The sequence below is a fragment of the Paraburkholderia sp. BGA-UO-ETr-F21 genome, assembly GCF_059567925.1.
On sequence record NZ_JCAQOY010000001.1, the window covers coordinates 1 to 92,526 of the forward strand.

General features: G+C 63.9%; 78 protein-coding genes and 2 riboswitches. Of the genes, 36 read left to right on the plus strand and 42 right to left on the minus strand.

The features are described 5' to 3' along the window. Positions 1-210: 210 nt before the first annotated feature. From AC57B1_RS00005 to AC57B1_RS00020, 4 genes are all read right to left on the minus strand, one after another. The gene (locus tag AC57B1_RS00005) at positions 211-1,167 is read right to left on the minus strand and encodes an OmpA family protein (RefSeq protein ID WP_408187379.1); all 957 of its coding nucleotides are present in this window, start codon (positions 1,165-1,167) and stop codon (positions 211-213) included. Between the two features lie 4 nt (positions 1,168-1,171). Beyond that, positions 1,172-2,164, minus strand: a complete 993-nt coding sequence (gene tagF / locus AC57B1_RS00010) for a type VI secretion system-associated protein TagF (protein ID WP_091801911.1) — start codon at positions 2,162-2,164, stop codon at positions 1,172-1,174. Further along, positions 2,161-6,042 carry a type VI secretion system membrane subunit TssM gene (gene tssM / locus AC57B1_RS00015; RefSeq protein WP_496416226.1) on the minus strand — a complete coding sequence of 1,294 codons (3,882 nt, stop codon included), beginning with the start codon at positions 6,040-6,042 and terminating at the stop codon, positions 2,161-2,163. Before tssM ends, tagF begins: the two co-directional genes overlap by 4 nt. A 249-nt stretch (positions 6,043-6,291) precedes the next feature. After that, on the minus strand, positions 6,292-7,137 hold the full coding sequence (locus tag AC57B1_RS00020; RefSeq protein ID WP_496416227.1) for a M15 family metallopeptidase: 846 nt from the start codon (positions 7,135-7,137) through the stop codon (positions 6,292-6,294). Positions 7,138-7,261: 124 nt separating this feature from the next. Here AC57B1_RS00020 and AC57B1_RS00025 point away from each other — a divergent pair, with 124 nt between their 5' ends. Next, positions 7,262-8,203 carry a hypothetical protein gene (locus AC57B1_RS00025; RefSeq protein ID WP_496416228.1) on the plus strand — a complete coding sequence of 314 codons (942 nt, stop codon included), beginning with the start codon at positions 7,262-7,264 and terminating at the stop codon, positions 8,201-8,203. Positions 8,204-8,448: 245 nt separating this feature from the next. Here AC57B1_RS00025 and AC57B1_RS00030 read toward each other — a convergent pair whose 3' ends face one another. Continuing rightward, complete coding sequence (locus tag AC57B1_RS00030) at positions 8,449-9,405, minus strand: LysR family transcriptional regulator (RefSeq protein ID WP_496416229.1); 957 nt, start codon at positions 9,403-9,405, stop codon at positions 8,449-8,451. A 716-nt stretch (positions 9,406-10,121) separates the two neighbouring features. Next, positions 10,122-11,174 carry an NAD(P)-dependent alcohol dehydrogenase gene (locus AC57B1_RS00035; protein ID WP_091801893.1) on the minus strand — a complete coding sequence of 351 codons (1,053 nt, stop codon included), beginning with the start codon at positions 11,172-11,174 and terminating at the stop codon, positions 10,122-10,124. A 318-nt stretch (positions 11,175-11,492) separates the two neighbouring features. Here AC57B1_RS00035 and AC57B1_RS00040 point away from each other — a divergent pair, with 318 nt between their 5' ends. Continuing rightward, positions 11,493-12,461: an AraC family transcriptional regulator gene (locus AC57B1_RS00040; protein ID WP_408349589.1), complete on the plus strand. Its 969-nt coding sequence runs from the start codon at positions 11,493-11,495 to the stop codon at positions 12,459-12,461. A gap of 18 nt (positions 12,462-12,479) precedes the next feature. Here the strand turns inward: AC57B1_RS00040 and AC57B1_RS00045 are convergent, their stop codons facing one another. The 3 genes from AC57B1_RS00045 to AC57B1_RS00055 all read right to left on the minus strand — a co-directional run bounded on the left by AC57B1_RS00045 (position 12,480) and on the right by AC57B1_RS00055 (position 14,609). Next, on the minus strand, positions 12,480-13,256 hold the full coding sequence (locus tag AC57B1_RS00045) for a molybdopterin-dependent oxidoreductase (protein WP_091801887.1): 777 nt from the start codon (positions 13,254-13,256) through the stop codon (positions 12,480-12,482). Continuing rightward, positions 13,253-13,885, minus strand: coding sequence for a cytochrome b/b6 domain-containing protein (locus tag AC57B1_RS00050; protein ID WP_496416230.1), 633 nt, complete (start codon positions 13,883-13,885; stop codon positions 13,253-13,255). Before AC57B1_RS00050 ends, AC57B1_RS00045 begins: the two co-directional genes overlap by 4 nt. 91 nt (positions 13,886-13,976) lie before the next feature. Next, on the minus strand, positions 13,977-14,609 hold the full coding sequence (locus tag AC57B1_RS00055) for a hypothetical protein (RefSeq protein WP_408349595.1): 633 nt from the start codon (positions 14,607-14,609) through the stop codon (positions 13,977-13,979). A gap of 195 nt (positions 14,610-14,804) precedes the next feature. On the opposite strand from AC57B1_RS00055, the gene AC57B1_RS00060 reads away from it, so the two are divergent. Both AC57B1_RS00060 and AC57B1_RS00065 read left to right on the plus strand, forming a co-directional pair. Continuing rightward, positions 14,805-15,476, plus strand: coding sequence for a heavy metal response regulator transcription factor (locus AC57B1_RS00060; RefSeq protein WP_091801881.1), 672 nt, complete (start codon positions 14,805-14,807; stop codon positions 15,474-15,476). Next, entirely contained in the window at positions 15,473-16,873 is a 1,401-nt protein-coding gene (locus AC57B1_RS00065) for a heavy metal sensor histidine kinase (RefSeq protein WP_496416231.1), read from the plus strand. Before AC57B1_RS00060 ends, AC57B1_RS00065 begins: the two co-directional genes overlap by 4 nt. 30 nt (positions 16,874-16,903) lie before the next feature. Here AC57B1_RS00065 and AC57B1_RS00070 read toward each other — a convergent pair whose 3' ends face one another. Continuing rightward, complete coding sequence (locus AC57B1_RS00070) at positions 16,904-17,245, minus strand: zinc ribbon domain-containing protein YjdM (RefSeq protein ID WP_408349601.1); 342 nt, start codon at positions 17,243-17,245, stop codon at positions 16,904-16,906. A gap of 270 nt (positions 17,246-17,515) precedes the next feature. Here AC57B1_RS00070 and AC57B1_RS00075 point away from each other — a divergent pair, with 270 nt between their 5' ends. Further along, on the plus strand, positions 17,516-17,818 hold the full coding sequence (locus tag AC57B1_RS00075; protein ID WP_408349604.1) for a putative quinol monooxygenase: 303 nt from the start codon (positions 17,516-17,518) through the stop codon (positions 17,816-17,818). Between the two features lie 27 nt (positions 17,819-17,845). On the opposite strand, the gene AC57B1_RS00080 is transcribed toward AC57B1_RS00075, so the two are convergent. Next, positions 17,846-19,333 (minus strand): sensor domain-containing diguanylate cyclase, encoded by a 1,488-nt coding sequence (locus AC57B1_RS00080; RefSeq protein WP_408186942.1) that lies wholly within the window; start codon positions 19,331-19,333, stop codon positions 17,846-17,848. Between the two features lie 276 nt (positions 19,334-19,609). Between AC57B1_RS00080 and AC57B1_RS00085 the strand changes: the two genes are divergently transcribed. From AC57B1_RS00085 to AC57B1_RS00100, 4 genes are all read left to right on the plus strand, one after another. Then, positions 19,610-20,542, plus strand: coding sequence for a 2-hydroxyacid dehydrogenase (locus AC57B1_RS00085; protein WP_496416232.1), 933 nt, complete (start codon positions 19,610-19,612; stop codon positions 20,540-20,542). A gap of 272 nt (positions 20,543-20,814) precedes the next feature. Next, on the plus strand, positions 20,815-23,739 hold the full coding sequence (locus AC57B1_RS00090) for a molybdopterin-dependent oxidoreductase (protein ID WP_496416233.1): 2,925 nt from the start codon (positions 20,815-20,817) through the stop codon (positions 23,737-23,739). A 25-nt stretch (positions 23,740-23,764) separates the two neighbouring features. Continuing rightward, a complete protein-coding gene (locus AC57B1_RS00095; RefSeq protein ID WP_408186945.1) occupies positions 23,765-24,520 on the plus strand; it encodes a 4Fe-4S dicluster domain-containing protein in 756 nt (251 codons plus the stop codon). Positions 24,521-24,539: 19 nt separating this feature from the next. Beyond that, the gene (locus tag AC57B1_RS00100; protein ID WP_408349613.1) at positions 24,540-25,490 is read left to right on the plus strand and encodes a dimethyl sulfoxide reductase anchor subunit family protein; all 951 of its coding nucleotides are present in this window, start codon (positions 24,540-24,542) and stop codon (positions 25,488-25,490) included. 150 nt (positions 25,491-25,640) lie between these two features. Here the strand turns inward: AC57B1_RS00100 and AC57B1_RS00105 are convergent, their stop codons facing one another. Both AC57B1_RS00105 and AC57B1_RS00110 read right to left on the minus strand, forming a co-directional pair. After that, positions 25,641-28,208: an adenosylcobalamin-dependent ribonucleoside-diphosphate reductase gene (locus tag AC57B1_RS00105; RefSeq protein ID WP_496416234.1), complete on the minus strand. Its 2,568-nt coding sequence runs from the start codon at positions 28,206-28,208 to the stop codon at positions 25,641-25,643. A 261-nt stretch (positions 28,209-28,469) separates the two neighbouring features. After that, entirely contained in the window at positions 28,470-28,751 is a 282-nt protein-coding gene (locus AC57B1_RS00110) for a DUF3331 domain-containing protein (RefSeq protein ID WP_091801793.1), read from the minus strand. Between the two features lie 369 nt (positions 28,752-29,120). Here AC57B1_RS00110 and AC57B1_RS00115 point away from each other — a divergent pair, with 369 nt between their 5' ends. Beyond that, positions 29,121-30,203 carry an AI-2E family transporter gene (locus AC57B1_RS00115; RefSeq protein ID WP_408349674.1) on the plus strand — a complete coding sequence of 361 codons (1,083 nt, stop codon included), beginning with the start codon at positions 29,121-29,123 and terminating at the stop codon, positions 30,201-30,203. Positions 30,204-30,248: 45 nt separating this feature from the next. On the opposite strand, the gene AC57B1_RS00120 is transcribed toward AC57B1_RS00115, so the two are convergent. Continuing rightward, positions 30,249-31,124: an alpha/beta hydrolase gene (locus AC57B1_RS00120; RefSeq protein ID WP_496416235.1), complete on the minus strand. Its 876-nt coding sequence runs from the start codon at positions 31,122-31,124 to the stop codon at positions 30,249-30,251. Positions 31,125-31,223: 99 nt separating this feature from the next. Next, complete coding sequence (locus tag AC57B1_RS00125; protein ID WP_496416236.1) at positions 31,224-32,333, minus strand: OpgC domain-containing protein; 1,110 nt, start codon at positions 32,331-32,333, stop codon at positions 31,224-31,226. 545 nt (positions 32,334-32,878) lie between these two features. Between AC57B1_RS00125 and AC57B1_RS00130 the strand changes: the two genes are divergently transcribed. Next, on the plus strand, positions 32,879-34,039 hold the full coding sequence (locus tag AC57B1_RS00130; protein WP_496416237.1) for a porin: 1,161 nt from the start codon (positions 32,879-32,881) through the stop codon (positions 34,037-34,039). A gap of 116 nt (positions 34,040-34,155) precedes the next feature. Here the strand turns inward: AC57B1_RS00130 and AC57B1_RS00135 are convergent, their stop codons facing one another. Together AC57B1_RS00135 and AC57B1_RS00140 are read right to left on the minus strand one after the other, a co-directional pair. Continuing rightward, positions 34,156-34,455, minus strand: a complete 300-nt coding sequence (locus tag AC57B1_RS00135; protein ID WP_408349683.1) for a hypothetical protein — start codon at positions 34,453-34,455, stop codon at positions 34,156-34,158. Between the two features lie 255 nt (positions 34,456-34,710). Beyond that, the gene (locus tag AC57B1_RS00140; protein ID WP_408349686.1) at positions 34,711-35,295 is read right to left on the minus strand and encodes an NUDIX domain-containing protein; all 585 of its coding nucleotides are present in this window, start codon (positions 35,293-35,295) and stop codon (positions 34,711-34,713) included. Between the two features lie 123 nt (positions 35,296-35,418). On the opposite strand from AC57B1_RS00140, the gene AC57B1_RS00145 reads away from it, so the two are divergent. The 3 genes from AC57B1_RS00145 to AC57B1_RS00155 all read left to right on the plus strand — a co-directional run bounded on the left by AC57B1_RS00145 (position 35,419) and on the right by AC57B1_RS00155 (position 38,527). Beyond that, entirely contained in the window at positions 35,419-36,174 is a 756-nt protein-coding gene (locus AC57B1_RS00145) for a DeoR/GlpR family DNA-binding transcription regulator (protein WP_408480145.1), read from the plus strand. A gap of 373 nt (positions 36,175-36,547) precedes the next feature. Then, the gene (locus AC57B1_RS00150) at positions 36,548-36,964 is read left to right on the plus strand and encodes a hypothetical protein (RefSeq protein ID WP_091808730.1); all 417 of its coding nucleotides are present in this window, start codon (positions 36,548-36,550) and stop codon (positions 36,962-36,964) included. 609 nt (positions 36,965-37,573) lie between these two features. Then, entirely contained in the window at positions 37,574-38,527 is a 954-nt protein-coding gene (locus tag AC57B1_RS00155; protein WP_408349692.1) for a peptidoglycan DD-metalloendopeptidase family protein, read from the plus strand. Between the two features lie 10 nt (positions 38,528-38,537). Here the strand turns inward: AC57B1_RS00155 and AC57B1_RS00160 are convergent, their stop codons facing one another. Then, positions 38,538-39,356 (minus strand): alpha/beta fold hydrolase, encoded by an 819-nt coding sequence (locus tag AC57B1_RS00160; RefSeq protein WP_408349695.1) that lies wholly within the window; start codon positions 39,354-39,356, stop codon positions 38,538-38,540. Positions 39,357-39,708: 352 nt separating this feature from the next. Beyond that, entirely contained in the window at positions 39,709-40,107 is a 399-nt protein-coding gene (locus tag AC57B1_RS00165) for a hypothetical protein (RefSeq protein ID WP_091801762.1), read from the minus strand. A 407-nt stretch (positions 40,108-40,514) separates the two neighbouring features. Here AC57B1_RS00165 and AC57B1_RS00170 point away from each other — a divergent pair, with 407 nt between their 5' ends. From AC57B1_RS00170 to AC57B1_RS00180, 3 genes are read left to right on the plus strand one after another with little or no spacing between them, the layout of a single operon-like run. Beyond that, a complete protein-coding gene (locus tag AC57B1_RS00170; RefSeq protein WP_091801759.1) occupies positions 40,515-40,970 on the plus strand; it encodes a (2Fe-2S)-binding protein in 456 nt (151 codons plus the stop codon). Position 40,971: 1 nt separating this feature from the next. Then, positions 40,972-43,224 (plus strand): xanthine dehydrogenase family protein molybdopterin-binding subunit, encoded by a 2,253-nt coding sequence (locus AC57B1_RS00175; RefSeq protein ID WP_496416238.1) that lies wholly within the window; start codon positions 40,972-40,974, stop codon positions 43,222-43,224. A 12-nt stretch (positions 43,225-43,236) separates the two neighbouring features. After that, positions 43,237-44,529: a c-type cytochrome gene (locus AC57B1_RS00180; RefSeq protein WP_496416239.1), complete on the plus strand. Its 1,293-nt coding sequence runs from the start codon at positions 43,237-43,239 to the stop codon at positions 44,527-44,529. A gap of 81 nt (positions 44,530-44,610) precedes the next feature. On the opposite strand, the gene AC57B1_RS00185 is transcribed toward AC57B1_RS00180, so the two are convergent. The 7 genes from AC57B1_RS00185 to AC57B1_RS00215 all read right to left on the minus strand — a co-directional run bounded on the left by AC57B1_RS00185 (position 44,611) and on the right by AC57B1_RS00215 (position 51,103). After that, positions 44,611-45,267 (minus strand): amino acid ABC transporter permease, encoded by a 657-nt coding sequence (locus AC57B1_RS00185; protein WP_007177020.1) that lies wholly within the window; start codon positions 45,265-45,267, stop codon positions 44,611-44,613. A 2-nt stretch (positions 45,268-45,269) separates the two neighbouring features. After that, positions 45,270-46,016 (minus strand): amino acid ABC transporter permease, encoded by a 747-nt coding sequence (locus AC57B1_RS00190; RefSeq protein WP_091801747.1) that lies wholly within the window; start codon positions 46,014-46,016, stop codon positions 45,270-45,272. Positions 46,017-46,110: 94 nt separating this feature from the next. Next, on the minus strand, positions 46,111-46,935 hold the full coding sequence (locus AC57B1_RS00195; protein WP_408349705.1) for a transporter substrate-binding domain-containing protein: 825 nt from the start codon (positions 46,933-46,935) through the stop codon (positions 46,111-46,113). Between the two features lie 91 nt (positions 46,936-47,026). Next, positions 47,027-48,100 (minus strand): ABC transporter ATP-binding protein, encoded by a 1,074-nt coding sequence (locus tag AC57B1_RS00200; protein WP_408349708.1) that lies wholly within the window; start codon positions 48,098-48,100, stop codon positions 47,027-47,029. 47 nt (positions 48,101-48,147) lie between these two features. Further along, complete coding sequence (locus AC57B1_RS00205) at positions 48,148-49,050, minus strand: ABC transporter permease (protein ID WP_408349711.1); 903 nt, start codon at positions 49,048-49,050, stop codon at positions 48,148-48,150. Beyond that, positions 49,047-50,012 (minus strand): ABC transporter permease, encoded by a 966-nt coding sequence (locus AC57B1_RS00210; RefSeq protein ID WP_496416240.1) that lies wholly within the window; start codon positions 50,010-50,012, stop codon positions 49,047-49,049. Before AC57B1_RS00210 ends, AC57B1_RS00205 begins: the two co-directional genes overlap by 4 nt. Continuing rightward, positions 50,009-51,103 (minus strand): ABC transporter substrate-binding protein, encoded by a 1,095-nt coding sequence (locus tag AC57B1_RS00215; protein WP_091801731.1) that lies wholly within the window; start codon positions 51,101-51,103, stop codon positions 50,009-50,011. The genes AC57B1_RS00210 and AC57B1_RS00215 overlap by 4 nt, the downstream gene beginning before the upstream one ends. 526 nt (positions 51,104-51,629) lie before the next feature. Between AC57B1_RS00215 and AC57B1_RS00220 the strand changes: the two genes are divergently transcribed. Then, the gene (locus AC57B1_RS00220; protein WP_496416241.1) at positions 51,630-52,523 is read left to right on the plus strand and encodes a LysR substrate-binding domain-containing protein; all 894 of its coding nucleotides are present in this window, start codon (positions 51,630-51,632) and stop codon (positions 52,521-52,523) included. Between the two features lie 20 nt (positions 52,524-52,543). On the opposite strand, the gene AC57B1_RS00225 is transcribed toward AC57B1_RS00220, so the two are convergent. Then, on the minus strand, positions 52,544-53,626 hold the full coding sequence (locus AC57B1_RS00225) for a calcium:cation antiporter (protein ID WP_408349720.1): 1,083 nt from the start codon (positions 53,624-53,626) through the stop codon (positions 52,544-52,546). 464 nt (positions 53,627-54,090) lie between these two features. Beyond that, positions 54,091-54,447 (minus strand): BON domain-containing protein, encoded by a 357-nt coding sequence (locus AC57B1_RS00230; RefSeq protein ID WP_091801721.1) that lies wholly within the window; start codon positions 54,445-54,447, stop codon positions 54,091-54,093. A 453-nt stretch (positions 54,448-54,900) separates the two neighbouring features. Here AC57B1_RS00230 and AC57B1_RS00235 point away from each other — a divergent pair, with 453 nt between their 5' ends. Next, on the plus strand, positions 54,901-55,536 hold the full coding sequence (locus AC57B1_RS00235; protein WP_496416242.1) for a DNA-3-methyladenine glycosylase: 636 nt from the start codon (positions 54,901-54,903) through the stop codon (positions 55,534-55,536). A gap of 289 nt (positions 55,537-55,825) precedes the next feature. Further along, complete coding sequence (locus AC57B1_RS00240) at positions 55,826-56,170, plus strand: DUF4148 domain-containing protein (protein ID WP_408349726.1); 345 nt, start codon at positions 55,826-55,828, stop codon at positions 56,168-56,170. Positions 56,171-56,579: 409 nt separating this feature from the next. On the opposite strand, the gene AC57B1_RS00245 is transcribed toward AC57B1_RS00240, so the two are convergent. After that, on the minus strand, positions 56,580-57,023 hold the full coding sequence (locus AC57B1_RS00245) for a CBS domain-containing protein (protein WP_091801712.1): 444 nt from the start codon (positions 57,021-57,023) through the stop codon (positions 56,580-56,582). A 275-nt stretch (positions 57,024-57,298) separates the two neighbouring features. On the opposite strand from AC57B1_RS00245, the gene ribA reads away from it, so the two are divergent. Then, the gene (gene ribA / locus AC57B1_RS00250) at positions 57,299-57,949 is read left to right on the plus strand and encodes a GTP cyclohydrolase II (protein WP_035516591.1); all 651 of its coding nucleotides are present in this window, start codon (positions 57,299-57,301) and stop codon (positions 57,947-57,949) included. Positions 57,950-58,121: 172 nt separating this feature from the next. Here ribA and AC57B1_RS00255 read toward each other — a convergent pair whose 3' ends face one another. Beyond that, positions 58,122-58,322, minus strand: a complete 201-nt coding sequence (locus tag AC57B1_RS00255) for a hypothetical protein (protein ID WP_496416243.1) — start codon at positions 58,320-58,322, stop codon at positions 58,122-58,124. Between the two features lie 26 nt (positions 58,323-58,348). Further along, positions 58,349-59,254, minus strand: coding sequence for an NmrA family NAD(P)-binding protein (locus AC57B1_RS00260; protein WP_496416244.1), 906 nt, complete (start codon positions 59,252-59,254; stop codon positions 58,349-58,351). 205 nt (positions 59,255-59,459) lie between these two features. Here AC57B1_RS00260 and AC57B1_RS00265 point away from each other — a divergent pair, with 205 nt between their 5' ends. Continuing rightward, the gene (locus AC57B1_RS00265) at positions 59,460-60,386 is read left to right on the plus strand and encodes a helix-turn-helix domain-containing protein (RefSeq protein ID WP_496416245.1); all 927 of its coding nucleotides are present in this window, start codon (positions 59,460-59,462) and stop codon (positions 60,384-60,386) included. Between the two features lie 32 nt (positions 60,387-60,418). On the opposite strand, the gene AC57B1_RS00270 is transcribed toward AC57B1_RS00265, so the two are convergent. The 3 genes from AC57B1_RS00270 to AC57B1_RS00280 form a co-directional block, all read right to left on the minus strand. Beyond that, a complete protein-coding gene (locus AC57B1_RS00270) occupies positions 60,419-61,246 on the minus strand; it encodes an anti-sigma factor family protein (RefSeq protein WP_091801703.1) in 828 nt (275 codons plus the stop codon). After that, positions 61,243-61,761, minus strand: a complete 519-nt coding sequence (locus AC57B1_RS00275) for a sigma-70 family RNA polymerase sigma factor (RefSeq protein WP_091801701.1) — start codon at positions 61,759-61,761, stop codon at positions 61,243-61,245. Before AC57B1_RS00275 ends, AC57B1_RS00270 begins: the two co-directional genes overlap by 4 nt. Before the next feature lie 138 nt (positions 61,762-61,899). Beyond that, positions 61,900-62,622, minus strand: coding sequence for an anti-sigma factor family protein (locus AC57B1_RS00280; protein WP_496416246.1), 723 nt, complete (start codon positions 62,620-62,622; stop codon positions 61,900-61,902). 278 nt (positions 62,623-62,900) lie between these two features. Between AC57B1_RS00280 and AC57B1_RS00285 the strand changes: the two genes are divergently transcribed. The 3 genes from AC57B1_RS00285 (at position 62,901) to AC57B1_RS00295 (ending at position 64,910) form a co-directional block, all read left to right on the plus strand. After that, a complete protein-coding gene (locus AC57B1_RS00285) occupies positions 62,901-63,170 on the plus strand; it encodes a DUF4148 domain-containing protein (RefSeq protein WP_408349741.1) in 270 nt (89 codons plus the stop codon). Positions 63,171-63,282: 112 nt separating this feature from the next. Further along, positions 63,283-64,374, plus strand: coding sequence for a catalase family peroxidase (locus tag AC57B1_RS00290; protein WP_496416247.1), 1,092 nt, complete (start codon positions 63,283-63,285; stop codon positions 64,372-64,374). Next, on the plus strand, positions 64,371-64,910 hold the full coding sequence (locus AC57B1_RS00295) for a cytochrome b (RefSeq protein WP_091801691.1): 540 nt from the start codon (positions 64,371-64,373) through the stop codon (positions 64,908-64,910). Before AC57B1_RS00290 ends, AC57B1_RS00295 begins: the two co-directional genes overlap by 4 nt. A gap of 12 nt (positions 64,911-64,922) precedes the next feature. Here the strand turns inward: AC57B1_RS00295 and AC57B1_RS00300 are convergent, their stop codons facing one another. Continuing rightward, positions 64,923-67,418, minus strand: coding sequence for a GcvT family protein (locus AC57B1_RS00300; protein ID WP_496416248.1), 2,496 nt, complete (start codon positions 67,416-67,418; stop codon positions 64,923-64,925). 282 nt (positions 67,419-67,700) lie between these two features. Here AC57B1_RS00300 and AC57B1_RS00305 point away from each other — a divergent pair, with 282 nt between their 5' ends. The 7 genes from AC57B1_RS00305 to AC57B1_RS00335 all read left to right on the plus strand — a co-directional run bounded on the left by AC57B1_RS00305 (position 67,701) and on the right by AC57B1_RS00335 (position 79,564). Next, positions 67,701-68,483, plus strand: a complete 783-nt coding sequence (locus tag AC57B1_RS00305) for a DeoR/GlpR family DNA-binding transcription regulator (protein WP_091801684.1) — start codon at positions 67,701-67,703, stop codon at positions 68,481-68,483. A 126-nt stretch (positions 68,484-68,609) separates the two neighbouring features. Beyond that, positions 68,610-72,068, plus strand: a complete 3,459-nt coding sequence (locus AC57B1_RS00310; protein ID WP_496416249.1) for a DEAD/DEAH box helicase — start codon at positions 68,610-68,612, stop codon at positions 72,066-72,068. A 460-nt stretch (positions 72,069-72,528) separates the two neighbouring features. Beyond that, a complete protein-coding gene (locus AC57B1_RS00315; RefSeq protein ID WP_496416250.1) occupies positions 72,529-73,326 on the plus strand; it encodes a peptidoglycan DD-metalloendopeptidase family protein in 798 nt (265 codons plus the stop codon). An 852-nt stretch (positions 73,327-74,178) separates the two neighbouring features. Beyond that, a complete protein-coding gene (locus AC57B1_RS00320; RefSeq protein ID WP_091801678.1) occupies positions 74,179-74,916 on the plus strand; it encodes a response regulator transcription factor in 738 nt (245 codons plus the stop codon). Further along, on the plus strand, positions 74,913-76,364 hold the full coding sequence (locus AC57B1_RS00325) for a FecR family protein (protein WP_408349761.1): 1,452 nt from the start codon (positions 74,913-74,915) through the stop codon (positions 76,362-76,364). Before AC57B1_RS00320 ends, AC57B1_RS00325 begins: the two co-directional genes overlap by 4 nt. Positions 76,365-76,430: 66 nt before the next feature. Further along, complete coding sequence (locus tag AC57B1_RS00330; RefSeq protein WP_496416251.1) at positions 76,431-78,923, plus strand: CHASE2 domain-containing protein; 2,493 nt, start codon at positions 76,431-76,433, stop codon at positions 78,921-78,923. Next, entirely contained in the window at positions 78,920-79,564 is a 645-nt protein-coding gene (locus AC57B1_RS00335; protein ID WP_408349767.1) for a DUF4136 domain-containing protein, read from the plus strand. The genes AC57B1_RS00330 and AC57B1_RS00335 overlap by 4 nt, the downstream gene beginning before the upstream one ends. A 10-nt stretch (positions 79,565-79,574) precedes the next feature. On the opposite strand, the gene bluB is transcribed toward AC57B1_RS00335, so the two are convergent. The 5 genes from bluB to cobA are packed head-to-tail and all read right to left on the minus strand — an operon-like array spanning position 79,575 to position 83,401. Next, a complete protein-coding gene (bluB, locus tag AC57B1_RS00340) occupies positions 79,575-80,234 on the minus strand; it encodes a 5,6-dimethylbenzimidazole synthase (RefSeq protein WP_496416252.1) in 660 nt (219 codons plus the stop codon). Further along, entirely contained in the window at positions 80,218-81,570 is a 1,353-nt protein-coding gene (locus AC57B1_RS00345) for a cobyrinic acid a,c-diamide synthase CobB (RefSeq protein WP_408349770.1), read from the minus strand. The genes bluB and AC57B1_RS00345 overlap by 17 nt, the downstream gene beginning before the upstream one ends. A 3-nt stretch (positions 81,571-81,573) precedes the next feature. Further along, the gene (cobO, locus tag AC57B1_RS00350; protein ID WP_091801661.1) at positions 81,574-82,176 is read right to left on the minus strand and encodes a cob(I)yrinic acid a,c-diamide adenosyltransferase; all 603 of its coding nucleotides are present in this window, start codon (positions 82,174-82,176) and stop codon (positions 81,574-81,576) included. A gap of 47 nt (positions 82,177-82,223) precedes the next feature. Next, positions 82,224-82,631: a cobalamin biosynthesis protein gene (locus tag AC57B1_RS00355; RefSeq protein ID WP_496416253.1), complete on the minus strand. Its 408-nt coding sequence runs from the start codon at positions 82,629-82,631 to the stop codon at positions 82,224-82,226. Continuing rightward, positions 82,628-83,401 (minus strand): uroporphyrinogen-III C-methyltransferase, encoded by a 774-nt coding sequence (gene cobA / locus AC57B1_RS00360; RefSeq protein WP_177205179.1) that lies wholly within the window; start codon positions 83,399-83,401, stop codon positions 82,628-82,630. The genes AC57B1_RS00355 and cobA overlap by 4 nt, the downstream gene beginning before the upstream one ends. Positions 83,402-83,641: 240 nt before the next feature. Next, a riboswitch (cobalamin riboswitch) is annotated at positions 83,642-83,892 on the minus strand. 67 nt (positions 83,893-83,959) lie between these two features. Beyond that, positions 83,960-84,240: riboswitch (cobalamin riboswitch) on the plus strand. A 219-nt stretch (positions 84,241-84,459) separates the two neighbouring features. Here cobA and cobW point away from each other — a divergent pair. From cobW to AC57B1_RS00380, 4 genes are all read left to right on the plus strand, one after another. Beyond that, on the plus strand, positions 84,460-85,551 hold the full coding sequence (gene cobW, locus AC57B1_RS00365) for a cobalamin biosynthesis protein CobW (protein WP_496416254.1): 1,092 nt from the start codon (positions 84,460-84,462) through the stop codon (positions 85,549-85,551). A 6-nt stretch (positions 85,552-85,557) separates the two neighbouring features. Further along, positions 85,558-89,361: a cobaltochelatase subunit CobN gene (cobN, locus tag AC57B1_RS00370; RefSeq protein WP_496416255.1), complete on the plus strand. Its 3,804-nt coding sequence runs from the start codon at positions 85,558-85,560 to the stop codon at positions 89,359-89,361. Then, on the plus strand, positions 89,358-90,416 hold the full coding sequence (locus AC57B1_RS00375; protein WP_408349781.1) for a magnesium chelatase ATPase subunit I: 1,059 nt from the start codon (positions 89,358-89,360) through the stop codon (positions 90,414-90,416). Before cobN ends, AC57B1_RS00375 begins: the two co-directional genes overlap by 4 nt. Positions 90,417-90,490: 74 nt before the next feature. Further along, positions 90,491-91,081, plus strand: coding sequence for a vWA domain-containing protein (locus AC57B1_RS00380; protein ID WP_408349784.1), 591 nt, complete (start codon positions 90,491-90,493; stop codon positions 91,079-91,081). Between the two features lie 39 nt (positions 91,082-91,120). Here the strand turns inward: AC57B1_RS00380 and AC57B1_RS00385 are convergent, their stop codons facing one another. Both AC57B1_RS00385 and AC57B1_RS00390 read right to left on the minus strand, forming a co-directional pair. Next, complete coding sequence (locus AC57B1_RS00385; RefSeq protein ID WP_496416256.1) at positions 91,121-92,065, minus strand: flagellar brake protein; 945 nt, start codon at positions 92,063-92,065, stop codon at positions 91,121-91,123. 226 nt (positions 92,066-92,291) lie between these two features. After that, the coding region (locus tag AC57B1_RS00390) for a hypothetical protein (RefSeq protein ID WP_496416257.1) at positions 92,292-92,526 on the minus strand (235 nt) is incomplete at its 5' end.

The window sequence follows — 92,526 nt, forward strand, 5'->3', positions numbered from 1 at the left end:
TTTCGTTGAAAGATCCAGACCAAGACCGAGCTGTGTCATCGGGGAACCCCTGAAACTTGCCTTCTCCCAGGATAGTCGACCCAGACGTCAACGCCAGGACTTTTGCAGACCTTCCCTAGATAAGAATCTCGACGCGGCAAATGAAAAAGCCTGGCTTCGGTTCTCTATCGAAGCCAGGCTTTCTTTCATGCGCGCCGCGCAAACACCCGATCAAGACCCCGCACGAAACTCGATGCGGCGATTCCGGGCCCGTCCGTCAGTCGTGTCATTCGATGCAATCGGCTGATCCGGGCCGACGCCGGTCGTCGTCATCTGTTGCGGCGGGATGCCCTTCGCGACCAGATAGCCTTTGACCGCATCCGCGCGCGCCTGGCTCAGCGCGATATTCGACGTGCGATTACCCGAGTTGTCGGTGTGCCCGATGATCGCAACCGTTTTGGTCGTCATTTTCCCCATGGCGGCGGCCATCTGATCGAGAATCGCGCGGCCTTGCGGGGTGAGCGTGGCGCTGCCGGTTTCGAATTCGATCGTGCGGTTCGCGAGCGTCTGATCGAGCAGGCCTTGCTCGGATGCGCTCACGCGCAGGCCGTTCTTGATCGTATAGGTCGGGTTCAGCGCATTCGCCATGTCGCTCGCGAGTTGCTGGCGCTGCGATTCGTTGTGCACTTCGCCTTTCACGTCGATCTGCGTGCCGTCGATTTTCAATTGGCCTTTGCTGATCTGCTTCAATTGCGGACCGATCAGTTTTTGCACGTTGGCGGACCAGTTCGGCGGCGTCGCCACGTCGGCGACTTCGATCTGGTCGACCACGTTGGCCGCGCCGTATGTGTCGCGCAGTCGGGCGAGCACGGCCGCCTTGGTCGCTTCGTCGGGCACCTTGCCGCCAACCACCACCTGGCCCGGCGTAGCGTTGGCGGGCGGCGGCGCTGCGCTGATCGCGCCGGTGCCCGCGCCGGTCGTGCCGCTGGCGAGCCCGGCCGTGGTCACTGCGGGTCCCGCGTTACCCACCGGCGCCGACGCAGCCGGCGGCAAAATCGTGGTGTGAATCGAAATACCGCTGTTGTCGACCGGCGTGACGCGAGCGGGGCCGTCGTTGTCGGCATGCGCGAGGGCGCTGAGCAGAAGGCCCGCAAGCAGCACGGACGTGCGCGTGGAGAGGGTCAGCATCGTGTCACGCTCCCGTGAATGCTTCGCGGAACGTGTCGATGCTGACGCGCAGCGACAGTTGCGGTTGGTCGAGGTAACTGACGAGCTTGCTGATGCCATGATCGTTCTGTGCGTGTTCGTCGATCCACTCGGGGTCGTCGATATCGATGTTATGCGCCGCATACGATTGCGGATCGACCACGCTGTGCAGCGTTTTGGCCGACGCGCCATTAAAGCCGATGATGAGCCGCTCGCGCTCGGCAATCGTGCCGATGAAAATCGCCAGTTCGAAATCCGCCTGCGCGACGAACGGCGCGATCAGTTCGAGCCAGAACGCGGCCACGAGACTGCGGTAGAACGGATCGTTCGGCAGCGGCAAGGTCAGCCCGCGTTCGAGATGCGACGAACCGCTTTGCATCACCGGACGCAGCAGCGACCCGAGCGCGAGCATCGCGCCGCGCAAACGCACCGGATGGCCGCTCGCGAGCAGCATCTGTTCGAGGCCCGCGAGCGTTTGATGCTCGACGAAATCGTTGAAGGTGCCGTCGTGCGGATTGCCGGGGCCGCCGCCGATCTCGATCGGGACCTGCATGTCGCCGAGTGCCTGCAGCGCACCGGGCGGTTCGCTCGCGCCAAGCAGCGGTTTCATCTGCGCCGCGACGCGCGACCACAGCCGTGCGAAGGCCAGCGGGCTGTGCGCGAGAAACGTCAACGGCTTTTCGACTTCGAGCGCGGTCGCGGCAAGAAACGGAAAACGCCGCGAGGATTGATCGTGGCTGGCCATCATATGCCCGGCAATCGCCAGTTTGCTGCGTGAACCGAGGAACGCGAAGTGCATCGGCTTGGCGTTTTCGTAGACGATCTTCCAGCGTGGATCGTCGCTCAGCAGTTCCATGGCTTCCGCGATCCAGCGGTCGAGCGTGGCGAGCAGCTGCGGATTATGGGCGCTCTTCACAAAGTCGCCGCGCGACGGGATCTTGCCGAAGTAGGCGATTTGCGCCTGCACGGTTTGCGTCATTGCGCACCCCCTGTATTCGAAACCGCGGCGGCGGCCGTAGCCGGACGCGCCGCTTGCGAGGCCGGCGCGATCGCGGGCGCGGCGCCCGGTGCACCCGCGGCTGTCGCGTTGACCGAATTCGCCGCCGCGCTCACATCCGCCACCGAGGAGGGCAGGCGCAAGCCGCGCAGGCTCTGCTGTTGCGGCGCATCGCTCGAGCCGCTCGAAGCCTGCGACGTGCTGATGATGCGCATGCTGACCGCCACCGTCACGCTGCCTTGCGTCCACGACAGATCGAACGTGCCGTCCGGACGACGCTTGCGTTGCGCCGAATTGATCAGCTTTTCCAGACCGTAGCGGCCCGGTTCGTTGACCAGTTGCAGCGTGCGGCCGTCGAAGGTCGTGGCGTTCAGCGTCGCGCCCGGCGAACCCGAAGGATTCGGCCACACGAAGTTGGTCCACTGCGGCGGCGTGTTCCGGTAGCGCATCTGCTGGCCGTCGATTGCAAGCGTGTATTCCGTCGTGCCGCTGCTCGGCTGCGGCAGGATCTGGAACACGGTCTGCGGTTCGGACGAACTCTGGCCCGACGCACCGGCCGCGCCGCCGGCAAGCGGCGCCACCCAGCGCGCGAAGCCGTTGGTGAAATCGGGCGTGAGCGCGAGGCCCATATCGCCCCACGTGCGCGCCGTCAGCGTGTCGCCACGGCGCACCGCGAGCGGCCCGAGCGTGGTGCCGACGAACTTGGCAATCGCGCCGTCCGGACCGAACACCTGGGCTATTTCGCCCGCGCCGGCTTCGACCTTCGCGTCGCTCGCAAACGGATACTTGTTGGCTAGCGAACCCTGGAAGCTCTGATAAACCTGCGCATTCCACACCTTGTTGACTTCGACGCTGGCCGGCTGGATCACCACCGCATACGCCGCCATCAACGGACGCACGAGCAGCGGGCGCAGCGCTTTGCGTTGCGAGTCGGTGAGACCGGTGAGCATCTGCTCGTCGACGAATTTCAGCGAATCGGCGAGCTCGGAGCCGCTGCCGTCGAGTGTCTGCTGCATCAGTTGGCGCGCGCCCGGTCCCGGATCGCCCTGATTCTTGATCACGTTAAAGCGTGTGCGGACCTTCGATAGCGTGTCCATATAGCCCTTGAGCATCGAGCCGTTGTCGCCGCTTACCACGATGCGGCCCAGCGCCGAGAACTCCTGGCCGATCGGACCCATTGGCATCTCGACCGGATTGCCGTTGATATCGATGTTTGCGTTGATCTGGCCGGTCGGCGCACGCGAGAACCAGTTCTTGAACCAGCTCGTCACGCCGGTTTGCGCGCGCTTCAGGTTCGCGTTGAAGAGCGAGGGGTTGTCCCACGAAGTCTGGTCATACGCGGTTTCGAGCACTTTGCGGATCGGCGAATCCTGCGGGTCGCCGAGACGGTTCATCGCATCCACTGCCTGACCGAAACTGCCGAAGCTCTGCACCGCAATGCCTTGCATGAACTTCTGCCAGTGCATGGCGTACTCGGTCTTGTACATCGTGACGAGCGCTTTCTGGATCTGCTCGGGACTGCCTTCCAGCGTCAGGTCGTCGTGGGCTGACGTGTTGAGCACCCAGTCCTTGGCCTGCAATTCCTTGGTGGCCGCGTCGCGAATGGCGGGCTGCACGTACTGGAACCACGCTTCTCGCGTGAAGGTGCCGGGAATCGCGTAACTGCCCGCCACCAGCGCGGTATTGTTTTCGCCGACAATGCGCGCGATCGTCATCGGCGCGAAACGGGTCGATGCGCGTGCCTTGATTTCCTCATAAACCCGTTGACGGGCCGGCATGCCACGCACCACGCGGCGCAGGTTCTCGCGCGTCTGGTCGACGAGACCGAGGTTCTGGTCGATCATCGGCCAATCGTCGTCGGACACGCGCGAAAGGTAGAAGGTGATCATGCGTTCGGCGCTGCGGATCATCTCGTCACGCGGCATGTTGCCGCGATTCGTTTCGAGCCAGCCGCGCCAGAAGCGGGCAACCTGGTCGGTGAGGTGAGCCGTTTCCACATGACGCTTGTCGCTCAGCATCAGGTAGGTCTTGAGCGCGTTGTACGCATCTTCGACGTTGGTCGGCGAGGCATCGCTATAGAGTCCACCCTGGCTGTTCGCGCTCATGGCCGAATGCGTGGAGACCGGAATCGCGGCGGCGTCCGGTGCGCGGTTCAACGGCGCGAGTTGGTCGGGGTGTGCGTTGACGTCCTTCAGGAAGGAAGCGAGATTCTGCGAGACCGGGTCGAGCAGGATCTGGCGCACGCCGTTGTAGTACTCGGTAAGCAGACGCTGTTCGAGCCGGTCGCCCTGATAGAGGCCGAGCGATACCGCAAGCGGCTTGTCGCGGCGGAACTGCTCGAGCTGGTCGATGCGGTCCTCGAGCACGTCCATGGCCTGCAGCCGCGATTGCAGATCGTTGCGGTTCTGCTGCAGGCGCACCACGTTGTCGAGGTCGGCCTGCACGTTCGCCGTGAGTTGCTGGTTGTTGACCGTCGACCAGGTCCAGCCGCCGAGCGCCAGCGCGAGCACCGCGACGAAGCCGAAGAAGGTCGCATAACGCATGCGCGTTTTCGCAGGGCTGGCGAATTGCCTGACCGTTTGCCGGTCGGCGAAGATCACCTTGGAGAACAGATCGCGCAGGAAGAAGCCGTTCTTCGAAAACGCGCTATGCGGCTTGGGCAGACTATCGGCGCTCAGGCCGAAACGGTTCGCGATGCGAGTGGCCGCGGCGCTATTGGTCTCACCTTCCTGCAATGCACTGGTGAAGTAGAAGCCGCGGAAAATGGGTTTGTACTGGAACGGGTTGGTCTCGAACAGCGTGGCGAGAAACGCGCGCAACGCGGGTTTGATGGTGGAAAATTCGAGCGGAAAGCTCAACTGACCCGGCGAGAGCTTATTGCCGCGATTGATCGACATCTGCGCGACGCTGATTTCTTTCAGGCCGTCGTACAGTTCCTCGAAGTGCTCGTCGAAGAGCCCCACCACGTCGCGCTTTTCGTCCGGCTCGTAGGGCAGGGTAGCGCCCCACACGCGGTCGTATTCGTGACGGTCGCTTCCGCTGAAGAATTCGGTGAAGCCAGTAATCAGGTCGGCCTTGGTGAACATGACATACACCGGCGCGAAGACTTCGAGCTTCTCGGTCAATTCCTGCACGCGTTGGCGCAGATTCTTGGCGAGATTGATCGCGAATTCAGGCTTGCTGTTGGTCAGCTCCGCAATGCTGGCCGTGACGATAATGCCGTTGATCGGTGCCTTCGGCCGGAAACGTTTGAGCAGGCCGAGGAAACCGAGCCATTCGGTGCGGTCTTCCTCGTGCACGGAATAGCGCCCTGCGGTGTCGAGCAGAATGCCCTCGGTCGTGAAGAACCAGTCGCAGTTCCGCGTGCCGCCAATGCCGTGAATCACCGCGTTGTTCTTGTCGGCAAACGGAAATTGCAAACCCGAATTCAACACTGCGCTGCTCTTGCCCGCGGCGGGGTTGCCGATCACGATGTACCACGGCAACTCGTACAGCGCCGAGCCGCCCGAGACCTGGCCGATCTTCGAGGTCTTGATGGTCTTCACCGCCTCGACGAGGCGCGTGCGCAGCACGTCGAGTTCGGCCTGGCGTGCGGGGGTGGGCGCGGGGCCGGCTTCAGTCTGCTTTTCCGCCTGCTGCTCGAGCATTTCGCCGAGCTTGCGGTTCGCGCGCCGCGCGCGCAGACGGCGTACCACCCACACCAGCAGCCACAGCGCGACCACGACGCCGAGCGCGATGGCTGGCCACATCAGGTCGATCTGCAAGGTATCCGCGCCGATGAATAGAACAGCGGCGAGCGCGAGCAAGCCGATGATCGAGAGCGTGCGTGTGTGGGTCAACACGTTGAGAATGCGTCGCATAAGCCGTTCAGGTCTGGGTGATGAATGTCGTAGCGCGTGCTGTGGCGCACGGCATGGTGCGCGTATGGCGTTTGAAATAAATCGAGTGCATGTTCAGGCGAAAGCGAATACGGCAAGATTGTTAAATCCGCGAAAAAAAGCCGCAGAGAATGTGATCGGCGCAATGCCGTTATGCATGCGGCATTGCCGCTTTTCGCCAGAAAATCTGATTGAACGCCCCATTGTCAACCTCTTATTCCCCGCTTTGCCCTAATGACCGCGCCCGAGGACGAAGCCGGGTTTGTGATATTCGACGTGCCCGAGATCCATCATTTTCCAGCGCCCACCCCACGTCAGACCGACCTGTTCCGCTGTCTGTCCGTATAGCTGATAACCTCGCATGGCCCAGGGATCTTTTTCTGAAATGACGAGTTTGCCGTCGCGCAAAAATGCATTGTCCGCGGCAAGTCCGTATTGGTGGTAGCTTTGAAACGCTGCGGCATTAGTGACGTTGCCCCCCATTTGCGCCAGCCGGTTTTGCCGCTCCGGACTGCGATAACCTTCCAGTAAGGCCATTTCATACCCGTATTGCTCGTGCATGATTTTGTAGACGAGCAATAAACGTGTTCTGAAATCGGCATCGAGCAAATTCCAGTCGCGGCTCGCGTCTTTAAGCGCGGGCCGGATCTGCTCGACTTCCTGCGTGGCAAATACCTCCGGTGGCAGCGGCGGCGGGGGCACGAGCTGTTCGCCGTTCAATAACGCGGCAATTTTCTCGTCCGGTACCCGCGCAGTGTCATCGAATTGGAATAATTGCCGGCCGCGTAAAGCCAATGCCACCAATGGAGGCGTCGCAAGAATACCTGTGGTGGTAAAAATCAGCAAGCGCCGCTTTACCAGTAACTTTTGCATATCGATTGCGGTCGATTGCGAAATTTTTGCCGAGCGCGCTAATTGGCCGCGTGCGCGAGATGCACTTCGCGATGCTCCGCGCATAAAGCGGCCATGAATAGTGAGAGCCGCGTCCAATAAAGAGGCGCGTACTGCCGGCAATAGCAGCATTGCGGCGATCATGACGGCGAGCGCGAAATAGGCGAAAAGTACTACGGCAATCAAAGGCGACCCCGGAAATTGGAAAGAATTGTATTTTGTAATGCTTGCTCTTAGAATCAGGCCTGCTCTGAGAGGAGCCGGAGCGTATTATCACGGCGAAATAATCCAGGATTCAATGAGACAGTGAATGAGTGCGCCGGAAAGTTCGAATTCCAAAGCCCCGCCTAGCCTGTTATCCGATAAGGCTAAAGGCGCTGATGGCAATGGTTCGCGAATTCTTGCGAACCTCGAAGGCCGCGTTGCGCCGCCTACGGAAAAACCACGCCGGTCGAAAGCGGTGCTCGCGCTGGTCGCCTTGCTCGTGATCGCAGCCGGCGGCTGGGGAGCGTGGCATATGCAGCGGCGCGTGCAGAGCGAGTCGCTGGCGGAGGTCACGCCTGCCAGCGTCGAGAAGGCTACCGCGTCCGCGGTTGCTGCAAGCAACGTGCCGCAGGTTGTCGCGAAAGCAGAGGTGCCGGCCGCGGCGTCGTCGCAAGCGGCGACCATCGTTGCCGACGACAGCGATAGCAAGGCCGCTGCGGCATCCGCCACGGCGCCCGCCAGCGGCGACGCCAGCCGCCTGTCGCGCGCGCTCGCCGACGGTGCGGAACCGAGCAGCGCACCTGCACCGGTTGCATCCGCAACGGCTGCTTCAGCGGTCACGGTGCCAGCGGCGAAGCACGGCAAAAACGCGACGGCTGTAGCCACCAAGGAGAAGCACGAGAGCGCGGCGCACGGCAAGAAGGAAAGCATGGCGACGGTGAACCGTCACGCGAGCGCGCCGACTGCGGTCGCGCAGTCGAAGAAAGCGCGCGCGACCAGCAATGCTTCGAAGGATGATTCGGATGCCGATCTATTGGCGGCTCTCGTCGCCCGGACCAAACCGGCGGACACCAAGCCCGCGGTAGAGGACACGGCGACCAAGGTCAGTGCAAGCGCTACCGGCAACGCCAAGCTGGCTGAACGCGTGAAAGAGTGCGGCAAGCGTGGTTTCTTCGAAGACCAGTTGTGCCGCTGGCGCGTATGCGACGGTCACTGGGGTAAGGATCCGGCCTGTCCGGCTTCGGCGCAGCAGGCACGCCAGCCTTGACGCATTCTTTATTTGCCACGCAAACCGTGGTGGATGGGCGGAAGTGAGCGAGCTTTGGCGGCGAGTCTGGCAGCGCTGCCGGCTATACGCTTTGCGCGCCTGCGCGATTGCAGAAGACGAGCCTTAATCGCTTTTATGGTCGGGATTTTTTGGTTTCATGTCGATCTGCTGGCGCGAACGACGCCAATCACACTACAGAACCAACGGAATTGTCGCGCGGACTGCGCGCCCGCATTGAACCCGCTTCAGGCGGGATGCAGGCCGCGCAGTAACTGACGGACACGCGACAGATCCTGATCGACGTGCTCTGCTTTCTCGAACAACTCCGCCAGCCAGTCGACGAACGCGCGCACGCGTGGCGAGACGCGGCGATTCTTCACATACGCGACCGAGACCGGCATCGGCACCGGCTTCCACTGCGGCAGGACTTCGCGCAAAAGTCCAGAATCCAGATAGGGTTGCGCGGCGATGCGGGCGGGCTGGATCAAGCCGAGGCCTTGCAAGCCGCAGGTGAGATAGGCCTGTTCGTCGCTGACTTTGACGAAGCCTTTCACCTTGACGTTTTGCGCTTCGCCGTCCACTTCAAAATCGAAATCCACTTCGCGTCCGTTGTGCGGCGACATGCAATTGACGGCCGTATGTCCGCGCAAATCGTCGAGGTCCGTGGGTGTGCCATGACGGGTCAGGTAGGCCGGACTCGCACAGGTCACGTGTTCGAGCGTGCCGAGTTGGCGCGCGACCAGATTCGAATCCGGCAATTCGCCTAGCTGGATGCTGCAGTCGATTGCTTCGGAGATCAGATCGACCGTGCGGTTGCTGATGCCGATAGCGAGATCGAGGTTCGGGTAGCGCGTGTGGAAGTCGTCCAGGGCCGGCAGGACGATCGTGCTTGCCACCGCGCCGGGCATTTCGATACGCAGGCGACCGGTCAGGTTATCCGTGGCGTGCCGGATGCTGGCTTCCATTTCGTCGATGTCGGCGAGGATTTGCGCGCAGCGCTCGTAGTAGGCCGCGCCTTCGGGCGTGACGCTCAGGCGCCGCGTGGTGCGGGCGAGGAGAACCGTGCCTAGCAGCGCTTCCAGATTCTGGACGATGGTGGTCGCCGTGGCGCGGGGAATGTTGAGGGATTCCGCTGCGCGGGTGAAGCTGTTGGTGTCCACGATTCGGATGAATGTTCGCATTGCGGTTATTCGGTCGATCACGGGTTGTGCTCCAGTCTGGGGTTGTTTGTTGGCTGCGGGGCGGTTTTTGTTTGTGATCTTTGGGCTTTGGCCTTTCCTTGAATTCTTCGTGGTCTATTGGCGTTGCCCCTGTGCGGGGCGGCACTTACTTTCTTTGCCGCCGCAAAGAAAGTAAGCAAAGAAAGCGGCTTCACACCGCCAGCTCATAAGCGGGTCCCCTGGCTTGGAGGGGGTAGTGGCGCATCTGGAATCCGCGTTCTCGCACATTTCGCCCCGGTGACAAGGCAGTCATGCTTCCGGCGGCGCTGCGCGCGCCGCAGCGGTCTTCATTGAACAGTGGCCTTTTTAGGGTGTCGCCGAGGCGAAGCCGACGGCGCCCACGGCGTCAGTTTTACTGACGGGTTCCCGTGCATACCCTTCCGCGACGCACGCGGTGCGGAGTGGGAGCGGATGATGGCTTTGTCACTGAAGTGGAATGTGCGAGGGCACGGATTCCAGATGAACCACTACCGTGGCTGTGCGGGGGACCCGCTTAAGAATTAGCGGTGTGAAGCCGCTTTCTTTGCTTACTTTCTTTGCGGCGGCAAAGAAAGTAAGTGCCGCCCCGCACAGGGGCAACGCCAATAGACCACCAAGAATTCAAGGAAAGGCCAACACCCAAAAAAAACAACCCAAACCCCACCGCGCCGCAGGCAAAAAAACAAAACAACATCCCCGCAGCGCGGCCCACCCAAAATTTACTTCCGCAAGGAATCCAGATCAATCACAAACCGATACTTGACATCACTTTTCAGCATCCGTTCATAAGCCTCATTAATCCCCTGCATAGGAATCACCTCGATATCCGAAGTAATCCCATGCTCACCGCAGAAATCCAGCATTTCCTGCGTCTCGGCAATGCCGCCAATCAACGACCCAGCCAACCGGCGACGCTTGAAAATCAGATTGAACACCTGCGGCGACGGATGATCGTGCTCCGGCGCGCCGACCAGCGTCATGGTTCCATCACGCTTGAGCAGATTCAAAAACGGATTCAGATCATGTTGCGCAGCCACGGTATTCAGAATGAAATCGAAGCTGTTCAAATGCGCTTCCATCTCTTCGGCATTCTTCGAAATCACCACCTCATGCGCACCCAGCCGCTTCGCGTCTTCGATCTTCGAGGGCGACGTGGTGAACAACACGACATGCGCACCCATCGCGCGCGCCAGCTTCACGCCCATATGACCCAAGCCGCCAAGGCCGACAATGCCGACCTTCTTGCCGGGACCGGCGCCCCACGTGCGCAGCGGCGAATAGGTGGTAATGCCCGCGCACAGCAACGGCGCCACGCCGGCAGGGTCGAGATTGTCCGGCACGCTCAAGGTGAACGCTTCGTCCACGACCAGTTGCGTGGAATAGCCGCCGTAAGTGATCTGACCGTCGACCCGGTCGACTCCGTTATATGTGCCGACAAAACCGTTCTCGCAATACTGCTCGAGACCTTCCTCGCAACTCGCACACGTGCGGCACGAATCGACCAGACAGCCGACGCCGACCAGATCGCCCACCTTGTGCTTCGTCACGTCCGCACCGACCGCGGTCACGCGGCCGACGATTTCATGGCCCGGCACCACCGGAAATACGGTGTTCTTCCATTCATTGCGCGCCTGATGCAAATCGGAATGGCATACGCCGCAAAACAGTACTTCCATTTGCACATCAAGGGGGCGAAGTTCGCGGCGCTGGATTTCGAACGGGGCGAGCGGCGCGGTAGCGTCGGTCGCTGCATAGGCATAAGTCGTGCTCATGGGTAGCTCCAGCAAAGAGGGTGAAGTTGCAAGGCGCCGGCGATGGGCGAGGCATGTCGCCGATGAGGCCAACCTCGTCATGAACCGGGATCACGGCGCGGGCGGTGACTGGCAAATTCGTCAAACAGGCAATGGCCAATCGAGCCCGGCGCAGCGCGGAAATAGATGATCCGGCAGGGTTCCCATGATAGAAGCGGGCGGGGAGCCCGGGAATACCTGAATGTCTTGAAGGTTTGCCTAAAACTCCTGGCGAGCGGCGCGATAGGTCGTTTGGTGCTAAATTTCAAGCATTATTCTCTTGCACGTCACTATACCGTCATGTCAACCCGTTCCGCTGAACCCGTCCCGCTCGATCCTGCTCAGCAGCGTGTGGTCGAATTATTCGACGTGCTCGCGCCCAACCCGGGCTTCACGCGCACGAGTCTCGAAGGCGTCAATCTGATGCGCGCGAATAGTCCCATGCCGCGCATGCCTGTCATGTACGAGCCGAGCATCGTGATCGTCTGCCAGGGACGCAAGCGCGGCTTTCTCGGCGATCAGGTGTTTCAGTACGACGCGCAGCAGTATCTGGTGCTCTCGGTGCCGTTGCCATTCGAATGCGAGACCGAGGCGAGCCCGGATGAGCCTTTTCTCGCCATCTCGGTGCGCGTCGATCTCACCATGGTGGCGGAATTGCTGATGGCGTTGAACGAGACGCAAGGCGCCGCGCAGCACGAACCCGTCGGCATCTATTCGACGCCGCTCGACCCGGCGCTGTGCAACGCGGTGCAGCGTCTGATGGACGCGCTGGCTTCGCCGCTCGACGCACGCATTCTCGCGCCCGGCGTGGTGCGGGAGATCTGTTATCGCGTGCTGACCGGCGAGCAGGGCGACGCGATTCGCGCGGCTCTCACGCATCAGAATCATTTCGGCCGCATTGCCAAAGCATTGCGGCGGATTCATGCCGATTACCACGGCGTTCTCGATGTCGATACGCTCGCGTCCGAAGCCGGCATGAGCCTCGCCGTGTTTCACGCGCAGTTCAAAGCCGTCACCGCCACTTCGCCGATGCAATACGTGAAGACCACGCGTTTGCATCATGCGCGTTTGCTGATGGTGCAGGATGGTTTGAATGCGGGCGCGGCCGCGGCGCGCGTCGGTTATGAAAGCGCGTCGCAATTCAGCCGTGAGTTCAAGCGCCTTTTCGGCCTCAGTCCAGTGGACGAAGTGAAGCGCATGCGCACCTTGTACGATCCGCCGGCACCACGCGTGGTCAAACCGGTTGCGCGCTACGTCACCGCCGTGTGAGCGGGCAAACGGGCCGCGTTACAAACCGCTGAACCAGTTGTAACCCTGATCTTCCCAATAGCCGCCAGGGTTCGTGTTCGTCACGAAGATCGCCGCGATGTGCTTGGGATTCTTGAAGCCAAGTTTGGTCGGCACGCGCAGCTTCAGTGGATAACCGTATTTGGCCGGCAGCGGCTCATTGCGGAAATCGAGCGTGAGTTGCGTCTGCGGATGCAGGGCCGTCGCCATGTCGAGACTGGAGTAATAGCGGTCCGCGCATTTGAAGCCGACATAGCGTGCGCTCAGATCCGCGCCGATGCGCTCCAGAAACGTGCGAAACGGCACGCCGCGCCATTGTCCGATCGCGCTCCATCCTTCAATGCAGATGTGGCGTGTGATCTGCGAGACCTGCGGCAACGCGCGCAGCTGATCGAGATTCCAGCTGCGCTTGTCCGACACGAGCCCTGAGACTTCGAGCTGATACGTCGAACCGTCGATGTCCGGCGCGTCGAACTCCGGATAGAACGCGTTGAACGGAAACGGATCGGTGATTTCGCGCGCGGAGTAGGTAGGTGCCAGCTTGTTGCGGTCGAACAGCCAGCCCTGCACGCGATCGTTCCAGCGCGACATGGCCCAGAGCACCTTGTCGACCGAATCGCCATCCTGCATGTTGCAGCCGGAAAGCATCGCCAGCGCGCCGATGGAGAGCGACGAGCGCAGAAACAGGCGCCGCTGCAGCCGCTCGATTTGCGGCTGATGATCGGCAAGGACAATGCGGGCTCGGCGTTCGTCACCGTTGCGTTCAGATGCGCTCATGCCTGGGTTCCTCCATGCGCTGCGTGCCGTGCGCGACCGGTCAGCATTGGCAGCAGCGTACGCGGCACGAGCAGCACCAGCGCCAGATGCACCACTACGAAACCGACCACACCCGCCATCGCGATGAAATGCACGCGCCGTGCGAAATCGAAGCCGCCGAATAAGGCTGTGAGCCACGAAAATTGCACCGGCTTCCAGATGGACAGCCCCGACGCGACCAGCAACACGCCAAGAGCCAATACGATGAGATACAGCGCGCGCTGCACCGCGTTATATCTGCCGGTATCGTGCGGTAACTTGAATTGCAGCGCGAGGCTGGCGTCATGTATTACGTCGCGGGGATGAACCGGCAACAGCTTGCGCCGGAAATGCCCACGCCCGAGGCCATACGCGAAATACAGCAGGCCGTTCGCGCAGAGCAGCCACATCGCCGCGAAGTGCCAGGCGATCGAGCCGCCCAGCCATCCGCCGACGGTCGCCCACGCCGGAAATCTGAATGGGAAGAAGGGCGACGCGTTATAGATGGCCCAGCCGCTCATCACCATGCAGACCATCGCGAACGCGTTGATCCAGTGTGTGATACGGACGACGAGCGGGTGGACGAGCAGGCGCATTTGCTGGTCGGGCATGGAAAGGATCACGAGGCGAACGGGAGCTGGAAAGCCGCGCCATTGAAAAAAGCGCGGCTGCTCGAACAAACCGGAAAACGGCAATGCCGTGTTACATCGGCGGCGTTACGCCGTGCTCGCCCGCGGAGATGAAGTTGGCCGCCATCGAGCCGTCGGCTTCCTTGTGTGCGAACAGCACGACCTTCGCGCCCGGCACGAGCAGCGAGCGGTCACCCGGTTCCAGCGCGACGATAGGCACGTCTTGCGGAATCACGATCTTCTTTTCGCCGTCCTTGTACTTCACGGTGATCGTGCGGCCGTTGCTGACCACGAGCGAACCCACCGTACCGTTGGTCATCGAACTGTTGCCGCCGAGATCCCACGGACGGTGCCCTTCGCCGGAACCGCGCATGCTGGCAGGGAACACGTGTACTTCGAGTGCTTTCAGCGTGCCGTCCGCTTGCGGAATCGCGGCAGTGCCCACGTAGCTGTCCGGCTTGATGTCGTTCACGTCGGCGAGCACGACGCCGCGAATCGGCGTGTCCTTGGCGAGCTTCACGTCGACGTCCTTGCCGTCGCGCGTGTGGACCTTGAGCAGGTCGCCCGACAACGATGTCACCGTGCCGCGCACGCCGGTCGGCATGGCGTTCTGGGCGTATGCGGCCGGACCGGCGGTGAGGAACGCAGCGGCGGCGAGCGCCGGGGCGACGAAGGTGCGCAACGCACGCGCGGAAACCATCTTCATGAATCTGCTCCAGGTGGTGAACGATGGGGGCAGATTAGACTCGGGACCGGCTCCGGCGAGTGACAGATGGATGACAAAAACGTCATGAATGGCGCGCAAGGGCCACGTAAAATGACCGGCATATCCACGTCCCGCATATCAGCGAGCCTTCGAGCGCGCCTCCGGGCCGAAGCCCGAATTGGAGTACCGAGCATCATGAGCATCCTCGTCATAGAAGACGATCCGAAAACCGGCGACTACCTGAAGAAGGGCTTGCGCGAGAGCGGCTATGCGGTCGATCTCGCCCGCACCGGCACGGACGGCCTGCACATGGCGCTCGAAAATCCTTACGACCTCGTGGTGCTCGACGTGATGCTGCCCGGTATCGACGGCTGGGAAATCATGCGCGCGCTGCGGGCACGGCGCGATCTGCCGGTGATTTTCCTCACCGCGCGCGACCATGTCAGCGACCGTATTCGCGGTCTCGAACTCGGCGCGGACGATTACCTCGTCAAGCCGTTTTCGTTTACCGAACTGGTGCTGCGAATCCGCACGCTGCTGCGCCGTGGCGTGATCCGCGAGAGCGACGTGTTCGAGATCGCCGACCTGAAGCTCGACGTGCTGCGTCGCAAGGTGACGCGCGAAGGCGTCGAGATCCCGCTCACCAACAAGGAGTTCATGCTGTTGCATCTGCTCGTGCGCCGTCAGGGCGAAGCGCTGTCGCGCACGCAGATCGCGTCCGAAGTGTGGGACATGAACTTCGACAGCGACACCAACGTGGTCGACGTGGCCATCAAACGGCTGCGCGCCAAGGTCGATCATCCGTTCGAAAAGAAGCTGATTCATACGGTGCGCAGCATCGGCTACACCTTCGGCGACGGCTCATGAAATTCTGGACCGGGCGCTCGCTCACGGCTCGCACCACCGTGCTGTTCGCGTCGATTGCGTGCGTGGTGATCGGCACGTTGGGCGCGTATTTCTACCGCTCCGCGGAGCTGTCGTTGCAGCGCCGCGCCGACGTGGTGCTGACCGGGCGCGTCGAGCATTTCAGCCGGATTGTGCGCGATCTCTATTCGGTCGGCGAACTGAAGGACCGGCCGTTGCTGTTCGAGACCATGCTCGGCGCGGAACAGGACGTGCTGCTGTTTCGCCGTCCGGGCGAGGCGCCGTTTATCGACGTGAACCCGGGCGGCGTGGCGGTGCCCGCGTTGCAGGCCGGCGAGGAGGGCCGTCTGCCAACCTTTGCCGACATTCGCCAGACCCGGCTCGCCGACGGCGTGCCGGTGCATTGGGCGATCGCCACTGCTCGAGCGCGCGAAGACGGTACCGAGGTCGAAGTGATCGCCGGTCACCCAATGACGCAGGAAGTGCGCATGCTGGCCGCTTATCGCAACCGCATCCTGCTGGCCACGCTGATCGGCATGCTGGCCGCGACGCTGCTCGCCTATTGCGTGCTGCGCCGAGCGTTGCGCCCGGTGCGCGAGATTGCCACGCGAGCCGCGCAGATCAGCCCGGCGAGCCTGTCCGTGCGGCTCGACAGCGAGGCGGCGCCGCTCGAATTGCGCCAGCTCACGCACGCGTTCAACGCCATGCTCGACCGTCTCGCCGACGGTTATCAACATCTGTCGCAGTTTTCCGCCGACCTGGCGCACGAAATCCGCACCCCGGTTGGCGCGTTGATCGGGCAGACCCAGGTCACGCTCGCGAGGACACGCGAGCCCGAAGAGTATCAGCAGGTGCTCGAATCGAATCTGGAGGAGCTGAGTCGCCTCAGTCACATCGCGGAAAACATTCTGTTTCTTGCGCATGCGGACCATGCGGCGCTCTCAGTCGAACGTGAGCCGATCGACCTGCGCGAGGAACTCGTCAGGATCGCAGACTATTTCGAAGGTCCCGCCGACGAACGCGGCATGCGCTTCGTGGTCGAGGCAGACGGTGTGGCATGGGTGAATCCCATGCTGTGCCGGCGTGCGATCAATAACCTGGTCGTCAATGCGGTGCGTTACGGCGCGAGCGATACGGTGGTGCGTTTGCGCGGCACGCAGGACGAAGAGGGTGCCACGGTGGTGGTCGAAAACGACGGCGCGCCCATTCCCGAAGAGCAGTTGGGGCGGCTGTTCGACCGCTTTTATCGCGCGGATGCGGCGCGCAGCGCGTTCACCGAATCGAGCGGTCTGGGCCTCGCGATCGTCAAGGCGATCATGCATCTGCATGGCGGCACCGCGTGCGTGGTGTGTCCGGCGCCGGGCGTGGTGCGTTTCGAATTGCGCTTTCCGGGCGTTTGAGCGCCGGCGTTCGCGGCCGGCGCTGTTCGCTCAGACCTTCTTCAGATAAGCGGCCTTCAGCATGAAGTTGCCGGCGTCCATCTTGCAGTCCACTTCATGATCGCCGCCCACGAGGCGAATGCTCTTCACCTTGGTGCCCATTTTCAGCGTGATCGACGAGCCTTTTACTTTCAGGTCCTTGATCAGCACGACCGCATCGCCATCGGCGAGCGGATTGCCGTTGGCATCCTTGACGACGCGTTGGTCGGCTTCGTCGGCGGATGCGGCGGCGTGGATCGGCCATTCATGCGCGCAATCCGGGCAGACGTAATTGTCGCCGTCGGGGTAAGTGTTTTCCATTGCGCATTGCGGGCAGGCGGGAATCGTCGACATGATTGTGTTTCCGGACCGCGGCGGGCCGCGGATAACTTCAGGGTCCGCGAGTATACCGGACGCGTGCCGGGGCGCCGGTGTCCGGCACGCGCAATGCTGCGTTAGCGCAAACCTGCACGTTTAAATACTCGCCCGAAGGGCGCGTGGCGACGCCAAAAGAGCGGCGGACTATACTTTTCCGCTAGCGTGGCGGTCCCGCGTGTGCCGCCACGCTAGCAATGCATTTGTAATGCATGCCTATTGCCCGAATCTCACAGCAGGAGTTCTGTCATGGTCAAACTTGCCCTGTACGTTCGTCTTGAAGCCAGGCCAGGCAAGGAAAAAGAGGTCGAAGCGTTCCTGCTCGGCGGCCTGCCGCTCGTCGAGGAGGAGCCGGGCACCGTCGCGTGGTTCGGCCTGAAGCTGGGGCCCTCCACGTTCGGTATTTTCGATGCCTTCGCGGACGAAGGCGGCCGTGACGCGCATCTACACGGCAAGGTGGCCGCCGCGTTGATGGCGAAGGCCGGCGAGCTGTTCGCCTCGCCACCGAGTATCGAGAAGGTCGACGTGCTGGCGGCCAAATTGCCGGGCTAAACCAGTGGCGGGCCGCGCGTCTGTTTGTCAGCGGCCCGCCGCGTCGCCGGCGCCGGCGGCCGGCTGGTTCGCATAGGTTGCGCGCTTGTCCTCATACATCAGCAGATCGGCGCGCTGCACGCCCGCTTCGAGCCGGTCGCCCCGTTGGCAGGTGGCCGCGCCCATCGAGAAGCTCAGCGGCGAGCCGGGATAGAACTGATTGTTCATCTCGACCAGTTGCCTGATTGCATCGACCATTGCGACGCCGCCGCGCTCGTCGGTGTCGGGCATGAGGATCGCGAACTCGTCTCCGCCAATACGCGCCGCATGAAACGGCGTCTCGGTCGCTTTGGCGAGCACCTCGCCGGCGCGCCGCAGCAGCGCGTCGCCGGCCGCGTGGCCGAGCTGATCGTTCACGCGTTTCAAACCGTTCAGATCGGCCATGATGATCGTGACGGGCCACGGACCCTTGCGTTCGAGCCGGTTCAGTTCGTCCACGTAGAAGGAGCGGTTGCGCAGCTTGGTCAGCACGTCGTGCTTGCCGAGGAACTCGAGATAGGCTTCGGCTTTCTTGCGCGCCGTGATGTCCGTGAGCGCCACCAGCACCAGATCCCAGTTCTTTTCATGGCCGGGCAGCACAGAAAACTGCAGGTGCACGTGCACCTCGCTGCCATCGAGCGAATAGTTGAGCACCTCGCGCTGCTGGAACAGCTTGCCGTCCCACAGATCGATCAACTGCTCACGGAAATGCGGGCGCATGTCGTCGCGGAACACATCAGGCAGATGCGCCAGCAGCGTTTTCTTGTCTTTGGCCGCGAACATGTCGAGCGTGTGCTGGTTCACGTCGAGCACGTGGATTTCCTGCATGCAGCGCTCGACGAACTCGGGATGCACGTCGGTAAACACGCGGAAATCGTTGATGCCGGCCGCGCGCGCTTCGTCGAGCAGACGTTTGACCGCGCTGAAATCCTCCACCCAGAGCGATACCGGCGAATACTCGAACAGGCCGCGCACATACTGCTCGGCGAGCGTCACGCGATGCCGCGCGCCTTCCAGTTCGGTGATGTCCTCGACCGACACCAGCACCCGGTCCCAGCGCGCCTCGTGGCCGGGCAGCACGGCGCCCTTGAGCAGCACGTCGAGGCGCCGTCCGCCGAGCGTGTAGTTGACTGTCTGGCTGGTGAACTGCGATTGCCCGGCCCACAGCTGGCATAGCTCTTCCAGATGGGTCTTGAGCATGTCGTCGCGGAACACCGAGGCGAGATTGCCGTTGAGCGCGTCGAAATCGGCAGCCTCGAATTGGGTCAACGTTTTCTGATTGACCTTGATGACGCGGATGCTATGCGCGCATTGCGCGACGCACCCTGGATTGGCGGCGAAATGCGCGCGTAGATCGGTCACACCGTCGGCCCGCCATGCGTCGAACAATGCGCGCACGCCGCTGAAGTCTTCGAGCCACAGCGAGACGGGCGCGAGTTCGAACATCTCGGAATCGTCGTTGGCGGGCGCGGGGCCACGCGGCAGGATGTCCAGCATGGAGTTCTCGGAATCGGAAGTGCCGCTATTTTAAAGCCGGTTGGGCGGTTGCTGAAAAGAAAGACCGGTTACGCATCATTTTCGCCTCCGCCATTCAACAAGATAACGGCCGTATTCCAATTGACTTGAGGCGCGCCGGGGCGGCCCGGGCGCGTTGCGCACCGCGCGCGGCGCAGCGTGGAGCGCCGCGGGCGCTCGCCTGCATGCCTTGACGAGCCTTGCTACACTGGCTCGAGATCTATACCGTCCATCCACGTTGCCGACGAAAGCGCCGACATGAAGCCATCCCTTCTGGTTCTGATCCATTTGAACGATGCAAGCCGCGCGAGTATCGAAGCGGCGTTCCACATCATCTACGCACCCGACGCCGCCCAGCGAGCCGCCGCCATCGACGCGCACGGCGAGACGATTCGCGCCGTGCTGACCAACGGCACGACCGGACTCACCGCCGCGGAAATCGACCGCATGCCGCTGTTGGAACTCGTCAGCGCGCTGGGCGCGGGCTATGAAAACCTTGCCGTCGACCAGGCCCGCTCACGCGGGATCGTGCTCGTCAACGGCGCGGGCACCAACGATCATTGCGTGGCCGATCATGCGTTTGCCTTGCTGCTCGCGGTCGTGCGCGACGTGCCGCAGCTCGATCAGGCCACGCGCAAGGGCGTCTGGCGCGACAACCTGCCGATGCGCCCGAACGTCTCCGGCAAGCGCCTCGGCATTGTCGGGCTCGGCAACATCGGCGAGAAGGTCGCGCGGCGCGGCGGGGGCTTCGAGATGGAGGTCGGGTATCACAACCGTAAGCCGCGTGAAGGCTCGCCGCATCGGTACTTCGACAGTGTGGAAGACCTCGCGCGCTGGAGCGACTTTTTGATCGTCGCGACGCCGGGCGGTGCGGGCACGCGTCATCTGATCGGCGCGGCGGTGTTCGAGGCGCTCGGGCCGCACGGCTTCGTGGTCAACGTCGCGCGCGGCAGCGTGCTCGACACGGCGGCGCTCGCTCACGCGCTCACGGCGGGGACGATTGCCGGTGCGGCGCTCGACGTCTACGAGGGCGAGCCGGATCCGCCGCAAGCTTTGCTGACGCTGCAGAACGTCGTGTTGACGCCGCACGTGGGCGGCCGCTCGCCGGAAGCAATCACGGCCTCGGTCGACAACTTTCTGAGCAACGCCACGCGGCATTTCGCGGGCGAGGCGGTGTTGACGCCGATCTGACGACCCGCGCTCGCGCATTCATCGCGGGGTCGCCATGTAGTGCCAGTCCGCTGACGAGCGGCAATGCGCCCGCCCGGTTTGCACGCCGGCGCGGCCGCCTTTTCGCGCTCGGTGCGGATCGGCGCATCACTGAAAGGCAAACCAAAACTATCGGCGTGGCGGATACTTTCCGTCGAAAATGGCGATTTCCCTTCTGAGGTCGCCGCGCATAGGATGGGCGGTATCGCATCACCACTGCTTCGGCCCGCCCGAAGCCGCGACGGAGATCCCGCATGGAACACCACGCCCGCACGCAGAACGAACGTCTCGACGTCAAGACAACCACCTGCTACATGTGCGCCTGCCGCTGCGGCATTCGAGTGCATCTGCGTGAAGGCGAGGTGCGCTACATCGACGGCAATCCGGAGCATCCGCTCAACCAGGGCGTGATCTGCGCGAAGGGCGCCTCGGGCATCATGAAGCAATACTCGCCCGCGCGCCTCACGCGGCCGTTGATGCGCAAGCCCGGCGCGGAGCGGGGCAGCGCGCAGTTCGAGCCGGTGTCGTGGGAGCAGGCTTTCGAGGTGCTCGAAAAGCGCCTGGGCGCGATTCGCGCCACGGACCCGAAGAAATTCGCGCTCTTCACCGGGCGAGACCAGATGCAGGCGCTGACCGGACTGTTCGCCAAACAGTTCGGTACGCCTAATTATGCGGCGCACGGCGGCTTCTGCTCGGCCAACATGGCGGCCGGCATGATCTATACGATCGGCGGCTCGTTCTGGGAATTCGGCGGCCCGGATCTCGACAGCGCCAAACTCTTCTTCATGATCGGCACGGCGGAAGATCATCATTCGAATCCGCTGAAGATCGCGATTTCGAAGTTCAAGCGCGCGGGCGGACGCTTCATTGCGATCAATCCGATCCGCACTGGCTACGCGGCGATCGCCGACGAATGGGTGCCGATCAAACCCGGCACAGACGGAGCGCTGTTCATGGCGTTTCTGCACGAACTGATTGCCGCCGACGCATGGGATCACGAGTTCGTGCGCCGCTATACCAACGCAGCGGAACTCGTCGATCTCGACGAAGCCAGCGAAAACTTCGGCCTGTTCGTGCGCGATCCTGAGCGGCCGGTCGGCAATCCACTGTTTCCGCAGAATCATTTGTGGTGGGATGCGGATGCCGCGCGCGCCGTGCCGCATCACACGGCGGGTGTCATGCCGGCGCTCGACGGCCGCTATACGCTCGACGACGGCACGCCGGTCACGCCGTCGTTCGCGTTGCTGCGCGAACGGGTGGCCGATTGCACGCCCGAGTGGGCCGCCGCCATTACCGGCATTTCGGCGGAGACGATTCGACGCCTTGCCGGTGAAATGATCCAGACTTGCCGCGATCACCGCATTACGTTGCCGATCCGTTGGACCGACGCATGGGGCGAGACGCACGAAACGGTCACCGGCAACCCGGTGGCCTTTCACGCGATGCGCGGCCTCGCGGCGCACTCCAACGGCTTCCAGTCGATCCGCGCGCTGGCCGTGCTGATGTCGCTGCTCGGCACGATCGACCGGCCCGGCGGTTTTCGTCACAAGTCACCGTTTCCGCGCGCCGTGCCGCCGTCGGCGAAACCGCCGAACAGCCCCGACGCCGTCAAGCCGAATACGCCGCTCGCCACCGGTCCGCTCGGCTGGCCCGCCGCGCCCGAGGATCTATTCATCGACGACCAGGGCGGCCCGGTGCGCATCGACAAGGCCTTCTCGTGGGAATATCCGCTGGCCGTGCATGGCTTGATGCACAGCGTGATTACCAATGCATGGCGCGGCGACCCGTACCCGATCGATACGCTGATGATTTTCATGGCCAACATGGCGTGGAATTCGTCGATGAACACGATGAAGGTGCGTGAGATGCTCGTCGACAAGCACGACGACGGCGAGTACAAGATTCCTTTTCTGGTGGTGTGCGACGCATTCCAGTCGGAGATGACGGCCTTCGCCGATCTTATCCTGCCCGACACGACCTATCTGGAACGGCACGACGCGATGTCGATGCTCGACCGGCCGATCTCCGAGTTCGACGGTCCGGTGGATTCGGTGCGCGTGCCGGTCGTGCCGCCCACCGGCGAATGCAAGCCATTCCAGGAAGTGCTGATCGAACTCGCGTCGCGCCTGAAGTTTCCGGCTTTCACGACTGCAGAAGGCGCGCGGCGCTTTCGGGACTATCCCGACTTCGTCATCAACTTCACGACTTCACCCAATTCCGGCGTCGGCTTTCTGAGTGGCTGGCGCGGTACGGACGGCGACAAGGCGTTGGTCGGCGAGCCCAATCCGCGGCAATGGGAGGAGTACGCGAAGAACAACTGTGTGTTCCATCACCCGCTGCCCGAGACGCTGCAATACATGCGCAACTGCAACGGACCGTATCTCGAATGGGCGGTCAAGAACGGTTTTCGCAAGTTCGGCGAGCCGATCCTGATCCAGCTTTACTCCGACGTAATGCAAAAGTTCAGGCTCGCCGCGCAGGGCCGCACGAGCGGCAGGCAGCCGCCAGACCACTTACGCGCGCGCGTTGACAAGTATTTCGATCCGCTGCCGTTCTGGTACGCGCCGCTCGAAAGCGGGGCTACGGACCTCGCGCGTTTTCCGCTTGCCGCCGTGACGCAGCGGCCAATGGCGATGTACCACTCATGGGACTCTCAGAACGCGTGGCTGCGGCAGATTCATGGCGAGAACTATCTCTACATGAATCCGTTGATGGCGGCCGAAAACGGCATCGCCGACGGCAGCTGGATCTACGCCGAATCGCAATGGGGCCGCGTGCGCTGCATGGCGCGCTTCAGCGAGACCGTCGAGCCCGGCACGGTATGGACGTGGAACGCAATCGGCAAGGCAGCGGGCGCATGGAACCTCGGTCCGGGCGCGAACGAATCACAACGCGGTTTCCTGCTCAATCACCTGATCACCGACGAGTTGCCGGGCCGAGACGACGACGTGGTGCGACGCATGTCGAACTCCGATCCGGTGACGGGCCAGGCCGCATGGTACGACGTGCGCGTGCGCATCTATCCGGCGGAAGCCGACGCGCGCCAAACACTGCCGCAGTTCGCGGCGATGCCCGCGGTGCCGGGTGAGAACGGCGTGATCTCACGCATCGTGCAAACCTATTTCGCGGGACGCGGGGAGTTCGCTGCGCGGCTGCGTGGCGCGACGGGGCGCAAATAGCATAGTCAGCCGCAAGGAGCCTTTGATGACACAGATGGCATTGGTGATCGACCTGAACGTGTGCGTGGGGTGCCATGCTTGCGTGACGAGTTGCAAGGAGTGGAATACCTCGGGTGAGTCGGGCAGCCTCGCCGACCTCAATCCGTACGACGCCGATCCCTCCGGCACTTTCTTCAACCGGGTGCAGAGCTTCGAAGCCGGCAGCTTTCCCAACGCCGAGACGATCCACTTTCCGAAGTCCTGTCTGCACTGCGAGGACCCGCCGTGCGTGCCGGTCTGTCCGACCGGCGCGAGCTATAAGCGCAAGGAAGACGGGCTCGTGCTGGTGGATTTCGACCGCTGTATCGGCTGCAAATATTGCGCGTGGGCGTGCCCGTACGGCGCGCGCGAACTCGACGAAAGCCGCAAGGAGATGACGAAGTGCACGCTGTGCGTCGATCGGATCCACGATGAGAATCTGTCCGAACGTGACCGCCAGCCGGCATGCGTGCTCGCATGCCCGACCTCCGCGCGGCTGTTCGGCGATATTCACGACCCGGACTCGGTGGTGTCGAAAGCCATCGAGGAGCGCGGCGGCTATCAGTTGATGCCTGAGTGGAACACGCGGCCGGCAAACCATTATTTGCCGCGCGTGCCGACGCAGGCCGCGGGTTGTGGCAGCGATTCGTGCTCGTGCAAATCGTCCGGCTCGATGTCGGAGCCGGTCCAATCGCCGGAATCGCTCGACGCGCAAATCGAGCGCGGTGAGTTGCATCTTGCGTCGATGGCGACGCGCATCTGAACACCGATAGGACCTCACGATGAACCCCGCATTCTCCGTCGTTTTCCTCACCACCTTGAGCGGCGCGGCGCAGGGCTTGCTGATTGCGCTCGTCGGCGTGGAAACGGCCGCGCATCTCGGCCTGCTCGCGTCGCCCACCGATGCGTTCTATATCACCGGCGCGGCCGTCTCGGTGATATTGGGCGCACTCGGGCTGCTCGCATCGTTCTTCCATCTTGGCCATCCGGAACGTGCATGGCGCGCGATCGCCATGTGGCGTACCTCGTGGCTGTCGCGCGAATGTCTGTGCCTACCGGCGTTTCTCGCTTGCGCGTTTTTCTACGGCGTCGCACATGGGTTCGCATCGCCCTGGGCGCTGGCCATAGGCTGGCTCGGTGTGCTGGCGAGCGCGGTGCTGTTCGTCTGCACGGCGATGATCTACGCGTGTTTGCGCTTTCTGCAGGAATGGGCCACGCCGCTCACGCTGGTCAACTTCGCGCTGCTCGGTTGCGCTTCGGGCTTCACGCTGGCGACAGCGTTGAGCGCGTGGCTCGCGCCCGCGCTGACCGCGGGGCTCGCCGTGTGCGCGTGCGGGTTGACGCTCGCCGGTTGCGCGAGCCGCTCGGCATCGCTCATGCGCAATGCGCGCTTGCGGCCGAAGTCGACGGTACAGAGCGCCACCGGTATTCACAATCCGAAGCTGGTGCAGGTGTCGCGTGGCTTTACCGCCGGTGCGTTCAATCTGCGCGAGTTCTTTCACGGCAAATCGGCGCGCACCCTGCGCGGTGTCAAATGGGGTTTTCTGGCGACGGCGTTTGTCGCGCCGGTCGTATTGATTGCGCTCGGCGCGAGCCTGCATTCGATCGGCGCTTCGCTAGGCTTGCTGGCCGCCGCGTGTTTCGTGCAATACGCGGGGCTGGTCGCGGAACGCTGGTTTTTCTTTGCCGAGGCGAAGCATCCGCAGAATCTGTATTACGCGAGGGTTGGTTGAGGTGAAAGCCCGCACGACGTGGGTGTTGTGCGGCCGCGCGAATGACACGATGAGAATGCGCGCTCGGCAATCCAGATAGACCCAAGAAGCACGGCCGCCATTGAATGACGGCCGTGGCGTTTCTCACTAGAGCGCAGCTGCCGCCCAGTCCTACCCGCATGCACCCACTTCACCGCACGCCGTACAAAAGTCGCACCCATCCTTGCGAATCACCGCGTTCGCCCCGCACGACCCGCATTTGCGTCCAAGCATCGTATGCAGCCCTTGCGCGCCGCCAGGCTGCGTCAACGCGAGAGCGCCGGCGTCGGTTTCGACGGGATGCGGACGAATGCCGAAATCCGCCGGCAACGCGGTCTCGGCCCGCATCTGTCCGCGCGGCAGACGCGCGAGCATGCGCGAGGACACCTGATTGCCCTCGGCGTCGAGAAAGCCGCGCCGATGCAGAATCTGCTGGATCGCAAAGGCGAGGGCGGCCACCTCCGAATCGTGCCAGCGCGGCGTGCGGTGCCCGTCCAGACGCTGCACTTCGCCGAGCCGAACCTGCCCGCGGTCCCACGAAACCTTGCGCATATCCTGCAGGTTTCGCGCGACAAAACCGCCGCGCGCCGCCAGCGAGAGCGAACGCATCGTCGCCGTGATCCATTGCTGCGATTCGTCGCGCTGGCCGGTCGGAATGAAGAACTCGATAGGCCGCTCGATAGTGACGTATTCACCGCCCAGCCGCCCCGTGACCTCGATGAACGACACCGCCACGTAGAGCGACTTCTTGCCCGCCTGGGTCAGATACTCGACTTTCTCGATGATCGCCGGCAACTCGCCTTTAGGTCGATGATCGATTGCGATACGCAGCGGATCGAGATCGCTTTCGGCCAGCGTGTCGTCGGCTTGCGGCGGGCTCACGCTGAGCACCGCGCCGAGCGTCTCGTTGGGCCGATAGGTGGCGAGACCCTTGAGCCCGTTTTTCCATGCGTCGAAGTAGAGGCTTTCGAACGCTTCGAACGGATAGTCGGCCGGCACGTTCACGGTCTTCGAGATCGACGTGTCCACGTACGGTTGCACGGCAGCCATCATGTCGAGATGATCGCGCGCCGACATTTCCAGCGCGCTGACGAAATAGTCCGGCAGCTTGCCGACATCGCCGCCGAGCTCGCGATAAAGACGATATGCGTAGTCTTCGACGTCGAATGATTCGCGGCTGCCATCGGCCATCACCTTCATGCGCGTGTAGGTCCACGAGAAGGCCGGCTCGATGCCGTTCGACGCGTTGTCCGCGAACGCGAGGCTCACTGTGCCGGTCGGCGCGATGGACAGCAGATGGCTGTTGCGAATGCCGTCGCGGCGAATCGCCTGCTTGATGTCCTCGGGCAGGCGCGAGGCGAAGGTGCCGGCTTCCAGATAGCGCGCCGCGTCGAAGAGCGGAAACGCGCCGCGCTCGCGCGCCAGTTCCACGGATGCGCGATACGCCTCGTCGCGCATGAGTTGCGCGATGCGCACGGCGAAGTCGCGGCCTTCCTGCGAGTTGTAGCGCAAGCCGAGCATGACGAGCGTGTCGCCGAGGCCCGTGAAGCCCACGCCGATGCGCCGCTTGGCGCGCGACTCCTCGTATTGCTGTTGAAGTGGCCACAGCGTGACGTCGAGCACGTTGTCGAGAAAGCGCACCTGCGTGCGCGTGCGCCTCGCGAGGCCGTCCCAGTCGAACGACGGCTTGCGGCCTTTGATCTGCGCGAACGGGGCGATCACAAAACGCGTGAGGTTCAGCGGCCCGAGGTTGCAGCAGCCATAGGCCGGCAACGGCTGTTCGCCGCACGGATTGGTGGCGCGGATGGTTTCGACGGCGCGCAGATTGTTGTCCTCGTTCATGCGCGAGATGAACACGATGCCGGGTTCCGCGACGTCGTAAGTGGAGCGCATGATGCGATCCCAGATGGCGCGCGCGGGGCGTTCGCTGTAGACCCACAGTCCGTCTTCGCGTTGCCGCACGTCGTCGGCCGCACGCTGCGCCGGTGAGGGCTCGGCACGATGCACGAGTTGCCAGGGTTGATCTTCTTCGACGGCGCGCATGAATTCATCGGTCACGCCGACGGAGACGTTGAAGTTGTTCCAACGGCCTTTCGAATGTTTGGCTTCGATGAACTCCAGCAGGTCCGGGTGATTGCAGTCGAGCACGGCCATCTGCGCGCCACGCCGCGAACCGGCGCTCTCGACCGTGCGGCACGACGCGTCGAACACGTCCATATAACTGCACGGTCCGGACGCCGACGAACTGGTGGTGTGAACGCGCGCGCCCTTGGGCCGGATCGCCGAGAAGTTGTAGCCGACGCCGCCGCCGCGCCGCATGGTTTCCGCCGCCTGCAGCAGGGCGACATAAATGCCGGGCAGGCCTTGTTCGTCGACACCCTGAATCGAGTCGCCCACAGGCTGCACGAAGCAATTGATCAGCGTGGCCGCAATGCCGGTGCCCGCCGCGCTCATGATGCGGCCGGCGCCTAGCGCACCGTGCCGCAGATTGTCGACGAAGAGTGCCTCGACCGATTCGCGCAGCGCCGGAGGTTCCGCCTCGGCCACGCCGCGCGCGACGCGTTTGAACACGTCGTCCGCCGATTGCTCGTCGCCTTTCGCGTATTTTTCCAGCAGGACGTCGAGAGAGAATTGCTGCGGTGCGACGAGTGGTGCGGGAGGCGCAGTTGCCGCGCGGGTGTCCGGCGTGTCTTCGGCCATGGTATGCCCTCAAACGGCGCCGCGAGGGGCACGGCGCGGTGGTGGAAGTGCGCGTCACGATACCGCCGGGCGTGGCACGGCAGGGTGACACGGCGCAATGAGGTCCACCTTAACGCACGTGGCGAAGAGCCGCAATCAAAGGGTGTTTTACCCACCGCGCGATGCGGGGCGCATGCATTGCGTACCGCTATGTGGGTGGTTCCGCCGGGCGGATCGGGCGCGTCGAATCAGCGCGCGCGACGCCGGCAGGGGATTGAGGCATCAGTCCTCGGCGCACTCCAGTAGTTCAGCGCAAATCATCGCGGACGCATTGGAAGGCGCCGGCCGCTCGGCCGGTTTGAACACCGCGTCGCCGCGGCGAATCTTGCGGCGGGACACCGCGCAGGTTCCTGACGTGTGTGCGGACCTGCGCCGCCACCGTTGTTCACCGTAATGACATCGTCCCGGCTCGACCCAGCGAATCACCAGCGTCGTGTCGGAGCGCTCGAGAATTTCGATGCGTACGCCATTGGCACCGTCCAGGGGGATGGACTCCAGGGTCATCGTCGTCGGCTCCGTATTGTGGTGTGCCGAATGTAGTCCGACGCGCGCCGGATAGCCATTGTGCCGCCGTTGAAACACTGTTCTTGAAACAGCAACAATGAAACTTGACATTCGAACTATGCCGATAAGACGGGGCTTTGCGGGCCGCAGTCTTGCTAAGACGGTAATAGGCGGATTTTTGCAACGCAGTGTTGTACGCGGTGAGACAAGGCCGCTGCCCGAAAAGGGCGCCGGTGCTTCCTTTAAGATGTGGTTATTGATGAGCGACCGTGCAGCGCCAGTGTAGCGGTTTTGCATTTTTTCGGTCGGCTCGCACACGCCCCGAACAAGTCCCTGATGGGACGTCTTCCCAGAACCATAAGAGCTCACATGATTTCATCCTCACCAGTCGCACCTCCTGAACCGCCCGAAGCGCGGGACCGCCCGAAGAAGCAGAAAACGGCCTCGCTCGTGCTGTACATCGGGCTCGTGCTGTTGGCGCTGTGGGTGGTGCGCGATTTCATCGCGGTGGTCGCCTGGGCCGGCGTGATCGCCATCGCGCTGTGGCCGCTGTTACGCAAGGTCGAGGGCAACCGCTGGTTCACCGGCCGCACGACGCTGATCGCGGCGGTGCTGACGCTGCTGATCGCCTTGTTGGTGGTGCTGCCTGTGGGTATCGGCATTGCTCAGGCGCTTCGCGAAGCGCATGACCTGAACGAGTGGTTCAAGACCGTGCAGGAAAACGGCATTCCGCTGCCGGACTTCATCCAGCACCTGCCGTTCGGCGTGCAACAGATCTCAGGCTGGTGGCAGGCCAACCTCGCTCAGCCGCTGCGCGAGTCGGCCGCGATGAAAGGACTGCATAGTCCGACGGTCGTGACGCTCGGCCGGCACTTCGGCGCGCGTGCGGTGCATGCCGTCACGGTGTTCGCGTTCATGCTGGTCACGCTGTTCGTGATCTTTCAGGCGGGCCCGCGTTTGTCGGGCTCGCTGCTCAAAGGCATGCGGCGGGGTTTCGGCGACGACGGCGCGCAGCTTCTTCAACGCATGGCCGCGGCGGTGCGCGGCACTGTCTCGGGACTGGTCGTGGTCGGACTCGGCGAAGGCGCGCTGATGGGCGTCGCCTACTTCGTGACCGGCTTGCCGCACGTTGCGCTGCTCGCGTTCGTTACGGCGATCGCGGCGATGCTGCCGTTCTGCGCGCCGATCACCTTTGCCATCGCGGCTGTGTGGCTGATGTCGCAAGGCTCGGTGGCGGCGGCCATCGGCCTTGCCGTGTTCGGCTCGGTCGTGGTGTTCGTCGCCGAGCACTTCGTGCGGCCGGTGCTGATCGGCAACTCGACGCGATTGCCGTTCCTGCTGGTGCTGTTCGGCATTCTCGGCGGAGCGGAAACGTTCGGGCTGCTCGGTATTTTCATCGGCCCCGCGCTGATGACCGTGCTGATGGTGTTGTGGACCGACCTCGTGCAATAGTTGCACGGTGTTGTCCGGTCTGTTCCGGCGCGACGCCTGATCCGTTCAGGGCCGCTGATTCGACGGATGTTCCTGCGGCGCAGGCTTTACGCAGCCAAGCGTGTATTTCAGCGCGGCGGGCAGCAGCGCACTCCAGACGTCCCAGGTGTGGCCGCCGTCGATAATGCGCAGCGCCGCCGGATTCCCCGACAGCCGAAGGTGCGTATAGAGCGACGATGCCTCGGCCTGGATCGCGAGGTCGTCGTCGCCGGCAGCGATGAACACCGGCAGACGATACGGCCGGCTCATGTAGCGTTCCCACTGCGCCGGATAGTTGAGCTCGTGCCAGATGCGCGTATCGAACTCGCGCTCGCCGAACACCCCGACGCGACGTGCCGCCGAGGCGCGCGGGGGTTCATTCGCATAGATCGCGGGGCTGAGCAGCAGCGCGCCGCAAAAGCGTTCCGGCTGCGTCATCGCGTACCGCAGCGCGCCGAAGCCGCCCATCGAGACGCCGCCGATCATCCGTCCGCTGCGCTGTGTCGCGACCGCGTAGTGCGTTTCGATTTCGGGTAGCAGATCGTCGAAGAACGCGGTCTCCATCTTCTCCTTGCGATCGACGTACCAGTCCGTGCCGCCTTGCGGCATCACGATCGCAACCGGAGGCATCGCCTTGTGCTCGATCAGCGCGTCGGCCGCCGTTTGCAGATGGCCTTGCGTGATCCAGTCGTCAGCGTCGCCGTTGTTGCCGTGCAGGAGGTAGAGCACGGGCAGGCGGCTGGCGTCGTGGCGGTAGCCGGTCGGCAGATAGATCGTGTAGGACCACTCGCGGCCGAGCGCGTCCGAATAGAAGCTTCGGGTGATGACGGTGCTGGCGAGCGTCGGCGCGCTGGTGGACGCGGCGTAAAGTGCAACGAGTGCGGAACGTAGGAATAGACGCATGTCGGATCAGGAGGCGCGCCGCGCAGGTCGCGCGCGGCCGCGATGCTATCGGGATCGGCTGGGGGTTCTAGCGCTGGCGCACGGACGCACGCACGCCGTTCAGGGCGATGTGCGCAGCCGCCCGCCACAGAGCCGCCCAGCCAGCCGCTTGAGCGGCTCGGCGCCCAGCGCTACCGCGAACAGTGCGGCGACTGCTGCCGCGTCGGCGAGCAGTCCGAGCGGATAGTTGAGATAGCCGTCCGTCGCCGCGTACAGCACGGAATCGACCACGAGCGAGATCACGGCGCCGGCGATAAAGCACAGTAGCCCCTTGCGCCCGATCACGCCGACCCACGGCATCCATTGCGCGAGCTTCTTCGCCCAGCCGAGCTGAATCAGATTCGCGACGAGCCAGGCGATGGCAAGAAAATTGACCGCGCGCAGATAGGAGAGGTTCTGTTTGAGGCTGGCATCGAGCGGCTCGCGCTCGATAAAGAGCTTGTAGTAAGCCGCGGCCGCCACCACGGCGAACGCCAGCACGCTGACGAGCCAGCTCAGGCGGTGCGTGCTGATGCGCTGGTAGACCGGCTGGCAACGGGCCAGCACGCCGAGCACGAACAGTAATTGCCAGGCGAACGGGTTGAAATCCCAGTGCATGTCCGGCGCGGCGGGCAGGTAGGCGTCGATGGCCGGAGCCCCGGCCCACAGCGCGATGCTGCCGGCCAGCAGCAGCCATGGCTTGCTGCGCGCGAGCGGCAGGATCATGGGCACGAGCAGGGCGAAGAAGGCGTACATGGGCAGCACGGAAGCCAGATAAGGCTGGCGGCGGAACAGCAGAATGTCGCCCAGCGCGGCGAACGGGGTGTCGATCAGGTCGTCGAGATCCGTGGTGGCGAGGTTCGGTCCGTCGATGCTCAACGCGGTGAGTACCGCGCTGACCAGCAGCATCAAGGCGGCGGTCACGAGAAACGCCCGATAGATTTCCAGCGAGCGCCGCAGGAAGCGGCTGCGCGCGATCGTCTCGTTGCGCCGTTCGGCCAGCGCGGCATAGGCCGTGGCGGTGGCGAAGCCGCCGAGGAACACGAAGACTTCGGCGGCATCGCACAGCGCGTAGGCGTGCAACGTGACACGCGACAGGATGCTGCCGCCGATGTGATCGACTACGATGATCAGAAGGACGAGCCCGCGAAAAAAATCGAGCTCGATCAGACGGGGTTGAGACTTTTGCATTGTGTGATGCCCAAAGCAAGCCCCGTGCGACGGCGCGCTGATCCAGCGCGGCAGGCGTCTCACAAGGCTTTTAGAAATTGGATTGGAGTACAGCGGCGCATACGCGATCCGCGGCGCCGCGCTCAACCGGCAGCGGTGTGGCACGGATGCCAAGGCGCGGTGCCACGGTCGAGCAGGCAGTAAAAATGACCTTCGTGACGGCGCGGAGTTCCGCTGCGGCGCCGCAAAAGCTTTCTATTATATTTCTTTCCGTGACAAATCCCCTCTGGGCAGCGCAAGTCAACGGAGCGTCGAGCGTTCCCCGGCTCAAGACCGCCGGGCGCTGCGTCGTTTACCTGAATGAGCGCTGCGGTAAAAGGGCCTGCCGCACCAAGTGGAGATTTCGCAACAATTTGAGATATCGACACGACACCCAATGGACGGCAGGCTAACGGCGTGTGAGGATTTCTGTAAAGCGCATCCGGGGCGGTCAGTCCCGGGTCGAAGCGCCAAGAACAAAGCGGCCGGATCGAGTTGTCCCATTGCTCGAGTGCAGGGAGATCGTCATGAACAGGCAAGTGTTCGCGCTAGCTGTCTCCGCCGCTGTGTCCGCCACTTTTGCCGCGTCGGCCTCGGCGCAGACGAGCGTGACGCTTTACGGCGTGCTCGACGAAGGCATCAACTACACCAACAATGTCGGCCGTGGCCATGTCTACGAACTGGCGAGCGGCTTTGCGCAAGGCAGCCGCTGGGGGCTAAAAGGCGCCGAGGATCTGGGCGGCGGTCTGAAGGCCATTTTCCAGCTGGAAAACGGTTTCGACGTCAGTTCCGGGCGGCTTAATCAGGGTGGCCGGATGTTCGGGCGCCAGGCGTTCGTCGGTTTGAGCGCGGACCGGTTCGGCACGTTGACGTTCGGCCGCCAGTACGACTCGGTGGTCGACTATCTGGCCCAGACCACGGCCAACGGCAACTGGGCGGGCTCGCTCTTCTCGCACCCGTACGATAACGACAACACAGACAACACGTTTCGCCTCGACAACGCGGTCAAATACACCAGTCCGTCGCTGTCCGGCTTTCAATTCGGCGGCGTCTACAGCTTCAGCAACGACACCAATTTCGCGAACAATCGCGCGTACAGTTTCGGCGGTCAGTATGCGTATGGCGGCTTGCTGGTGGCCGCCGCGTATCTGCAGGCCAACAATCCCGGCAACGGCGCGAATGGTGCGGTCACGGCGAACGACGCCAGTTTCATCGCCGCCCGTATGCGGGTGTTCGGCGGCGGCATCACTTATACGTTCGGCCCGGCGACGGCCGGTTTCGTCTATACCAATTCGAACTATCTGGACCCGACCGGCAACGGCTATCTCGGCGTGACGCCGCTCGCGCCGCCGGGCGTGCTGCTGAATTCGCTGAAGTATCAGAACTTCGAGGTGAACGGCAAGTATCAGATCTCGCCGATGCTGTTCGTCGGCGCGCAGTACGTGTACACGATGGAAACCTACGACGCCTCGACCGGCGGCGTGAAGCCGAAAATCCACTCGTTCGGCTTGATGGCGGACTACAACCTGTCCAAGCGCACCGACGTCTACATTCAGGGCGAGTATCAGCAGGTGACCGGCGACACGACCTATTCGATTCTGGACGAAGCCTTCACGCCCGGTACCCAGTCTCCTTCATCCACGTCGAAGCAGGTCGTGGTGCGGGCGGCGATCCGGCATAAATTCTAGTTGCGATTGAATTGATTGCGCATCAACGCCGCGCTGCCGATTATCGGCGAATGCGGCCGAAATGAAGATCGTGAATAGCGGCGGGCGTATCGATCCTGAACGGATTGACGCTCAGTTCAGTTCATCACGTAATTCTGAATCAGGATGCCGACTAACACGCCGAACGGAATGCCGAAGGTTCTGCCGCGCAGGGTGGCGTTGATGTCTTCATCGAGCACGAAGCTGCAACGGCGCTCGCGCCAGACGGTTTTGTAGGCGAATGGCTTTGCATCGACGATGACGATTGAAATCAGCGCGGTCACGATAACCTGTTGCAACGCATGCAGTTTGGCCATAAACGGCGAAAACTCACCGGCATTGCACAGCAGCAGCATGATGACGGCGGCAATCAGCGTGCCGAAGAAAAAACCACTCATGAATCTGTTTGCTGAACTGAGAGAATCCAATTGAACCTCGGCTTCATTCGCCGCCTCGCTCGAAGCGGTGAATTAAAAATATTCTGACGGAAATGGTTTTCCATTCGATCGACCGGCGCGGCCATGACTGCGGCGCCGGTCAACCTCAAGGAAATGCGTAAGAATATTTTTATTGCCTTCTTCAACCTATCGTCCTTTTCCTAATGGTGGCTAGGATAATTCCGAAAAATGCGGAAACTCGCCGCGTTCCAGCTATCACCTCAATAGATTCAGTCTGGCGTATTGCAACAGCATGATGGTCTTTCCGTCGACGATTTCGCCACGCTCGATCATTGCAAGCGCTTCATCCACCGGCAGTTCCAGCACCTCGATATCTTCGCCTTCGTCGGCGAGGCCGCCACCCTGACCGACTTTTGCCACCGCATCGTAGTCGGCGACGAAAAAGTGCAGTTTCTCCGTGACCGAACCCGGACTCATGAAGGCCTCGAATACCTTGCGCACCTCGTGTACGCGGTAGCCCGTTTCCTCTTCGACTTCCGCGCGAATCCGTTCTTCCGGCGACGCGGCCTCCAGCAATCCGGCCGGCGCCTCGATCAGCATGCCGTGATGGCCGTTGACGAACGCCGGCAGGCGGAATTGCCGCGTCAGCACGACGGTGCGCCGGCGCGGATCGTATAGCAGCAGCGTCGCGCCGTTGCCGCGGTCGTAGGTTTCGCGGCTTTGGCGCTGCCAGCTGCCGTCGGCGCGCTGGTAATCGAAGGTGGTTTTTTTCAGCACGTACCAGTCGTCCGACAGCACCTCGACATCGACAATCCTTACCCGGCTGGCGATTTCGTTCATGGCTCGCATCCTGTTGCGTTGGGAGATCGGCTCATGCCGCATACGAATCAATGGTATCGTGCGATATCGTGCAAAAACAAGTAATTTCGTGCAAACCATGAACCCAGCCAGGAATCGCCGCCGATGCTGACGTCGCAAAGAAAGCAGTTGATACTCGACGCGCTAAAGCGTAACGGGCAAGTCGTCGCCAAAACCTTGAGCGCGGAATTCGAGGTGTCGGAAGATACGATTCGTCGCGATCTGCGCGAACTCGCCGCCGAGGGCCAGCTTCAGCGCGTGCACGGCGGCGCACTGCCGGCGTCGCCGGCGGCGGTGGATTTCGCCGGGCGCGAGCGGATCGAATCGGCGTCGAAAGCGGCGATCGGCCGCGCGGCGGCTGGCATGATCGCGCGCGACCAGATTGCGTTTGTCGACGGCGGGACGACTGCCGTGCAACTGGCGCGTCATCTGCCGCGTGACTTGCGCGCGACGATCGTCACGCATAGCCCGAGTGTCGCCGTCGAACTGGCGGACCATGCCGGGCTGGAGGTCGTCATGATCGGCGGGCGCCTGTTCAGGCATTCGATGGTCAACGTAGGCGCAGCAGCCATCGAAGCGCTCAGCCACATTCGCGCCGACCTGTATTTCATGGGCGTGACCGGCGTGCATCCGCAAGCGGGCCTGAGCACGGGCGACAGGGAAGAGGCCTATGTGAAACGCGCGTTCCTCGCGCACGCGGCGGAGACGGTGGTGCTGGCGTCCGCGGAAAAACTCAACGCGGCCTCGGCGTACAAGATCGCCGATGTGACGGCGGCGGGGACGATCGTAGTCGAACGGAATACCGCCGAAGCGCTGACCGCGCCGTTCGAGGCGTTGGGCATCACGATAGCGCGGGCATAGTTCGGCATACTTAGGAACTGAAAGCCGTTATATGGCGGTTCATACCCGGATCCGTCATTTGTGAAATGGCTTCACGTAGTTTGACGCATCCTGCGGCGAATTGGCGCGATGATCCCAGCCCTTGCCCGCTATCGGGTGGACAACTCGACGCTGCGTCAAGGCGATGCCCAAGGCGCCGGCTTTTTTCATGCGCGGCGGTGAAGGGCCGCCAACGCGGTCCGGCACCGTGGGCGCCATGCAAACGTGCGATGAACTTGCGCGCCGTGCTCTGTTCAAATGAATTCACGGTGCCGCTGCCTGCTCGCGGCTTACCGCTTACGGCGCGCCCAACGTTTTCCCCGCAGGCAATGCCGATTCCTTTCACGGAGACTTCATGAGCAATCGCGCGACGCAGATCCTTCCTCACCATAGTTACGTTCATTCGATCGGCGCGCCGCTGGCCTGCGTGCAAGGCACGATCAGCAAGGTGTTCGCCAGCCCGGAAAATCACAACGGCGCCAATCACCAGCACTTCATCATCAAGGTCGACACGGTGGTGAAGTTCGAGGGCGGTACGGAGAATCTCGTGGGCGCCGAACTATTCGTCGCCGTGCGTTTCGGCGACAACGAGGGACTCGCGCATGAGATTCCCGGATTGCAGGCCGGTCAGCCGATCGAAGCCCAAGGCGAATACATCCCCGACGCCAGCGCCTATCCCACTGAAGACAATCGCAATCCCGTTCTGCCTGTCCTGCACTTTACGCATCATCCGATCGGCTATGTGAAGTACCAGGGCCAGTACTACAGCTAGCCGGCTTCCATCGCGCCGGTCGGGAACAGATCCGTCCGCGCGCCGGCGCCATTCTCCCGCCGCGCTCAATGTCGGTCGCCGCTGTCGATTCAAGTTTTTGCCGCGCTTTGCCGTTAAAGCAAACGTTATCGTGCGTTTGCCGAGGTGTAGCCGTGGGTGCGGCTCGCATGGCTGCCCGATGGGGACGCCCGTGCGCCAATAGCGCTTGACGCGGCGTATCACAACGACCGCTCTTGCAATGACGACGCGCCGCCGCGCTACACGTTGCACGCGCAACGATGTCCGCAATACCGCGCGTAAGGTTTGTATCAAAGTATGTGAGTTGAAGCGTTTTTTATAAAACGCACTTTACAATTCCGCTTGAATTTTAATTGGTAATCTGACCCTTTTCGCAGAAGATCGGCTGTTTTTGCGGGCGGTATCCGTGCGCCCGAGGCATCCGGCAGGTCTTGAACGCATGGGGTTGGGTTGGCCGGCACGGCATGGATGAGCGCCGCACGAGGCGGCCTGGCGGTGTCGCGAGGAAAGCAGCGCGGCGGTTGGGCGCGCGCATCGCTCGCGGCAAGGCGGCATCCAGCTCGACAATGAATGAGGCAGGAGTCGAACAAGATGGGAAAGCGTTTCGACAGAACGATGTTGGCCAGTCTGGCCGGCGCGTGGGTCGCGCTGGCGGTCAGTGGTTGTGCGAATGTGGGGCAGCAGGGTGCGCAAACAGGCGCCGCATCAGGCGCGGCGGTTGCGTCCGGCGTGCCGGCCGCGAGCGCGCCGGCATCCGATGCGGCGGCCGCAACGCCGGCCGCACTCAGCGCCGAGCAGAGCGCGCTGCTCAAGAAGTCACCGCCGCTCGTGTATCGCGTGAAACGTGGCGACACCTTGGCACGCATCGCGCAGCATCATCATTGCAGTGTCGGGCAGTTGCAAGCCTGGAATGGATTGAAGGCGTCCTCGCGGCTGAAGCGGGGGCAGGTGTTGCACGTCGCGTCGCCGGAAACAGTGCGGGCGGTGAATGCGGCTAATGCGGCCGCCAAGGCCGCTGCGGCTTCCGGGGCCGCGGCTTCCGCCGCTGCGCGGCAGGCCGCGGCATCTGGCGCATCGGTGGCGGGCGCGCCGCAATCGCAGTCCGCCCCGTCGCCCGCGCCGAGCGCCGCTGAAGCGCGCGAAGTGGCGCAGCAAACCGCGCGGCATGCGAATGCCGTGTCGCTGGCCTGGCCCGCGGGCGGCAGCGTGGTCGAAGGATTCCAGCCGGGCGAAACGCGGGGTATCGAAATCGGCGGCAAGCCGGGCGATCCTGTGCGGGCGGCGGCGGACGGCAAGGTGATGTATGCGGGTATGGGCCTGAACGGTTACGGCAGTCTGATCATCGTGCAGCACAACAAGGACTTCCTGACCGCTTACTCGCATAACCGCAAGCTGCTGGTCAAAACCGGCGATATCGTCGTGCAGGGACAGCAGATCGCCGAAATGGGCGACGAAAAGAACTCGCGAGTTTCGCTGGGCTTCGAGCTGCGCCGCGACGGCAAGCCGATCGATCCCATGCCGTACCTGCCGCAAGGACGCGGCTAGGCGCGCGTCCTTAATCCAGCCACCGCAGCGCCGCGGCGACGATCGCTTCCGGCGCGTCTTCCTGCATCAGGTGGCCGGCCTTCGGTACCGGCTGAAATCGCGCTTCCGGTATGGCCGCGGCCAGTTGACGGCCGCGCGCCAGCGGAATCCACTGGTCCTCCTCGCCCCATAGAATCTGCACCGGACAACGTAGCTGCGGATAGCGCGCTTCGACCTCGTCGGTGTAGCGCTGATCCATCTGCGCGATTTGCCGATAGAACGCGGCCTGGCCGATTGCGCCGAGCCAGGGCGTCACATAAGGCGCGAGTTCGTGATCCGGAATCTCACGCGCGATCGCGCCGCGCACATAGGCCTTCACCACTGCCTCGTGGATGTACGGCGGCAGGCCGGTGAACGCATCACCGTGCTCGCGCACATGCCGCACGAACGGCGAACCCCACGGCGCGACCGCCACCGGATCGATCAGTGTGAGACTGCGATAGTCGCAGCCGTCGATCAGATGCGCGCGCAATGAAGTCGCGCCGCCGAAATCATGTGCGATGACATCCGGGTTATTTACCCGCCAATGCACGAGCAATTCCGCCAGCAACCTGTTCTGCACGCCGAGCGAGACGTCCTGAGCGTCGCGCTGTTCGGATTGCCCGTAGCCGAGCAGATCGTAGTAGTAGACCGTGCGCGTTTGCGCGAGGTGAGCGGCAATGCGGTGCCACACATACGAAGAAAACGGCGTGCCGTGAACGAGCACTAGCGGTGGACCGTTGCCGGTCACGTTGAAGCGCACGGTTTGATCGCGAAACGTATAGCTTTCGGGGAGCGGCCAGTTTTGCATAGCGATGAGCGTCGCAAGAAAGTTTGGCTACCTTAGCAAGGCTTCGTGCTGCATGCTGACCGGGTTTTCGTAGCCGGCCCGGAACGTCTCCCGCAGAAGCTCACCTTTGTTTTATTCAGCAAAGCCAGGCAAATTCAAAACGTGGCTCGATCGCAGACGCGTTTCAATGACAAACGAGCCGCGCACGCGACACGCACTCTTACGATTCGCGCATAAATTGCCTTGAAATAAGCCATCAAAGCATTGGCGGCAGCCGAAAACGCCTAATAATCGCACGATGGCGCCATCGTGCGAACAGGGTTGAGAGCGATCGAACCACGCATTTTCGATGGTGAGGAAATTCGGGAGCCGGTTACTTCGACTCGATCCCGCGCAACAACTGCGACACCTGACCGTGCTGATGCAGGATCGCCGGATCGGCATGCAGCAACGGCAGGTAGCGCGGCAGAAAAGTATTGTTCGGCATGTCGGGCGAGAAGAGTCCCGCTACCGCTTCGGCCGCCGCGATCCGGTCGGTGGCCTCGGCCTCCTTGTCGTCGAGAATTTCGTCGACGTTCGCAATCACCGTTGAGAGCGGCGTGAGCCAGCGGAAACCCGAACCGTTGATGAGCGCCTGCAGGAAAGCCGCGGGCGTTACCGGGCCGAATTCCTTTTCATACGCTGCGCGCTCGTGATCGAGAATGGCCTTGTGCAGCGCCAATAGCGGCCGGCGAATGTCCGAGAGGAATTGAGTGCATTGCGAGTCGTTCATGTGGGCTGCTCCTTCGGATAGTCAGACCGGATCCATGCTAACAAAATCGCACGGCAATGATTCGACAAGATTAACCGATCGTGCAAAGTCGCTCGGCTCTAGTTGATGCGCGCAATGTAACGCCTTGATTCGAATCCGCTTTCAGCCTGGCAATATGCGCCGGGGTAATGACTTGACCGACCGGCGGCGTACAGCGAGGCGGCGAACTTCTTAATGCGCGGCTACAATCTGCCGGTCAGTTTCTGGCGCGCTCGCGCCATGCATTAACCGCCGTTTTCAAGTATCGGAAAGCCGCATCGCGTATTAGTTCGGCTTATCGAATAAACGCGGCGGGTCTTCACGTTTTGGTTCGACGTCTCTGCCTAAACAGCCTCATCAACAATAAACCCGACTCTCGGAGCCGCTCAATGACAACGCTCAATATCAACGGCCAGACGCATACCGTCGACGCGCCTCCCGACATGCCACTCCTGTGGGTCTTGCGCGATCTGGTCGGCCTGACAGGCACGAAATTCGGTTGCGGCATCGCTCAATGCGGCGCATGCACAGTGCACCTCGACGGCGTGGCAGTGCGCTCGTGCGTCTTGCCGGCAGCGGCGGTCGGCGACCGCAAGATCACCACGATCGAAGCAGTGGGCAACACGCCGGCGGGTCAGAAAGTGCAGCAGGCATGGCGTCAACTGGACGTGGTGCAATGCGGCTACTGCCAGTCCGGGCAGGTGATGTCGGCGGCTTCGCTGCTCGCGAGCAACCCCAATCCTACCGACGCGGACATCGACGCGGCCATGGCCGGCAATATCTGCCGCTGCGGCACATACAACCGCATCCGCGCGGCGATCAAGCAAGCCGCGAAGGGGGCCTGACATGTCCCAGGGATTGCTCGACGCACAGAACGGCGGCGCGTCTTCGAAAGGCGGCGCGCGCGCTGCGGGTGGATTGTCCCGCCGCACCTTTCTGAAGTTCGGCGTGACGGTGGGTGCGGCGGCCGGTGGCGGTCTGCTGCTCGGCTTCAGCATGCCGGCCGCCAGCCAGGATCAGAAGGCCGGCAAATCGGTGATTGGCGGCGACGGTGTCGAAACGCCGCAAAGCGGTGTGTTCGCGCCGAACGCGTTCATCCAGATCGATACTGCGGGCAAGGTCACGCTCGTGATTCCGAAGGTCGAGATGGGCCAGGGCGTCTATACATCGATTCCGATGCTGATTGCCGAAGAGCTCGAAGTGCCGCTCGACTCGATCACCGTCGACCACGCGCCGCCGAACGAAAAGCTCTTCATGGACCCGCTGCTCGGCGGCCAGCTCACGGGCGGTTCGACCTCGATCCGCTACGCATGGGAGCCGATGCGTAAAGCCGGCGCCGCCGCGCGCACGGTTCTGATCAGCGCGGCCGCGCAGCAATGGCAAGTCGATCCGGCGAGCTGCCATGCGCAGGCCGGGCAGGTGATTCATGAGGCCAGCAAGCGCAGCATCGGCTATGGCGAGCTGGTCACCGCGGCCGCCGGTCTACCGGCGCCGCAGAACGTCAAGCTCAAAGACCCGAAAGACTTCAAGCTGATCGGCACGCCGGCGAAGCGCCTCGATTCGCCGGAGAAAGTGGACGGCACCGCGCAGTTCGGGCTCGACGTGCGCGTGCCCGACATGGTCTATGCGGCGATTGCCAATTGTCCGGTGTTCGGCGGCACGCTCGCGAGCGTCGACGACACCCACGCGAAAAAGATCCCCGGCGTGCGTCAGGTCATCAAGATCGACAACGCGGTCGCCGTGATCGGCGATCACACCTGGGCCGCGAAGCGCGGCGTGCAGGCGCTCGTGATCAAATGGAACGAAGGCGCGGGCGCGAACGTTTCGATGAAACAGATCGTCGACGATCTCGCGAACGCGTCGCAGCGCAACGGCGCGGTGGCGCGTAAAGACGGCGACGTCGGCAGTGCATTCAACAATGCCAAGACGCGCGTGGACGCCGTCTATCAGCAGCCGTTCCTCGCGCACGCCACTATGGAGCCGATCAACTGCACGGTGCATGTGCGCCCCGACGGCTGCGATGTCTGGCTCGGCTCGCAAGTGCCGACGCGGGTCGTGGACGCCGCCGTGGCGGTCACGGGTTTGCCCGCCGACAAGATCGTCGTGCACAACCACCTGATCGGCGGCGGCTTCGGGCGGCGGCTCGAATTCGACATGGTCACGCAGGCGGTCAAGGTCGGCAAACAGGTGTCGACGCCGGTGAAGGTGGTCTGGACGCGCGAAGAAGACATTCAGCACGACATGTACCGGCCGTACTACTACGACAAGATTTCCGCGGGTCTGGACGCGAACGGCAAGCCGGTTGCGTGGCAGCACCGCATCGTCGGTTCTTCGGTGATGGCGCGTTTCGCGCCGCCCGCGTTCAAGAACGGGCTCGATCCGGATGCGGTCGAAGTCGCTTCGGACCTGCCGTACGACTTGCCGAATCAACTGGTCGACTACGTTCGTCAGGAGCCGCACGCGGTCCCCACCGCATTCTGGCGCGGCGTGGGACCAACGCGCGGCACGTTCGTGGTGGAAAGCTTCATCGACGAACTCGCGGCGCAGGCCAAAGTCGATCCGGTCAAATACCGGCAGGATCTGCTCGGCAAGACGCCGCGCGCGTTGAACGTGCTCAACGTCGCCACCCAGGCGGCGAACTGGGGCAGCGCGGTGCCGAAGGGGCAAGGGCGCGGCGTGTCCGTCATGCATGCGTTCGGCAGCTTCTTCGGGATCGTCGTGGATGTCGCGGTGGATCAGGGCGAGGTGGCGGTCAAGCGTGTGGTGTGCGCGGTCGATTGCGGCATGGTGGTCAATCCGAACACGGTGGAGGCGCAGGTGCAGGGCGGCATCATCTTTGGCATCACGGCGGCGCTTTATAGCGAGATCACGATCAAGGACGGCCGCGTCGAGCAGAACAACTTCACCGACTACCGGATGTTGCGGATCGATCAGACGCCGCCTATCGAGGTGCATATCGTGAAGAGCGGCGAGGCGCCCGGCGGCATCGGCGAACCCGGCACGGCGGCGCTCGCGCCCGCGCTGACCAACGCGATTTTCGCGGCCACCGGCAAGCGGCTGCGGCAGTTGCCCGTTGGCAGCCAGTTGCAAACCGCCTGACCGGAGCCCGATATGAAAAACACACTGAAGGGTTTTGCCGTCGCGTTGAGCGTGACGCTGCCGTTGTTCGCGCAAACTCCGGCGCAGGCGGCCGCGCAATCCGCCGATCCTGCGCTCGTGCAACGTGGCGCCTATCTGGCCAAGGTCGGCGATTGTGTCGCCTGTCATACGGCGCCGAAAGGCAAGCCGTTTGCGGGCGGCCTGCCGATGACCACGCCGATGGGCCAGATCTACACCACCAACATCACGCCCGATCCGCAAACCGGCATTGGCGGTTACACGGAAGAGGACTTCGCGCGGGCCATGCGCGAAGGCGTCGCGAAAGACGGCCACAATCTCTATCCGGCGATGCCGTACCCGTCGTACGCGAAGGTCAACGACGACGACATGAAAGCGCTGTACGCGTATTTCATGAGCGGCGTGGCGCCCGTGCAGCAGGCGAACCGCGAGCCGGACATCAAGTGGCCATTGAACATGCGCTGGCCGCTGAAGTTCTGGAACATGGTGTTCCTGGAGAAAGGCGTCTACCAGGACAAGTCGGGCAAAGACGTGGCCTGGAATCGCGGCGCGTATCTGATTCAGGGGTTGGGGCACTGCGGCTCGTGCCACACGCCGCGTGGTATCGCATTCCAGGAGAAGGCGCTCGATGAAAGCGGCAGCGCGTTTCTGACCGGCGGACTGCTCGACGGCTGGTTCGCGGCGAACCTTACCGGCGAGCACAACGTCGGCCTGGGCCGCTGGAACGATCAGGATCTGCAGGCGTTCCTGAAGACCGGCGCGAATCGCCATGCATCGGCGTTCGGTTCGATGACCAGCGTGATCAACAACAGCACGCAGAACATGAACGACACCGACATCGCCGCGATGACGACGTATCTGAAGTCGCTGCCGTCGGCGGGCGGCAGCGGCGCGCCGCCTTATACGTACGATCCGCAGGCGACCAAAGTGTCGCTGAACCGTCCCGCGAACAATGAAGGCGCGCGCGTCTACACGGCGTACTGCATGCACTGCCACGGCGTCGACGGACGCGGCTTCGCGCCGATGCTGGCGCCGTTGTCCGGCAATCCGAACGTGCTGGAAAAGGATCCGTCGTCGCTGATCAACGTGACGCTGAACGGCACCGAGGACCTGGTGATCGGCGGCATTCCCGCGCCGTATCCGATGCCGAAGTACGCACCCGTGCTCAACGACCAGCAGATCGCCGATGTGCTGACCTTCGTGCGGGCGGGTTGGAACAACGGCGCGCCGGCGGTGACGGCGGAAGACGTGGCAAAGTTGCGTAAGTCGACGCACGCGGCGCGCTAGTTCTGTCAGGCGGCATACAAAAAAAGCGTTCAACCGTGCCGAGCGGCTGAACGCTTTTTTATTCGCCCATCGCTGCACATGTCAGCGATGCTGGCCCACCTTCTGCCGTTTCTCCAGCACCCGCGCATACCACGTCAGCGGGAAGCACATCGCGAAGTAAATCATCGCGACCATGCCGTAGATGGGGAACGGGCGGAACGCGGCGTTGGTGATCATGGTGCCGGTCTTGGTCAATTCCGTGAAGCCGATGATCGACGCGAGCGCCGTGCTTTTCACCACCTGCACGAGAAAACCAACCGTCGGCGCCACGGCGATTTTCAGCGCCTGTGGCCACACGATATAGCGCAACTGCTGGCCGAACGTCATGCCGAGGCTTGCGCCCGCGGCCCACTGACCACGCGGCACGGCTTCGACGCAGCCGCGCCAGATGTCGACCAGATACGCGCTGGTATAGAGCGTCAGCGTGACAGTGGCCGCGACCCACGGCGATACGTCGACACCGAGCAGCGGCAAGCCGAAGAACGCGAGGAAAAGCTGCATCAGCAGCGGCGTGCCTTGAAACACTTCCACGTACACCACGACGATACGGCGCAGCCAGGCGATCGGCGACACGCGCATGGCGAGCAGAATCAGCCCGACAATGCCGCCGCCCACGAACGCGATCAACGAAAGCAGCACCGTCCAGCGGGCGGCGAGCAACAGATTGCGGGCAATGTCCCACAGCGTGAATTCGACCATGATCAACGCTCCGTGGGCAGAGTGCGGGCGCCGCGCCACATCAGGCGGTTGCGCCAGTTACGCGGCGCGCTGTCGTTGCCGCGCGCTGCACGGCCCGCGAACAGACCGCGGCCCAGCCGGTTGAGGATTTGCCGCAGCACGATCGACAGCAATAGATACGTGGCGGTGATGATCAGGTAGCTTTCGAACGAGCGGAAGTTGCGCGACTGAATGAAGTTGGCCGCGTAGGTGAGATCGGGCACGGAAATCTGCGAGACCACCGCCGAGCCGAGCATCACGATCAGCACCTGGCTCAGCAGCGCAGGAAACACGTTGGCGATGGCCTGCGGCAGCACGACATAGCGAAACACCTGCCCTCCGTGCAAACCGAGCGCCTGCGCGGCCTGCACCTGGCCGCGGGAAATCGAGTCGATGCCGGCGCGCACGATTTCGATCGCGTACGCGCCGAGATTGACGGTCATGGCCAGAATCGCGGCCTGCACTTCGTCGATATGAATGCCGAGGCTCGGCAAGCCAAAGAACACGAAGAACAACTGCACGATGAACGGCGTATTGCGGATCAACTCCACATAACTCGCCACCACCCAGCGCGCCCATTTCGGCCCGGCCACCGCCACACTCGCGCCGGCAATGCCGACGATCGCGCCGAGCACGGTGGAGACGGCCGTCAGCCCCAAGGTCACGGCGACGCCGCGCGCGAGCATGCCCGCATAAAGGCCGAAGCCGCTGAAATCGAACGCATAAGTCATGGCGTGGCGCTCATCGTGAGGTCAAACTCCGGCGCTGCGCCACGCAGGCAATCTCCTCGCGGGGATTACGCTTCGTGGCGCGCGCAAAAAAGGTTCAGAGGTCGGCCGGCAGCGGCGCGCGCAGCCATTTCTGCGAAATCGCGTTCATGGTGCCGTCCTTGCGGGCCTTGGCAATCGTTTCGTCGACCTTCTGCTTCAGACGCGGCTCGTTCTTGTTCAAGCCGACGTGATCGGGCGAGCTGAACAGCGAAAACTTCTGCTCGGGATCATTGGCCGGATGACGCGCGAGAATCGTGGCGCCGACGTCGTTGCCGACTACCATCAACTGTACCTGACCAGAAAGAAACGCCGAAATTGCGCCGTTAGGATCGTCGAAACGTTTGATGTTCGCGGTGGGCGGCGCGATCTTGGTCACGCTCAGGTCTTCCAGCGTGCCGCGCGCGACCGAAATCGACTTGCCGGCGAGGTCAGCGGCGTTCTTCACGGGCAACGCTTTCGGGCCGAACACGGCGAGGTAGTAGGGCGCGTACGGCTGCGAGAAATCGATCACCTTCTCGCGCTCCGGCGTCTGGCCGACCGACAGCAGCATGTCCGCCTTGTGGTCGGCGAGGTAAGCCATACGGTTGTCGCCCGTTACCTGTACGAGTTCGACCTTGGCGTTGAGCGCGCGGCCGATCAGGTTGGCCACGTCGATGTCGTAGCCCATCGGCTTCATGTCCGGTCCGATCGAGCCGAACGGCGGATAGTCTTCGAATACGCCGATGCGCACCGTGCCCGACTTGGCGATGGTGTCGAGCGCATCCGCATGCGCGGTGGACGGCAACGCGCTCAGCGCGCCGAGCGCGGTGAAGGCGAGCGTCGCGGCGAGTGTGGCGAACACCCGGCGGGTGCTGGATTGGGCAACGGGGCGCTGGTTCATGGTCTGTCCTCTGTCGAAAATATCGGTATTGGAATGGGCGAATTCTTGAGTGATTCAGTGGTGCGCTCGAGTGCCTGAGTCTTGCCCGAGGTCAGTGCGCCGCGCGCGCGGCGATCAGCTTGCACGCATGCGGCGGCAATTCCGCGAACACCGGCATGCCGAGCGCGAGCCCCGGCGTTTCGCGCGGCGTGGTGGCGGCGGTGAGCGTAAAACCGGCGCAGTCGATGGTCGCTTCGAGCGATGCGCCCACGTCGCGGATAAACGTCACGGTGCCTTGCAGCCGGTTCGGGCCCGCCGCGTCGGAAGCGGCTTTCACGCACACGTCTTCCGGGCGGATCAGCAGACGGATATCGCTGCTGGACGCCGGCACGCGCGCCGGCTGCGCCACGTTGATGCGCCGGCCGCCCGGCAGGCTCACGCCGCCCGCGCCATCGTACGTGACCGGCAGGATATTGCCGAGGCCGATGAAATCGGCGACGAATTCGCTGACCGGATCGCGATAGATGTCGAGCGGTTTGCCGACCTGGGCGATGCGGCCTTTCTCCATCACGACGATCTCGTCGGCCATGGTCATGGCTTCGCGCTGGTCGTGCGTCACCATGATCGTGGTGATGCCAAGACGCTGTTGCAGCAGGCGGATTTCCACCTGCATCGCCTCGCGCAGCTTGGCGTCGAGCGCGGAGAGCGGCTCGTCGAGCAGCAGCAGTTTCGGCTGCGACGCGATCGCGCGCGCAATCGCCACGCGCTGGCGCTGGCCGCCGGAGAGTTGCGTGACTGGCCGGTTCGCCATGTGCGGCAACTGGATCAGGTCCAGCAATTCGGCCACGCGCCGCGTCTGCTGGTCCTTCGCGGTTTTGCGCAGCTTCAGCGGATACGCGACGTTCTGCGCGACCGTCATGTGAGGAAACAGCGCGAGCGACTGGAACACCATGCCGAAGTCGCGCTGGTTCGCCGGCAGGCGCGTGATGTCGCGTCCGGCGAATTGAATGCTGCCGGAAGTGGGCGTTTCGAGACCGGCGATCATCCGCAGCAGCGTGGTCTTGCCGCAGCCGGACGGGCCGAGAAAGCACACCAGCTTGCCGTCGGGCACGCTCAGATCGACGCTGTCGACGGCATGCGCCGCGCCGAAGCGCCGGGTCACGGCCTGCAACGTTAAATGGGTCATCGGATGCTCCAGCAAGGGGTCGTCATGAGCGCGTGTTCGAGGGGCAGTCACAGGGCGACGCCTTCGTCGCCGATCAGCTTTTCGAGCAGCCAGATCAGCGCGAAATCGATCGCGACAATGAATACGGCGAAACAGAACACGGTCGGATCGAGCGACGACACCGTGCGGCTATAGAGCCACACCGGCAGCGTCATCGTATCGATGCCGTAAAGGAAAAACGTCACCGTGAATTCGTTGAACGAGACAATGAACGCGAACAGCATGCCGGCGAGAATGCCGGGGCGCATCAGCGGCAGGATCACGTCGACGAGCGCGCGGCCGGGACTCGCGCCCATTACGCAGGCGGCCTCTTCGAACTCCGGGCCGATGGCGGCGACCGAGGCCGCGCAGTTCTTCACAGTGAACGGCAGCGCCAGAATCACGTGCGCGATGATCAGGCGGAACACGCCGAGTTCGACCGGCAGCACGTTGAACACCAGCAGCAGCGACAGGCCGAGCATCACGAGCGGATAGACGAGCGGCAGCGCGACCAGCTGTTCGACCGCGGGCTTGCCGCGAAAGCGGTAGCGGCTCAGCGCGTAGGCGGCGGGGACCGAGACGAGCGTGGCGATCACCATGGTGGAGAGCGCGACGATCAGGCTCGTGCTCAAGGCGGCGCCCATCGACAGCGAGTCGCTCGCGTCCGGTGACACGAAGCTGTGCCACGCGGCGCGATACCAGTGCAGGCCATAGGCGTGCGGCGGGAATTCGAGCGTGTCGGCCGCGCTGAACGACATCGTGATCATGGTGAGGATCGGCAGCGCGGCGAGGAACAGGACGATCGCCGCGAGCAGGGCAGTGGCCTTGCCGAGCTGGCCGGGCATGACGGAAGGCCAGCGCGGTGAGCGGGGCGATCGCGGCTGCCGGCGAACGACTTGCGCGGCTTGCGCGGTTTGAACAGGCGTGCTCATGCGTGAGGCTCCTCGGCGAGACGTTGGCTACGGCGCACGAGACGCTGCGACAACGCCATCACGGTCAGCGTGGCGACCATCAGTACGACACCCGACGCGGACGCCGCCGGCCAGTTCAGCAACGGCGCGACCTGATCGTGGACCAGCACGGCGAGCATCGGCACGCGTCGTCCGCCGAGCAAAAGCGGCACGGCGAACGCGCTCGCGTTGTAAGCGAACACGAGCAGCGCGCCGGACACGAGGCCGGGCATGGCGAGCGGCAACAGCACGTGACGCAGCGTTTGCCAGCGCGTCGCGCCGAGTGTGGCGGCGGCTTCCTCGTAAGAAGTCGACACCGCGCGCATCGCGCTCGAAAGGGGTAGCACGGCGAGCGGAAACGCGGTCTGGATCAGCCCGAGCAGCACGCCGTTTTCGCGGTATAGCCACATCAACGGGCGTTGCACGAGGCCGCTGCCGAGCAGCGCGTGATTGAGGAGGCCAGCCGGCCCGAGAATGATCAGCCAGCCATAACCTTGCAGCAGCAGGTTGACGAGCAGCGGCAGCAGCACGCCGGCCAGCAGGAGGCGCCGGGCGAGCCGCGACTTCGTGCGGGCCATGGCCAGCGCAACCGGAATCGCCAGCAGCACCGCGCAGATCATGCTTTGGAATGCGAGCTTCAACGTGAGCCACAACGACTTCATGAAGTAGCCGTCGAGCAGGTCCGCGTAGTTTTGCAGCGTGAAACCGCGCCACTCGTTGCCTTGCGTGCCGAAGCTCATGCGCAGCACCACCAGCGCCGCCGCGCCGAGAATGGCGAGAAACAACAGGATCGGCGCGAGCAGCAGCCACGGCCGCGCCTTTTCCATCGCGGTGGCGGCGGGCGCATCGGGCACGAGATCGGGCCCGGCGTCCGGCATCGTATTTGACGAAGCAGCGGACGCCGCCGAAGCACGCCGCGAAAAGCGCGCGAGCATCGTGGTCATGCCGAGAAGATTTCGGTGTAGCGCTTGATCCATGCCGGCTGCACGACGGCGAGCGCCTTGTCGTCATGCAACACGGCCTTCTCGGCGATCTGCTGCGGGCTCGGCACGAACGCGCGGCTCTCGGCGGGAATCACCGCTTTCGAATTGACCGGGCCGTTCAGCACGTCGGCGGCCATGCGGCCTTGCACGCCCGCGTCGAGCGAGTGGTTGATGAAGGCGTGGATCAGATCGCTGTCACCCGGGTGCGACTTGGGGATCACCGTGAACATCAACTGCGTGGCGAAGCCTTCCTTCATGCCGTAGGTCACGCCCATCTTGTATTCGGGCTTGCGGATCTGGTCCGGGAAAAACGCCGGCGAATAGATGCCGCCAATATCGAGCGACCCGGTGCGGAACAGATCGGCCACCTGATTCGGATTTTCACCGAGCGTCATCACGCGATCTTTCAGTTGCATCAGCTTCTTGAAGCCCGGCTCGATGTTCTGTTGCGAGCCGCCGTTCATCTTCGCGGCGATGATCGCGAGGTCGACCGCTTCGGCCCACTCGGGCGGCGGCAGGAACAGGCGGCCGGCGTACTTGGGATCCCACAGCGCTTCGTACGATGCCGGCGCGGTCTTCACGGTCGAGGTGTTGTAGATCAACCCGTCCGACCACAGCAGATAGCCGACGCCGAAGCCGTTCGCGCCCGTGCGGTATTGCGGTGCGACGTCTTTGAGGTTCGGCAGTTTGTCCAGATCGGGCTTCATCAGCAGGCCGGCGTCGCCGAGACCGGCCGCGCCGACGCCCGCCAGCGTGATGACGTCGTAGGTGGGGCGATCGCCCGCGGCCTTCACCTTGGCGACCATGCCGGAGGTGCCGTCGGCGCGGTCGGCAATCACTTTGGCGCCGGTTTTCGCCGTGAAGGTGGCGGCGATGTTGCGCAACGCGGCCGCGCCCGTGTCGTCCGACCAGGTCAACAGACGCAGCGTCTTGCCGCTGAAGTTGTGTTCCTGCGCGCGCAGGTTGATGAACGGCATCGGCAAGGTGGACGCCGCGAGTGCCGCGCCGATCGTCTTGATGGCCTGCCTTCTACCCCGTTTGATCTCTTGCATGGCGGTCTCCTGTGTTGAACGCCTGTTGCCTGGTGATATTGCTGTAACCGCCGCCGATGCAGCGCCTCTTCGCGTTGCGTGCTGATGCTGCGTGTGGATGCACTCTAGGTTTGCCAAAATCCCTCAACAAACGAAATATGCGCATGGAGGGCATGACGTAATCTCATGCGACGGCCGTCACGCGATCCGGCTGGCCTGCACCGGTCAGAAGGCGGGAGCGCCTAGGCAATGGCGCATGCGGGTTAACGTCCATGTTTTGCCGATGATTCGTTGGCGCACGGAGGTATGAGGAAAGCTCGGTTCTGGTGCGGTTGAAAGCCCGTGGCGCTCTATGTTGGTGCGTGGCCGGCCGGCGGACCGCGAAATCAGACTGCGACATGAGCCAAACGCATGGTTGCTGCGGCGGCCGCTTCTCGTGCTGCAACCCCTGATCGCGTATCCTATGGGCTCGACAGACGTTCCGGCGGCAAGCGACAAGTCGTACCGCGACGTCCACCAATGACTTTTTCTGATCCCGGATAAGCCGATGCGACGCCTACCGCCGCTCAACGCGCTGCAGATTTTCGAAACGGTGGCGCGGCATCGCAGTTTCACGCGCGCCGCCGACCATCTATGCCTGACGCAAGGCGCGGTCAGCCGGCAAATCATCGCGCTCGAGGACTACTACAAGTTTCCGCTCTTCAAGCGTCATGCGAAAGGCCTGACGCTTACCGCCGAAGGCGAATTGCTGCTGCCGGCCGTGAAGGAGAGCTTCGCGCGCATCGAGGAAATTTCGCTGCGCCTCACGCGGCAGCGCACCGACCTCGCGCTGAAAGTGCCGACCTGCGTGATGCGCTGGATGCTGCCGAAAATCATGCGCTTCCAGGCCGAGTATCCCGAACTCCACGTGCAGATCACGACCACGTGGCAGCACGACGTCGATTTCCAGCTCGAACCGTTCGACGCCGCGATCATCTACGGCTCGTCGCCCGGTGCGGATGTGCAGGCGGTGCCGTTGTTCGAGGAGCGTCTGACGCCCGTGTGCGCGCCCGATCTGCTGAAAGACAAGCCGCTGGGCGAAGTGGCCGACCTCGCGCGCCATACGCTGCTGCATCCCACGCGCGATCATCGCGACTGGAAGATGTGGCTCGCCAAGGTGACCGAGGTGGATGCGGCGAACGCGCCGGCCATCGACGCCGAGCACGGCCCGAGCTTCGACACGCTCGATATGGCGACCAACGCCGCGCTACAGGGCTTCGGCGTTGCGATCAGCGACCTCGCGCTGATCGACGAGGACGTGGCGGCCAAGCGCCTCGTGCGGCCGTTCGATACCGTGCTCAAGACCGGGTGGCGTTATTACTTCGTTTATCCGGATTCGGTCGCGCATCAGCAGAAGCTGAATCTGTTTCGCGACTGGATCGCTGCGCACTGGGAAGAGTAGTCCGCAGCGTCGGCGCCCGATCAAGGCGCGAACGAGAGAAACAGATATGCCGCGAACAGCGACAGGTGTACCGCGCCTTGCAGGATCGTCGTGCGACCGCTGCTGAGCGTGAGCGTGCCCACTATCAGCGTGAGCACGAGGAGCACGGTTTCCTTGCCGTCGATCCCGAGCACGAGCGGCTGACCGGTGTACAAAAACACGCCCGCCACGGTCGGAATGGTCAGGCCGATACTGGCAAGCGCCGAGCCGAGGGCGAGATTCAGGCTGTTTTGCAAACGATCGACGCGCGCCGCGCGCACGGCGGCCAGCCCTTCAGGCAGCAGCACCAGTGCGGCGATCACAATGCCGACCACGGCCGCCGGCGCGCCCGCGTTCCTGACCGCGGTTTCGACCACCGGCGAGAGCACCTTGGCGAGCAGCACCACCGCGACGAGGCACACCAGCAGCAAGCCGCCGGCCGCCAGCGCCTGAGCGGCGGTCGGCGGCGCGGCGTGGACGTTTTCATCCGGCGTGCCGGCGAGAAAGTAATCGCGATGGCGCACGGTCTGCACGAACACGAATACGCCGTACAGCACCAGCGAAGACACCCCTGCGAACGCCAATTGGGAAGACGACAGAAGCGGACCCACGCTGGTCGTCGTGTAATTCGGCATGACGAGCGTCAGGACGGACAGCGAGGCGAGCACGGCCAGCGCCGCCGAGGCGCCACGGCTCTGAAAATCCTGCTCGCGATGCCGGATGCCGCCCACCAGCAGGCAAATGCCCACAATCCCGTTGCAGACGATCATCACGGCGGCAAATACCGTGTCACGCGCGAGACCCGCCTTTTCCGGGCCGGACGTGAGCATGACCGAGACGATCAGCGCGACCTCGATCACGGTGACCGCTACCGCGAGCACCAGCGTACCGAACGGCTCGCCGACGCGATGCGCGACCACTTCCGCATGATGCACCGCCGTGAAGACCGCCGCACACAGCGCCACGCCGACCAGCGTGAGCAGCACGCCGCTGCCCGGCATGGCATAGGCGATGCCGAGCACGATCCACGCCACGAATGGGGCGGCAATGGTCCAGCGGGGGAGAACGGTCGCGGGCGTGGTCATTCAGGGCCTCCTTTTCGATGCTTTTATTCGGTGGTGCTGCGGGCCCGGACGGCTTGCCCTTCCGGGCCAAAGCGCGCCTGGATGTTCAGGTGGCTTGTAAGCAGTATGCTCTAACGCTTTAAATTATAAAGAATAATGGTCGGCTGAGCGGCGGTCCATTGGCGCGGAGATTGACGAGACGCCTTGGGCATCCTGTGAGCGCAAATGGTAACCGTCAGTGAGAGGAACTGGATAACGCAGAATGGCGCGGCCGGCGTGGGCTCACGCGTTGCCAGGGCGCGGCGAGCGGGGACATGTGGTTTCGTTGGCTGGACCCGAGCGGCCGGGCAAATCCCGGTGTGCGGGGGGCAACCTGCGCTGCACTGCGCGGAGCCCGGCGAAGCCGCGGGGCGTCGTGCCAGGGCGCCAGCGCTCCGTGAGAGAGAACTGGCGCCCGGTCGTTTCGTTACGACGGGTTCACCCGATTACTGGCCGACCGGACGAATCGTCAGGGCGTTCTTGACAGACGTCACACCTGCCACGCCTTGTGCTGTCTGAGTGGCCAGGTCGACCTGCGGCTGCTCAGGCACGGAGCCGGCCAGCGTCACTGCGCCACCGCGCGCGCGCACGGTGATGTTCGACACGCTCAGACCCTTGGTCTTCGACAATGCGCTGCGGACTTTGCGTCCCAGGGCGCGGTCGGCCGCCTTGGTCTGCTTGGCCGACGGCGATGCCGATGTGGCAGCCGGGGCTGCTGCATCGCTGCTTTGCGCATAGGCATTGAGGGACGCGAGAACGATCAGCGCGCTGCCGATCATCTTGATTGCCGGAAATGCTTTCATTCAACTCTCTCCTATTGTCATTGGCACTGCGCCCCCGGAATGGGGCGGTGCGCTACACCAGCGGGTACATCGGGATCAAATCTGAATGGAACGGTGCTGCGGATCGTGCGAATGCTTGACATCTTTACGCTGATTCGGGCGGGCCGAAACACACGCGAGCCGGCAAAGGCTGTGCTGCAGGCCGGAAACACACGATACTCCAATTAGTGCCATGGTGATGGCAACGCCGTACGCAAGTGAGGTTTTGCTACAACGATTGGGCCGATGAAAACAGACCGATGGCGTCGTATTGCTTGATATCGGGCGCGCATTGCTGTATCTGCGATTAATTTTGCGGCGAGTTTTGGCGCCAATAACCGGCCGGTCGAACTGTCAACTATTGGGCGGGGCATCTCACGCTTCTGACTCACTCGAATCTCTCGCCTCTCGTGGCGTCAATACAAGGCCTGACGCATGCGGAAACAGCAACTTCCAATCGTGCCATTGCTTCGTGACGATTTACCACTCGATACCGTTGAACTCGCGCGCTTCATGATCGGCAAATATCTCGTGCACGATCTGCCGGAAGGGCGCATGAGCGGGCGAATCGTCGAAACGGAGGCCTATCCGGTGGGGGACTCGACGGGCCATGCATTTATCGGCCGCCGTCCGTATAACCGTTCGCTGTTTCTCGCCCGCGGTTACGCGTATGTGCGGCTGACCTATGGACTCTCGTACATGCTCAATATGTCCGCCGAGGCCGAGGATGTCGGCGCCGGCATTCTGTTTCGCGCGATCGAGCCGCTCGAAGGCTTGCCGCTGATGGAAGCGCGCCGGCCCGGCGGGCCGCTGCGCGATCTGGCGCGCGGGCCCGGGCGGCTCACTATGGCGCTCGGCATCGGCCAGGCGTTCGATGGCCGGGATCTGTGCGCGGGGCGCGACTTGTGGATTGGCGTCGTGGAGCGTGGCGACCTGCCTGTGGGCGTGACGACCCGCATCGGCCTGTCGCGCGAAATGCATCGGCCGCTGCGGTTCTACGAACCCGGCAGCGCATTTGTCAGCGGGCCTCGAAAGCTTCTGCTGACGCCCCAGTCCGGTGCGCCGAAGTAGGCGTAAATTTGACCTGTACTGAGGCGCCTGGCAGCAAAACGCACTCTAATCAGACGTATTTTTGAAATGTCAGACACAAAGGGTTGCGATCCCGACAATTATTACGCCAATGATGCCGGTTGGATGGCAATTCGCGGTAATGTTCGGCGCATTATTGCGATCACGACAATTATTTATCTCGAAATCAAGGGTTTTCCCTCGACGCTCTGGTGACTAGACTGAAACCACTCGCTTCTCACATACCGTGTTCAGGCGACGCAAATAAAACCAAGTCTGGAGGTAAGTCATCATGAAATCGCTCATCAAGGCAGTCGCTATTGCCGCAGTTCTCGCCGCTCCGATCGCGTCTTTCGCTCAGGCGAGCCAGCAACCTGTCACCCGCGCGGATGTACGCCAGGACCTGATCCAGATGGAGCAGGCTGGGTATAACCCAGCCACGTCCAATGATCCGACGTATCCGGCCGATGTTCAGGCGGCTGAGCATCGCGTAGTGGCTCAGAACCCGGCCATCGCGCAGACGCAGGAGCCGGTCGCCAACACCAGTGGCTACGGCGGCGTGGCAAACGGCTCGTCGCAAGCCGGCGGCGTGATCCAGCCGATGTCGGGGCCGAAGGGCGTGTATTTCGGTAACTGATTCGACAAGTGACTAGGTGCTCGGGCAGGCGCGTTCAACTCCGTGAGGGGGTGAACGGCCGGATTGTGTGACCGGGCGCTGGTCGAAAGTTGCTGCGGCGGGTGACAGGACGATCGGACGGCCATGCGTCTCTTCACATCCACCCGTCACCCGTAGCCGCAAGAAGTGGGAATCGCAGTAGTAGTTCGAATTCGCGCACGCCGAAGGCGCCGCGCGCACGGCTTTAAACAGCGAGCGCATGCGAATGCGTCGCGCATCAGCAGCGTCGCCGACGCCGTAGCGCCGCTGTGCCGCGAAGATCGCGGCCTACATATTCAAGGAACCTCCGCTGCCGCAAGGTAGCTTTGCCCAACCGTTTTACGGATTGGGCTTTTTTTGCTAGTGCGGGTAGCAGGGCGAGCGCCCTGCGTCAGGGCCGCTCGCCGTGAATATAGAACTCGAGCTGCTGAATGGTGAACTGCTGTTCGGCGATGATGTTCTTCACCAGGTCGCCAATCGATACCATGCCGACCAGCCGGTCATTCTCGATCACCGGCAAGTGGCGCATGCGGCGCTCCGTCATGAGGGCCATGCAGTCGTCGGTGGACTGGTCGGGCCGCACAAAGCGCACGGCTTTGCTCATGATGTCGCGCACCGGCGTGGCCTTCGACGAGCGGTCCAGCAGCACGACCTTGCGCGCATAGTCGCGCTCCGTGATGATCCCGGCGATGCTGTCGCCATCCGTGACGACCAGCGCGCCAATGCCCTTTTCGGCCATCAGCTTGATCGCGTCGTAGACGGAATCGTCGGCCCCGATGGTGAACACAGTGGTGTTGTTCGGTTTCGTTTTAAGAAGCTGTGCAACGCTTGTCATGGAGCGGCTCCGTTTCGCAGTGCAGCACGCCGGCGCGGCGTGCTGTCGTGAGGGACAGGCGATTCCAGTATAGGCCTGACACGGCGCTGGAGTACCCAGGGAATAACTGTGGCGCGCGCGACGTTCAACTCGGGTAACGGACGGTGCGCCGCCGCGCGGCTTCCGTGTCGCGTGCAAGGGCATACGGGTGCGGGACGCCGATTAGCGGTAAACTCCCCAGTCCGTACCTTATTCCCGGTTTGATCGGGTTCATGTCAGCACCACTGTCTAACGCCATGCTCACGTCTCACGATCCGTCGCCCGCAGCAGACGGCGCACTCAACGGCGAATGCGTCGTTCTCGACGCCACCGCCACGCTTCCCACGCGCTACGGCACGTTCACTTCCTATGTGTTTCGCGTGTGTGAGAGCGGCGCCGAACATCTCGCGCTCGTGATGGGCGACGTCGCCAACAAGTCGTCCGTGTTGACGCGTCTGCATTCCGAATGCCTCACCGGCGACGTGCTCGGCTCGTACCGCTGCGACTGCGGCGAGCAACTCGACCTCGCGCTGCGCTACATCGCGGCGGAAGGCTGCGGCGTGCTGCTGTATCTGCGCGGCCACGAAGGGCGCGGCATCGGCCTGTCCAACAAGATTCGCGCGTATGCGCTGCAGGAGCAGGGGCGCGATACCGTCGAGGCCAATCTCGACCTCGGCTTGCCGGACGACTCGCGCGAATACGATTCCGCCGCGGGCATTCTGCGCACGCTGAAGGTTACGTCGGTGCGGCTCATGAGCAACAATCCGGAGAAGTTCGACACGCTGTCCAAGCACGGCATTCCGGTGTGCGAGCGCGTTGCGCTGGCCATCCCGATGCGCGAGGAAAACGAGCGTTATATCCGCACCAAGCAGGTCAAGTTCGGTCACTACTTCGACGAAAACGAATGAGCCACGCGCACACGCCGGCCGCCGTAGCTGAACGGCGGCCGGCGCTGTAGCGGTGGGTTCGTCAATATCTTGCGGCCGGAATTCCGGCCGCTTTGCTTTGCGCCCTTCTTGTGTCCTTGTTGTGTCCTCGGTATGCCCTCGTTGCGCCGACTTCGCGCCGGAGCACGGTGGATCAGAACATGCCGAAGTCGTCGTTGCTATCGGGAATCGCGTTGAGTAAGTCCCACAGCGCGCGCCAGCCCAACCATTCCGCAACACTCGCCAGGCTGGTCTGCCGGCGGCGAGCGCTAGTGTGCGGCGGCCGTGTTGCACGACAGGGCGTCGAAACCTTGCTTGCCCCGATCGAGGCGCGTAGCCAAGGGCAGATATCCATGCCGTCTCTCCTCGTCCAGTTGGCGTTCAGCGTGCGGTTGCCGTAGCCGGGGCCACGCGCGGCAGAATCGCCGCCAATACTTCCGCCAGCGTCGTCGCGCCGAAACGCCGCTCGCTGATGTCAGTTTCCACGTCGATGCGACCCGCGTTGTGCGCGTCGTACAGGTCGGTGATCAAACGCGCGTGGGGTTCGCCGAGGCCCGCGCCTTCAAGCATCGCGGCCCATTCGCCGCGCGGCGCTTCGCGCGCCACGACTGCACGGCCGGCCAGTTCGCCGATCGTGCGCGCCACGTCCAATGCGCTCACGCGCTCATCGCTTTCGATGCTCACGACCCGCGGCGAGACCTGCGGCGCACGATCGTCGAGCAGCAGTTCGGCGGCCAGCGCGCCCACGTCCTGTGCGGCGACGCTCGGAAAACGCTTGCTCAAAGGATGATGCAAACTCGGCAGCACGCCTCTCGCGAGCGCGACCGGCAGCAAGCGAGCCCAGTTTTGCATGTGTTCGGCGGCGCGCAGGAAGGTCAACGGCGAGTCGACGGTTTGAAGTTGCGTTTCGAGCTCGTGGAACAGCGTGGTGATGCCCGTGCCGGCTGCGTGTTCCGCGCCATAGTCGGAGAGCGCGAGAAGGCGCGCAGGCGGGGCGGCGCGCAATGCCGCGACACTCGTGTCGATCATGCGGCGCATGGCCTGCGCGGGATCGGCGTGCGCATGCGGCACCGGACACAGTAGTTGCACGCCGTGCGCGCCTTCGATCGCGCGCGCCACGCTCGCGGCGTCGAGCAGATCGGCGACGGCGATCTCACAGCCGATCTTCGCGAGGAATTCGCCCTGGTTTGCGTTGCGGACCACCGCACGCACCCGGCGGCCGGCCCGGCGCAATGCCACGGCGCTTGCTTTGCCGACGTTGCCGGCTGCTCCAAAAATCACGAACACGATGCGCTCCTCGTTGGGTCGGTATGACGCCATCTTAGGGACGCGGCGCCCGGCATTCGCGCGAGTAGGGATGGCTTTGCGCAGATTCGGATGATGGGTTGAACTGCCGCGCCTTGGCGGAAGCGTTGAATCACGTAGAGTCGAGCGAAACCGCCAAAAACGCCGCACAATGCGGAAACCTTGGCCGCCATCCACGAGGGACGCAATGAATGCAGTGACACCGATACCGCAACCGCATAGTGGTTCCCGCGTCGTGTTGCGTTCGAGCAGGCTGCTCGGCTGGCAGGGTTTTGGTGCGGAACTGGTCAACGTGTCGGCCGGGCTGCACCGGATACCGGCGTTCAAGCATCACCGCGTCGGGGTGCACGTCGGCGCGCCGGTGAGGGCGCGCTGCCTGTGCAATGAGCGCCGCTACTCGCGAATCCAGGCGCACGGCGACGCCGACGTGATTCCCGCCGGACTCGACGGGCAGTGGAGCGACGAGGCCGCCTGCACGATTTTCAGCGTGTGGATCGGCGAAGCGTTCGCGCAGCGGACGGTCGAGCAACTGTCGTTAAACTCCGCCGACGCGCAATTGCGCCCGCAATTCCAACTACGCGATCCGCGCTTTCAGTATCTCGCCTGGGCATTACGCGCCGAACTCGAAGCCGCCGAGGCATCCGATCCTTTGTACGCCGAGAGCCTGTGTACGGCGATGGTAGTGCGCCTGATCGGCGGTGCGCCGGCGCTCGAGAACAAGCGGCGCACGCTCGCCCCGAAAACGGCCGCGCGCGTGATCGAATTTATCGAAGCGCATCTGGACCAGCGTCTCACGCTGGGCGAACTGGCGGTGCTCGCCGAGTTGAGCGTGCCGCATTTCAAGGTGCTGTTTCGCGAGACGCTCGGCACGCCGGTGCATCAGTACGTGGTGCAACGGCGCGTGGAGCGCGCGCGCACGCTGCTGCTGCAAGGCAAGCTCAACGCGAGTCAGATCGCGCTCGATACGGGCTTCGCGCATCAGAGTCACATGGCGCATTGGATGGGCCGGTTGTTGGGCGTGACGCCACGCGAGTTGATCAAGTCGAATAACACTGCGGCGGGCGGTGTAGCGCTCGATCCGCGCAATGCCCGCCGCATCGCAGCATCGCGATAAAGCCTCGAGGGCCGCGCAGCATCGCGCCGCGGTCAGCCCGGCGCCGCACCCGTGAGCTGCGCATAGACGTCATGCGACAGTTGCAGCAACTGCTTGCGGTCGATCCCGCCCGAGACCGCATAGCCGAAGTCGCCATCGATCCAGTAAAACACGTTCACCGGGCCGTCCTGGTACAGCTTGAACGCCGTCGTGTTCGAGTTCTGCTGGCGACGCGAAATGCACAGCGTGACGCGCTCGCCGTTCGGCCCGCGATACATGAACTGCGCGGTCGGTCCATCGGCGCCGGGCAACAGGCGTCCACCCGAGAGGTTGAAGCCGTTCTTCGAGAGAATCGGCGGATGCACGTTGGTGCCGAGCCGGTTGGAGAGCCACTGCACGAAATCCTGCTCGTGATCGCCGGTGTTCATCTCAGTCGGCCGGTCCACGGCGGGCATGTAGACAACATGCGCCACCGCCGCTTGCCGCGCGAACATTTCGGAGCTGTCCGCACTGACCGGGCGCGTATCCGAGTGGCCGCCCGCAACCGGCGCGATGACATCCTGGCCCATATGCGTGCCCACGCCGATGCCCACGCCCAACACCAGCGCCGCCGCCATTCCGGCGAATTGCGGCCAGTTCGCGGCAATCCGCCAGCGGCGCGGCGCGGGTGCCTGCAGGCGCTTCGGCACGGGCTCGCTCAGCACGCGGTCGTAGCGCTCGTGGAACATGCTGTTCAAGGAGAAATAATCGCTGATGCGCGCGGCCAGTTCGGGATTCTGTTCGAGCGCGCGCTCCACATCGGCACGGCGTTCGTCGGACAGCGTGCCGTCCACATACGCATGCAGGTCTTCTTCGCCGATCGGCATTTGTTGGTCGCTCATCGCACCACCTGTAATTTCGCACCGGGCTGCGTGCCCGCCATCAACGCCCGTAACCGCTCGCGTCCGCGCGACAGCCGCGACATCACCGTGCCGATCGGAATGTTCAACGCGAGCGCCACGTCGGCATAGCTCATTTCCTCGAGGCCCACCAGCAGCACGACTTCGCGCTGCTCCATCGGCAGGCGCTGCAATGCGTAGTCGAGGTCGCGCATCTCCAGCGAGCGGGTCTGCTCGGAGGGCACGGCGAATTCGCTTTCGGACACGCTTTCGTCGTCGACCGCCACGTGGACGGCGCGCGCCGAAGCCTTGCGCGCCTGATTGGCGAACACGTTGTGCATGATCGTAAACAGCCACGCGCGCAGGTCGGTGCCCGGCTGGAACATGCCGGTACGGCCGAGCGCGCGCTCCAGCGTGTCCTGCACCAGATCGTCGGCGAGGTCGCGATTGTTGATCAGCGCTCGTGCATAGCGCCGCAATCGCGGCACATGCTCCATCAGCTCGTCACGGACATCCATTTTCTATCCCAATCGTGGGGCTTTTCGCGGGCAAGGGGGCATCCTTCAGTCGCAAGAAGAGACGCGTTTGACGGGCGAACACCGTTGCTTGCACTTTATTCCCTGCTTTCTGTGAGATCACGTATTGCGTTTCAGCAGTCATCGCATGGTCATCGCGTCGGCGGCGCGCATCAGGCCGTGGGTGCGGGCGTCGCCGGCAACCACGAAACGCTGCCGCTGCGCGGTCCAGAGCAACAGGCGAATGTCGCCGATGCGGCGCGCGGACCACTGCGGCTGCGCCGGCGCCAGCAACGCCAACGCGGAAAGCAGCACCACCGGTTGATTGTCGCCGTTCAGATAGATGAATTCGCTGACCCGCTGAAGCGGGCTCAGCGCAATCACTCTTTGGTCCACGAGGCGCAAACCAATTGCCGAGAGATTCGGCGCGGACGGATCGGCGCGAGTCGGCGACGCCGCGGAGAATTGCCCGGCCGAGCTTTCGGCGAGCGCCATGACCGCGGCATTGTTCAGCGCTTGCGCCGACACCTGCGTCGCGGCGAGCCAGCCGCTCGCCACCGCGAGCGTCAGCGCGAGCGCCGCCAGCGTGTTGAGCAGTTTGCGGGTGCGTTTAGACCCATTGATGCGCGCGAATGTGCGGCGCCATCCTGTGGAGCGGCTCGGCACCGGTTCGTCAGTTGTTTGAAAGGCCTGTTGGATCTGCGAGTTCAGTCGGCCGTAAAACGCCACCCGGCGCGCCTCCGCCGGATCCTTGCCCAGATAGTCCCGCAGAAACGCGGCGCGCTCCGGCGTCAGCGTGCCGTCTGCATAGGCCTGAATGTCCGCTTCGGAAAGCGGCGAATTGGAAGGGGCGTCGATGGTCATGGTGTCGGCGTGCGTTGGAGGGCGGCTACCGAGGGCGAACACGAATAGCCCCGAGTTTATTCCATATGTTCACGCGCCAATTTCAACGCTACGCGCTTGCCGAAAACGCACTTTCGCGCGGCCTCCACCGAGCCGCCGGGTCGCGAGCTAACCCGATCTCGCGCCGCTTTATTCCCGCTTCCGGATATGTTTTTTCCGTGCCTTCGAGGCAGGAATAAAAGCCATGAGCGTGTGGTTCTCCCTGATGCAAACCCGCACAAAACTCGCTGGAGTTCATCATGAAGAAGATCGCTTTCGTTGCATTGTCCGTTGCTGTTCTGGCTGCATCATCGAGCGCTTTCGCGCAAGGCAAGACCCGCGCTGAGGTGTACCAGGAATTGATCGAAGCGCAGCAGAACGGCCTGAATTACGTCACCGACGCATCGTATCCGGATGTAAGCCCGGTGTTCGCCCAGCAGGTCGCACAGCACAGAGAAGCACTCGCTACGCAAGCGGCGGCCGCCCGCCATGGTGCGAGCCAAAGCGCGCAGGACGGCAGCGTCAATTGAAGCTCTGGATACCCGGCGCGCGAATGGAACGGGCGCGCCGGATATCGCACGGAATAGATCGCGGTATGCAGTGTTAGCCCGGTAAGCGCATCTATCCGATCAAGGAGTTTTCGTGGCAAAACCATCCGTTCCCAACCCCGGGCCTGTCTGCGTGCCTTGCAGGCTCGCCGTGATCGGCGCGGCCGTGCTGGCTCTCGCCGGCGGCTTTGCCTACACGGCAGGCTGGCTGACGCCAGCGCGCCTCAGCGCGCCGCGTTTCATCAACACCTTCGAGAAAGTGGCGGGCCAGCCGCATCCGGGCTACCGGCGCAACCATGCCAAGGGCCTGTGTATCGAAGGCTATTTCGACAGTAACGGCGATGGCGCGGCGCTGTCCCACGCCGCTGTATTCGCGCAGGGGCGCACGCCGGTGACGGGCCGCTTCGCGGTGCCCGGCGGCAACCCCTCCGCGCCCGACACCAGTTCGCCTGTGCGCAGCCTCGCGTTGGAATTCCAGCTGCGCAACGGCGAGCAGTGGCGTACAGGAATGAACTCGACGCCCGTTTTCGCGGTGCACACGCCCGAGCAGTTCTATCAGCAACTGGTCGCCGCAACGCCCGATCCGGCGACCGGCAAAGCGGATCCCGCAAAGCTCAAGGCGTTTTACGCCGCCAATCCCGAGACTCAGCCGTTCCAGGCATGGGTCAAGGCGCATCCGCCTTCTTCGAGTCTGGCAAATGGCGCTTATTACAGCATCAACGCATTCCGTTTCACCGACGGCGCCGGCCATACGCGCGCCGTGCGCTGGGCGATGGTGCCCGAGACGCCGTACGCGCCGATCACCGACGCCGAAAAAGCCGAGAAGAATTTTCTCGAAGCCGACCTCGATCAGCGGCTGGAAAACGGCCCGTTGCGCTGGCATCTGATTCTGACCGTCGCCCAACCCGGCGACCCCACGAACGACGCCACGCTGCAATGGCCCGACGATCGTCAGCATATCGACGCGGGCACGCTGGTGATCGATCACACGACGTCGCAGGAAAACGGCGCGTGCCGCGACGTCAACTTCGATCCGACGATCCTGCCGGCCGGCATCGAACCGTCGGACGATCCCTTGCTCGCCGCGCGCTCGGCCGCTTACGCGCTCTCGTACAAACGCCGCACGCGCGAGGAAGCGTTGCACCCCGCGATTCATCAAGCCCAGACAAACGGAGCACACTCATGAGGCCGACGCCCACCCATTTCAGTCCGCTCGCGCGTCTGCTGCACTGGACAATGGCGCCCTTGATCATTGCGATGCTGTTCATCGGCGTGGGCATGGTCGCTACCGTCTCGCGCGCGCACAACACGCTGATTGCGATTCACAAGCCGCTCGGCATTGCGTTGCTGCTGCTTGTGGTGGTGCGTGTGGGCGTGCGACTCACGCGCGGCAGCCCGCCGTTACCGGACGATATGCCCACGCCGCAGCGGTTCGCGGCGAAGGCCTCGCATCTCGTGCTATATGCGTTGATGGCGGCAATGCCGTTGATCGGCTGGGCGATGCTGTCCGCTGCGGGCTATCCGGTCACGCTATACGGTCCGCTGCATCTGCCGCCGATCGCACCGCATAACGTCGAGTTGTTCGCGTTGCTGCGCGCGTTGCATACGTGGCTCGCATTCGCGCTGTTCGCCACGGTGCTGCTGCATCTCGCGGCGGCGTTGTTTCATGGGTTGATCCGCCGCGACGGCGTGTTTTCGAGTATGGCGCGCGGCGAGCGTTAGCGGCTCAGCGCTTTACTGCTTCACGCGTTCCGAACGCGGATCGTAAGGCGCCTTCAGGTGCACGGTGGCCGGCAGCAGTTCGCCGGCGACATCGATCGCGTAGTGGCCGCTGCCCAGGTAGGCGGTATCCGCTGCGCCGTCGGGATTGTTCACGTAGCCCATTGCGACCGGACAACCCAGCGTGTGTCCGAACGCCGCCGAGCTGACGAAGCCGACCGGCTTGCCGTCGCGCAGGATCGCCTCGCCGCCCCACAGCATGCGCTGCGTGGCGCCGTCGGCGGTTAGCACCACCATGCGGCGGCGCAGCGGCTCGGCGCGCAATTTCAACAGCGCGTCGCGGCCGCGAAACGCAATCTCCTTGTCGAGCTTGCACGCGAACGACAGGCCCGCTTCGAACGGATTGGTGTCCGGCGTGAGTTCACGGCCCCACGCGCGATAGCCTTTTTCGATGCGCAACGAGTCGATCGCATAGTAGCCGGCGTTGACGAGGCCGAACGCCTCGCCCGCCGCGTGCAGCGTTTCGTACACGCCCACCGCGAATTCGACCGGTACATACAGCTCCCAGCCGAGTTCGCCGACGTAGGTGAGGCGCGTGGCCCGCACCGTCGCGTAGCCGAGATCCACTTCGCGGCTTTGGCCGAAAGCGAACGCTTCGTTGCTCCAGTCGGCCTTGGAGACGCTTTGCAGCAGCTCGCGCGAACGTGGGCCCATCACGGCGAGTACGGCGTACTGTCCGGTCACGTCGACGAGCGTGCAGTGCTGGTCGTGCGGAATTGCCCGTTCAATGGTGTCGAAGTCGCGTGTGGTTTGCGCGCTGCCGGTGACGAGCAGGTATTGATCGTCGGCGAGGCGCGTGAGCGTGAAATCCGATTCGTAGCCGCCGCGCTCGTTGAGCATGCCGGTGTATACCGTAGTGCCGGTCGGCACGTCTACGTCGTTGGCGACGATGCCTTGCAGCACGCTTTGCGCGTCGCGGCCCTTCACGAGAAATTTGGAGAACGACGTCATGTCGAACAGCGCGACGCCTTCACGGCACGCGCGGTGTTCTGCGCCGCTCCAGGGCAGCCAGTTCTGCTGGCCGAAGGCGTAGTCGATTTTCGCTTCTTCAGGCGAGGGCGCGAAAAAGTTGGCGCGCTCCCAGCCCATCTTGCTGCCGAAGCAGGCGCCCTCGTCACGCAACAGCGAATACAGCGGTGAGCGGCGAAACGGCCGCGCGCTGTCGAGTTCGCGATTCGGCCACGGCATCGCGTAATGCAGGCCGAGCGTTTCCTTCACGCGATCGTGCAGCCACGTGTCGTTGCCGTTGAAGCGCGCGAAGCGGCGAATATCCACCGGCCACAAGTCCATGGTCGGCTCGCCCGCCACGATCCATTCCGCGAGCGCCATGCCGGCGCCGCCCGCCGAGGCGATTCCCATGGAATTGAAACCCGCGCCGACGAAAAAGCGCCGCAACTCAGGCGCTTCGCCCAGCATGAAGTTGTTGTCCGGCGTGAACGACTCGGGGCCGTTATAGAACTGCCGCACCTGGGCCGTTTCGAGCGCGGGCACGCGCTGCAGCGCATTTTTCATCAGGATTTCGAACTGATCCCAATCGTCCGGCAGCAACTGGAACTCGAAATTCTCGGGAATGCCGTTCATGCCCCATGGTTTCGCATCTGGCTCGAAGCCGCCCATGACGAGGCCGCCCACTTCTTCCTTGAAGTAGATGAAGCCGTCCGGATCGCGCATGACCGGCAGATCTGGATGCACGCCGGCAATGCGTTCCGTGACGATGTAGTAGTGCTCCGCCGAATGCAGCGGCACGGTCACGCCGCACAGGCGGCCAACCGCCTTGGCCCATTGCCCTGCGCAATTCACGACGATGTCCGCGCTGATCGTGCCTTCTTCGCCGTCCTTGTTGCGCCACGCGAGTCCGCTGACCTCGCGCGCGCCGCTTGCCTTGCCGTCTCGCGCGCTGCGCGTGTGGATCGCCGTGACGCGAGTGTTTTCGACGATGCGCGCGCCGCGCATGCGGGCGCCGCGGGCGAGGGCCTGGGTCAGGTCGGTGGGATTCGCCTTGCCGTCGCCGGGCAGCCAGACCGCGCCGAGCAGGTCGTCGGTACGCATGACCGGCCACAGGTCGCCGGCTTCCTGCGGGCTGATGACATCGCAGGCCACGCCGTAGGCGCGCGCGACGGCCGCGGTGCGTTTGAGTTGCGTCATCCGCTCGGCGGTGCGGGCCACCGAGAGCGAGCCGCATTGCTTCCAGCCGGTGGCGAGTCCGGTATCGGCTTCGAGTTCGGCGTAGAGCGCGGTCGAATAGCGGATCAGCTTCGTCATGCTCTCCTGGGCGCGCAACTGACCGACGAGGCCGGCCGCATGCCACGTCGTGCCGCACGACAGTTGGCCCTGTTCGAGCAGCACCACATCGGTCCAACCCAGTTTGGTCAGATGGTAGGCGACCGAACAGCCGATGATCCCGCCGCCGACGATAACGACGCGAGCGTGGTTGGGAATGGATGTGGACATGTGTGGAAGTGCGTGGATTGAATTGGCGTAGATTGCCCCAAAAAGACACGAAATGCAACGACCTCTGTCATTGTTGGAAATCCGCTCGTGTCATACGACCGTCATGCTGCTCAGCCCTGCGTCTCGTCGTTTGTCGCGGTCAGGCGTACCTGCGCCGCGGCTCGGCGCGCACCCGCTGCCCGATGGCGCTACAGTGTGGGTTTGCTTGGAAACGCGTGGCTATCAACCCCGAAGAAGCGTGACTTTTGCTAGACTTCACCTGACAGTCACCGCTCAATTTCCATGTTCTCCAACCAGCGCCAAGCCGAAATCCTGCGACTCGTCCGCGAGCAGCGCACCTGCACGATCACCGAACTGGCCGGCCGCTTCGACGTGTCCGACGAAACCATCCGCCGCAATATCAAGCCGTTGATCGCCGACGGCCTGCTGATCAAGGTTCACGGCGGCATCATGCTGCCCGAACGGCTGGATGAACCGCCGTTCCAGCGGCGCATGGCGGCCAGCCTCGAGGGCAAGCGGGCGATCGGCGCGCGCATCGGCGAACTGGTGCGGGACGGCGATTCGCTGATCCTCGAGGGCGGCACGACGTGTCTGCATATCGCGCAGGCGCTGGTCGTCCGATCGCGGCTCACGGTCGTGACCAATTCCATTGAAGTCGCGCGCGTGCTCGCGCCGCGCAATGGCAACCGTGTATTCATCGCGGGCGGCGAGTTGCGCCCGGACGACTGCGCCGCGTTCGGAGACAGCATGCTGGCCTTTCTGCGCCAGTTCCACGTGCGCTACGCGATCGCCTCGGTCACGGCAATCGACATGCAGGGGCGTTTCATGGACGCGCTGCCCGCCGACGTGGCCTTTTCGCTGGCGGCCTTCGCTCAGGCCGAGCGGCGGGTGGTCGCCGCGGACCACGCGAAGTTCGGCCACAGCGCGCTGGTGCACGCTTTCGGCGCGGATGCCGTCGACCTGCTGGTAACGGATGAAGCGCCGGCACCCGCGCTGGCTCAGGTGTTCGCTGCGGCCGGGCTGGATGTGGAGGTGGCCACACAGCCAGGTGCGTCCAACGCGTAAAATGGCCGGTTACCACAGGCAATCGATGCCGCACGAAAATTCGCCGGCCGGCGCCGCCCACGCTCCGCCGGGGTGATCCTGCCCGCGCGCGCTTGCCTTTGCCGGCTTGAATAGGAATGGACGCCGATGTCGTCAGTTTTCTTTGATCGGGAACGCATTGCGGAATGGCTCGGGGACCACACCGTCGCCAAGGCGCGCTCGGTCGGCCCAGTCACCCACGTGAAATGGCATGGCGCCACGCTGAGCGGCGACGTGCAGGGCACGCAGCGGCTTCCCTATCAAACGCGCGTGCGCTTTCGTACCGATGGCGGTTCACCCTGGGCACAGGGCGATTGCAGTTGTCCGGTCGGCCGCAACTGCAAGCACGTTGCCGCGTTGCTGCTCGCCGAGTTGAACTATCACGACGAGATGGACCATATCACCCACGTCGAGTCGGACGAGGGCGACACCGCGCGCGACCTGCCGCGCGAACCGATGGCTAACGTCGGGCCGCCGTCAGGCGTGCGGCCGGAACTGGTCAGTTGGCTCGAACGTTTTCGTGCCCACGCCGGGGCTGCGGATGCGGACGCCCAGAAGGCGAGTGCTCCGCGCTCGCAGACCCTGGCTTATCGGCTGAACTGGTCCAGCTTTCACATGCGCCACGAGGTCGTGCTGTACCGCGCGCGCTGCGATGCGCACGGCGCGATCATCGCGGTCGACGAACCTTGGGGCAATGTGGAAGCGGCGCTCCTCAAACAGCCGAAGTTCGTCTCCGACGAAGACCTGTCGATCCTGCGCGGCCTGTGGCTCGGCCGCTCACGCGAGGACTTCGGACAGTTCATCCTGCGTGGCACGAGCGGCGCGGAGATGCTGCAGAAGCTGATCGCGACCGGCCGGCTGTTCTTCGATTTCACGCCCGGCTCCGGTCACGACGGACCCGCGCCGCTCGCGCGCGGCGCCGACCGGCCCGGCCGGATCGAATGGGAGCCGCTCGCCGACGAGCGCCTGCGGCCCGTGCTGCGCACCGAGCCGCGCGCGAGCATGGTGCTGCCCACCGAACCGGTCTGGTATGTGGATGGCGTCGCGAATGAAGCTGGCATCGTTCAATCGTCGCTGCCGTTCCAGCAGTTGCCGGATTACCTCGCCATGCCGCCTATCTCGCTCGCCGAAGCGCCGCTGGTCGCCTCGGTGCTGCGCGAGATCGCGCCCGAGTTGCCGCTGCCGCCCACGCACGACGCGTCCGCGATTCGCGTGATCGACGTCGATCCCGTGCCGGTGCTCACGCTCAACAGCCACGCGCTGCCGTCGGCGACGAGCAAGGCGGGTTTGCGTCAATCCGCTGCGGTCGAACTGGCGGGCGTCAGTTTTGATTACGACGGCGTGAGCATCAATGTCGACAGCAGCGTGACGCTCGTGCCAATGCCGGGCGGCGACGTGATTCATATCCGCCGCCGCTACGAGGCCGAGAAAAAGCGTCTGCTCGAACTGCGCAAGACGGGCTTGCAGAAGGTGCCGACCAGCCGCGTCTACGCGTCGCGCCTGCTGCCCGACACCATGCTCGGCCTGCCCGATGCCGAGGCGTGGACCGCGTTCGTCAACGACGCCGTGCCGGAGCTCGTGAGCAAGGGTTGGCGCGTGACGATGGCGCCCGAGTTTCGCTACAACGTCATCGAAATCGATGCGATCGAAGGCACCGCGCATCAGGCCGGCGACGGCTGGTTCGATCTGGAGATGGGTATCCGCATCGGCGAGCGCAACGTGCGGCTCGAACCGCTGCTTGCCGACCTGTTCCGGCGCGACCGGCGCTGGCTGAGCGGCGCGCTCGAAGCCATTGCCGACGACGAGCCGATCGAGTTGAAGACCGAGGAGAACAAGCGTTTGCGCTTGCGCGCCGACCGTCTGAAGCCGGTGGTGCGCGTGCTCGTCGATCTGTTCGACGCGCTCGGTGGCTCGCTCGCCGACGGTGCGCCGCTGCGTGTGGCGTCCGTCGACGCGGGCCGGCTGGAAGCGTTGAACGGCACCGGCCGCTGGCAATTTCGCGGCGAAGGTTCGATCCGGCAACTGGCGCAGCGTCTGCAAGCCGGTCCGGGGCTGCGCGAGGTGCCGGTGCCGCGCGGCCTGAAGGCCGAACTGCGCGTCTATCAGCAACAGGGCTTGAACTGGATGCAGTTTCTGCGCGAACACGATCTTGCCGGCGTACTCGCCGACGACATGGGTCTGGGCAAGACGGTGCAGACGCTTGCCCATATCCTCGCGGAGAAAGAAGCGGGGCGTCTGAACCGGCCCGTGCTGATCGTCGTGCCGACCACGCTTGTGCACAACTGGCGCGAGGAAGCGCGACGCTTCGCGCCCGAACTGAAGGTGCTGGTGTTGAACGGCCCGCAGCGCAAGGAGCGTTTCGAGCAGATCGGCGAACACGAACTGATTCTGACCACCTACGCGCTGCTGTGGCGCGATCAGAAGGTGCTCGCCGAGCATGAGTATCACCTGCTGATCCTCGACGAAGCGCAGTACGTGAAGAACGCCACCACCAAAGCCGCGCAGGCCATTCGCGGTTTGCGTGCGCGGCATCGGCTGTGTTTGACGGGCACGCCGCTCGAGAATCATCTCGGCGAGCTGTGGTCGCAGTTCGATTTTCTGTTGCCGGGGTTTCTCGGCAGCCAGAAAGACTTCACCAAACGCTGGCGCAATCCGATCGAGAAGAACGGCGACGGCGTGCGCCGCGCTTTGCTGGCGCGGCGCATCCGGCCGTTCATGCTGCGCCGTCGCAAGGACGAGGTCGCCAAAGAGTTGCCGGCCAAGACCACGATTGTGTGCTCCGTGGACCTGGAAGGCGCGCAGCGCGACCTCTACGAAACCGTGCGCACGGCAATGCAGGAGAAAGTGCGCGCGGCGGTCAGCGCGCAGGGTCTCGCGCGCAGCCACATCATCGTGCTCGATGCGTTGCTGAAGCTGCGCCAGGTGTGCTGCGATCCGCGCCTTGTTCGCACGCTCAAGACCACCGGCGAGGCGGGCGAGGGGCCGGACTCGCGCGACAGAGTGGACAAGGTCGAGAAGGGCGCGCGCGCCATGCGTTCCGCCAAGCTCGACCTGCTCCTGTCGATGCTGCCGGAACTGATCGAGGAAGGGCGCCGCGTGCTGTTGTTCTCGCAGTTCACCGGCATGTTGTCGCTGATCGCCGAAGCGCTCGAAGAAGCCGCCATTCCGTACGTCGTGCTCACCGGCGACACGGCGGATCGCGTGACGCCTGTCGAGCGTTTCCAGCAAGGCGAGGTGCCGTTGTTCCTGATCAGCCTGAAGGCCGGCGGCGTGGGCCTGAACCTGACCGCTGCCGACACGGTGATCCACTACGATCCGTGGTGGAACCCGGCTGCCGAGAATCAGGCAACGGACCGCGCGCATCGGTTGGGGCAGGACAAGCCCGTGTTCGTGTACAAGCTGATTGCGGCGGGCAGCATCGAAGAAAAGATCGTGGAGTTGCAGGAGCAGAAGGCGGGACTGGCCGACAGCATTCTTTCCGAAGACGCCGCCGGCGCCGCCAAGTTCTCGGACGACGACCTCGACGCGCTGTTCGCGCCGATGCCGGAAATCGAAGGCGGCAGATAACGCGCGCAGTGATCGCGATTGCGCCCGGTTGTGCGGGCAGGAATCCGCGCTCGGTGCGACGGCGCATATAACGCCAGGCTACATCTCAGAACGTCCGGGGCGCATGCCGCGCTACGCGACCTCGCGCCCGTTCGCCGCGTTCAAATATCCCCAGTTTTGCCGTTGCTTAGTCCAGAAGCGTGACAAATAGTCAACGCGCGCTGCGTTCGCGGCGATGCCGTCAACGCTTTCGCCTGGCACTCGTTGAACACGCGACCGTGAAGGTCAGGACAACGCAGTACGTCAAGGACATGCCATCAATGAAGAAGCCGATTTTTGCCACCGCCGTCACGCCCGCTGCCGAATGAATTGCAGCATGCAATGGCAATGCACGTCTACGTCACGCCCCATAGCGGTTGTGCCGACAACCTCGGCTAGCGACCCACACGATTTACCCGCGCACCTTAACGAATTCCTTTCGATGAAATCCTGTTTTTTCCGATGCGTCAGATCGGGCTTTTCCATGTTGTTCGCGTTGTCGCTGGCCGGATCGTTGACGGGCTGCGCGCCATCCAGATTGGGCAAAATGCCTGTTGCTTCTGCCAATGTGGCCGGCTCGTCGACGCCCACCGCTTCACGCGCATCTGAATCCGCTGCAACGGTGCCCGCCGGTTTCTACCGCGTCAATTCCGGCGACACGCAGACCGGTGTTGCCAAGGCGTTCGGCCGCGAGGCCGCCGCGCTCGCGCAATGGAACCATCTGGCGCCCGACGACGGCCTGCAAGCCGGTCAGGTGCTGCGCGTCGCTCCGCCAATAGTCGATGATGGCTCACCGGCATCGACCGCGCGATCGGACTCGCTTATGCAAGCGCGCGCGATTTTCGCGGAAGGCTCGGACGAAGCTCCGCCCGCCAGGGCGCGACTCGCGTGGCCGGCCGGCGGCGCCGTGCTCGAGCATTTTGTTGCGGGCAGCACGAAGGGGATCGTGATCGGCGGGCAGCCCGGCGAACCGGTGAGGGCGGCCTCGGGCGGCCGTGTCGTGTACGCGGGCGACCGGATCGCAGCGTACGGCAAGCTGATCATCATCAAGCACGATACGCATCTGTTGACGGCGTACGGCAACAACCGCGCGCTGCGCGTCAAGGAAGGCACGGCCGTCAGGGCGGGCGATGCGATCGCCGAAATGGGCGCGGACGATCGAGCGCAAGCGTCGTTGCGCTTCGAAGTGCGCGTGGACGGCAAACCCGTCGACCCGCTCAGATACCTCCCCGAGCGCTAGAGACATGAACGGACGCTGCGGCGGTGTTTCCGGCAAACGACAGCATCTGTAACAAACCCTCTTCGTCTGTAAATGCGCTGCCGCCGCCGCTTCAATTCATACCATTTTCGGAGTGAGACGACACAACGCTTCTATGCATCGCGCATTATCGTTTGCGTAATAGCTACCTGATACCAGGTTACAAAGGCAGTTTTTTCATCTTGAGCTGCAATTTCGGAGCGGCTATTTTTAGGTCACTCGTGCGGTTAGACCCCGCGAGCGTGTAGTGTTTTGAGCGGCGTCGGCCTTCGAAAGAAGGGGCACCGCATTTTTTCCCTAACTCACACCTTAGGCTTAACAATCTTTAAACGATTTATTTTGAGACTGTTTCTATACTGACTCGCAAATTGTCAAATCGCGGTTTCCCAAGTGGGGGACGCAGCCTGAAAAAGACAACGGCGAACGGGGCCAACTACCGTGCGGGCGAGACCAGCCGCTGAAAACGACGACCCTTGCGGTCGATGCACACACACGGCGCAGCGGGCGACTGTGCCGCTGAAAATGCTGGGATGGTTGAACAACCGCATCGCCTGACCGGAGATTCGCGTGATCTTATCCGGGAAAAGAACAGCCGTTTTTTCGATTATGATGACCTGCCCCTGGATACGCGGCGCGATAAATCGAACACTGCGCGCTAATTTTGAGACGCAGGCGGGATCGAACAGGGCGCAAGGCAAAGGACCACAAGTCAAAAAAATGTGCCGCCGAAGATGAAATTGGAAGCCGGATCGTCGGTGCCTGTGCCGTCATCCCGGTCATCTGCCGGTCAGCCGGCCACCAGTTACGAACGACGATGTCGCGTTGCGGGGTTTTATGAGAATTGCTGTCCTGGATGACGATTCGGCTCAGGCCGACCTTGTTTGCCAAACGCTGTCGGCGGCGGGGCATATCTGTCACGCATACGGTGCGGGTCGCGAACTGGTGCGGCAGCTGCGCCGTCAGACGTTCGATCTGCTGGTGCTCGACTGGAACGTGCCCGACATGTCGGGTGAAGAGGTGCTGCGCTGGGTGCGGGAAAGTCTTTCCGAGCGCCTGCCGGTGCTGTTCATGACGAGCCGCGGCCGTGAAACCGACATCACGTCGATTCTCAACACGGGTGCGGACGACTACGTCGTCAAACCGGTTTCCGCCGCGGTCTTGCTGGCGCGAGTCGGCTCCTTGCTGCGCCGCGCTTATCACCTCAAGCCGGCCGCGGTGAAGGAAGTTTTCGGCGAATTCGAATTCGATCTGGGCGCGAAGCACGTGGTGGTGCGCGGCACGGCGGTCGCCGTCACGCAGAAGGAATTCGACCTCGCGTTGTTGCTGTTCCAGCATCTGAGCCGGCCGCTCTCGCGCGCGCACATTCTCGACGTGATCTGGAAGCAGGCGACCGACATTCCGTCGCGCACCATGGACACGCACGTATCGATGCTGCGCAGCAAGCTCGGTTTGCGCCCGGAGCACGGTTACCGTCTGACGCCGATTTACGGCTATGGCTACCGGCTGGAGCGGATCGAATCCGCCGCGCCGTCGGCGGCGCTCGGCCAACGCCCTGAAGCGGGGGACGCGTGACGTTGTCCGCCGGTGTGGCGCCGCGCGGCAGCGCGGTTTCGCCGGGCCGCCGCGGTGGCGCCTTGCTCGCGGCCGCCGGCGTGCTCGCGATGGCCTGCTTCGCGCCGGCATCATCGGTTGCGCAGTCGATGCGTGCGCCGAAGCCGCGTGCGAAAGCCGCGGCGCCCGTGTACGTGTCGTATGTGACGCACGAGGGCGACACGCTGTACGACATCGCGGGCCACTATCTGCGCGATCCGAACGATTGGGCTGTGTTGAGCCGCGTGAATCATGTGCCCGCGCCGCGTCGCATGCCGGCCGGCGTCGTGTTGCGCCTGCCCGCCGACAAGCTCAAACAGGAACAGGAATCGGCCCGCGTGATCGCGACGAGCGGCCCGGTCGAGCATGCGTTCGGCAAGAATCCCTACGTGCCGCTCACGCAAGGCGCGACGCTGGGCGAAGGCGATCGCATCCGCACCGGCGAAAACGGTTTTGTGTCGCTGGAATTGCCCGACGGCTCGCATGTCACGGTAGCGCAGAACGGCCTGCTGGATGTCAGCACGCTACGGCGCACCACGCTGACCGGCGCCAGCGATCGCGTGCTCGAATTGCGCAGCGGCGAAGTCGAGAGCCAGGTCACGCATGCGACGAAAAAAGACGACCGCTTCCAGATCCGCTCGCCCTCCGTCGTGGCCGGCGTGCGCGGAACGCGCTTCAAGGTCGCCTACGACGGCGACGCGCGAATCACCGCAGTGGAAGTGCTGGACGGAGCGGTCGGCGTCGACCCTGCCGCGCTCGGCGGGCGCGTTCCGCCGCCGCCGGGCGTGCCGCTGCAGGCTTCCGCGCAGCTCGTGAAGGCGCGCTTCGGCAGCGTGACGCGGGCAGGCGAGACGATCGGCGGGCCGGTCGAACTGCTGCCCGCGCCCGCGCTCGCGCAGCCGGGCAAGGTGCAGGACGGCAAGACGGTCGCGTTCGACCTCGTTCCGGCCGAGCACGCCGTGGCGTATCGCGTGCAGATCGCACGCGACGCCGACCAGCTCGACTTGATCCGCGATCTGCGCGCGAGCGGGCCGCACGCGGATTTCGGCGACCTGCCCGACGGCACCTATTTCGTGCGCATTGCCGCGATCGACGGCAACGGACTCGAAGGACTGCCGCAGGTGTATGCGTTCGAGCGCCGTCAGCTCGGGCTGGCCGCCTCGGCCGGCCAGCGCGCCGGCAGCCGCGACTATGAGTTCCGCTGGTTCGTGAGCCGCGCCACGGTCGAGACGCGCTTCCGTTTCGTGCTGGCGACGACGGCCGATCTGCGGCATCCGCTCGTGGACCGCACTGATTTGTCCGGCGGCCAACTGGTCGTGAGCGATCTGCCGGCTGGCGATTACTATTGGACGATCGTCGCCGAGCAGTTCGAGAACGGCCGCCTCTACGAAAAGAGCAGCGCCGTGCGCTCGTTTACGCTTGCGCGCTGACGCTGATAGATTCACGGGGCTGAGCGATTCATCAGCCCGCTTCCTGGCTTCGAACCGAACAACGCTTTGCCGACCACTCCTACGCGCCTGAGCCTCGATCCGCGCGCCCGTCTCGGACGGCGCGCCGGCCGCCGCTTCCTGATCGAATGGGCGGGCATCGGCTGCCTCGGCGTCGTGGTGATTCTGCTCAGTTCGCTCGGCCGTCTGAGCGCGAGCGTCGATCATCTGGTCTATGACCGCTTTCTGAGCCTGCGCGCACAGCCTGTGCTGCGCGATATCGTGGTGCTCGAAATCGACAACGCGAGCATCGCGCAACTGGGCCGCTGGCCGTGGCCGCGCAGTGTCCATGCAAAGCTGCTCGAACAGATCGCGAAAGCGAATCCCGCCGCGGTGATCTACGACGTGCTGTTCACCGAGCCCAATGCGCAAGACGCCGAACTGGCCCGCGCTATCGCGCTGAGTCCGACGTATTTGCCGGTGCTGCTCGGCGCGCCCGACAGCGCCGGGCGCCGCACCGTGGTCGAGCCGGTGGCGCCGCTCGCGCATGCGGCGGCGGGGCTCGGTCATATCAATCTCGAAGTCGACAGCGACGGCATTGTGCGCAGCGTCGCGCAATATGAGGGCGACGCCGATTCGCGCTGGCCGCAATTGATGCTGCCGGTCGCCCAGGCCGTCGAGCATGGCGTGCTGCATGTGAATGGCGGACAGCCCGCTCGTGTTTCGGCCGCGGCCTCACCCGACAACGGCGACGACGGCCGTTTCCTCATCCCGTTCGGTCCGAACGCCCAGAACTATCCGAAGCTGAGTTTTGCCCGCGTGCTCGCCGGCGACGTGTCGCCGGAGCAGTTGCGCGGCCGCATCGTGCTGATCGGCGTGACCGCGTCCGGTTTGTATGACCGCTTTGCGACGCCGGTGTCCGGCGAGCTCGGGCCGCTGCCCGGCGTGTATATCCATGCCAACGTGCTCGACACGCTGCTGACCGGCCGCGAGATCGAGCCGGCCGCGCGGTGGGCGCTATTCGCGGTGTCGCTCGTGCCGCTCGCCGCGCTGCTGGCCGGTTTTCTCGTATTGTCGCCGCGCCGTTCGCTGCTGTTGACCGGCGCGCTGTGCCTGCTCGCGGCGTCCGGCAGCGCCGCCTTGCTCTACGGCGCGCGGCTCTGGATGTCGCCGGTGCCGGCGATCGTCGGCGTGGTGGTCGTCTATCCGATCTGGAACTGGCGGCGCCTTGAAATGACCATGGCCTATCTGCGCGAAGAACTGCAACGTCTCGCCGACGAACCCCATTTGCTGCCGGAAACGCCGCAGCGCCGCCGCGAGTTCGGCGGCGACGTGCTGGAGCAGCACATGGCGCTGATGGCGCAGGCCGCGCAGCGTGTGCAGGACATGAAGCGCTTCGTGTGGGACAGCCTCGACAGCATGCCGGAGCCGATCCTCGTCAGCGACGTGCGCGGCGTCGTGCTGATCGCGAACCATGCCGCCAAGGCGCATTTCGCGCGTCTCGCCGCGCCGCTGCCCGAAGGCCGGCCGATGCAGGCCGTGCTGGGCGGCCTGACGCTCGTGAAGACGATCGACAGCGACGCGGCGTCGGATGCCGAAAACAACCTGTTCGCCCGCGCGCACTGGCCGGCGCCGCTCGATCCGGCGCGCCATGAATTCGCCGCGCTGATGGCGCACGGCGTGGAAGTGCGCGACGCGCGCGAGCGCGACCATTTGCTGCGTTACGCGAACTGCACCAACGAGCAGGGCGAGACCACCGGCTGGATTGCGGGTCTCGTCGACGTGTCGGCCCTGCATGCGGCCGAGCGTCAACGGGAAGACGCGCTGCGGCTCCTGTCGCACGACATGCGCTCGCCGCAGGCGTCGATTCTCGCGCTGGTGGAGATCGAACGCGCCCGTAGCGAGCCGGTGCTCGCGCGCGGTTTGCTGGAACGCATCGAGCGCTACGCGCAGCGCGCGCTCACGCTGGCCGACGACTTCGTGCAACTGGCGCGCGCCGAATCGCAAACCTATGTGCTGGAACCGGTGAATCTAAACGAGTTGCTGATCGACGCCAGCGACGAAGTCTGGCCGCAGGCGCACGCCAAGCGCATTACGTTGCTCACCGAAACCGCCGCGGCCGACGGGACCGGCGCCGATGACGACGACCACTGGATCTGCGCCGACCGTTCGCTGATGACGCGCGCGCTCGTCAACATTCTGAACAACGCGGTCAAATACAGTCCGCCGGATACGCGGATCGTATGCAGCGTGGCGAGCCCGACACCGAAGGCGGTGCCGGGTGCAGCGAGGCGCGTGTCGTGCACGATTCGCGACCAGGGCTACGGCATTCCGAAGGAACAGCAGGCGGGCCTGTTCGAGCGCTTCCGGCGCTTCCACGAAGCCGAGCGGCCGGAAGTGGGCGGCGCGGGGCTCGGCATGGCCTTCGTCAAGACGGTCGTCACGCGCCACGGCGGCGATGTCGAGGTGGCGAGCGAACCCGGTCAGGGCACGGCGTTCACGATCCGTCTGCCGGTGCTCGAAGACGCGCAATCCGGCGCTTTCCTCACGCCGCGCACGTGACGTATGACTATGCACCTTATCGAAGCGAGAAGATCGTGAAAGCCATCCTGTTCTGTGCCGCGCTGGCCGCGGCGAGTCTGACCGGTTGCACCGGCCTGAGCGCCGACGTGCATACCGCCGCCACCTCGAACGCCGCCGCCGCGCTGCAAGGCGAGCGGACCTATGCGATCACGCGCATGCCGTCGCAAGAGGCCGGCGCGGATCATCCGCGCTTCGAAAGCTTGCTGGCGGATGAACTGGCAAAGCAGGGCTTCGTTGAAACGGCGGATCGGTCCGCGCGTTATCTGCTCTCGATTGCTTACGACACGCGGCCGGCGACGATCGGCGTCAGTGAAAAAGGCTGCGCGCCGGGCGCCTGCGAACGAGCGCCCGATGCACCGTTCTCGCTGTTCGGCGGCCCTGTCTATCGGCACGCGCTGACGCTGCGGTTTTTCGAGCGCGCGAGCGGGCGGGAGGTCTATAAAGTCAGCGCGTCGAGCAGCGATCGCGATGCGGATCCGCTGCATGCCATGCCGGCGCTCGTCAAAAGCGCGCTGGCCAGGTTCCCCTTCGACGCGCCGCGCGACTGGCGCGTGAAACTGCGTGCTGACGAGACCAGCGGCGTGCCGACGGTGATGTCGGTGAAGCCGCTGCAACCGTAGTGCGCCACGATCACTCCGGCGCGTCGCGGTCTTGCGGCCAGCGGTTTTCGAAGACACAGTCGGCGAGCGGCAGGCGGCTCGCCCAGCGTTCGGTTTCCAGCATCGGCTCGTTGTAGAACTCGTCGACGTGACCCAGGCACAGAATCGCCACGGGCCGCGCGCCCTCCGGCATGTGCAGTAGCTGGCGAACCGCGTCGACATCGAACAGCGACACCCAGCCCATTCCCAGACCTTCCGCGCGGGCCGCGAGCCACATGTTCTGGATCGCACACGCCACCGACGCGAGGTCCATTTCCGGCAAGGTGCGGCGGCCGAAGATATGGCGCTCGCGCCCGTCCATCAGCGCCATCACCAGTAGTTCGCCGCAATCCAGCATGCCTTCCACTTTCAGCTTCATGAAGGCTTCGCGGCGTTGGCCGAGCGCGTCGGCGGTGGCGAGGCGTTCGGTTTCCACCGTGTCATGCAAGGCCGTGCGCAGCGCCGGATCGGTGATTCGCGCGATCCGCCACGGCTGCATGAAGCCGACGCTCGGCGCGTGATGCGCCGCGTCGAGCAGGCGCTGCAGCACGGCGGGGTCGACCGGATCGCGCACGAAATGGCGCATGTCGCGGCGTTCGTAAATGGCGCGGTAGACAGCGTCGCGCTCGAAATCGTCAAAAGGCTTCGCCATGGAACAGGGCGGCCGTGAAGGCCGGGTTGGAGGGCCAATAAGCGTGCATGTAGCTCGCCACGATCGAACCTGTGCGGTAGACGGCCTCACCGGGCGCGTCGCCTTGCGGCCGGATGGCCGAACGCAGAGGCGTGAGCGAGGTGTCGAGCTTCGAGTAGTGAAACGTGTGGCCGGTCATCGGCCCGTGCAGGCTGTCGATCCGTTGCATGCCGAGCGCGGTGAAGCGCGTTTGCATCGTGGCGTGGCCTGGCAGCAGGCCGAGCATCGGCGTGCTGACGCCTTGCGTGTCGGTGAGGCGGTCAAGCAGATAGAGCATGCCGCCGCATTCGGCAACGAGCGGCTTGCCCGCGGCCGCGTGCGCGCGAATGCTCGCGGCGCTGCGCGTGTTGGCCGCCAGCGTTGCCGCGTGCAGTTCCGGGTAGCCGCCGGGCAGGTACAGCGCGTCCGCGTGTTCGGGCAGTGGCTGGTCGGCGAGCGGCGAGAAGTAGTCGATCCGCGCGCCGAGCGCTTCCAGCAGCGCGACGTTGGCCGGATAGATGAACGAGAATGCGGCGTCGCGCGCGATGGCAATCGCCTTGCCCTCCAGCAGACGTGGCAGCACGTGCGGCACGGGCGCGCCGAACTCGACCGGCGGCGGCAGTTCGCACAGCGCGGTGCGGCCGAGCGTATCGGCGGCGAGATCCAGGCGCGCGTTGAGATCGTCGATTTCGTCCGCCTGGTGCAAGCCGAGATGACGGTCGGGTAAGGCGATTTCATCGCTGGCGGCAATATGCCCGCACCAGCGCAGGCCCGGCGGCAAGGCTTCTTCGAGCATCTGCGCGTGCCGCTCGGAGCCGACGCGATTGGCGAGCACGCCGTAAAACGGTACTTGCGGCCGGAATTGCGCAAGACCGAAGGCGACCGCGCCGAAGGTCTGCGCCATTGCCTTCGCCGAAATCACCGCGAGCACGGGCACGCCGAACGTGGTGGCGAGATCGGCGCTGCTCGGCGTGCCGTCGAACAAACCCATCACGCCTTCGATCAGGATCAGGTCGGCTTCGGCGGCCGCTTGCGCGAGCAGGCTGCGGCAGGCGGCTTCGCCCACCATCCACAGATCGAGCGAGAGGACGGGCGCGCCGCTTGCGCGCGCCAGAATCATCGGATCGAGAAAATCCGGTCCGGTCTTGAAGACGCGCACGCGTCGCCCTAGCCGCCGATGGTAGCGCGCCAGACCCGCGGTGATCGTGGTCTTGCCTTGACCCGACGCGGGCGCGCTGATGAAGAGGGCGGGGCATGCGCTGGAGGACGTCTCTTTTGAAGACGCGCCGGCCGAGGTGCCCTCGGGGGACGCGGACATCGCTCAGAACTCCACGCCGCGCTGCGCTTTCACACCCTGCTCGCGATACGGATGCTTGACGATGCGCATTTCGGTGACGAGGTCGGCGGCTTCGATCAACGCGTCCGGCGCGTGGCGGCCGGTCACCACCACGTGCAGCATCGGCGCGCGCGCGTTCAGCACCGCGAGCACTTCGTCGAGCGGCAAGTATTCGTACTTGAGCACCGTGTTCAGCTCGTCGAGGATCACCATCTGATACTCGCCGCTTTCGATCATGCGGCGCGCTTCGTCCCAGCCCTTGCGCGCGGTCGCGATATCGGCGTCGCGGTTCTGCGTGTTCCAGGTGTAGCCGTCGCCCATCGTGACGAAATCGCAGTTCGCGATCGCGCCGAGAAAGTCGCGCTCCGACGTGTGCAGCGCGCCCTTGATGAACTGCACGACGCCAAGGCGCATGCCGTGGCCCAACACCCGCACGGCCATGCCGAACGCGGCGGTGGTTTTGCCCTTGCCGGTGCCGGTGTTGACGATCAGCAGGCCTTTTTCGACGGTGGCGTTGGCCTGTTTCTTCTCGTGGCCTTCGCGTCGGCGCTCGGTCATGCGTTGATGCGATTCGGGATCGGTCTTCATGGCAGGTTCTGTTCCTGAGTGTCGTTGTTTGGGTGTTCGCGTTGGGCTTAGGCCGTGGTCGAGGCGATCGCCACGGTGACGCCGGCATGGAAGGTCTTGCGCACGAGGAGCCGTGCTCGAGGCGCTGCGGACGTGGTGGATTCACCGAGTCCGTCCGTCGCGGCAAGCAGCGCGCACGGCTCGCACACGCCATCCACGCCGAGGTGCTCACGCGCTGCCGCCGAAGGCTCCGCCACGGGCATCGCAGCGATCCGTTCACGGCTGAAGAATGTCAGCCGCAGCACATGACGCGCGCAGAATTCGAGCAGGCCGGCTTCGTGGGCTTTGGTATCGATGGACGCTACGGTGCCGATTTCATCGAACGCATGCGCGCCGAGCGCGGCGCGCACCGCCGCGTCGATCTGTTCGGCCGAGCTGTGCGCACGGCAACCAATGCCCACGCTCAGCGTCTTCATTGTGTAGCCGCGCCGTCTGCGCAAGGCGCTTCGTCATCGGCCCGCGCCGCTGCGCGCGCCAGCGCGAGCGACGCCACACCGCCGATCACCACGATCGCCGGCGAGCCGAGTCCGGCACGCGCGACGGTGTCGGCGAACTCGCCGAGCCGCGCGAGCGCATGGCGTTGCTCCGGACGGGTGGCCGATTCGATCGCCGCGCATGGCGTGTCGGCGCTCATGCCGGCCGCGAGCAACGCGTCGACGATATCGTGCAGCCGCCGCATGCCCATATAGATCACGAGGGTCATGCGCGTGGCGACGAGCGCGGCCCAGTCGGGTTCGCCGCTGCCCGCGCCGTGCCCGGTGACGAATACCACGCCTTGCGCGTGATCGCGGTGCGTGACGGGAATGCCGATGGCCGCGGGTGCGGCGATGCCCGCCGTAATGCCGTTGATGACCTCCACCTCGACGCCCGCCGCATGCAGCGCCTGCTGTTCTTCGCCGCCCCGGCCGAACACGAACGGATCGCCGCCTTTCAGGCGCGCGACGCTGCGCCCGGCCCGCACGTGTTCGAGCAACTGCGCGACGATGCCGGCCTGCGGCGTGGACGGATGGCCGCCGCGTTTGCCGACGTAGACGACCTGCGCGTCGGCGCGCGCGAACTGCAGCACGTCGGGATTCACCAGGTCGTCGACCAGCACAACATCGGCTTGGGCCAATGCGCGGGTCGCCTTGAGGGTCATGAGTTCGACGTCGCCGGGGCCGGCGCCGATCAGCCAGGCGCGGGTCATCGCGACGTGCATGGCGAGCGCCATGTCGTGACGGGCGGAAAGGGGCGAAGCGCGCAGGCGCGCCGGATGACGGACTTTGGGGGCATGCAGTGCTACGGATTCAGGCACGGCGAAACGCGCGGCTCGTCACGGTCCCTTTGGGAACGGATCGACGAACGGATGCGCCACGTCGTGCTTCAGCGCCTTCACATCCGTCCCTCGCGGATTCCGGCGGCCGGCGGCGTGATGTTGCCCTGAGGTTCGCCGCCTCCGCGTCTGGCCGGTATCCGGGCTGGCGGCCTCATGCGCTTTGCCTTCCCGTCCGCATTCGTTGGAATGTCATGGACAGTGGCATCGAAAAAACGCATGCGCGGCGCGAGCTGAAAGACATCGCGCCGCAGGTCGCTTACCGTTGCGGGGACAGCACAGGTTGAGCGCATAAAGCGCGGCCTGTTTCCCGTTTAACTGCACACGCGAATGCATGTGCGGGCACCAAACGCGCGCATACGATAGCACATGGCGTCCCGCCCGATAAGCGCTTGCGGCTTGCGTTTCCTTGACGGCACCGGGCCGCGGGCCTACACTCGCACGCACTTTGGTGCTCGTGTGCGCGCTCGTGCGCATGCAGTTAAACGGGAAACAGGGTGCCCGCCTGCCATGGATCGGGTCAACCTGTGCTGCCCCCGCAACGGTAAGCGAAATGTGATGCTACGGTAAGTTCCTTAGCGCCACGGAGCCGGCTTCGATGTCCACGCGCAAGGCCGCGTCGGCATATCACCACTGGGCGAGAAATCACTCGCCCGGGAAGGGGAAGCGGCGCTTTCGCCAGCCCGGATACCGGCCAGAATACGAAGGGCGAACGCCGCGGGGATGCGGCGGTGCGTTCATGATCTCATTCCCGCTTCCTGTTTTTCTGTTGTCGCGGCAACCCGTCGTTCGTCCCCGTGTTGTGTTGTCGTTCTGGCTCGCTGGGCTTACGCGCCGCTTACCCGGCTACCCGGCCGATGCACGCAGACGCGCAGACAGACACACAAAAACACGCCGGCGTGCACGTGCAACTCCTACGGATGGACCTCACGATGCAAACTCAAATGCGCAAGATCCCCGTCACCATCGTCACGGGCTTTCTCGGCAGCGGCAAGACCACGCTGCTGCGGCACATTCTTCAGCATGCGGGCGGCAAGCGCATCGCGGTGATCGTCAACGAGTTCGGCGAACTCGGTATCGACGGGGAAATTCTCAAGGGTTGCGGAATCGGTTGCGATGAAAACGGCGTCGAAACCGAAGGCCAATTGTATGAACTCGCCAACGGGTGCCTGTGCTGCACCGTGCAGGAAGAGTTCTTTCCTGTGATGGAAAAACTCGTCGAGCGCCGCGATCAGATCGATCACGTGCTGATCGAGACGTCGGGGCTCGCGTTGCCCAAGCCGCTGGTGCAGGCTTTCAACTGGCCGCAGATCAAGAACAGCTTTACCGTGGATGCCGTGGTCACCGTGGTGGACGGCCCGGCTGCGGCGAGCGGTCAGTTCGCCGACAACCCCGTCGCCGTGGATGCACAACGCAAGGCCGATCCGAATCTCGACCACGAATCGCCGTTGCACGAACTGTTCGAAGATCAGTTGTCCGCCGCCGATCTGGTGATTCTGAACAAGACCGATTTGCTCGACGACGCGCAGCAAAACGCGGTCGAGCTGGTGATTCGCGAAGAGATTCCGCTGCAAGTGAAGATCGTGCGCGCGCAGATGGGCCGGCTCGATCTGCATACGTTACTGGGGCTCGAAGCCGCCTCGGAAGAGACGATCCACCTGCGCCACGATCACCACGGTTCCGCCGAAGACGCCGACCACCATCACGACGAATTCGATTCGGTGGTCGTGCAGGCGAATGCGCTCTCGCGCGAAGCAGTGATCGCTGCGCTGCAAGGGCTCGTCGAAACGAATACGATCTACCGCGTCAAAGGGTTCGCGGCGCTGCCGGGCGCGGCGATGCGCCTCGTGATTCAGGGCGTGGGCCGCCGCTTCGACAGCTATTTCGATCGACGCTGGCAGGCCGGCGAAAGCGGCCCGAGCCGCTTCGTGCTGATTGGCGAGGATCTCGATCAGGCCTCGTTGCAGCGTGCGTTCGACGAGGCGCTAGGCGTGCCGTCGAGCGTCGAAACGCAACAGGCGTAAGCGCTCATGCATCTGCTGCGCACCACGCCGGGCGGTTTCGTCGACGATACACAAGGCGTGATCCGTATCGATCAGCAGCCCGCCGACATCGTCGTGCTCAGCTCCGCCGATACCACGCTGTCGTTGCTCGCGAGCGTGATTGCGCGCATGGGTGAAGGTTTCCCAAGCGTGCGGCTCGCAAACGTCACGTATTTGCGGCAACCGGCCTCGGTCGATTTCTACGTCGAAGACGTCTTGCAGCACGCGCGTGTGGTGGTGGTCGATCACCTCGGCGGCGAAGCGTATTGGCCTTACGGTATCGAGCAGGTGGTGGCGCTCGCCGAGCGCAAGCAGCAGACGCTCGCGATGTTCTCCGGCGATTTGCAGGAAGATCCGAACCTGCTCGCGCGCAGTACTGCAAGCGCCGAGCTGTGCCATCAACTGTGGCGTTATCTGCGCGAGGGCGGTGCGCAGAATGCCGAGGCGTTCCTGCGCTGTATCGCGCACCGGACCTTCGGCTGGGGACGCGAGCCTGCGCCGCCGCGCGCGTGGCCTGCCGCGACGCTCTATCATCCCGGGCGTGACACGCCGACTATCGCCGACTGGCAGGCGCGCTGGCAACCGGACGCGCCGGTCGCGGCGATCCTGTTCTACAAGGCGCATCTGCAGGCGGCCAATACGGCTGTGTTCGACGCGCTGATCGACGCGCTCGAATCGCAAGGCCTGAATCCGTTGCCGATCGCGATTACCTCGCTCAAAGACGCATTCAGCCGCGAAGTCGTGCAATCGCTGTGCGCAGAGCACAATGCCGCGCTGGTGCTGAATACGACCGCCTTCGCCGCGTCCGCGATCGACGGCCCGGAGCCGCTCGCGCTCGCCGGCGACGCGCCGGTGTTCCAGGTGATTCTGAGCGGCGGCAATCGTGAAGACTGGCAGAAGGACAATCACGGCCTCAATTCGCGCGATATCGCCATGCATATCGCGCTGCCGGAAGTGGACGGCCGCATCATCACGCGCGCCATCAGCTTCAAGGGGCTGGCGTACCGTTGTCCGCACACTCAGGTCGACGTGGTGCGGTATCAGCCGGACGCCGAGCGCGTGGCGTTTCTCGCGGAATTGAGCCGACGCTGGTGCCGTCTGCGTTCACTCGATAACGCGGACAAGACAGTCGCGTTGATTCTCGCCAACTATCCGATGAGCGAAGGGCGCATCGGCAACGGCGTGGGACTCGATACGCCGGCCTCGGTGGTCCGCATTCTGTCGATGCTGCGCGACGAAGGCTACCGTCTCGCCGACTTGCCCGCGGACGGCGACGCGCTGCTGAAGAAGCTCACCGAGGGCGTGACCAACGATCCGGTGGTGCGCGATCTGCGTCCCGCACTGCAAAGCCTCGCGCTCGCTGATTACCTCGCGCACTTCAATGCGTTGCCCCTCGAGGCGCGGCAGGCGTTGAACGCGCGTTGGGGCGCACCGGAGCAGGATCCGACGCTGCGGCGCGGCCGTTTCATGATCGCGGGCTGGCGTTGCGGGCAGGTGTTCGTCGGCATTCAGCCCGCGCGTTCGCGCGAACAGGGCGATTACGCCAGCTATCACGACGCCGACCTCGTGCCGCCGCATGCCTATCTGGCGTTCTATTTCTGGCTGCGCCACCAGTTCGGCATCGACGCGATCGTGCATGTCGGCAAGCACGGTAATCTGGAGTGGCTGCCTGGCAAGAGCGTCGCGTTGAGCGCTGCCTGCTGGCCTGATCTGATTCTCGGGCCGATGCCGCATCTGTATCCGTTCATCGTCAACGATCCGGGCGAGGGTAGCCAGGCGAAACGCCGCGCGCAGGCCGTGATCATCGATCACCTGATGCCGCCGCTCACGCGCGCCGAGACCTATGGGCCGTTGCAGGACCTCGAGCGGCAGGTGGACGAATACTATGAAGCGCTGATGGTCGACCCGCGCCGCTCGAAGCTGTTACGGCGCACGATTCTGGCGACCATCGCCGAACATAAGCTGCATGAGGAGTTGAGCCTCGCGGCGCCGACCGGGCAGGACGATGAGGACGCGCTCCTCACGCGCGTCGATGCATGGCTGTGCGAGTTGAAGGAAGCGCAGATTCGCGATGGCTTGCATACGTTCGGGCAATCGCCGGACGGTGTGCAACGGCGCGATACATTGCTGGCGCTTGGGCGTTTTCCTGTCGGCGACGGGCAAGGCGCGAAGGCCGGCCTGATCGATGCGTTGGCGCGCGATCTGCAGATGGACCATTTGTTCGATCCTTTGTCGGTGGACTGGTCGGCGGTGTGGGACGGGCCGCGCCCCGACGTGCTGCGCAATGTCAGCGATGCGCCGTGGCGGCACTGCGGCGACACGCGTGAACGGCTGGAGTTGCTGGCGGCCGAGCTGTTGCGCGGCGTGTGCGGCGATCAAGATGCGGCCTCTTCGGCGTCGCTTGCTGCCGACTTACCGCAAGCGGCGCGCGTAATCGGGCGACTGCGTGCCGACGTGCTGCCGCGGCTCGACGCCTGCGGCCCGCAGGAAATGCTTCACCTGAAGCGCGGTCTCGAAGGGCGCTTTGTCCCGCCGGGACCGAGCGGTTCGCCATCGCGTGGACGGCCCGATGTGCTGCCCACCGGTCGCAACTTTTATTCGGTCGACACGCGCGCGGTTCCCACGCAAGCGGCCTGGTCGCTGGGATTGAAGTCCGCTCAGCAACTGATCGAACGGCATTTGCAGGAGAAGGGCGACTATCCGCGCGCCATCGGCCTCTCCGTGTGGGGCACCGCGACCATGCGCACCGGCGGCGACGATATCGCCCAGGCGCTCGCGTTGCTGGGCGTGCGGCCGAAGTGGGCGCCGGGCAGCCACCGCGTGACCGATTTCGAAATCATGCCGATCGAGGTGTTCGACCGGCCGCGCATCGACGTCACGTTGCGTGTGTCCGGTTTCTTCCGCGATGCCTTCGCCAATGTGATGCATCTGTTCGATGCTGCCGTTCAGGCGGTCGCGGAACTCGACGAACCCGAAGACCTGAATCCGATTCGCGCGCGCGTGCTGCGTGAGCGCGATGCGCTCATTGCGCGCGGCATCGACGCCGCCGAGGCGCGCAAGCGCGCCGGCTGGCGCGTGTTCAGCGCACGGCCCGGCGCGTACGGTGCGGGACTGCAGGACATGATCGACTCGCGGCAATGGCAGACCGACGCCGATCTCGCGAACGCCTATCAGGCGTGGGGCGGTTACGCGTACACGCAAAAGAGCGCGGGCGAAGAAGCGCGTCACGCGTTCGGCACGCGCCTCGCGGCGCTGGACGTGGTGCTGCAGAACCAGGACAACCGCGAGCACGATCTGCTCGATTCGAACGACTACTACCAGTTCCAGGGGGGCATGGTCGCCGCGGTACGGCATCTGGGCGGCGATCAGCCGAGCGTGTATCACGCGGATCATAGCAATCCGGCCGCGCCGCGCGTGCGCACGCTGCATGAGGAGATCGCCCGCGTGATCCGCTCGCGGGTGGTCAATCCGAAATGGCTCGATGGCGTGAAGCGTCACGGCTACAAGGGCGCGGCGGAAATCGCCGCGACCGTCGATTATCTGTACGGCTACGATGCGACCGCGCGCGTGATCGCGGATCATCAGTACGCGCTCGTGACCGATGCCTATCTGAACGACGCTGACACCCGCGCGTTCTTGCAGCGGCATAACCCGCACGCGTTGCATTCGATTTGCGAGCGCCTGCTCGAAGCGATGCAGCGCGGTTTGTGGCAGACGCCCGGCGACTATCGCGCGCAAGTCGAACAGCATCTGCTCGCGAGCGAGCAACAGATTGAAGGAATGCAAACATGAACTCAGCAGCCCGGCGGCCTGTTTTTCCTTTTGCCGCGCTGATCGGCCAGGCGCCCTTGCAGCAAGCGCTCTTGCTGGCCGCTATCGATCCGGCGCTGGGCGGTGTGCTGGTGGCGGGGCCGCGCGGCACGGCCAAGTCGACGGCGGCGCGGGCGCTCGCCGAGTTGTTGCCGGAGGGGCAACTGGTGAATTTGCCGCTTGGCGCGAGTGAAGACCGCTTGATCGGCACGCTCGATATCGAAACGGTGCTGCGCGACGGTTCGGTGCGCTTCTCGCCGGGTCTGCTCGCGAAAGCGCATCTCGGCGTGCTGTATGTGGACGAAGTCAACCTGCTGCCCGACGCGCTCGTCGACGCATTGCTCGATGCGGCGGCAAGCGGCGTGAATACCGTCGAGCGCGATGGCGTGTCGCATAGCCACGACGCGAGCTTCGTGCTGATCGGCACGATGAATCCTGAAGAAGGCGAGCTGCGGCCGCAGTTGATCGACCGTTTTGGCTTGATGGTCGAGTTGCAGAACTGCTTCGAGCCGCATGTGCGGCAGGCGATCGTAAAAGCCCGACTGGCGTTCGATCTCGATCCACAGGGGTTTCGTGCGGGTTATGCGCAGCAGCAGGCGGCTTATGTGCAGCAGATTCGAGCAGCGCGCGCCGCGCTGCCGCAACTTGCGTTAGACGACGCCGTGCACGCGCGTGTCAGCACGTTGTGTATCGCCGCCGCCGTGGACGGTTTGCGCGCCGATCTCGTGATGCTGCGCGCGGCGCGGGCGTTGGCGGCGTTCGAGCAGGCGTCTGCGGTGACGGCGGAGCATGTCGATCGGGTTGCCGAGGCGGTGCTGATTCATCGGCGGCATTCTCGTGATTCCCAAGCGCATCGGGACGCGCGTGAGAGTGACGCTTCTGAGGGCGGCGGCGCGGGGCGGCCGTCTGCGTCTGCGAAAGGCAATGCGCCGCCGGCTGACGCGGCGGGCGACAGCGAGTGGGGCTATCTTGCCCCCGAGCCGGCCGCCACCACGCAGGTCAAAGGCGTCATACCGCTCAGCGCAAAAAAACGCTGAGCCATCGGAAGGGCGCCGCCGCTGACTCGCGCAGCGGTTTTCGATGGCGGCAAGGTGCGGGTGCGCACAGCCGCTTGCATGGGACGCCGGGCAAGCGCATCGCGTGGCCTCACACACTCGCGGCGAAGGGCCAAGGCGCTTTACGAGCCGGGCATCTGCGTTTCATGCGCGAGGCGCCGCGTGGCGGCGTGCTGCATTGTTTCGTGCTCGATTGTTCTGGTTCCATGCTGGGCGGGCAGCGCCTCGCGCTCGCCAAGGGACTGTTGGTCGCCTTGTTCGACCACGCGAGCGCCGCGCGTGCCGAGGCCGCCCTGATCTGTTTCGGCGGTGCGGGAGCGGATGTGCGATTCGGTCCGGCCGTGCCGCGCTGGTGGAACGAGCGGTGGTTGAGTCCGGTGGGCGGCGGCGGCGGCACACCGCTTTCGGCCGGCATTCAGCGAGCGAGCCGGCTGCTGGAGCGCAGCGCGCGCCGCAAGCCCGCGCAGCAACGCTGGCTGTGGATCCTCACCGACGGGCGCACGCGCGACACGCCCGTGCGCCCGCTCGACGTGGACGAAGTCGTGTTCGTCGATTTCGAGCGTGAGGCGTTACGGTTGGGCCGCTGCGAAGTGCTCGCCGATGCGTGGGGCGCGCGACGTTGTACGCCGGAAGAATTGATGGGCTGAGCGGCAGGTGCGTTGCGCCGCTCGCCGTCCTGCGCTGATTTATTTCAAGCCGTTCGACCAATACACCACGTCGTCCTGGCGGTCGAATACGAAGACTTTCATCGCCATTTGCTGGGTCGCGTCGAGCTGATCGAGTTCGAGCCCATGAGTCGAAGGCTCGCCCGGCCCGTTGCCTTTGTGCACATTGCGGATCACGGCCGTGGTTTCGATCTCCGTATCCAGATCTTTCGATTTCAGGCGGAACGCCAGACGCAACCGGTCGCCGACAGCACCCAGCGTCCAGGAAGCGGCCAGCGACATGCCCAGTGCGCTAATGCCTTTCGCGAGTCCAAGCCCCTCATACGAGTCCCCGTTTTCACCGATGCCGAAACGCACCGCGAGGTGCGTGCGGACGCGGATCGACTTGCGCTCGCGCAGGCGACGGATCACGCCGGGCTTCGACAACACGACGTAGTCGAACGGCGAGCGGCAGATTGCCTCGATCGTGCAGACGAAACGAAACACGGCATGACTGGCTATCGCGACGATTTCGATGTTTTCGCCGAGGCCCAGCGGGAGCATGCGACCGTCGTGCATTGGCGGCGTGACGAAGAGCGCGTGATTCGGCGCGAAGCCAATGATGCGGCATGGATGCATCGGAGCGCCGCTGCCGAGCTGCGGACGCACACCGATCAATGCACCGATTTCCAGGTGCATGTCCTTTAGCGTCAATGGGCCGCCAGGGTCTGCCTGAGTGTCTGGCTGATGTGGCGCTTGCGTGCCTGCATCCAGCAGGTCGCCCCGTTGAGGGCGGAAGTGGTTGAACAGGAAGGTGCGTTCGTCCGTGGTCGCGAGGATGGTGCCGCTCGTGAAAAGGAGCGTGCCGTCGGCGTCGACGATCGGCCAGTCGAGAGCGCTGCCCACCGGGACGTTATCCAGATTGAGTGCTGGCGTTTGCACGGCGGGTGAGCGTTCGTCGACGTGTTCCTCGACTGGATTGTCCATGGTCGGCGGTTATTGGAGTGACGGGATATCTTGGTTGACGGCCGGCAAGGCGGAAACTTTAGTTTTCTCGGCTGACTCGGCTTTGGTTTCTTCCGGCGCTGCTTTATGTTGGGCGGCGAGTGCTCTATATATAGCGAGGTTGGTCATTGCCAGGTGGGTTTGGTAGAGGTGCGGTCGCGGGTCACTGTTTGGCTGCCGCGAGCAGGATTGTTCCGCGAGCGACCAATTAGGTCGGATGACTAACTAAATTGGCGGTGTTGCTGTGCGGGTCTGTTTCGGTGCTTCTCAACTTTTTGAAAAATATTGCGTGAAGGGGGTTGACGACATGTCTCTCGCTCTCCATAATCTCGTTTCTCTGCTGCTGATGCAGCGACGCAGAACGAAGCGGTGCCGGGTGTTGCGAGGTTGGCGATACGGTGCTGGTTCGGTAGTGAATGCGGACTCGATCTTTAAAAATTAAC

What these genes read in the sequence shown, in the direction of transcription:
- AC57B1_RS00005 (WP_408187379.1), bottom strand. Translation starts at nt 1,167, where the DNA reads ATGCTGACCCTCTCCACGCGCACGTCCGTGCTGCTTGCGGGCCTTCTG.
- tagF (WP_091801911.1), bottom strand. Translation starts at nt 2,164, where the DNA reads ATGACGCAAACCGTGCAGGCGCAAATCGCCTACTTCGGCAAGATCCCG.
- tssM (WP_496416226.1), bottom strand. Translation starts at nt 6,042, where the DNA reads ATGCGACGCATTCTCAACGTGTTGACCCACACACGCACGCTCTCGATC.
- AC57B1_RS00025 (WP_496416228.1), top strand. Translation starts at nt 7,262, where the DNA reads ATGAGTGCGCCGGAAAGTTCGAATTCCAAAGCCCCGCCTAGCCTGTTA.
- AC57B1_RS00035 (WP_091801893.1), bottom strand. Translation starts at nt 11,174, where the DNA reads ATGAGCACGACTTATGCCTATGCAGCGACCGACGCTACCGCGCCGCTC.
- AC57B1_RS00040 (WP_408349589.1), top strand. Translation starts at nt 11,493, where the DNA reads ATGTCAACCCGTTCCGCTGAACCCGTCCCGCTCGATCCTGCTCAGCAG.
- AC57B1_RS00045 (WP_091801887.1), bottom strand. Translation starts at nt 13,256, where the DNA reads ATGAGCGCATCTGAACGCAACGGTGACGAACGCCGAGCCCGCATTGTC.
- AC57B1_RS00050 (WP_496416230.1), bottom strand. Translation starts at nt 13,885, where the DNA reads ATGCCCGACCAGCAAATGCGCCTGCTCGTCCACCCGCTCGTCGTCCGT.
- AC57B1_RS00055 (WP_408349595.1), bottom strand. Translation starts at nt 14,609, where the DNA reads ATGAAGATGGTTTCCGCGCGTGCGTTGCGCACCTTCGTCGCCCCGGCG.
- AC57B1_RS00060 (WP_091801881.1), top strand. Translation starts at nt 14,805, where the DNA reads ATGAGCATCCTCGTCATAGAAGACGATCCGAAAACCGGCGACTACCTG.
- AC57B1_RS00065 (WP_496416231.1), top strand. Translation starts at nt 15,473, where the DNA reads ATGAAATTCTGGACCGGGCGCTCGCTCACGGCTCGCACCACCGTGCTG.
- AC57B1_RS00070 (WP_408349601.1), bottom strand. Translation starts at nt 17,245, where the DNA reads ATGTCGACGATTCCCGCCTGCCCGCAATGCGCAATGGAAAACACTTAC.
- AC57B1_RS00075 (WP_408349604.1), top strand. Translation starts at nt 17,516, where the DNA reads ATGGTCAAACTTGCCCTGTACGTTCGTCTTGAAGCCAGGCCAGGCAAG.
- AC57B1_RS00080 (WP_408186942.1), bottom strand. Translation starts at nt 19,333, where the DNA reads ATGCTGGACATCCTGCCGCGTGGCCCCGCGCCCGCCAACGACGATTCC.
- AC57B1_RS00085 (WP_496416232.1), top strand. Translation starts at nt 19,610, where the DNA reads ATGAAGCCATCCCTTCTGGTTCTGATCCATTTGAACGATGCAAGCCGC.
- AC57B1_RS00090 (WP_496416233.1), top strand. Translation starts at nt 20,815, where the DNA reads ATGGAACACCACGCCCGCACGCAGAACGAACGTCTCGACGTCAAGACA.
- AC57B1_RS00095 (WP_408186945.1), top strand. Translation starts at nt 23,765, where the DNA reads ATGACACAGATGGCATTGGTGATCGACCTGAACGTGTGCGTGGGGTGC.
- AC57B1_RS00100 (WP_408349613.1), top strand. Translation starts at nt 24,540, where the DNA reads ATGAACCCCGCATTCTCCGTCGTTTTCCTCACCACCTTGAGCGGCGCG.
- AC57B1_RS00105 (WP_496416234.1), bottom strand. Translation starts at nt 28,208, where the DNA reads ATGGCCGAAGACACGCCGGACACCCGCGCGGCAACTGCGCCTCCCGCA.
- AC57B1_RS00110 (WP_091801793.1), bottom strand. Translation starts at nt 28,751, where the DNA reads ATGACCCTGGAGTCCATCCCCCTGGACGGTGCCAATGGCGTACGCATC.
- AC57B1_RS00115 (WP_408349674.1), top strand. Translation starts at nt 29,121, where the DNA reads ATGATTTCATCCTCACCAGTCGCACCTCCTGAACCGCCCGAAGCGCGG.
- AC57B1_RS00120 (WP_496416235.1), bottom strand. Translation starts at nt 31,124, where the DNA reads ATGCGTCTATTCCTACGTTCCGCACTCGTTGCACTTTACGCCGCGTCC.
- AC57B1_RS00125 (WP_496416236.1), bottom strand. Translation starts at nt 32,333, where the DNA reads ATGCAAAAGTCTCAACCCCGTCTGATCGAGCTCGATTTTTTTCGCGGG.
- AC57B1_RS00130 (WP_496416237.1), top strand. Translation starts at nt 32,879, where the DNA reads ATGAACAGGCAAGTGTTCGCGCTAGCTGTCTCCGCCGCTGTGTCCGCC.
- AC57B1_RS00135 (WP_408349683.1), bottom strand. Translation starts at nt 34,455, where the DNA reads ATGAGTGGTTTTTTCTTCGGCACGCTGATTGCCGCCGTCATCATGCTG.
- AC57B1_RS00140 (WP_408349686.1), bottom strand. Translation starts at nt 35,295, where the DNA reads ATGAACGAAATCGCCAGCCGGGTAAGGATTGTCGATGTCGAGGTGCTG.
- AC57B1_RS00145 (WP_408480145.1), top strand. Translation starts at nt 35,419, where the DNA reads ATGCTGACGTCGCAAAGAAAGCAGTTGATACTCGACGCGCTAAAGCGT.
- AC57B1_RS00150 (WP_091808730.1), top strand. Translation starts at nt 36,548, where the DNA reads ATGAGCAATCGCGCGACGCAGATCCTTCCTCACCATAGTTACGTTCAT.
- AC57B1_RS00155 (WP_408349692.1), top strand. Translation starts at nt 37,574, where the DNA reads ATGGGAAAGCGTTTCGACAGAACGATGTTGGCCAGTCTGGCCGGCGCG.
- AC57B1_RS00160 (WP_408349695.1), bottom strand. Translation starts at nt 39,356, where the DNA reads ATGCAAAACTGGCCGCTCCCCGAAAGCTATACGTTTCGCGATCAAACC.
- AC57B1_RS00165 (WP_091801762.1), bottom strand. Translation starts at nt 40,107, where the DNA reads ATGAACGACTCGCAATGCACTCAATTCCTCTCGGACATTCGCCGGCCG.
- AC57B1_RS00170 (WP_091801759.1), top strand. Translation starts at nt 40,515, where the DNA reads ATGACAACGCTCAATATCAACGGCCAGACGCATACCGTCGACGCGCCT.
- AC57B1_RS00175 (WP_496416238.1), top strand. Translation starts at nt 40,972, where the DNA reads ATGTCCCAGGGATTGCTCGACGCACAGAACGGCGGCGCGTCTTCGAAA.
- AC57B1_RS00180 (WP_496416239.1), top strand. Translation starts at nt 43,237, where the DNA reads ATGAAAAACACACTGAAGGGTTTTGCCGTCGCGTTGAGCGTGACGCTG.
- AC57B1_RS00185 (WP_007177020.1), bottom strand. Translation starts at nt 45,267, where the DNA reads ATGGTCGAATTCACGCTGTGGGACATTGCCCGCAATCTGTTGCTCGCC.
- AC57B1_RS00190 (WP_091801747.1), bottom strand. Translation starts at nt 46,016, where the DNA reads ATGACTTATGCGTTCGATTTCAGCGGCTTCGGCCTTTATGCGGGCATG.
- AC57B1_RS00195 (WP_408349705.1), bottom strand. Translation starts at nt 46,935, where the DNA reads ATGAACCAGCGCCCCGTTGCCCAATCCAGCACCCGCCGGGTGTTCGCC.
- AC57B1_RS00200 (WP_408349708.1), bottom strand. Translation starts at nt 48,100, where the DNA reads ATGACCCATTTAACGTTGCAGGCCGTGACCCGGCGCTTCGGCGCGGCG.
- AC57B1_RS00205 (WP_408349711.1), bottom strand. Translation starts at nt 49,050, where the DNA reads ATGAGCACGCCTGTTCAAACCGCGCAAGCCGCGCAAGTCGTTCGCCGG.
- AC57B1_RS00210 (WP_496416240.1), bottom strand. Translation starts at nt 50,012, where the DNA reads ATGACCACGATGCTCGCGCGCTTTTCGCGGCGTGCTTCGGCGGCGTCC.
- AC57B1_RS00215 (WP_091801731.1), bottom strand. Translation starts at nt 51,103, where the DNA reads ATGCAAGAGATCAAACGGGGTAGAAGGCAGGCCATCAAGACGATCGGC.
- AC57B1_RS00220 (WP_496416241.1), top strand. Translation starts at nt 51,630, where the DNA reads ATGCGACGCCTACCGCCGCTCAACGCGCTGCAGATTTTCGAAACGGTG.
- AC57B1_RS00225 (WP_408349720.1), bottom strand. Translation starts at nt 53,626, where the DNA reads ATGACCACGCCCGCGACCGTTCTCCCCCGCTGGACCATTGCCGCCCCA.
- AC57B1_RS00230 (WP_091801721.1), bottom strand. Translation starts at nt 54,447, where the DNA reads ATGAAAGCATTTCCGGCAATCAAGATGATCGGCAGCGCGCTGATCGTT.
- AC57B1_RS00235 (WP_496416242.1), top strand. Translation starts at nt 54,901, where the DNA reads ATGCGGAAACAGCAACTTCCAATCGTGCCATTGCTTCGTGACGATTTA.
- AC57B1_RS00240 (WP_408349726.1), top strand. Translation starts at nt 55,826, where the DNA reads ATGAAATCGCTCATCAAGGCAGTCGCTATTGCCGCAGTTCTCGCCGCT.
- AC57B1_RS00245 (WP_091801712.1), bottom strand. Translation starts at nt 57,023, where the DNA reads ATGACAAGCGTTGCACAGCTTCTTAAAACGAAACCGAACAACACCACT.
- ribA (WP_035516591.1), top strand. Translation starts at nt 57,299, where the DNA reads ATGCTCACGTCTCACGATCCGTCGCCCGCAGCAGACGGCGCACTCAAC.
- AC57B1_RS00255 (WP_496416243.1), bottom strand. Translation starts at nt 58,322, where the DNA reads ATGGATATCTGCCCTTGGCTACGCGCCTCGATCGGGGCAAGCAAGGTT.
- AC57B1_RS00265 (WP_496416245.1), top strand. Translation starts at nt 59,460, where the DNA reads ATGAATGCAGTGACACCGATACCGCAACCGCATAGTGGTTCCCGCGTC.
- AC57B1_RS00270 (WP_091801703.1), bottom strand. Translation starts at nt 61,246, where the DNA reads ATGAGCGACCAACAAATGCCGATCGGCGAAGAAGACCTGCATGCGTAT.
- AC57B1_RS00275 (WP_091801701.1), bottom strand. Translation starts at nt 61,761, where the DNA reads ATGGATGTCCGTGACGAGCTGATGGAGCATGTGCCGCGATTGCGGCGC.
- AC57B1_RS00280 (WP_496416246.1), bottom strand. Translation starts at nt 62,622, where the DNA reads ATGACCATCGACGCCCCTTCCAATTCGCCGCTTTCCGAAGCGGACATT.
- AC57B1_RS00285 (WP_408349741.1), top strand. Translation starts at nt 62,901, where the DNA reads ATGAAGAAGATCGCTTTCGTTGCATTGTCCGTTGCTGTTCTGGCTGCA.
- AC57B1_RS00295 (WP_091801691.1), top strand. Translation starts at nt 64,371, where the DNA reads ATGAGGCCGACGCCCACCCATTTCAGTCCGCTCGCGCGTCTGCTGCAC.
- AC57B1_RS00300 (WP_496416248.1), bottom strand. Translation starts at nt 67,418, where the DNA reads ATGTCCACATCCATTCCCAACCACGCTCGCGTCGTTATCGTCGGCGGC.
- AC57B1_RS00305 (WP_091801684.1), top strand. Translation starts at nt 67,701, where the DNA reads ATGTTCTCCAACCAGCGCCAAGCCGAAATCCTGCGACTCGTCCGCGAG.
- AC57B1_RS00310 (WP_496416249.1), top strand. Translation starts at nt 68,610, where the DNA reads ATGTCGTCAGTTTTCTTTGATCGGGAACGCATTGCGGAATGGCTCGGG.
- AC57B1_RS00315 (WP_496416250.1), top strand. Translation starts at nt 72,529, where the DNA reads ATGAAATCCTGTTTTTTCCGATGCGTCAGATCGGGCTTTTCCATGTTG.
- AC57B1_RS00320 (WP_091801678.1), top strand. Translation starts at nt 74,179, where the DNA reads ATGAGAATTGCTGTCCTGGATGACGATTCGGCTCAGGCCGACCTTGTT.
- bluB (WP_496416252.1), bottom strand. Translation starts at nt 80,234, where the DNA reads ATGGCGAAGCCTTTTGACGATTTCGAGCGCGACGCTGTCTACCGCGCC.
- AC57B1_RS00345 (WP_408349770.1), bottom strand. Translation starts at nt 81,570, where the DNA reads ATGTCCGCGTCCCCCGAGGGCACCTCGGCCGGCGCGTCTTCAAAAGAG.
- cobO (WP_091801661.1), bottom strand. Translation starts at nt 82,176, where the DNA reads ATGAAGACCGATCCCGAATCGCATCAACGCATGACCGAGCGCCGACGC.
- AC57B1_RS00355 (WP_496416253.1), bottom strand. Translation starts at nt 82,631, where the DNA reads ATGAAGACGCTGAGCGTGGGCATTGGTTGCCGTGCGCACAGCTCGGCC.
- cobA (WP_177205179.1), bottom strand. Translation starts at nt 83,401, where the DNA reads ATGACCCGCGCCTGGCTGATCGGCGCCGGCCCCGGCGACGTCGAACTC.
- cobW (WP_496416254.1), top strand. Translation starts at nt 84,460, where the DNA reads ATGCAAACTCAAATGCGCAAGATCCCCGTCACCATCGTCACGGGCTTT.
- cobN (WP_496416255.1), top strand. Translation starts at nt 85,558, where the DNA reads ATGCATCTGCTGCGCACCACGCCGGGCGGTTTCGTCGACGATACACAA.
- AC57B1_RS00375 (WP_408349781.1), top strand. Translation starts at nt 89,358, where the DNA reads ATGAACTCAGCAGCCCGGCGGCCTGTTTTTCCTTTTGCCGCGCTGATC.
- AC57B1_RS00385 (WP_496416256.1), bottom strand. Translation starts at nt 92,065, where the DNA reads ATGGACAATCCAGTCGAGGAACACGTCGACGAACGCTCACCCGCCGTG.